Source organism: Mesorhizobium sp. L103C105A0, from assembly GCF_000502215.1.
In the GTDB taxonomy this organism is placed as follows: domain Bacteria; phylum Pseudomonadota; class Alphaproteobacteria; order Rhizobiales; family Rhizobiaceae; genus Mesorhizobium.
In genome coordinates this window covers 1-115,343 of the sequence record NZ_AYXF01000003.1, presented here as the reverse complement: position 1 = coordinate 115,343, position 115,343 = coordinate 1, and the positions used below count along the sequence as shown (strand labels likewise).

Annotated in this window: 97 protein-coding genes and 3 pseudogenes (1 of these 100 running past the window's edge); 44 read left to right on the top strand and 56 right to left on the bottom strand. The window is 61.0% G+C overall.

The window, feature by feature from the left end; genetic code table 11:
• Nucleotides 1–2,235, top strand: the 3' portion of a protein-coding gene (locus X727_RS153580; protein ID WP_023834109.1) for a ComEC/Rec2 family competence protein. The gene continues 222 nt to the left of window position 1, outside the view; 2,235 of the gene's 2,457 nt are visible here — the last part of the coding sequence; the start codon falls outside the window, past its left edge; it ends in the stop codon at nt 2,233–2,235.
• On the opposite strand, the gene lexA is transcribed toward X727_RS153580, so the two are convergent.
• The gene (gene lexA, locus X727_RS153585; RefSeq protein WP_023724387.1) at nt 2,229–3,011 is read right to left on the bottom strand and encodes a transcriptional repressor LexA; all 783 of its coding nucleotides are present in this window, start codon (nt 3,009–3,011) and stop codon (nt 2,229–2,231) included. The two genes, X727_RS153580 and lexA, sit on opposite strands and share 7 nt — an antisense overlap.
• 205 nt (nt 3,012–3,216) lie before the next feature.
• A complete protein-coding gene (locus X727_RS153590) occupies nt 3,217–3,981 on the bottom strand; it encodes a GntR family transcriptional regulator (RefSeq protein WP_023834108.1) in 765 nt (254 codons plus the stop codon).
• 167 nt (nt 3,982–4,148) lie between these two features.
• On the opposite strand from X727_RS153590, the gene kynU reads away from it, so the two are divergent.
• The gene (gene kynU, locus X727_RS153595; RefSeq protein WP_023834107.1) at nt 4,149–5,396 is read left to right on the top strand and encodes a kynureninase; all 1,248 of its coding nucleotides are present in this window, start codon (nt 4,149–4,151) and stop codon (nt 5,394–5,396) included.
• A gap of 105 nt (nt 5,397–5,501) precedes the next feature.
• On the opposite strand, the gene kynA is transcribed toward kynU, so the two are convergent.
• The gene (kynA, locus tag X727_RS153600) at nt 5,502–6,338 is read right to left on the bottom strand and encodes a tryptophan 2,3-dioxygenase (RefSeq protein ID WP_027049448.1); all 837 of its coding nucleotides are present in this window, start codon (nt 6,336–6,338) and stop codon (nt 5,502–5,504) included.
• Nucleotides 6,335–7,960 (bottom strand): AMP-binding protein, encoded by a 1,626-nt coding sequence (locus tag X727_RS153605; protein WP_023671045.1) that lies wholly within the window; start codon nt 7,958–7,960, stop codon nt 6,335–6,337. The genes kynA and X727_RS153605 overlap by 4 nt, the downstream gene beginning before the upstream one ends.
• A 166-nt stretch (nt 7,961–8,126) precedes the next feature.
• On the opposite strand from X727_RS153605, the gene X727_RS153610 reads away from it, so the two are divergent.
• Nucleotides 8,127–8,957: an alpha/beta hydrolase gene (locus X727_RS153610; protein ID WP_023671046.1), complete on the top strand. Its 831-nt coding sequence runs from the start codon at nt 8,127–8,129 to the stop codon at nt 8,955–8,957.
• A gap of 45 nt (nt 8,958–9,002) precedes the next feature.
• Here the strand turns inward: X727_RS153610 and glp are convergent, their stop codons facing one another.
• The 5 genes from glp to X727_RS153635 are packed head-to-tail and all read right to left on the bottom strand — an operon-like array spanning nt 9,003 to nt 14,447.
• Complete coding sequence (glp, locus tag X727_RS153615) at nt 9,003–10,208, bottom strand: gephyrin-like molybdotransferase Glp (RefSeq protein WP_023671047.1); 1,206 nt, start codon at nt 10,206–10,208, stop codon at nt 9,003–9,005.
• Nucleotides 10,209–10,691 carry a cyclic pyranopterin monophosphate synthase MoaC gene (gene moaC, locus X727_RS153620; protein ID WP_023671048.1) on the bottom strand — a complete coding sequence of 161 codons (483 nt, stop codon included), beginning with the start codon at nt 10,689–10,691 and terminating at the stop codon, nt 10,209–10,211.
• Nucleotides 10,692–10,693: 2 nt separating this feature from the next.
• On the bottom strand, nt 10,694–11,506 hold the full coding sequence (gene trpC / locus X727_RS153625) for an indole-3-glycerol phosphate synthase TrpC (RefSeq protein ID WP_023671049.1): 813 nt from the start codon (nt 11,504–11,506) through the stop codon (nt 10,694–10,696).
• Between the two features lie 3 nt (nt 11,507–11,509).
• Complete coding sequence (trpD, locus tag X727_RS153630) at nt 11,510–12,520, bottom strand: anthranilate phosphoribosyltransferase (RefSeq protein WP_023712346.1); 1,011 nt, start codon at nt 12,518–12,520, stop codon at nt 11,510–11,512.
• Nucleotides 12,521–12,551: 31 nt separating this feature from the next.
• Nucleotides 12,552–14,447 (bottom strand): peptidyl-prolyl cis-trans isomerase, encoded by a 1,896-nt coding sequence (locus X727_RS153635; RefSeq protein WP_023712345.1) that lies wholly within the window; start codon nt 14,445–14,447, stop codon nt 12,552–12,554.
• 147 nt (nt 14,448–14,594) lie between these two features.
• On the opposite strand from X727_RS153635, the gene tpiA reads away from it, so the two are divergent.
• The 5 genes from tpiA (at nt 14,595) to X727_RS0133805 (ending at nt 19,771) form a co-directional block, all read left to right on the top strand.
• Nucleotides 14,595–15,365 carry a triose-phosphate isomerase gene (tpiA, locus tag X727_RS153640; protein ID WP_023754858.1) on the top strand — a complete coding sequence of 257 codons (771 nt, stop codon included), beginning with the start codon at nt 14,595–14,597 and terminating at the stop codon, nt 15,363–15,365.
• Nucleotides 15,366–15,561: 196 nt separating this feature from the next.
• The gene (gene secG, locus X727_RS153645) at nt 15,562–16,050 is read left to right on the top strand and encodes a preprotein translocase subunit SecG (protein WP_023724397.1); all 489 of its coding nucleotides are present in this window, start codon (nt 15,562–15,564) and stop codon (nt 16,048–16,050) included.
• A gap of 201 nt (nt 16,051–16,251) precedes the next feature.
• Nucleotides 16,252–17,361 (top strand): L,D-transpeptidase, encoded by a 1,110-nt coding sequence (locus tag X727_RS153650; RefSeq protein WP_023834106.1) that lies wholly within the window; start codon nt 16,252–16,254, stop codon nt 17,359–17,361.
• Nucleotides 17,362–17,515: 154 nt separating this feature from the next.
• Nucleotides 17,516–19,219 (top strand): CTP synthase, encoded by a 1,704-nt coding sequence (locus X727_RS153655; protein WP_081726099.1) that lies wholly within the window; start codon nt 17,516–17,518, stop codon nt 19,217–19,219.
• 15 nt (nt 19,220–19,234) lie between these two features.
• Entirely contained in the window at nt 19,235–19,771 is a 537-nt protein-coding gene (locus X727_RS0133805; RefSeq protein ID WP_031204181.1) for a DUF1697 domain-containing protein, read from the top strand.
• Nucleotides 19,772–19,868: 97 nt separating this feature from the next.
• On the opposite strand, the gene X727_RS153660 is transcribed toward X727_RS0133805, so the two are convergent.
• The 5 genes from X727_RS153660 to X727_RS153680 all read right to left on the bottom strand — a co-directional run bounded on the left by X727_RS153660 (nt 19,869) and on the right by X727_RS153680 (nt 27,504).
• Nucleotides 19,869–21,326, bottom strand: coding sequence for an NCS1 family nucleobase:cation symporter-1 (locus tag X727_RS153660; RefSeq protein ID WP_023672691.1), 1,458 nt, complete (start codon nt 21,324–21,326; stop codon nt 19,869–19,871).
• Between the two features lie 199 nt (nt 21,327–21,525).
• Nucleotides 21,526–22,314, bottom strand: a complete 789-nt coding sequence (gene otsB, locus X727_RS153665) for a trehalose-phosphatase (RefSeq protein ID WP_023748419.1) — start codon at nt 22,312–22,314, stop codon at nt 21,526–21,528.
• The gene (locus X727_RS153670; protein ID WP_023682445.1) at nt 22,311–24,092 is read right to left on the bottom strand and encodes a trehalose-6-phosphate synthase; all 1,782 of its coding nucleotides are present in this window, start codon (nt 24,090–24,092) and stop codon (nt 22,311–22,313) included. The genes otsB and X727_RS153670 overlap by 4 nt, the downstream gene beginning before the upstream one ends.
• Nucleotides 24,093–24,236: 144 nt before the next feature.
• A complete protein-coding gene (locus tag X727_RS153675) occupies nt 24,237–26,399 on the bottom strand; it encodes an amylo-alpha-1,6-glucosidase (protein ID WP_023834104.1) in 2,163 nt (720 codons plus the stop codon).
• Between the two features lie 43 nt (nt 26,400–26,442).
• Nucleotides 26,443–27,504 (bottom strand): glycosyltransferase family 4 protein, encoded by a 1,062-nt coding sequence (locus tag X727_RS153680; RefSeq protein ID WP_023672687.1) that lies wholly within the window; start codon nt 27,502–27,504, stop codon nt 26,443–26,445.
• Between the two features lie 189 nt (nt 27,505–27,693).
• On the opposite strand from X727_RS153680, the gene X727_RS153685 reads away from it, so the two are divergent.
• Both X727_RS153685 and X727_RS1000000167895 read left to right on the top strand, forming a co-directional pair.
• Nucleotides 27,694–27,996, top strand: a complete 303-nt coding sequence (locus X727_RS153685) for a DUF982 domain-containing protein (RefSeq protein ID WP_023688551.1) — start codon at nt 27,694–27,696, stop codon at nt 27,994–27,996.
• Nucleotides 27,997–28,181: 185 nt separating this feature from the next.
• Entirely contained in the window at nt 28,182–28,340 is a 159-nt protein-coding gene (locus tag X727_RS1000000167895) for a hypothetical protein (RefSeq protein WP_023672685.1), read from the top strand.
• Nucleotides 28,341–28,940: 600 nt separating this feature from the next.
• On the opposite strand, the gene X727_RS1000000168970 is transcribed toward X727_RS1000000167895, so the two are convergent.
• The 6 genes from X727_RS1000000168970 to X727_RS1000000168495 form a co-directional block, all read right to left on the bottom strand.
• Nucleotides 28,941–29,141 (bottom strand): hypothetical protein, encoded by a 201-nt coding sequence (locus X727_RS1000000168970; protein ID WP_081726098.1) that lies wholly within the window; start codon nt 29,139–29,141, stop codon nt 28,941–28,943.
• 2 nt (nt 29,142–29,143) lie between these two features.
• A complete protein-coding gene (locus X727_RS153690; protein ID WP_023688550.1) occupies nt 29,144–29,329 on the bottom strand; it encodes a hypothetical protein in 186 nt (61 codons plus the stop codon).
• 691 nt (nt 29,330–30,020) lie between these two features.
• Nucleotides 30,021–31,532 carry a protein adenylyltransferase SelO gene (locus X727_RS153695; protein WP_023834103.1) on the bottom strand — a complete coding sequence of 504 codons (1,512 nt, stop codon included), beginning with the start codon at nt 31,530–31,532 and terminating at the stop codon, nt 30,021–30,023.
• 243 nt (nt 31,533–31,775) lie between these two features.
• Entirely contained in the window at nt 31,776–33,152 is a 1,377-nt protein-coding gene (locus tag X727_RS153700; RefSeq protein WP_023672682.1) for an NAD(P)/FAD-dependent oxidoreductase, read from the bottom strand.
• 30 nt (nt 33,153–33,182) lie between these two features.
• Entirely contained in the window at nt 33,183–34,010 is an 828-nt protein-coding gene (locus X727_RS153705; RefSeq protein WP_023702856.1) for a DUF2243 domain-containing protein, read from the bottom strand.
• 1 nt (nt 34,011) lies between these two features.
• Complete coding sequence (locus X727_RS1000000168495; RefSeq protein ID WP_023693466.1) at nt 34,012–34,173, bottom strand: hypothetical protein; 162 nt, start codon at nt 34,171–34,173, stop codon at nt 34,012–34,014.
• A gap of 148 nt (nt 34,174–34,321) precedes the next feature.
• Between X727_RS1000000168495 and ctaD the strand changes: the two genes are divergently transcribed.
• A complete protein-coding gene (ctaD, locus tag X727_RS153710; protein ID WP_023834102.1) occupies nt 34,322–35,980 on the top strand; it encodes a cytochrome c oxidase subunit I in 1,659 nt (552 codons plus the stop codon).
• Nucleotides 35,981–36,083: 103 nt separating this feature from the next.
• Here the strand turns inward: ctaD and sdhD are convergent, their stop codons facing one another.
• Complete coding sequence (sdhD, locus tag X727_RS153715; protein WP_031204176.1) at nt 36,084–36,473, bottom strand: succinate dehydrogenase, hydrophobic membrane anchor protein; 390 nt, start codon at nt 36,471–36,473, stop codon at nt 36,084–36,086.
• 530 nt (nt 36,474–37,003) lie between these two features.
• Here sdhD and cphA point away from each other — a divergent pair.
• The 3 genes from cphA to X727_RS153730 are packed head-to-tail and all read left to right on the top strand — an operon-like array spanning nt 37,004 to nt 41,627.
• Complete coding sequence (gene cphA, locus X727_RS153720) at nt 37,004–39,907, top strand: cyanophycin synthetase (protein WP_245274154.1); 2,904 nt, start codon at nt 37,004–37,006, stop codon at nt 39,905–39,907.
• Nucleotides 39,907–40,806 (top strand): isoaspartyl peptidase/L-asparaginase family protein, encoded by a 900-nt coding sequence (locus X727_RS153725; RefSeq protein WP_023738739.1) that lies wholly within the window; start codon nt 39,907–39,909, stop codon nt 40,804–40,806. Before cphA ends, X727_RS153725 begins: the two co-directional genes overlap by 1 nt.
• Nucleotides 40,803–41,627: a cyanophycinase gene (locus tag X727_RS153730; protein WP_023710470.1), complete on the top strand. Its 825-nt coding sequence runs from the start codon at nt 40,803–40,805 to the stop codon at nt 41,625–41,627. Before X727_RS153725 ends, X727_RS153730 begins: the two co-directional genes overlap by 4 nt.
• Nucleotides 41,628–41,823: 196 nt before the next feature.
• Here X727_RS153730 and X727_RS153735 read toward each other — a convergent pair whose 3' ends face one another.
• Entirely contained in the window at nt 41,824–42,321 is a 498-nt protein-coding gene (locus tag X727_RS153735) for a hydrolase (RefSeq protein WP_023738740.1), read from the bottom strand.
• 39 nt (nt 42,322–42,360) lie between these two features.
• Nucleotides 42,361–42,531, bottom strand: coding sequence for a hypothetical protein (locus X727_RS1000000166315; protein WP_023834100.1), 171 nt, complete (start codon nt 42,529–42,531; stop codon nt 42,361–42,363).
• A 932-nt stretch (nt 42,532–43,463) separates the two neighbouring features.
• Between X727_RS1000000166315 and X727_RS153740 the strand changes: the two genes are divergently transcribed.
• Nucleotides 43,464–44,288, top strand: coding sequence for an SIR2 family protein (locus tag X727_RS153740; protein WP_023834098.1), 825 nt, complete (start codon nt 43,464–43,466; stop codon nt 44,286–44,288).
• Between the two features lie 128 nt (nt 44,289–44,416).
• Here X727_RS153740 and X727_RS153745 read toward each other — a convergent pair whose 3' ends face one another.
• The 3 genes from X727_RS153745 to X727_RS153755 all read right to left on the bottom strand — a co-directional run bounded on the left by X727_RS153745 (nt 44,417) and on the right by X727_RS153755 (nt 46,640).
• The gene (locus X727_RS153745; RefSeq protein ID WP_023672671.1) at nt 44,417–45,484 is read right to left on the bottom strand and encodes a M20/M25/M40 family metallo-hydrolase; all 1,068 of its coding nucleotides are present in this window, start codon (nt 45,482–45,484) and stop codon (nt 44,417–44,419) included.
• A 47-nt stretch (nt 45,485–45,531) separates the two neighbouring features.
• The gene (locus X727_RS153750) at nt 45,532–45,960 is read right to left on the bottom strand and encodes a GFA family protein (protein WP_050589274.1); all 429 of its coding nucleotides are present in this window, start codon (nt 45,958–45,960) and stop codon (nt 45,532–45,534) included.
• 68 nt (nt 45,961–46,028) lie between these two features.
• Nucleotides 46,029–46,640: an ATP-dependent Clp protease proteolytic subunit gene (locus X727_RS153755; RefSeq protein WP_023672669.1), complete on the bottom strand. Its 612-nt coding sequence runs from the start codon at nt 46,638–46,640 to the stop codon at nt 46,029–46,031.
• A 445-nt stretch (nt 46,641–47,085) separates the two neighbouring features.
• Here X727_RS153755 and X727_RS153760 point away from each other — a divergent pair, with 445 nt between their 5' ends.
• Nucleotides 47,086–48,486 (top strand): Do family serine endopeptidase, encoded by a 1,401-nt coding sequence (locus X727_RS153760; protein ID WP_023745096.1) that lies wholly within the window; start codon nt 47,086–47,088, stop codon nt 48,484–48,486.
• 200 nt (nt 48,487–48,686) lie between these two features.
• Here X727_RS153760 and X727_RS153765 read toward each other — a convergent pair whose 3' ends face one another.
• From X727_RS153765 to X727_RS153790, 6 genes are all read right to left on the bottom strand, one after another.
• The gene (locus X727_RS153765) at nt 48,687–49,652 is read right to left on the bottom strand and encodes an ABC transporter permease (RefSeq protein ID WP_023672667.1); all 966 of its coding nucleotides are present in this window, start codon (nt 49,650–49,652) and stop codon (nt 48,687–48,689) included.
• A gap of 3 nt (nt 49,653–49,655) precedes the next feature.
• The gene (locus X727_RS153770; protein ID WP_245262660.1) at nt 49,656–50,603 is read right to left on the bottom strand and encodes an ABC transporter permease; all 948 of its coding nucleotides are present in this window, start codon (nt 50,601–50,603) and stop codon (nt 49,656–49,658) included.
• Between the two features lie 53 nt (nt 50,604–50,656).
• The gene (locus X727_RS153775; protein WP_023834097.1) at nt 50,657–52,201 is read right to left on the bottom strand and encodes a sugar ABC transporter ATP-binding protein; all 1,545 of its coding nucleotides are present in this window, start codon (nt 52,199–52,201) and stop codon (nt 50,657–50,659) included.
• Between the two features lie 60 nt (nt 52,202–52,261).
• Nucleotides 52,262–53,242, bottom strand: coding sequence for an ABC transporter substrate-binding protein (locus X727_RS153780; RefSeq protein WP_023745095.1), 981 nt, complete (start codon nt 53,240–53,242; stop codon nt 52,262–52,264).
• A 103-nt stretch (nt 53,243–53,345) separates the two neighbouring features.
• Nucleotides 53,346–54,965, bottom strand: a complete 1,620-nt coding sequence (locus tag X727_RS153785; RefSeq protein WP_023834096.1) for a GMC family oxidoreductase — start codon at nt 54,963–54,965, stop codon at nt 53,346–53,348.
• Entirely contained in the window at nt 54,962–55,711 is a 750-nt protein-coding gene (locus X727_RS153790) for an FCD domain-containing protein (RefSeq protein WP_023707502.1), read from the bottom strand. Before X727_RS153790 ends, X727_RS153785 begins: the two co-directional genes overlap by 4 nt.
• 187 nt (nt 55,712–55,898) lie before the next feature.
• Here X727_RS153790 and X727_RS153795 point away from each other — a divergent pair, with 187 nt between their 5' ends.
• On the top strand, nt 55,899–56,993 hold the full coding sequence (locus X727_RS153795; RefSeq protein WP_023745094.1) for a mandelate racemase/muconate lactonizing enzyme family protein: 1,095 nt from the start codon (nt 55,899–55,901) through the stop codon (nt 56,991–56,993).
• Between the two features lie 292 nt (nt 56,994–57,285).
• Nucleotides 57,286–57,858 carry a hypothetical protein gene (locus tag X727_RS1000000166310; protein WP_196814988.1) on the top strand — a complete coding sequence of 191 codons (573 nt, stop codon included), beginning with the start codon at nt 57,286–57,288 and terminating at the stop codon, nt 57,856–57,858.
• A gap of 457 nt (nt 57,859–58,315) precedes the next feature.
• On the opposite strand, the gene X727_RS153810 is transcribed toward X727_RS1000000166310, so the two are convergent.
• The 8 genes and pseudogenes from X727_RS153810 to X727_RS1000000166300 all read right to left on the bottom strand — a co-directional run bounded on the left by X727_RS153810 (nt 58,316) and on the right by X727_RS1000000166300 (nt 64,302).
• Nucleotides 58,316–59,053, bottom strand: a complete 738-nt coding sequence (locus tag X727_RS153810) for an SDR family oxidoreductase (protein ID WP_245265786.1) — start codon at nt 59,051–59,053, stop codon at nt 58,316–58,318.
• 70 nt (nt 59,054–59,123) lie between these two features.
• Complete coding sequence (locus X727_RS153815; RefSeq protein ID WP_155923557.1) at nt 59,124–59,621, bottom strand: 2,4'-dihydroxyacetophenone dioxygenase family protein; 498 nt, start codon at nt 59,619–59,621, stop codon at nt 59,124–59,126.
• Nucleotides 59,622–59,825: 204 nt separating this feature from the next.
• The gene (locus tag X727_RS153820; protein ID WP_348524526.1) at nt 59,826–60,494 is read right to left on the bottom strand and encodes an NADH dehydrogenase ubiquinone Fe-S protein 4; all 669 of its coding nucleotides are present in this window, start codon (nt 60,492–60,494) and stop codon (nt 59,826–59,828) included.
• Nucleotides 60,495–60,666: 172 nt separating this feature from the next.
• The gene (locus tag X727_RS153825) at nt 60,667–61,176 is read right to left on the bottom strand and encodes an Hsp20/alpha crystallin family protein (RefSeq protein WP_023682476.1); all 510 of its coding nucleotides are present in this window, start codon (nt 61,174–61,176) and stop codon (nt 60,667–60,669) included.
• A gap of 74 nt (nt 61,177–61,250) precedes the next feature.
• Entirely contained in the window at nt 61,251–61,727 is a 477-nt protein-coding gene (locus tag X727_RS153830; RefSeq protein WP_023743380.1) for an Hsp20 family protein, read from the bottom strand.
• Nucleotides 61,728–61,968: 241 nt separating this feature from the next.
• Nucleotides 61,969–62,321, bottom strand: a pseudogene (locus X727_RS1000000165570) (hypothetical protein).
• A 1,073-nt stretch (nt 62,322–63,394) separates the two neighbouring features.
• On the bottom strand, nt 63,395–63,694 hold the full coding sequence (locus tag X727_RS1000000167890) for a hypothetical protein (protein WP_155923315.1): 300 nt from the start codon (nt 63,692–63,694) through the stop codon (nt 63,395–63,397).
• A 266-nt stretch (nt 63,695–63,960) separates the two neighbouring features.
• On the bottom strand, nt 63,961–64,302 hold the full coding sequence (locus tag X727_RS1000000166300; protein ID WP_023824840.1) for a hypothetical protein: 342 nt from the start codon (nt 64,300–64,302) through the stop codon (nt 63,961–63,963).
• Nucleotides 64,303–66,397: 2,095 nt separating this feature from the next.
• Here X727_RS1000000166300 and X727_RS1000000168490 point away from each other — a divergent pair.
• The 3 genes from X727_RS1000000168490 to X727_RS18745 all read left to right on the top strand — a co-directional run bounded on the left by X727_RS1000000168490 (nt 66,398) and on the right by X727_RS18745 (nt 67,412).
• Nucleotides 66,398–66,562, top strand: a complete 165-nt coding sequence (locus X727_RS1000000168490) for a hypothetical protein (RefSeq protein WP_245274153.1) — start codon at nt 66,398–66,400, stop codon at nt 66,560–66,562.
• Between the two features lie 281 nt (nt 66,563–66,843).
• Nucleotides 66,844–67,038, top strand: a complete 195-nt coding sequence (locus X727_RS153840; RefSeq protein WP_023697124.1) for a hypothetical protein — start codon at nt 66,844–66,846, stop codon at nt 67,036–67,038.
• Nucleotides 67,039–67,226: 188 nt separating this feature from the next.
• A complete protein-coding gene (locus tag X727_RS18745) occupies nt 67,227–67,412 on the top strand; it encodes a hypothetical protein (protein WP_023681021.1) in 186 nt (61 codons plus the stop codon).
• Nucleotides 67,413–67,585: 173 nt separating this feature from the next.
• Here the strand turns inward: X727_RS18745 and X727_RS01000000164600 are convergent, their stop codons facing one another.
• Nucleotides 67,586–67,789 carry a hypothetical protein gene (locus tag X727_RS01000000164600; protein WP_155921622.1) on the bottom strand — a complete coding sequence of 68 codons (204 nt, stop codon included), beginning with the start codon at nt 67,787–67,789 and terminating at the stop codon, nt 67,586–67,588.
• 370 nt (nt 67,790–68,159) lie between these two features.
• Nucleotides 68,160–68,531, bottom strand: coding sequence for a response regulator (locus X727_RS153845; RefSeq protein WP_023670881.1), 372 nt, complete (start codon nt 68,529–68,531; stop codon nt 68,160–68,162).
• A gap of 522 nt (nt 68,532–69,053) precedes the next feature.
• Between X727_RS153845 and X727_RS153850 the strand changes: the two genes are divergently transcribed.
• Complete coding sequence (locus tag X727_RS153850; protein WP_023697126.1) at nt 69,054–69,746, top strand: class I SAM-dependent methyltransferase; 693 nt, start codon at nt 69,054–69,056, stop codon at nt 69,744–69,746.
• Nucleotides 69,747–69,799: 53 nt separating this feature from the next.
• Here the strand turns inward: X727_RS153850 and X727_RS153855 are convergent, their stop codons facing one another.
• The 5 genes from X727_RS153855 to X727_RS153875 are packed head-to-tail and all read right to left on the bottom strand — an operon-like array spanning nt 69,800 to nt 77,294.
• Nucleotides 69,800–70,066, bottom strand: coding sequence for an acyl carrier protein (locus tag X727_RS153855; protein WP_023670883.1), 267 nt, complete (start codon nt 70,064–70,066; stop codon nt 69,800–69,802).
• A 55-nt stretch (nt 70,067–70,121) separates the two neighbouring features.
• Entirely contained in the window at nt 70,122–71,678 is a 1,557-nt protein-coding gene (locus tag X727_RS153860; RefSeq protein ID WP_031204169.1) for an AMP-binding protein, read from the bottom strand.
• Nucleotides 71,668–73,695, bottom strand: coding sequence for an asparagine synthase (glutamine-hydrolyzing) (gene asnB / locus X727_RS153865; protein ID WP_023834094.1), 2,028 nt, complete (start codon nt 73,693–73,695; stop codon nt 71,668–71,670). The genes X727_RS153860 and asnB (X727_RS153865) overlap by 11 nt, the downstream gene beginning before the upstream one ends.
• A 6-nt stretch (nt 73,696–73,701) precedes the next feature.
• Nucleotides 73,702–74,682, bottom strand: a complete 981-nt coding sequence (gene nadE, locus X727_RS153870; protein ID WP_280806359.1) for an NAD(+) synthase — start codon at nt 74,680–74,682, stop codon at nt 73,702–73,704.
• The gene (locus X727_RS153875; protein ID WP_348524525.1) at nt 74,679–77,294 is read right to left on the bottom strand and encodes an AMP-binding protein; all 2,616 of its coding nucleotides are present in this window, start codon (nt 77,292–77,294) and stop codon (nt 74,679–74,681) included. The genes nadE and X727_RS153875 overlap by 4 nt, the downstream gene beginning before the upstream one ends.
• Before the next feature lie 477 nt (nt 77,295–77,771).
• Between X727_RS153875 and X727_RS153880 the strand changes: the two genes are divergently transcribed.
• Nucleotides 77,772–78,497 carry an AAA family ATPase gene (locus X727_RS153880; protein ID WP_031204167.1) on the top strand — a complete coding sequence of 242 codons (726 nt, stop codon included), beginning with the start codon at nt 77,772–77,774 and terminating at the stop codon, nt 78,495–78,497.
• Nucleotides 78,498–78,576: 79 nt separating this feature from the next.
• Here X727_RS153880 and X727_RS153885 read toward each other — a convergent pair whose 3' ends face one another.
• On the bottom strand, nt 78,577–78,789 hold the full coding sequence (locus X727_RS153885) for a DUF768 domain-containing protein (protein ID WP_023670889.1): 213 nt from the start codon (nt 78,787–78,789) through the stop codon (nt 78,577–78,579).
• An 87-nt stretch (nt 78,790–78,876) separates the two neighbouring features.
• A complete protein-coding gene (locus tag X727_RS153890; RefSeq protein WP_023701115.1) occupies nt 78,877–80,355 on the bottom strand; it encodes a calcium-binding protein in 1,479 nt (492 codons plus the stop codon).
• Nucleotides 80,356–81,354: 999 nt separating this feature from the next.
• Between X727_RS153890 and X727_RS153900 the strand changes: the two genes are divergently transcribed.
• The 6 genes from X727_RS153900 to X727_RS153920 all read left to right on the top strand — a co-directional run bounded on the left by X727_RS153900 (nt 81,355) and on the right by X727_RS153920 (nt 91,698).
• A complete protein-coding gene (locus X727_RS153900; protein WP_023834090.1) occupies nt 81,355–82,581 on the top strand; it encodes a glycosyltransferase family 4 protein in 1,227 nt (408 codons plus the stop codon).
• Nucleotides 82,578–83,837, top strand: a complete 1,260-nt coding sequence (locus X727_RS153905) for a polymerase (protein WP_023681031.1) — start codon at nt 82,578–82,580, stop codon at nt 83,835–83,837. Before X727_RS153900 ends, X727_RS153905 begins: the two co-directional genes overlap by 4 nt.
• 1 nt (nt 83,838) lies before the next feature.
• Nucleotides 83,839–85,836, top strand: coding sequence for an asparagine synthase (glutamine-hydrolyzing) (gene asnB / locus X727_RS153910; protein ID WP_023834089.1), 1,998 nt, complete (start codon nt 83,839–83,841; stop codon nt 85,834–85,836).
• Between the two features lies 1 nt (nt 85,837).
• Nucleotides 85,838–88,039 carry an exopolysaccharide transport family protein gene (locus tag X727_RS153915; RefSeq protein WP_023834088.1) on the top strand — a complete coding sequence of 734 codons (2,202 nt, stop codon included), beginning with the start codon at nt 85,838–85,840 and terminating at the stop codon, nt 88,037–88,039.
• A 69-nt stretch (nt 88,040–88,108) separates the two neighbouring features.
• A complete protein-coding gene (locus X727_RS1000000165555) occupies nt 88,109–90,277 on the top strand; it encodes a polysaccharide biosynthesis C-terminal domain-containing protein (RefSeq protein WP_031204163.1) in 2,169 nt (722 codons plus the stop codon).
• 215 nt (nt 90,278–90,492) lie between these two features.
• Nucleotides 90,493–91,698 (top strand): acyltransferase, encoded by a 1,206-nt coding sequence (locus tag X727_RS153920; protein ID WP_081726096.1) that lies wholly within the window; start codon nt 90,493–90,495, stop codon nt 91,696–91,698.
• A gap of 49 nt (nt 91,699–91,747) precedes the next feature.
• On the opposite strand, the gene X727_RS153925 is transcribed toward X727_RS153920, so the two are convergent.
• Together X727_RS153925 and X727_RS153930 are read right to left on the bottom strand one after the other, a co-directional pair.
• Nucleotides 91,748–92,884 carry an NAD-dependent epimerase/dehydratase family protein gene (locus tag X727_RS153925; protein ID WP_081726095.1) on the bottom strand — a complete coding sequence of 379 codons (1,137 nt, stop codon included), beginning with the start codon at nt 92,882–92,884 and terminating at the stop codon, nt 91,748–91,750.
• Nucleotides 92,885–93,043: 159 nt separating this feature from the next.
• On the bottom strand, nt 93,044–93,721 hold the full coding sequence (locus X727_RS153930) for a helix-turn-helix transcriptional regulator (RefSeq protein ID WP_023689781.1): 678 nt from the start codon (nt 93,719–93,721) through the stop codon (nt 93,044–93,046).
• Between the two features lie 254 nt (nt 93,722–93,975).
• Between X727_RS153930 and X727_RS01000000164590 the strand changes: the two genes are divergently transcribed.
• Nucleotides 93,976–95,226, top strand: a complete 1,251-nt coding sequence (locus X727_RS01000000164590) for a PAS domain S-box protein (protein WP_245274152.1) — start codon at nt 93,976–93,978, stop codon at nt 95,224–95,226.
• Between the two features lie 13 nt (nt 95,227–95,239).
• Entirely contained in the window at nt 95,240–95,770 is a 531-nt protein-coding gene (locus tag X727_RS1000000168965) for a sensor histidine kinase (RefSeq protein ID WP_023753033.1), read from the top strand.
• Nucleotides 95,771–95,869: 99 nt separating this feature from the next.
• Here X727_RS1000000168965 and X727_RS153935 read toward each other — a convergent pair whose 3' ends face one another.
• Nucleotides 95,870–96,547, bottom strand: a complete 678-nt coding sequence (locus tag X727_RS153935; protein ID WP_023670902.1) for a response regulator transcription factor — start codon at nt 96,545–96,547, stop codon at nt 95,870–95,872.
• A 634-nt stretch (nt 96,548–97,181) separates the two neighbouring features.
• Between X727_RS153935 and X727_RS153940 the strand changes: the two genes are divergently transcribed.
• The 9 genes from X727_RS153940 (at nt 97,182) to X727_RS153980 (ending at nt 107,748) form a co-directional block, all read left to right on the top strand.
• Nucleotides 97,182–97,910 (top strand): NDP-sugar synthase, encoded by a 729-nt coding sequence (locus tag X727_RS153940; RefSeq protein ID WP_023681041.1) that lies wholly within the window; start codon nt 97,182–97,184, stop codon nt 97,908–97,910.
• A gap of 49 nt (nt 97,911–97,959) precedes the next feature.
• Nucleotides 97,960–99,111, top strand: coding sequence for a DegT/DnrJ/EryC1/StrS aminotransferase family protein (locus X727_RS153945; protein WP_023834085.1), 1,152 nt, complete (start codon nt 97,960–97,962; stop codon nt 99,109–99,111).
• The gene (locus tag X727_RS153950; protein ID WP_023681043.1) at nt 99,108–99,782 is read left to right on the top strand and encodes a sugar transferase; all 675 of its coding nucleotides are present in this window, start codon (nt 99,108–99,110) and stop codon (nt 99,780–99,782) included. The genes X727_RS153945 and X727_RS153950 overlap by 4 nt, the downstream gene beginning before the upstream one ends.
• Before the next feature lie 44 nt (nt 99,783–99,826).
• Nucleotides 99,827–100,831, top strand: a complete 1,005-nt coding sequence (locus X727_RS153955; protein ID WP_023670906.1) for an SDR family NAD(P)-dependent oxidoreductase — start codon at nt 99,827–99,829, stop codon at nt 100,829–100,831.
• The gene (locus tag X727_RS153960; RefSeq protein WP_023753035.1) at nt 100,828–102,105 is read left to right on the top strand and encodes a hypothetical protein; all 1,278 of its coding nucleotides are present in this window, start codon (nt 100,828–100,830) and stop codon (nt 102,103–102,105) included. The genes X727_RS153955 and X727_RS153960 overlap by 4 nt, the downstream gene beginning before the upstream one ends.
• Complete coding sequence (locus tag X727_RS153965; RefSeq protein WP_023701104.1) at nt 102,092–103,351, top strand: polysaccharide biosynthesis/export family protein; 1,260 nt, start codon at nt 102,092–102,094, stop codon at nt 103,349–103,351. The genes X727_RS153960 and X727_RS153965 overlap by 14 nt, the downstream gene beginning before the upstream one ends.
• A 70-nt stretch (nt 103,352–103,421) precedes the next feature.
• Complete coding sequence (locus tag X727_RS153970) at nt 103,422–104,336, top strand: class I SAM-dependent methyltransferase (protein ID WP_023834084.1); 915 nt, start codon at nt 103,422–103,424, stop codon at nt 104,334–104,336.
• Nucleotides 104,337–104,671: 335 nt separating this feature from the next.
• Entirely contained in the window at nt 104,672–106,384 is a 1,713-nt protein-coding gene (locus X727_RS153975; RefSeq protein WP_023834083.1) for a type I secretion system permease/ATPase, read from the top strand.
• 26 nt (nt 106,385–106,410) lie between these two features.
• Nucleotides 106,411–107,748 (top strand): HlyD family type I secretion periplasmic adaptor subunit, encoded by a 1,338-nt coding sequence (locus tag X727_RS153980; protein ID WP_023834082.1) that lies wholly within the window; start codon nt 106,411–106,413, stop codon nt 107,746–107,748.
• 289 nt (nt 107,749–108,037) lie between these two features.
• Here X727_RS153980 and X727_RS153985 read toward each other — a convergent pair whose 3' ends face one another.
• Entirely contained in the window at nt 108,038–109,468 is a 1,431-nt protein-coding gene (locus tag X727_RS153985; protein ID WP_023821907.1) for a hypothetical protein, read from the bottom strand.
• A gap of 481 nt (nt 109,469–109,949) precedes the next feature.
• Between X727_RS153985 and X727_RS1000000166290 the strand changes: the two genes are divergently transcribed.
• Nucleotides 109,950–110,420: an aminotransferase class I/II-fold pyridoxal phosphate-dependent enzyme gene (locus tag X727_RS1000000166290; RefSeq protein ID WP_081726094.1), complete on the top strand. Its 471-nt coding sequence runs from the start codon at nt 109,950–109,952 to the stop codon at nt 110,418–110,420.
• A 1,129-nt stretch (nt 110,421–111,549) separates the two neighbouring features.
• On the opposite strand, the gene X727_RS153990 is transcribed toward X727_RS1000000166290, so the two are convergent.
• Entirely contained in the window at nt 111,550–112,062 is a 513-nt protein-coding gene (locus X727_RS153990; RefSeq protein ID WP_023753040.1) for a response regulator, read from the bottom strand.
• A gap of 179 nt (nt 112,063–112,241) precedes the next feature.
• Here X727_RS153990 and X727_RS1000000168960 point away from each other — a divergent pair, with 179 nt between their 5' ends.
• From X727_RS1000000168960 to X727_RS1000000167880, 3 genes are all read left to right on the top strand, one after another.
• Complete coding sequence (locus tag X727_RS1000000168960) at nt 112,242–112,538, top strand: ATP-dependent DNA ligase (RefSeq protein WP_023701099.1); 297 nt, start codon at nt 112,242–112,244, stop codon at nt 112,536–112,538.
• 68 nt (nt 112,539–112,606) lie between these two features.
• Nucleotides 112,607–112,795: a hypothetical protein gene (locus X727_RS1000000168955; protein ID WP_245271399.1), complete on the top strand. Its 189-nt coding sequence runs from the start codon at nt 112,607–112,609 to the stop codon at nt 112,793–112,795.
• A gap of 37 nt (nt 112,796–112,832) precedes the next feature.
• Nucleotides 112,833–113,078: a hypothetical protein gene (locus X727_RS1000000167880; RefSeq protein ID WP_023714697.1), complete on the top strand. Its 246-nt coding sequence runs from the start codon at nt 112,833–112,835 to the stop codon at nt 113,076–113,078.
• A gap of 1,339 nt (nt 113,079–114,417) precedes the next feature.
• Here the strand turns inward: X727_RS1000000167880 and X727_RS1000000169795 are convergent.
• Both X727_RS1000000169795 and X727_RS1000000168705 read right to left on the bottom strand, forming a co-directional pair.
• Nucleotides 114,418–114,753, bottom strand: a pseudogene (locus tag X727_RS1000000169795) (hypothetical protein).
• 388 nt (nt 114,754–115,141) lie between these two features.
• A pseudogene (locus X727_RS1000000168705) lies at nt 115,142–115,343 on the bottom strand (hypothetical protein); the annotation flags it as partial.

Below are 115,343 nucleotides of genomic sequence, written 5' to 3'. Positions count from 1 at the left end.
TGGCCCGCGCTCCGCCGCAGCCTTGCCGTGGCCGCCAACACGGAGCTCGACCGGGGCGTCGCCTTCCTGCTGGTGCCGGTTTTCCTGGCGGCCGGCGTCATCATTTATTTCTCGCTGGCCGGCGAGCCCGGCTTTGCGCAGCCAATCGCCATTGTGGTGCTGGCGACATGTTGCGCTGTCGCCACGCGATCGCGGCCGAGGACGCATCTGTTCTGCATGGCCGCGATGCTGTGCGCGCTCGGCGTCGTCGCCGCCAAAGTCGAGACCTGGCGCGCCGGAACGCAGATGCTCGGCTCCGACATCCAGACACGGCTGACCGGCCGCGTCGTCAGTCTCGAACAGATGGAAAGCGGCCGCATCAGGCTGACGCTCGACGTGGTTTCGACCGCTTACCCCGAGTTGCGCTACGCCCCGGAGCGGGTCAGGCTCTCGGCGCGGACCGTTCCCGCCGATATGACCGCCGGCTCCCTGATCGCCGGCTATGCCAGGCTGTTGCCGCCGACCGGTCCGGTGCGGCCGGAGAGCTACGATTTCTCCTTCGACAGCTATTTCACCGGTATCGGCGGCAGCGGCTTCTTTCTCGGCAATCCGAAAACCATTGCTACGCAGGGACCGCCGCCGCTGACCGCGCGGCTCTCCTCGGCAATCGAGAACGCGCGCGAAAACATTGCCGACCATATCAGGGGCAAGATCGGCGGCGCCGAAGGCGAGATTGCCGCGGCGTTGATTGTCGGGGTGCGCGCTGGCATCCCGAACGAGGTCAACGAAGCGATGCGGCGCACCGGCATCTACCACATCATCTCCATCTCCGGCCTGCACATGGCGCTGGTTGCCGGCACCATCATGGCGTTGCTGCGTGGCGCCTTTGCGCTGTTTCCCGATTTCTCTTCGCGCCGGCCGGTGAAGAAATATGCGGCCGCGGCAGCGCTTGTCTCGATCGCCGCCTATCTCGTTATTTCAGGCGTCGTGGTTGCCGCCGAGCGCAGCTTCATCATGCTGGCGGTCATGCTTGTCGCCGTGCTGTTTGATCGCGCCGCACTCACCATGCGCAATCTGGCGATCTCCGCCATCGCCGTCATCCTGGTGTCGCCGCACGAGGTGGTCGGTCCCAGCTTCCAGATGTCGTTTGCCGCCACCGCCGCCCTTGTCGGCGCCTATGCCGGCTGGGCCGATTACCGCGCCGACAAGGTGAGAACGCCGCCGGCAAAGCGCTCCTTCGTCGGCTTCCTGTCGCGAAAGTTCGCGCTGGCCATGGGCGGCCTCGCCATGACCTCGATCATCGCCGGCAGTGCAACCTTGCTGTTCGCCATCTGGCATTTTCAGCGTGTGTCGCCGCTCAGCCTGATCGCCAATCTGGCCGTGATGCCGATTGTTTCGTTGATCGTCATGCCCTTTGCCGTGCTCAGCGCACTGGCGATGCCGTTCGGCGCCGACGGGCCGTTCCTCTATGTGATGGGCAAGGGTCTGATGGCGATGATCGCTATATCGGCCTGGATTTCCGAGCGCTCGCCGGTCGACGCCGTCGGGCTGATCTCCATCCGCTCGGTGCTGTTGGTGGCGGTCGCCCTCGTCATCGCCACCATGGCCACCACCTGGCTCAGGTTGGCGGCCGTGCCTTTCGCGCTGGCCGGCCTGTTGACGGTGCCGCAGGTGCTTACGCCCGACGTGCTCATATCCGAGGATGCGCATCTGGTGGCCATGCCGATCGGTGGCGGCGAACTCGCCCTCAACCGCGAACGCTCCAACGAATTCACCACGGACAATTGGAAACGGGCGCTGCGGGCCGAAACCATTATCCCACCTGAGATTTTCGAGGCAACAGATACGCGGTTCGATCTCGATCCGCTCGATCTGCCGCCCGGCTCGCCCTTCTATTGCACCGGCGATCTCTGTATCGCCCGGCACCCTTCCGGAGCCATTGTAGCGCTTGCGAAAGACCGCAAGACGGCGCGGCCGGCCTGTGCCTTCGCGAGCCTGATCGTCATCGATGACGCCACCGCCTACAATCCGTGCCGCGACCCGCTGGTGCTGGTCGTGACTAAGAAACAGCTGGCCCGCGACGGCAGCGCCGCCGTCTTCTTCGATCCGCAATCGGCAGCGGCAGCGCCAACCATCCGCTTCGCCGTCGACAAGCCGTATCGCCCCTGGCACGAGCAACGCCGCTTCTCCCGCGAAGCGCGCGGCCTGCCGCCTTACAACCAGCGTGAAAAGTACAAACCCAAGCCGGCTCAGTAGCGCCGGATCAATCCGACAAGCTTGCCCTGCACCTTCACCCTGTCCGGTCCAAAAATGCGGGTCTCGTAGGCCGGGTTGGCGGCTTCCAGGGCGATCGAGGCGCCCTTGCGGCGGAAGCGTTTCAGGGTCGCTTCCTCATCGTCGACCAACGCCACCACGATCTCGCCGGGGCTGGCTGTGTCGGCATTGCGGATGATGACCGTGTCGCCATCGAAAATGCCGGCCTCGATCATCGAATCGCCCTTAACCTCGAGCGCGTAGTGTTCGCCGCCCATGATCATGTCGGGCGGCACCGAGATCGAATGGGTCTGATGCTGGATGGCGTCGATCGGCACGCCGGCGGCGATGCGTCCCATAACCGGGATTGAAATCGCGGAAACGGCATCGTCATTGCCGGCCGACATCGAACGCGACGGCGAGCCCGGCTTGATCTGGCGGCCGAGACCGCCTTGGCCCATCGCGCCTTGTCCCTGGCCGCCTTGCCCTTGGCCGGTTTGACCAAGACTGCCCTGAATGACGCTCGGCGAAAACTTCCTCGCCGCATTGAGGCCTGGTGCGATCGAGTCGGGTAGCCGCAGCACTTCCAGCGCGCGCGCCCGGTTCGGCAGCCGGCGAATGAAACCGCGCTCCTCAAGCGCTGTGATCAGTCGGTGGATGCCGGACTTGGAGGCGAGGTCGAGCGCTTCCTTCATCTCGTCGAAGGACGGCGGGATTCCGCTCTCCTTCAGGCGTTCATGGATGAACATCAGAAGCTCATGTTGTTTGCGCGTCAGCATCGCGGCCCCCAAGGGTTCTGAAACCAGAATCGGAAAAAACAAACCCAGAACAAACACTATCTGTTCCAGTTGTGTTCCGCAACCTTTTAAAGTTTAATGAATGTGTTGACGTTTTGTTCAGCGTAACGTTCGGCGCTGCGAGCGCCGCCTGCGCCCAGTTGCCAGCAACGGGGTGAAACGAAGACAAAGTGCCCTGCGTCGTCGGTTACGATCGCCGCTTCCCTTTCGGACGGGGCTGCGCAGCATCCGCGCCGGGTTCGCTCTGGGCATAGACCTGCAGCGTGGAGCCGATGTGAGCGGTCATCAGAGTTTTCGCACGTTCGACGTCGCGATCGAGGGCCGCTTCCATCAGGGCGGTATGGTGTTCGATCGCCACGGCGTCGCGCAGGGCCGCCACGGCCTTCCGGTGCCCATCCGTGCGGCCGGCGGCGGCGCGCAGCGTGGGGGCCAGACCCAGAAAGCGGTGATGGCGATGCAATTGGTCGGAAATCGTTGCATTGAAGCGCAGCAGCCAGCTGGATGTCGCGGCACTGAGCAGCGCCGCATGGAAGGCATCGTGTTTTTCGTACCACGCGTCGACCGCATCATCCGATGGATCGTCGAGAACAGACCCGCACCGTGAGAGACGATAGTGGGCGGCAACGACCGCGTCTTCCCACTCACGGTCGCCTTTCTCGATCGATTCCACCAGCAGGGGCAGTTCGACCACCAGCCGCGCACGCGCCAGATCCTCGAGCTCCGCCCGAGAGACGGGAGCGACCGCAAACCCGCGGTTGCTGATGGCGGTCACAAGCCGTTCCGCCTCCAGCCGCGACAGCGCTTCGCGCAACGGCGTCCAGCCGATGCCGTAGGTGTTGCGCAACGTGCTCAGCTTCAACGGCGCGGCAGGCGCCAGCCGGGTCGCAAGAATATCGCGCCTGAGCAGGCGATAGGCCACTTCCGTCTTCGAGGTCTGCTCGTCATCCAGCATCGTGATCCATCAGTCATAAACGCTCGGCGGATCATTATATATCAAAGCCTTTCAATGGGTGAATTATATATAATGTTTGACAGTTCAAGGGCGACCACTCAAGATCGCCGGCATGTTTGGGCGGCAGGCTCCGCCGCGCGCGTTTGTCCATGGAGGGGCGCCGGATCATGAGCACGACACCCGATCTCGCTACAATCGAAGCAATGGATGCCGCCGATCCGCTGCGCTCCATGCGCGAACGCTTTGTCTTGCCGCAAGGCGTAATTTATCTCGACGGCAATTCGCTGGGTGCCGCGTCACCAGCCGTCTTCAGCGAATTGCAGCAGGCCGCCACGCAGGAATGGGCGCACGACCTCATTCGCGCCTGGAACACCGCTGGCTGGTTCAACATGCCGGTGGAACTGGGAGATCAGCTCGGACGACTGATCGGCGCGGCTGACGGGCAGACGGTGGTCTGCGACACAACCTCGATCAACATCTACAAGTTGCTGCACGCCGCGCTCGGCATGCGGCCGAATCGGTCGGTCATCGTTGCCGAGGGCGACAGTTTCCCGACCGACCTCTACATGGCCGAAGGCGTCGCCTCGACCCGGCCGGGAACGCGGCTGCGGCTGGAGGGCGTCGACGCGGCCGCAATCGAGGACCTGATCGACGACAGCGTTGCCGTCATCCTGGTCAACCACGTCAACTACAAATCCGGCCAGTTGCGCGACATGGCGGCGCTGACGCGCAAGGCACATGACGCCGGCGCGCTGATCATCTGGGATCTCTGCCACACCGCCGGCGCCTTGCCGGTCGAACTCGACCGTGCCAATGCCGATTTCGCCGTCGGCTGCACCTACAAATACCTCAATGGCGGCCCGGGCTCGCCAGCCTTCATCTACGCGGCCGAGCGCCACCATGACGATGCCCACCAGCCGCTCAGCGGCTGGTGGGGCCATGCGCGGCCCTTTGCCTTCGAGCAGGGCTTTGCCGTCGGCAGCGGCATTCGCCGCTTCCTGTGCGGAACGCAGCCGGTGCTGTCGATGCGGGCGCTCAAGGGCGCGCTCGATATCTGGAACGACATCGATATGGCGGCGGTGCGCAGAAAAAGCATCGCGCTGACCGACCTGTTTATCCAGCTCGTCGAAGCCAGATGCGGCGCCTACGGGCTTGAACTGGAAAGTCCTCGCGACGGCAGCCAGCGCGGCAGCCAGGTGTCGTTCCTCCATCCGCATGGCTATCAGGTGATGCGCGCGCTGATCGAGCGCGGCGTGATCGGCGATTTCCGGGCGCCGTCGACCATCCGTTTCGGCTTCACGCCGCTCTATGTCGGATATGGCGATGTCTGGCAGGCGGTCGAAGTCCTGGAGGATATTCTGCGCACCGGCGCCTGGCAGGACGCCCGCTTCGCGGTGAAGACCGCGGTTACGTGAGAAAATAGAGCAATTTCAGGAAAAGTGTGAAGCGGTTTTCCGTCCGAAATTGCGTCAACCAAAGAGCTAGAGCATTTCGCCGTTTCCGTTAAACGGTGAAATGCTCTAGAGCCGGGTGCGGACCGTCCAGAGCTCCGGAAACAGCACGACCTCCAGCATCTTCTTCAGATAGGAGGCGCCTGAGGTGCCGCCCGTGCCGCGCTTCAAGCCGATGATGCGCTCGACCGTGGTGACGTGGTTGAAGCGCCAGCGGCGGAAATAATCCTCGAAGTCGACCAGCTTCTCGGCCAGTTCGTAGAGCATCCAGTAGCGCTGCGGGTCGCGGTAGACGGTTTGCCAGGCAGCCAGCACTTCTTCGTTCTCGACGCGCGTCTCGCGCCAGTCCGTGCGACTGGCGTCGGCGCCGATGTCGAAGCCATTGCGCGCCAAAAGCAGAAGCGCCTCATCATAGAGCGACGGCGTGGCCAGGATGGCTTCCAGCCTGTCCGTAAGGTCGGGCCGGTGCTTGTGCGGCCCGAGCATGGCAAGGTTGCGGTTGCCGGCCATGAACTCGATAGCGCGGTACTGCCACGACTGGAAGCCCGAGGATTGGCCGAGCGCGTCGCGAAACTCGGTGTATTCGCTTGGCGTCATCGTGCGCAGCACGTCCCAGGCATTGTTGAGCTGCTCGAAGATGCGCGCGACGCGAGACAGCATCTTGAAGCTCGGTTCGAGGCGGTCGGCGCGGATAGAGCGGATCGCGGCGCCGATCTCGTGTAAAGCGAGCTTCATCCACAATTCCGATGTCTGATGCTGGATGATGAACAGCATCTCGTCATGGGCCGAAGACAGCGGCGCCTGCGCATCGAGCACCTTGTCCAGCTGCAGATAGTCGCTGTAGGACATCCGCTCCTTGAACGACATCTGCGCGCCATCGGACGCCGGATCGTGCGGCTTAATCAATTGCTCTTCTCCGCGCGCAACCGGAAGCGCTGGATCTTGCCGGTCTGGGTTTTGGGCAAGGCGTCGATGAACTTCACCGAACGCGGATATTTGTAGGGCGCGATCGTTGCCTTGACGTGGTCCTGCAGGCGTTTGACGGTCAATGCGTCCGGCGAAACACCTTGCACAAGCACGATATGCGCCTCGACGATCTGGCCGCGTTCACCGTCCTCGGCGCCGGTCACCGCGCATTCGGCGACGTCGGGATGCGAGAGCAGCGCCGCTTCGACCTCGGGGCCGGCGATGTTGTAGCCGGCGCTGACGATCATGTCGTCGGAACGCGCGGCGAAGTGGAAGAAGCCATCCTCGTCCTGCGTGAACGTATCGCCGGTGAGATTCCAGCCGTCGCGGACATAGTCCTTTTGCCTGGCATCGGCCATGTAGCGGCAGCCGGTCGGGCCGCGCACCGCCAGCCGGCCAGTAGAGCCGCGCGGCAACTCCCGCATCTCGTCATCGACGATGCGTGCCTGATAGCCGCCGACGGGTTTGCCTGTGGAGGCCGGCTTCATGTCGTCGAAGCGGTTGGAGATGAAGATATGCAGCATCTCGGTGGCGCCGATCCCATCGAGGATCGGCTTGCCGGTCTTCTCAGTCCATTCCTCGAAGACAGGCGCCGGCAGCGTCTCGCCCGCCGAAACCGCGACGCGCAGCGAGGACAGGTCAGCGCCTTGATCCATGGCCTTGAGCATGGCCCGATAGGCGGTTGGAGCGGTGAAGGAAATGGTCGCTTTGTAGGTCTCGATGATGTGGATCATGTTGGGTGGCGTCGCCTGTTCCAGCAACGTCGCCGCGGCGCCGAAACGCAGCGGGAAGATGGCGAGCCCGCCAAGACCGAAGGTAAAGGCAAGGGGCGGGGAGCCGACGAAGATGTCGTCGGGCGTCACCTCCAGGATTTCGCGGGCATAGGCGTCGGCGACGATCAGCAGGTCGCGGTGGAAATGCATCGTCGCCTTCGGCACGCCGGTGGTGCCGGAGGTGAAGCCGAGCAGGGCGACATCGTCGCGGCCGGTGTTGACGGCAGTGAAGGTGACCGGCTTGTCGAGGGCGGCGCGGTCGAGTTCCGCGTCATGGTTGGCCGTGCCGTCGAAGCCAATGACCTGCTTGAGATACGCACTGCCCTTGGCGCAGGCGGTCATCTCGTCCATCAGCCTTGTATCGCAAAGCGCAACCGTGATTTCCGCCTTGTCGACGATCTTGGCGAGTTCGCCGGCGCGCAGCATCGGCATGGTGTTGACGACCACCGCGCCAACCTTGGTGGCGGCCAGCCAACAGGCGACCATGGCCGGGTTGTTGGCCGAGCGGATCAGCACCCGGTTGCCCGGCTTGACGCCATAATTCTCGACCAGGGCATGGGCGAGCCTGTTGGTCCAGTCGGACAGTTCCTTGTAGGTGCGGCGGCGGCCATTGCCGATCAGCGCGGTGTGGTCGCCGAACCCTTTTTCGACCAGCCTGTCGGTCAATTCGACGCCGGCATTTATGTGGTCGGGATAGTCGAAGCCGTCGAGCAAAAACTCCGGCCATTGCTCCGGCGGCGGCAGGTTGTCGCGCGTGAATGTGTCGATATGCGCTGATGGCCCAAGCATTTTCGGCTGCCCCTGTCTGCCTCGCGCCCATGGCTGAACAAGGCGCAGGATCGCACCAGTCGAAATTTGTTTCAAGCCTAAAATGTTTTTAGGTCGCAGCATTGACGCCGCCCTGTTCGGCGGCCATTCCTGTCGACTGAACTGAAGCCATCCGGGAGGGATGCAGATGCTCCAACATCGTGTTGCCGATTGGGACAATGCCTACGCCAACGGCGACAACATTGCCGGCAGCAATCGCTGGCCGGCCGCGTGGGACACACCGGCACAGGCTTTTCGCGACACAATGTCGGCGTCCGGTCGGGCCAAGCTCGACATCGCCTATGGCGACAGCCCGCGCAACAGGCTCGATCTGTTCCTTCCCGATGTCATGCCCAAAGGGCTCGTCGTCTTCATCCATGGCGGTTACTGGAAGGCGTTCGACAACAAGCCATGGTCGCATCTGGCCAACGGCGCGGTTGCCAATGGCTTTGCCGTGGCAATGCCGACTTACACGCTTTGTCCCGACATACGCATTTCCGGCATCGTTAGGGAAATCGCGGCGGCGATCGGCAAGGCGGCGACGATGGTCGGCGGGCCGGTGATCCTGACCGGGCATTCCGCCGGCGGCCATCTCGCCTCCAGGATGGTGACGACAACGACACCCCTGGCCGCCGATGTGGCGGGCCGCGTGCGCAATGTCGTCTCGATCTCCGGCGTCCATGACCTGCGGCCAATCATGCGGACGGGGATGAACGCGACACTGGCCATCGATGAAGCGGAAGCACTGGCCGAAAGCCCGGTTCTGCTGCGCCCCATGCAGGGCGCGCGCATCACCTGCTGGGCCGGCGGCGGCGAGCGGGCGGAGTTCCTGCGCCAGAATGCGCTGCTTGCCAACATCTGGATCGGCCTCGGCGCCACGACCAGCACAGTGGTCGAGCCGGACCGGCATCATTTCAGCATCGTCGACGGGCTTGCCGATCCGACACATCCGCTGACGCGGACATTGCTGGCGGAGTAACAACCAGTCTTATCTCTTGGAATTAACGGCTTGGATCCGCGACCTTCAGCGCAACATCAGAACGCTGCAAGCAGCGCCTGCTTCTGCCGCCGGAGCGAAGGGCTCGCGCACGATCAGGCCGTTGGCGTCGGCCAGCATTCTCAGCATCGAGGAATCCTGGATGCCGAATGGTGTCGCCACCAATGCGCCGGCTTCTTCCCGGACCACGGCGCGCACATAGTCTTGCCTTAGATCATTGGCCGGCATCGCGGCGCCAAGCTGAGCCTGGCGGATGTCCTGCCGGTGGGGACGGCCGCCGAGCTGCGCCAATAGCGGCTTCAGGAACAATTGCGAGCAGACCAGGCTCGCCACCGGATTGCCGGGCAGGCCGATGCACCTGATATCGCCCAGCCGCCCGAACATCAGCGGCTTGCCCGGGCGCATGGCGAGCTTCCAGAAGTCGAGGTTCATGCCTTCGCCGGTCAGCACGTCATGAACGAGATCATGGTCGCCGACCGAGGCGCCGCCGAGCGTGACGATGACGTCGGCTTTCGCATCGACCGCCTTTTTCACCAGCGCCGCGATCGCTTCCTTGCGATCGGCCGCTATACCGAGATCGAGCGCGCGAGCGCCGACCGACTGCGCCACAGCAGCGACGCCATAGGCGTTGGACGAGATGATCTGGGCGGGGCCAGGTTCGCTGCCCGGTGGCAGCAATTCGTCGCCGGTGGCGATGATGGCGACCAGCGGCCGTTGCACCACGTTCAACCGGGGATGATTGGCCGACGCCGCCAGCGACAATGCAGCCGGATCGAGCACGCGGCCTTTCTCCAGCAGCACGTCGCCTTGGGCAAAATCCAGTCCAAGGCGGCGGATGTTGCGGTTCTTCGCCGTCGGTTCGGTGACCTCGATCCGGCCACCGCCGAGATCGCGAACATTTTCCTGGATGACGATCGTGTCTGCGCCTTCAGGCAGCGGCGCGCCGGTGAAGACGCGCACGGCCTCGGATTTACCCACTGTGCCGTCAAAGCCTCGCCCTGCGGGCGCCATTCCGATCACCGAAAGCCGCGCCGGGGCCGACGCCACATCCTGCGCCCGTGCGGCATAGCCGTCCATGGCAGATGCATTGAAAGGCGGCTGGGTACGCAGCGCCACGACCGGCTCCGCCAGCACCCGGCCGGCCGCATCCGCCAGCGCGACCCTTTCACCGGGCAACGCCACAGCGCCGTCGAGTAGGCGTTGAAGCGCCTCGGCGACCGGAACCAGCGCCATTTACGAACCCGCCTTGTAGTCGCCGGACTTGCCGCCGGTCTTTTCCACCAGCTGTATACCGGAAATCACCATGGCGCGGTCGACCGCCTTGGCCATGTCGTAAATGGTCAGGCACGCGACAGATGCCGCGGTCAGCGCCTCCATCTCGACCCCGGTCTTGCCGGTGACGCGGGCGAGCGCGGTGACCCTAAGGCCGGGCAGCGTGGTGTCCGGTTCGATGTCGACCGACACCTTGGTCAAAAGCAGCGGATGGCAGAGCGGAATCAGCTCATGCGTCTTCTTGGCCGCCATGATGCCGGCAATGCGCGCGGTACCCAGCACATCGCCCTTCTTGGCGTCGCCGTCGAGGATCATCTTCAGGGTTTCGGCCCGCATCGAGACAAAGCCCTCGGCGACCGCCGTGCGCGTCGTCTCCGCCTTCTCGCCGACATCGACCATGTTGGCCTCGCCCTTGGCGCCGAGATGGGTGAGGGCGGCTGCCATCCTCAGATGGCCTCTGCTTTCGCCTTGCCTGTCAAAAGCAGCCGCGTTGCCGCAGCGACATCCTCTTGCCGCATCAGGCTCTCGCCGACGAGGAAGGTGCTGATGCCGGTCTTTTGCATCCTGAAGCAATCGTCGTGGGTGAAAATTCCGCTCTCGCTGACCAGCAATCGGCCGCCCGGCACCATCGATGCCAGCCGTTCCGAGGTCTCGAGGCTGGTCTCGAATGTTCTGAGATTGCGGTTGTTGATGCCGATCAGCTGCGACGAGAGTTTTACCGCGCGCTGCGTCTCGGCCTCGTCATGCACCTCGATCAGCGCGTCCATGCCGAGTTCGAACGCGGTCGCTTCCAATTCGCTCGCCAAGGCATCATCGACGCTGGCCATGATGATCAGGATGGCATCGGCGCCCCATGCGCGAGCCTCGTAGACTTGATAAGGGTCGAACAGGAAATCCTTGCGCAGCGCGGGCAGGGACACTGCCTTCCGTGCACTGATGAGAAATTCCGGCGCGCCCTGGAAGGATGGCGCATCGGTCAGCACCGAAAGACAGGCGGCACCGCCTTTCTCATAGGCCTGCGCCAGTGCGGGCGGGTCGAAATCGGCGCGGATCAAGCCTTTGGATGGGCTTGCCTTTTTGATCTCGGCGATCAGGCCGAAGCTGCCCGATCTGCGCTTCGCCTCAAGCGCCCTCAGAAAGCCACGCGGTGCGTCGGCATCCTTGGCTCGCGCCTTGATCTCGGCCAACGGTATACGCGCCTTCGCCGCCGCGATCTCGTCCCGCTTGTAGGCCTCGATCTTGCGCAGAATGTCAGCCACGGCTCATCCGTTCGAAATCTCGACCAGCCTGTCGAGCACGCCCAGCGCCCGGCCGCTGTCAATGGCCTGTGTGGCCGCGGCCATGCCGTCGGCAAGCGTCGTCGCCTTGCCGGCCACCACCATGCCGGCGCCGGCGTTCATCAGCACCGTATCGCGATAGGCCCCGGCAGCACCTCTCAGCATGTCGCGCAACGCCGTGGCATTGTAGGCGGCGTCGCCGCCGCGCAACTCGTCCTTGGTGTGGCGCTGCAGGCCGACGGCTTCCGGGGTGAGCGTGAAATGGCGGATCTCGCCGCCGGCCAATTCCGCCACCTGCGTTTCGCCGGTGGTGGTGATTTCGTCATAGCCATCCCCATGGACCACCCAGGCATGCTCGGTGCCCAACGCCTTCAATGTCTCGGCCACCGGCACGATCCATTCCGGCAGGAACACGCCGACCATCTGCCTGCTGACGCCGGCCGGATTGGACAGCGGTCCGAGCAGGTTGAAGATGGTGCGCGTGCCGAGCTCGACGCGGGTCGGGCCGACATGCTTCATCGCCGGGTGGTGCGCCGGCGCGAACATGAAGCCGACGCCGGCCTCCTGGATGCAGCGGCCGATCACCTCTGGCGGGATATCGATCTTGACGCCGAGCGCGACCAGCACATCGGCGGCGCCCGTCAGCGACGACAGGCCGCGATTGCCGTGCTTGGCGACCGGCACGCCGCAGCCGGCAATGACGAAGGCCGAAGCGGTCGAGATGTTGACTGAATGCGAATTGTCGCCGCCCGTGCCGACAATGTCGATGGCGCCCTCAGGAGCTTCGACGCGCAGCATCTTGGCACGCATGGTGGCGACGGCGCCGGAAATCTCGCTCACGGTCTCCCCGCGCACGCGCAACGCCATCAGGAAGCCGCCGATCTGGCCCGGCGTCGCGTCGCCAGACATGATGATGTCGAAAGCTTCGCGCGCTTCCTCGAAGGTAAGCCCGGTTCCCGTGGCGACCTTCGCGATATGGGTCTTCAGGGCGCTCATTGGGCCAAGACGTTCATTGGGCTAAGGCCATTCATTGGGCGAGGGCTTGGGCAACGGCGGCCTGGTCGACGCTGACGGCGTACTGCGTCTGCAACTGCGCCACCAGCTGGTCGAGCAGATCGTCGGACATGCCTTGCGTGAAGGATTTTTGCGCATCGTCGGGTACCGAGCTGGCGTCGGCTCCGGCCGGCTCGAACACTTCGGCGACCTTGAACAGGATCTGGCCGTCGCCGGTGGGCGAGGGGATCAGCCCGGTGCCGCCTTCGCCGACGCCGAACATCGCAGCAGCACCCTCCTTGCCGAAATCGACATCGTCGGCCTCGCGCTTCACGCCGCGCTTGGTCTGCTTTTCAAGCTTCAGTTCGCCGGCGATGACGTCGAGTGTGGTGCCAGCCTTGAGGCGCTTGTCGAGTTCGTCTGCTTTCGCGGTCAGCCGCTTGGTCGTTTCCTCTGTCGTCCAGTCCGCCACCACGCGCTGGCGGACTTCGTCCAGCGTGCGGTCGCGAGCCGGCGTGATCGATGTCAGTTCATAGAACACGAAGCCGTTGTTAGGCGTGGTCAGGGCTTGATTCTCGGTGTTGGGCTCGGCCTCGAACACCGCCTTGATGAGGTCCGGCGATGCCGGCAGGTCCTTGATGATGGTCCCGTCCGGCCTGAGGCCGGTGCGGTCGATGGCCTCGACGGTGACGTCCTTGAGCTTCAGTTTGGCGGCGGCTTCGGCCAGCGTGCTGCCGGCGGCGCGGGTGTCTTCGTAATTGTCGTGCACGTCGAGCAGGATGCGGCTTGCTTCGCCAAGCGCCAGATCCTTGCGGATCTGGTCTGACACTTCCGCCAGCGGCTTCACCGTTTCCGGTTTGATCTCGGTGACGCGCAAAAGCACCGGACCGAACGCGCCCTGGACGACCGGGCTGACTTCGTTGACGGCTAGCGCGAATGCGGCATCGGCGACCGCCTTGTCGGTGATCTTGTCCTTGGAGAGCGTGCCGAGCAGCGTGTCGGCCGGGGTCTTGCCCTGCGCGGTGACGATCTTGTCGAAAGTGGCGCCCGTCTTCAGCGAATCGGATGCCGCCTTGGCGGCGTCCGCGGAAGGAAACACCAGCTGTTCGATGGTGCGCATTTCCGGCGTGGTGTAGCGGCCCTTGTTCTTGTTGTAGTCGTCGCTGACCTGCTGGTCGGTCACGGCGCTGACATCCATGATGTCTTCGGGCTCGAGCCGGACATAGGAGAATTTGCGGTATTCTGGCGCCGCGTAGGTTTTCTTGTTGGACTCGAAATAAGCCTGAAGCACGCTGTCGGAGGGGGCCTCGATCGGTTCGACCAACGCCTTTGGCAAGATCAGATAGTCGATGGTGCGGTCTTCGCCCCGATAGAGCGCAACTGCCTTGAAGAAGGTGTCCGGAGCCTTGAGGCCGTCCGAAACCGCTTCGACGATCTGCTGGCGCACCGCCACCTGAGCCCGGTTCTTCAGATAATCCTCCGGCCGCATTCCCAGTTCGCGCAGCCGGGATTCGAACAGCCGGCGGTCGAACTGGCCATTCGGGCCCTGGAAGGCGGGTTCCTGCCGCGTCAGTTCGGCCAGCCTGTCCTTGGAGAAGCCAAGCCCGAGCTTGCGCGCCTGTTCGTCGAGGACGGCGCCGGACACCAACTGAGCCAGCACCTGGTTGTCGATGCCATAGGCCTTGGCCTGGTCGCGGCTGATGCGTTGGCCGATCTGCTGCTGCAGCATAGCGATCTGGCGATCATAGGCGAGGCGGTACTCGGTGATCGAGACGGTGGTGCTGCCGGCGGTGATCACCGCATGATGGCCAGCCAGGAAGCCGCCCGTCATCCGCGTGGTGACGCCCCAAGCAAGGAAACTCAACACCAGCAGCGATAGCAGGGCTTTCGCGACCCAGGTCCCTGCCGCGCTTCTCAATATACCAAGCATTGTTACTTCCGATTTTTGCGCAGTTTTGCGTGCGCCCGAGTCTGAAACAAGCGCAATAGCGCCCTTCCGGCTCACTGTCGATTGCTTTGTGGCCTGATTTTGATAGGGAGGGCGAGACCCCAATGTCGCCCGGAGAACCAGATCCCCATGACGCCAGGAATTCGACCGCTCGTTGCCGGCAACTGGAAAATGAACGGCACCAGCGCTTCGCTGAACGAGCTCAGGATGATCGGCAACGGCTTCATGAGCGGGCTCGACGCAGAGACCGAAGCATTGGTCTGCGTGCCGGCGACCTTGCTGTCGCGCGCCGTCGAAATCCTGTCGCGCACGCCGGTGCGGGCCGGTGGCGAGGACTGCCACATCAAGGAAAGCGGCGCCTTCACCGGCTGTGTCTCAGCCGAGATGCTGAAGGATGCGGGCGCCAGCCACGTCATTGTCGGCCATTCCGAGTGCCGCGAACAGCGCAGCGAGGACGATGCCATCGTCCTCGCCAAGGCCTCGGCGGCGTGGCGGGCAGGGCTCGTCGCCATCATCTGCATCGGCGAGACCAAGGCCGAGCGCGAAGCGGGCACAGCACTCGACGTGTTGTCGCGGCAGGTCGCCGGCTCGGTGCCACCGAGCGCAACGCCCGCCAACACCGTTATCGCCTACGAGCCGGTATGGGCTATCGGCACCGGCCTGACGCCGACCGCCGAAGACGTGGCGGAGGCGCACGCGAATATCCGCCAAAAACTGGCGGAAGCGCTCGGCGCAGCCGTGGCCGGCAAGATGCGCATCCTCTATGGCGGCTCGGTCAAGGCGTCCAACGCGGTCGAACTGCTGGGCGTCAAAAACGTCGACGGCGCGCTGGTTGGCGGCGCCAGCTTGAAGGCGTCCGACTTTCTCGCCATCGCCGAGGCATACCAGAATATCGCGTAGGCCCCGGAATTTCGTTGCCGACCAGTTCCGTCATCGACTTATGAACGCAGCAGTTCGGCGGAAATCGTTGCAAAGGGCGCATTGCTTCCCATATTCCGGCCACGGGCTTGGAAATGCCGTTAAAGCATTGTATGGAGCCGCCTCCAAATCACCGGCCCTGATCGCCAGGGAGCGGCAGGGCTTGCCAGGATAAAATATGGAAACCGTACTGATCGTCATCCACCTCATGGTCGTGCTCGCCCTTGTCGGCGTGGTGCTGCTGCAACGCTCCGAAGGCGGTGGTCTCGGCATTGGCGGCGGTTCCGGTTTCATGACCGCGCGTGGCGCCGCCAATGCGCTGACGCGGGCGACGGCGATCCTGGCCGCGGCCTTCTTCGTGACGTCGCTGACACTCTCGATCGTTGCCCGCTATGGCGAAAAACCGATCGACATTCTCGACCGCGTGCCGGCCGACAGCGGCAACGGCGTGCTCAATCAGTTGCCCGGCACGACGGCGCCGACGCCGCCTTCGGGCAACACCGCACCGGCCGCGCCCGCGGCCAACGGCGCCGCCACCACGCCGCCCGCCACCACGGCCCCGGCGACGGCTCCATCTCCGGCGACGCCACCTGCAACCGATTCGGCTGCGCCGCCGGCTACCAATGGCGTTACCTTGCCGGTCACGCCGCAGGTTCCGAACCAGTAGTCGGTAGGGTCGGATGCCGCGATCTGTTGTTGTTTCAACACAGTCGCGGCAAATGGCACACGATCACGAAGATTCGACCGCACCCCGTGCTTGAGGCCCGTACGCCACTTCGATTATAGATTGCCGGCGGCACTTTCTGCGCCCTTGGGGGGCGCCGGGCGACGCCGTGGGCAACAAGCATTGAACGATCGGATCTTCGCCATGCAGCTTCGCAGCTTCATTTTCATGGGGTTTTGTGCCGTATTCGGCATGAGCTCCGCGGTCTTCGCCGGCACTCCGGCAATGACCTCACCGCAGGCGGTTGGCAAAACCGCTGTCATCAACGTCGCCGCCAAGAGCGATGCGACGCAGCTGAAGCTTCTCAAGAAGAAGAAAAACCCGAGCCCGGATGATCTGGCTCAGATCAGCAAGCTCGAAGACAAGATCGCCGCCGACAGGGATCTCGCCCGCGTCAAGGCGCTCGAGGCCCGCAAGCTGGCGATGCGCGATGCGGCGAAAGCCAGGGCCGATGCCCAGCGCCAGGCGTTCCTGGCAAGCAAGGGCAAGCCGGTCGTGGCTGCCGACGCCAAGCCAGGCAAGAAGACCACCAAGATCATCGCTCCGGTTGACCCGATCGAGCCAATCGAATCGGCTGAACCGCTTCCGGCCGAAGCGATGAATATCGCGCTGACCGGCAACAATGGCGAATTGCGCAGCGAGGCCCCAGGCCAGAAGCCGACGAGCGGCGGACTGTTCGCCGGCCTGTTCGGCGGCACGTCCTCTGCCTCGTCGATTGCCTATCTCCCCGAAACGCGCGCGCTCGACCAGGCTCTCGCCAAGCGGCAAGCCAAGAAGCAGTTCAAGGTGAAGCCGGAATTCGTGCCGCAGGACGTCGAATTCAGCGGCTATGAGCCGGGTACGATCGTCATCGATACCAGCGCGCGCCGCCTCTACCTCGTCGAATCGGCTTTCACCGCCCGCCGCTATGCGATCGCGGTCGGCCGCGAAGGCCTGCAGTTCAAGGGCAAGGTTGCCGTTGGCGACAAGCAGGAATGGCCGCGCTGGATCCCGACGCTCGACATGCAGAAGCGCGAACCCAAGCATTACGGCCAGTACAAGGACGGCATGCCCGGCGGCGGCCAGAACCCGCTCGGCGCCCGCGCCATCTATCTCTACGACGGCAAGAAGGACACGCATCTGCGCATCCACGGCACCATCGCGCCGCAGTCGATCGGAACCAGCGCTTCCAATGGCTGCTTCCGCATGATCAACGAGCACGTCATGGACCTCTACAGCCGCGTCAGGGTCGGCACCAAGGTCGTCATCATCTGACGCTTTCACAAACCTGCCGAAAGGGCCGGCTTTTGCCGGCCCTTTTGTTTTGACCAAAACACCAGTCTCGAACCTCGGGACTATCGCGCCTTCTCTGGAAAAAGCCTCAGCGGCGGTTTTTTCTCTGGCGGAATCAATTCGGCCGCGTTAAGCGATGACTCCCATGGCGCGATATGTATTCATCACAGGCGGCGTGGTTTCCTCACTTGGAAAAGGCATCGCTGCAGCTGCCCTTGGGGCTCTCTTGCAGGCGCGAGGCTATCGCGCACGCATCAAAAAGCTCGATCCCTATCTCAATGTCGATCCCGGAACGATGTCGCCTTACCAGCATGGCGAGGTTTTCGTCACAGATGACGGCGCCGAGACCGATCTCGATCTTGGCCATTACGAGCGCTTCACCGGCCGCTCGGCCAACCAGCAGGACAACATCACCACCGGCCGCATCTACAAGAACATCATCGAGCGCGAACGGCGCGGCGACTATCTCGGTGCCACCGTGCAGGTCATTCCGCATGTCACCGACGAGATCAAGAATTTCGTGCTCGACGGCAATGACGACTATGATTTCGTGCTGTGCGAGATCGGCGGCACGGTTGGCGATATCGAGGCGATGCCGTTTCTCGAGGCGATCCGCCAGCTCGGCAACGATCTGCCGCGCAACAACGCCGTCTATGTCCACCTGACCTTGATGCCTTACATCCCCACGGCCGGCGAGCTGAAGACCAAGCCGACCCAGCATTCGGTCAAGGAATTGCGCGGCATCGGCATCGCGCCCGATATCCTGCTGGTCCGCGCCGACCGCGCCATCCCCAAGGAAGAGCGCAGAAAACTGTCGCTGTTCTGCAATGTGCGCGAAAGTGCCGTCATCCAGGCGCTCGACGTGCCCCACATCTATGACGTGCCGATGGCTTACCACAAGGAAGGGCTCGATTCGGAAGTGCTGGCCGCCTTCGGTATCGATCCGGCGCCGAAGCCGCGCATGGAGCCTTGGCAGGCCGTGTCCAACCGCATCCACAATCCGGAGGGCGAGGTGACGATTGCCATCGTCGGCAAATACACCGGCCTCAAGGATGCCTACAAATCGCTGATCGAGGCTTTGTCGCATGGCGGCATGGCCAACCGCGTCAAGGTCAAGCTCGACTGGATCGAGAGCGAGATTTTCGAGAAGGAAGACCCCACGCCGTGGCTGGAAAAGGTGCATGGCATCCTGGTGCCCGGCGGCTTCGGCGAGCGCGGCTCGGAAGGCAAGATCCTGGCGGCGAAATTCGCCCGCGAGCGCAAGGTGCCGTATTTCGGCATCTGCTTCGGCATGCAGATGGCCTGCATCGAGGCAGCGCGCTCGCTGGCCGGCGTCGAACACGCCTCGTCAACCGAATTCGGTCCGACCGACGAGCCGGTCGTCGGCCTGATGACCGAATGGCTGAAAGGCAACATGCTGGAGAAGCGCCGCGAAACCGGCGATCTCGGCGGCACCATGCGGCTCGGCGCCTATCAGGCTGAACNGGAGAAGCGCCGCGAAACCGGCGATCTCGGCGGCACCATGCGGCTCGGCGCCTATCAGGCTGAACTCGCCAAGGGTTCGAAGATCGCCGACATCTATGGCGACACCCAGATTTCCGAGCGCCATCGCCACCGCTACGAGGTCAACATCGACTACAAGGAGCGGCTTGAGGATTGCGGCCTGGTGTTTGCCGGCATGTCGCCCGACGGTGTGCTGCCGGAAACGGTCGAATATCCCGACCATCCCTGGTTTATCGGCGTCCAGTATCACCCGGAGCTGAAGAGCCGGCCGCTCGAGCCGCATCCCCTGTTCGCCAGCTTCATCTCGGCCGCGGTGGACCAGTCGCGGCTGGTATAAGCAGGCCGCGTTGCCATGCAAACCTATGTTGCGCTGCTCTACAGCATTATCCTCGGCGAAGGCCGCCGGGTCGTCATGGCCGACCTCAAGGCGATGGCAGAACAGCTTGGGCTGAAGAACCCGCGCACCCTGGTGGCGACCGGCAATCTGGTCTTCGAGACACGGGCGACTGGTATCGCCAAGCTGGAACAGCGGCTGGAAACGGCCTTCGAAAAAACCTTCGGCCGCAATGTCGTCATCATCGTGCGCACTGCCGAGGATTGGCTGAAACTTGCCGCCGGCAACCCATTCCCGGGCGACTCTGCCGAGGCAGGCGATCAGGTGGCTGTGCGGGTGATGCGCAAGCCAGCACCAGCGGATGGTGTGGCCGCGCTCCAGGCCTATGCCGCGGAGGACGAGAAGGTGGCTTCGGTCAACGGTGACATCTGGGTCGTCTTTTCGCGCGAGCGGCCAAGCTCGCGGCTGCTCGCTGCCATGAACCACAAGCGCATGGGCATCGGCACCGCACGCAACTGGAACACGGTGCGGAGGTTGGCTGAGATGGTGGAGTAGGGAGTAGGGAGTAGGGAGTAGGGAGTAGGGAGTAGGGAGTAGGGAGTAGGGGTTATACTATTCCCTACTGGCTACTGACTACTCCCTATCTCTCATTTCACGCCTTCGCCGTCCTGGCCCCTGCGCCAAGGGCGGCGGTGCGAAGGACGTAGTAGATGACCCCTGCAATGCCGACGCCGAAGAACCAGCCATAAACGCCCCACCATGCCGGCAGCAGGTTGGTGAAGTTCGGCAGGACCGAGGAGAAGATGGCGCCGATGCCGGCGGCTATGAAGGCGTTGACGTGCCAGCCGCCCTGGAAGCGGAACTCGCCATGTTCGCGGTACAGTGCCTCGACGTCGACCTCGCCCTTCCGGATCAGATAGTAGTCGACCATCATCACCCCGAAGATCGGCCCCATCGTCGCGCCGATGACGTTGACGAAAGACGCGGCACTGCCTTCCCACGGCGCGAAGGGATAAAGCACCAGCGCGATCACGGCCGCGATATAGCCGCCCTTCTTGAAGTCGATCTGCCGGGGAAAGACATTGGAGAAGTCGAAGGCCGGCGAGACGAAGTTTGCCACCACATTGATGCCGAGCGTCGCCACGGCAAAAGTCAGGGCTGCAAGCGCTGCCAGGAACCAGCTGTCGAATTTCGCCGAGATCTGGTCGGGATGCAGAAGCACTTCGCCATAGACGTCGAAGGCAGCGATGGTGGTCACGCCGGCGACCAGCGAGAACAGGATGAGATTGATCGGCAGGCCCCAGATGTTGCCCTTGCGCAGCGATGCCTTGTCTGGGGCATAGCGGGCGAAATCGCAGAAATTGAGATAGAGCGCCGAGAAATAGGTGACCCAGATCGCGGCCACCGCAAACAGCGACGTCCAGGAGCCAGGGGTTCCGGGTACGCCGGCATCCTTTGTCTTGTCGAGCAGCACATCCATCGGGATGTCGCTGGTAAAGGCAAATCTCCCGGATTTTACACAGAGATAGATCGCCAGGATCAACATCATCACCCACACCGCCGGTCCGGCCCAATCCTGGAAGCGACGCACCGTTTCCATGCCGTTCTGGATGATCAGCAATTGCAGTGCCCAGATGACCACAAAACAGATCACTTCCAGACCCGTGTGGCCGAGGAAATGCGTGTTGGCGTTGAAATCGGCGAACCATTGCGAGCGGATCAGCAACGCCACGATCGCGCCCGATGCCGCCGCCGTCTGCGCGCCGTACCAGAAGCAGGCTACGAGGGCGCGCACCAGGGCCGGAATGTTGGCGCCCCAGATGCCGAAGGAGGCGCGCGCCAGCACGGGGTAGGGCACGCCGGTCTTCACGCCGGCATAGCCGACCATGTTCATCAGCGCGTAGATGATCAGCGAACCGATGCCGATGGCGATGATGAAATTGACGAAGCCGCCGCAAAACAGGAACAGGCTTGCGGCGAGATAATAGCCCCAGAGGCTGTGGACGTCCGACGTCCAGACGTTGAAGATCGAGAACGGCCCCCAGTTTCGGACTTTGGCCGGAGCCAGATCCTCATTGTATAGATCAGGTGATGCGCCTTGTATGGTCACTGCGATGTCCTCCCCTTGATGCCGCACGCGCCCTCACGCGTCGACTGCGCAGGTTATGCCTGACGCAGGGGAACCGGCAAGCAATCCATTTGCCGGCTTTGGCCTTAAAGATATTCAATGAGAACAGCGCTTATCGATCGGCTTTTGGCGAAGGTCGGCGCAAACGCGGCGATCTTGATTCGATCCGCAGGGGCAGCGATCAGGACGCTTTGCGGTTGAGGGCCGGTGATGCGTCGAAATTGGCGGCAAGCCAAGCTATCGCGCAGGTGACATCATCGAGCCTGTATTGGGCCACGGTCGGCCCACGCGGCTTGACCCGGATCGAGATGCCGCCGGCCTCGTTGATCGCCTCGAAACCGTTTTCGTCGGCGGTGTCGTCGCCGAGAAAGACCGGCCGCCGTCCGGCAAAGGGCGGGATTGCCATGAAACGCCGCACGGCAGCGCCCTTGGCCGCTTCGAGCGGCATGAGTTCGACGCCGGCGTTGCCCGGGATAACCCGATAGCCCTTGGGAAGCTCGGTCAATGCCTGTTCGGCGAGATGCGTTGCCCTGGCCAGCAGATGCGGCGCCGCACGCGTATGGATGGCGAGGATCGGACCCTTGCGCTCGATATGAACAAGGCCGTCATCCAGTTCGGCTTCGATGGCGTCGGCAAGGGCAGCTATATCGGCGGGAGCATCGGCGGTAACGACCGGGCCGTCCGGCGTCAGCCGGTGTTCCAGCCCATAAAGACCCGCAACACGCAGCTTCAACGGATGAAACAGGCGGTCGGCGCCCTCGACCGAGCGGCCGGTGATAAAGGCGACGGCGCCGTCCAGCCGTTTGTCGACGGCGCCGAGGAGGTTGCGCAGTTCGTCGCTCACGGACACGGCGTCGGGGTGCGCGGCGTGCTCCAGCAACGTGCCGTCGATGTCGAGGAAAAGCGCCCATTGTCCTTCCGGCAGGTCGGGTGCGGTTGGCAGGCCCGGTGCTTTCGACAGGCTATTCATGACGCCACCTTCCGCATGCGGTCGAACAGCGAGACGATGTTGGTGTCGGTGTTTGCGGGCCGCTCGGCGACACTTGTCGCTCTTTCGAGGTCGCCGCGTTTGCGCAGGCGCGCCGCATCGAGAAGCATGCTGCCGGCCCAGCGAAAGACATTGTTGTCGCGCACTATTTCGCGCATCGGGCGCATGCGCTCGCGTTGTTCGTCCGGTGACATGGTCAGCGCCTGCAGCAACACCTGGCTCATCATCGCCGCGTCGTAAGGATTGACGATCAGTGCTTCCAGCAGTTCGCGCGACGCGCCGGCAAACGTGCTGAGCAACAGCACGCCCTGTTCGTCGTCACGCGCGGCGACGAATTCCTTGGCTACGAGGTTCATGCCGTCATGCAGGCTGGTGACCATGCAGATGTCGGCGGCGCGATAGATCTCATAGACCTGTTGCTGCGAATGGTGCTCAGCCACCATGACCACGGGCTTGTAGCCGTCATGACCGTAGCGCTGGTTGAGCTCGTTGGCATAACGCAGGCATTCATCGTGCAATTGCTGGTAGGCCGGCAGCGTGCCGCGGCTTGGGGCAGCAATCTGCAGGAACACTACCTTGCCGATCCACTCGGGGTGGCGCGTAAACAATTCGTCCAGCGCATGGAAGCGGTCGAGGATGCCCTTGGTGTAGTCCAGGCGCTCGACGCCGACGCACAGCTTGACGTCCGCCGACAGGCCGAACCGCTCACGCAGGCGGGCGCGGCTTTCCTCGACCGGTGGCAGTTTGGCCAGGAGTTCGGCCGGCCATTCGATGGAGATGGGATAGGCGTGCACCAGGGTCGTCCGCCCGCCATACGAGATCGCGGCGTCGGCGCGCTCGATGCGGCTTTCCAGGAACCGGTCTACGCTTTCAGTGAAATTATTGGCATGAAACTGGGTGTGAAAGCCGATGATCGAGCTCCCGAGCAGTCCATCAAGAACGCGTTCGCGCCATGGGCAGATGCTGAACACTTCGGAGTTCGGCCACGGGATGTGCCAGAAGGTGATGATGATCGCCTCCGGCAGGCGCTCGCGGATCATGCGCGGCAGGAGCGCGAAATGGTAATCCTGAACCAGCACGATCGGCCGCTCATTGCGCGCCTCGGCAACCACCATATCGGCGAATTTGCGGTTGACGGCCTCATAGGCCTCCCAGTCCGAGGCACGGAAGACCGGCCGGGTGAAGGCGATATGGCAGAGCGGCCAAAGCCCTTCATTGGCAAAGCCGAGATAGTAGCCCTGATATTCGTCGTCGCTCAGCCACACGCGGCGCAGCGTATAGGACGGATTGTCGGGCGGCACCTGAACCCGATCGTTGCTATCGACCGTCAGACGATCCGCAGTTCCGCCGCCATAGGCGATCCAGGTGCCGCTGCAGGCGCGGGTGATAGGCTCAAGCGCCGACACCAGGCCGCTGGCCGGCACCAGAAGCTCGACGCCGTCGTCCTTGATGTTGTGGATATAGGGTTCTCGGTTCGAGACGACGATGACCTGCGCGTCCGGCAGGTCGTCGGCAAGTATCTTGCGCAAGGTGTCGGGCGACCAGTTCACCAGCGCCGCGTCGGGAGATTGTCCATTCTTCTCGAACTCCCGCAAAACCTTGCGCGTCGCTTCCGATGCGACGTCCTCGCCGGCAGTCGGTGCAACCGTCAAGCTATGGCTACGACGTTGCCTGGAGATCGATAACAGAACGGCTAGAATCGAAAGGCCAAGGCTTGCAAGGATCAAGACCCAGAGCAGGGCCATGCCATAATCAGTCATTCCAATTCCAACTCAATTTTGGCCGTCAGGGCCTTTTTCTTCATGGTTCGATTTGAGTGTTCGCAGCCGACGATCGCCCGTGAGAACCTGTGTTTTTCGCAACGCACAAACCCTGGGTTCGGTTCCCGTTGAAGGCCGTTCAGATCATGTCCGCACGATCAGCGGAACCAGCCCTTCATGGCGGTCGGCGAGAAAGGCGACGACGCGGTCGCCGACGCGCTGGAAGGTAAGATCGACCCTCTTTTCGCCGACACCCAGATGCCTGAGCGTCAGCGTATCGATGCCGATCGGCAAACGGGGTCGAGTGACGTGGATTTCGCCGTTCCAGCCGTCGATTTCCAGACCGAGGCACGCCTGCATCAGCATGAAGGCCGAGCCTGCGGACCACGCTTGCGGCAGGCAGGCGACGGGGTAGGCGATCGGCGCTTCGCCCGGCGAGCGGGTGAAACCGCAGAACAGTTCTGGCAGTCGCATGTTGAAATGCACTGCCGATTCGAACGTACCGCTCATCAGCCGCACCACGCTGTCACGCTCGCCGAACCGCGCCAGGCCGGCGCCGCACATCGCCGTGTCATGCGGCCAGATGGAACCATTGTGGTACGACATCGGGTTGAACAGCACAGCATCGTCGGAAAGCGTTCGCACCCCCCAGCCGGAGTGGAAGGAAGCCGAAAGCAACTGGTCGGCGACCATCTTAGCCCGCGCCGGTTCGGGCAGGCCGACATAGAGCAGGTGTCCGGCATTCGAGGTGCGCACCTTGCACGGCTCTCCGGCGCCGTCGATCGCCAGCGCATAGAACCCGAGATCGTCCAGCCAGAAATCACGCTCGACGGCGATCCGCATCTCTTCGGCGCGATTTTCCCAGTGCTCGGCCTGCGCGAACTCGCCCCGGCGGCGGGCGAGAGCGGCAAGGCCCCTGAAGGCGGCGAAGACATAACCCTGCACTTCGACCAGCGCGATCGGCCCCTTGGGGATGCGCCCGTCGGCGTGGAAGACGGAGTCGAAGCTGTCCTTCCAGCCCTGGTTCGCAAGGCCGGATTCGGCAGCGCGCTGATAGGTGACGAAGCCGGTTGCGCGGCTCGCCTCTTCCGTCCACTTGGCGGCGGCGCAGAGAGACGGCCACAGGCTGGCGATGAAGTCCATGTCGCCGGTGCGTTCGGCATAGGCGCAAGCGAGGTGGATGTAGAGCGGCGTGGTATCGACGCCGCCATAGTAGCGGCCGAAAGGCAGTTCCTGCAGCGCCACCATCTCGCCCTTGCGCGTCTCGTGCATGATCTTGCCGGGCTGCGAGTCGCTGAAAGGCGATGTCTCGGTCGCCTGGTGCTGGGCGAGGAAGGCAAGCACGCCGCGCGCCAGGCCGGGGTTGAGCCATAGCATCTGCAGCGCCGAGATGACGCCGTCACGGCCGAAGGCCGTCGAAAACCAGGGGATGCCGGCATAGGGGTAGGGGCCGGTCGACAACTCGGTGGTCAGCAAGGCGACATCCGCGCGGGCGCGTTCGACCCAATCGTTGAAGACGCGACCCGAACTGTGCACCGTCGCGCCATGGCGGCGCTTGGCCCGCATGCCGAAACGGGCGCGCGCCGCGGCCGCCCGGAAGCGGTCGCGGTCGGGCGTTTCGGTCAGTTCCGCGCCGGCCTCGACGTAAAGCATCTTGCTGCTGCGCTTGGTCACTGCGATGAGGAAATCCGCGCGCTCGGCGCTCAACTGGTCTGGCGGCTGCGAGAACGAGATCGCCGACACCCGCGCCAGCCCGTCCAGTCCGTCATAGCGCAGCAGCACCGAGGCAGGCGCGATCTCCGCTGCATGCGCCATTCCGCGCTTCGGCCGGGTCGAACCGCGCACCTCGAACATGTCGCGGAAATCGGCGGCAAAATGCAGCGAGACGCGGATTGCCGAATGCTCCTGGCTGTAGTTGGAAAGGGTGATGCGCTCGAACAGCCGGTCCTGCCACAACAGCCTGACGCGCTCGATATGGATGGCGCCCTGCGGGATGTCGCGGCCACCGACGCTTTGCATCGGCAAATTGGTCATATTGCTGGTGAACAGCACATTGTCCTGGCTGAGCGAGGCGCCGAGCAGCGATGTCTGCCGGCCGCCGACGGTGAGCCTGAACTCCGACAGCACCCGGGTGTCGTCACGGAAGAAACCGTCGCCCGCACCCCTGATATCGCCGTAGGCATCGGCCACGGCAAAACAGTCGCCTTGCTTTAGGGCAAACAGCCGGTGCGGCTCGCGCGGCGCGGTTTCGTCCAGGGAGGCAAGGGCCACGGCAGGGTCGAGCTTGCGCTCGTCAAGTTCGGTCATCAGTCACAAATCTCTGTTTCGGGCTCGGAACGTCCGCCGTCGTTCACGACGCTTTCGATTCAGCCGGGGCGCCGATGAGACGCGCATAGGCAGTGAGATAGTCGCGCGCCATCCTGTTGGCGGAGAACCGACTTTCGAAGACGGCGCGCACCTTTCGCCGGTCGAGTTGCAGCAAGGCCGGCACCGCGGCGACCGCGGCGTCGAGAGAATCGACGACAAATCCGGTAACGCCATGGTCGATGACTTCCGGCAACGCACCGCAGTTCCAGCCGATGGTTGGCGTACCGCACGCCATCGCCTCGATCGCGGCAAGGCCGAACGGCTCGGGCCAGTCTATCGGAAACAGCAGACCAGCGGCATTGCCGAGGAATTCAGTCTTCTCACTCTCGGCGATCTCGCCGACATAGTCGATGCGGTCGCCATCGATCAACGGCTCGATCGTCTCATGGAAATAGGCGCGATCATCGTCGCCGATCTTGGCCGCCAGCTTGAGTTTCATGCCCGAGCGCAAGGCGATGTCGATGGCCCGGTCCGGCCGCTTGTCGCGCGAAAGCCGGCCGAGAAAGGCGAGGTATGGTTCGCCTGCCGCCGTCTCGAAGGTCGGCTGATAGAGACCCGTCGGCAGCCCGTGATGGATGGTGGCCAGCCAATTGGCATTCGCAAGCCCGGTCTTCTGGCTATGCGAGATCGAGATCAGCGGAAAGCGCGGAAAACGCTCATAGGCTGGCGCCAGATCGACATAATCGAGCCGGCCATGAGGCGTTGTCACCGTCTTGTCCGGCATGGTCTCGAAGAACGAGAAATGCAGGAAATGGCTGAGATGAAAATGAATGATATCAAAGTCGTGGGCTCGGTTCCTCACATCGGCAAGCATCGCAAGATGCGCCGCCGTGTCCGATTTCAGTGGACGCGGATCGAGGCGTAGCGCGCGTTCGCGACCTGGTATCAGTCTGGCCGACGTCCGGCTGTCGCCGCTGGCGAACAGCGTCACCTCATGGCCGAGTTCGACCAGCCCTTCGGTCAGATAGGAAACGATGCGCTCGGTGCCGCCATAGAGAAGGGGTGGCACCGATTCGTGCAAAGGGGCGACATGGGCTATGCGCATGGTTTGAACGTGTCCCTCAAGGCAATCACGAGAGCGAAATGCATCAGCCGGCCTAACGTTCCGGACAAAAGCGGGCGTCGGCAACCCAAGCCCACCAGCGCAGATTTTTTTGCAATAAGCGGAACAAACGCGCCATCCGCGAATTTAGTAGGGTTGGTTCGCGCTGCGGCCGACCAGGGAGAGAACAAAATGGACCGCTTGCATTTCTTTACGCCCGTGCGCATTGCGCGCGGGCAGGGACACCCCGTCGAGGAAGTCGATAGCGTTGCCGAAGCGATGGTCTTTTTGCAGAAATGGCCATTGGGACGGCGTGGGCCTGTGTATCAGTGCGCCGTGAATTGCTGCTCCGCGGCCCTGTCGGGCAGAATGTCGGCCGAAGCAGCCAGGAAGGCGTTTACGGGCTTTGCCCGCATCACCCGGCTGCTCGATGATGACATGGCCCTGCCGATGGGCGGCGAAAGCATGGCGGAAGTCCACGCGCTGAGGCGCTAGGCGCCGGTCCAGCCATTTGGCTATTGAACACCCGGGCTTTGGCGGCGCGGGCATCATCTTTTCCGCACCGGAGTATTCCGGCGCGGCCCTTCACCTCATGGGCCACACTGTGCTTTCATGCGGCGTTTCGCATGACCGGTGGGTGACGACCATCCACAGGCGGCCCGAACGTGGAGGGGTAGACAATGCCGAGACTGATCCTGGGAACACTCGGCGCTATCGTCATCGCCCTCATCTGGGCGGTCTTTGCCAGTTTGATGGGCGCGCCATCGATCGTGATCACGGTCGGCGCGGTCGCCATTGGGGCCGGCGTCTACACCTACGTCGACCGACGCTCGACTTGACGCGTCCCCGGTCTGCCGCGCGCTCGACCAATTGCACGCCGGTGTTTGACGCGCGCGGCAGTCGCGGCGGGCATTCTTCAAAGATGAGCTTGCTGGCCGCATAGAGAGCCAAGGCGCAGACAGGGCGCCACACGTCGGACCGGGCTCCGCGAGAACTTGGGAGAGATCGTCAAAGATCTTTCAATCCGGCCAATGTAGATCGAAACGGCGAATCTGTGGATTTCCGGTGGAACATCGTCGCCTCGAAACACTTCGGGCGTTGCACTGCCCCATCAGTGCACGTTCCCTTGTTCTGTTGGAACTGGCCGGCTGCCGAAAGGTGGCCGGCTTTTTTGTATATTAGCGGAACCTGAAATTACGGGGCTTGTTCTGCATGCGGCAGCGAGCCCCTCGCTGCTGGTCGAGGGCCGTAACCCTTGGCCGGGCCCGCATCGCTCCGCCAGTGGTGCGGGCCCACGGCCTCCGGTTTTTCCGGGCGTCTCGACTCGCTGATCCTCACCCTGGTCCGGCTATGCATGTCACTCAAAAAAAGGCTCGGTTGTGAGACAATGACATGCACACGCGGCGCGCTTTAGCACAATCATTCACAAAGCCGTGGGTTCAACTGTTGCTACCCTTCTTGGCTGGATTGTGCGAATGATGACTGTCCTTTTCACCGCCACCCCCTGAAACTCGGCTTTTGGATCGACGGTCTTCATCCGCCGGGGGCTTGTTGATCTGTAAGGGTTTTCTGGCGTTCTCGTGCGATGCGCCTGGCCCGCCCTGCCGGATCGTGTTCGGGTGTTTCTTCGATGTGGACATGATCACCGATCCTGCTGACGGCCCTGATGAGTGGTGTTGACCTTGGTGTTGGCTTGCTGCCCTTGGCGCTCCGGATCCGGCGCTCCGTGAGTGCCGTGCTGGGCATCATCGTGGCTAACCTGTCGCCCTTCTCCTCGACCCTTCTGGCTCTGGTTCTCAGGCGGCACGGGCGGCATTTTGCTCGACATCTGCATCTCCTTGGGTTGCTATCGTGACTCAAAACCGTGATCGTGGGGGGAAGTTCCGTCTGCTTCGTCAGCACCTGTGCTTTTCGGTGCCGACGGAATCTGACTCCCAACGCGGATTTCAACGAACGGCAGGGCCTGCGTTGCTTGTCGAGGACAGGCAATCTCTGGGCAGGCCCGCGTCGCCCCGCCAGTGGTGCGGGCCTGCAATATAAATCCTAAGCCTGGCTGCTATCGCTGTTTATTGCGAGCTTGCGGCGACTTGCGTAGCGGGCTTCAGTGGCTTTCAGGGGACAGCGTGTTGTATCCGGTCGATCTGGAGCGACCGAAATACAGTGCTTGACCACGTTGCTGACATGATCGGTGAAGAGCGCGGTGTCGCGCCTGGATCGCGGCAGCAGCCTCTGGTCCGATCTGCCTGCAGCTGATGGCAGCTAAAACGACGTCAAAAGACCTAAGCCTCTTTGATCGCCCTCGCTGCTCGCACGAGCGATGACCAGTCAGCTCCCATGGCTGCGACAAGGTCTCGAGCATCTTCGTCTGATATTCCGGTACGGTCTACGAGCTTCCGTGCCAGCAATTCGAATGCCAATTCTATGATCGTCATAGCTCAGCCCCTACGAGAGTGCCCGTGACGATAGCTTGCAAATGGGTCTTCCGCATTTGCACATGTTAAGCGACCATCACGAATGTCTCATGTACCGCAGAATGTCTGCAGGACGCGCTCATCCGGGCGTGGCGGCTCAGCAAAGCGTTCCATTCCCGGCTGCTCATCGAAGGGACGGCTGACGACCGCCAGAATCTCCTCGAACGGTCTGAAGTCGCCGCCCAACGCCGCCTGGATCATCGCCTCGATGCGATGATTGCGGGGGATGAATTTGGGATTGACCGATTGCATGGCAGAACGGCGCGTGGCCGTGTCGCCCTCGCTTGCGATGCGCTGGCGCCACCGCGCCGACCAGGCATCGAATGAGCCTGGATCCTTAAACAACTGCCGCGCCGTGCCTTGGCCGTCCGCAGCGTCGAGGTCATCGCCCAGGCGCCGGAAGCCGAGCGTAAAATCCGCTTCGCCGCGAGCCAGCACATCCAGAAAGTCGGCAGCGAGCTGCAAGTCGCCTTCCGCTTCGGTCAGCAGTCCGAGTTTTCTGCGGAAGCCGCGCTGCAACACAGCCTCATAGGAGGCCTGGAACGACCTCAGCACCTCTTCCGCTTCAGACACTGCTTCATTCTCGTCCGTGCTCATGAGCGGCAGCAGGGTCTCGGCAAAGCGCGCAAGGTTCCATGTGGCGACACGAGGCTGGTTGGCATAGGCATAGCGACCGGCGCGGTCTATCGAACTGAACACCGCGCTGGGGTCGTAAGCGTCCATGAAGGCGCATGGGCCATAGTCGATCGTCTCGCCCGAGATCGACATGTTGTCGGTGTTCATGACGCCATGGATGAAGCCGACCAGCATCCAGCGCGCCACCAGGTCCGCCTGTGCGGCGACAACGGCCTCCAGCAAAGCCCGGTACGGCCGTGCTTCCCCCGCCAGCTGTGGGAAGTGACGCTGAATGGCATAGTCGGCCAGTATCTTGAGCGCCTCGGTGTCGTGGCGCGCGGCGAAATATTGGAACGTGCCGATCCTGATATGGCTTGCCGCCACCCGTGTCAGGACGGCGCCGGGCAGCCGGACCTCGCGATAGACCGGGTCGCCGGTGAGCACCGCCGCAAGGCTTCGCGTCGTCGGAATGCCGAGCGCCCCCATCGCTTCGCTGACGACATATTCGCGCAGGACAGGGCCGAGTGCGGCGCGGCCGTCGCCGTTGCGCGAGAACCGCGTTGGTCCCGATCCTTTCAGCTGGATGTCACGGCGAACGCCGTTGACGTCCACCACTTCGCCAAGCAGCAGGGCGCGCCCGTCGCCAAGCTGAGGCACGAAGTTTCCGAACTGGTGGCCCGCATAGGCCAGGGCGATTGCTTGCAACCCTTCCGGAAATCTGTTGCCGGCAAGCATCGCCACTCCATCCGGGCTGGTAAGCTGGTCGGCATCGAGCCCGAGTTCCTCCGCGAGGTGCCGGTTGAACCGGATCAGCCGCGGTTCGGACACCGGCTTCGGATCTGTTTGCGCGAAGAAGCGCTCCGGCAATTGCGCATAGCTGTTGCTCAGGGCGGGAAGCCCCGTCTGAATGACCGGGGGTTGTTCAGCAGTCGCAGGTGACGTCATGACGAGCTGTCTCTGAAGAGGAGGGGTTCAACAGATCCCGTTTCGAGGAGCCTGTGTTCATTTGTTCATATAGGGACGCAACGTCGTTGGTGCCATCCGGATCCATCAGGCCGGCACCGGATACAAGCTGGGAACCACCCGCCTCAACTATCGAGGTTCGGGCTGCCGTGGGACGACGGGCCGTGGCGGAATCCAGAGCTGACGCCCGCATCGCCACTGTCTCCGAACTGAGCACCCGGCAATCTAGTCAGTGCGGGCGTGCAATGCCGGGGCGGCGTCTGCCTTGGTTGGCAGCGGCTCTCTCGGGGCCGCTCCCGGCGATGATTTCGAACCCGGTTCGACTCGCTCCTCGGCGATGAGCCGGGCGCCACGCTCATAGGTCAGGTAGCGCCAGAGCCACTGGATCGAGACCTGAACGCGGTGCTGAAAACCGACGAGCAGGTAGACATGGATGAGCGCCCAGGCAGACCAGGCGAACCAGCCTTTCAGTTTCAGCCTACCCGATTCGAACACGGCAGCGTGGCGGCCGACAATGGCCGTGTTGCCTCGATTGCTGAAGACAAAAGCGGGCAGCGTATCGCCAGCATCTATCCGGCGTGCCAGTGCCTTGCCGAGGTGCTCGCCCTGCTGCTTGGCGACCTGGGCAAGACCCGGCAATGGCTGGCCGTTCCCATCGAGGACCAGTGCGACGTCGCCAAGCGCGAAGACATCGGGATGGCCGACGACCTGCAGGTCGGATTCGACCTTCACCCGACCGCCGCGGTCGAGCCCGACACCAAGCTGGGCGACCAGCGGAGAAGCCGCCACCCCGGCGGCCCAGAGCGTCAAGGCCACCGGGATCACCTGGCCGCCGACGGTGATCTGATGCGCTTCGATCGCCTCGACCCGGTTGCCGAGCGCGACCTCGACGCCCAGGCTTTCAAGGCGCAGACGTGCATATCTGGAAAGCTCCGGGGCGAATCCGGCGAGCAGACGCTCGCCGGCTTCTACCAGTATGATCCTTGTCTTCTCGGGCCGGATGTTGCGGAAGTCGCGCGCCAGTGTGTGCCGGCTGAGTTCGGCGATCGAGCCCGCCAGTTCGACACCGGTCGGGCCGCCGCCGATAATGGCGATCGTCATCAGCCGGGATTGCTCGACTGGATCGGTGGTCCGTTCCGCGTGTTCGAACGACAGCAGCAGCCGTGACCGGATCGTGCGCGCGTCCTCGATGGTCTTCAAACCGGGACAAACCCGAGCCCAGCTCTCCTGGCCGAAATAGAATGGCTGCGAACCGGTGGCCAAGACCAGGATGTCGTAGGGGACCGTGGTCCCATCGGCCAGCACCAGTATCCTGGCTTCGGTGACGATCTCGGTGACATCGCCGAAGAGGACCTGAACCGAGGGATAGCGGCCCAGGATCTTGCGGATTGGCTCGGCGATGTCAGGCGCCGACAAGGCGGCGGTTGCAACCTGATAGAGCAAGGGCTGGAACAGGTGGTGATTGTGGCGGTCGATGATCGTCACCCCGATTTCCGCCTTGCCGAGCGCCTTGGCAACCTCCAGACCGGCAAAGCCTCCGCCGACCACGACGATCCGCGGTGTCAGGCTCCGGCCGTGGCTGCTCTCGGTGGCGAATTGCATGCTTGATACTCCCCTATCCCTGTCCGGAAGTCATAGCCTGGCAGGAGTGCCTCGCTGCTGGCTGGAGCTACTGCTCACTCCGGCGGCATCGGTCCAGGCAAGGCATCCGGCAATGACAGGCGTCGTGCTGACCACCAAGGCGCCGCGCGCGTGAAGGGCTACCAACCCGCGCCATGAGACGCGGTCGACCGCCCAGATGGTGCCGCTGGCGTCGACCCATTTGAGATGGGCGTCGGCGACTTCAACGGCCCGCATCATCGCCGCCGGTTCCATCCCGGCCCGAAAGACGATGATGGAATTGGCGGCACCGTTGAAGAACGGGCCGGCGCCGGCTGCCACTCCCGCGAGCAGGACGATGCTGGTAAGCGCTGCCGAAGCACCGCGTGCCGGTCCGCCGCGGTTGGGCAGCACCAGCACCAACACAAGCGGCACGATGCCGAAGATGACCAGCCACGCAATATCCCAGGCGAGCGGCAAGTCGCTGTTCATCTTGATCCGGTGCAGACCCAGCAGCCAGTGAAACACGACGGCATCGACGACATGCCAGACGCCGAACCCGGCGAAGGCGAGCCGCAGGATCTCCGTGGTGCTCCCGGGCCGCGCGCCGGCCGCCCTCGCGGCCACCAGCAGCACCGTGCCGGCGACGGCGAGCACATACATGAAAAGATGGAAGAGGCCGTCGGCCATGATCTGGAAGCGCAGGTCGGAACCCACCGGATCGGCGACGCCCGAGAGAAGATGATGCCATTGCAGGATCTGATGCAGGACGATGCCGTCGAAGAAACCGCCGAGCGCGAAGCCGAGCAGCAGCCAGCCGGCTCGCGTTCTCGGGTCGAGTGTCGCGGTGATCGCGTCCATGTCAGGACCACCGGCTCCAGGCCGGGGCGTTCAGTTGCCTGGGCACCGACATGTCCGGCGGCATGGGGTCATGGAGACCATGACGCGCCTCGAGCCAGAAGGCGGATATCAGCCCACCAACCACCGTCGTCAGAACCAGTGTCGCAGCAATTATCGCCAGCATGGACGTCGATCCTCAGCCGCGCAGGGTCGGCCGCGCGGAACCTAACCGCGGCTTCCGTGGAATGTTCCTACCGCCGGTTCGGTGGAGGGAACAATCAAGTTCCAGCACGGTTCGATGCTGGCGACGGACGGCTCAAGCGGAGAAGGTCATGAACGAATATACGGCGGCAGATCCGGACGGTCTCGACAGCCATCAGCCGAGCGGCATCACCCGATGGCTGTTTTCGACCAACCACAAGGACATCGGCTCACTCTATCTGGTCTTCGCTTTCATCGCGGGGGTGATCGGCATGCTCTTGTCGGTGAGCATGCGAATCGAGCTGCAGCAACCCGGGATCCAGTTTTTCCCCGGACTGGCGTCGATGATCTACGGTTACCAGGGCGACGCGGCGATCGACGCCGGCAAGCAGCTTTACAACGTCTTCACCACGGCCCACGCGCTGATCATGATCTTCTACACTGTGATGCCCGCCCTGATCGGCGGCTTCGCCAACTGGATGGTTCCGATCATGATCGGCGCCCCCGACATGGCCTTCCCGCGCATGAACAACATCTCGTTCTGGCTGCTGCCGCCGGCATTGATGTTGCTTTTATTGTCGATCTTCATGCCCAGCGTCCCCGGCGGCTATGGCCCTGGGACCGGCTGGTTCCTGTACCCGCCGCTGTCGACCTCCGGCCATCCCGGTCCCGCCGTGGATCTGGTCATCCTGTCTCTGCACATTGCGGGCGCCTCCTCGATCCTGGGAGCCATCAACTTCATCACCACCATCTTCAACATGCGCGCGCCGGGGATGACCCTGCACAAGATGCCCCTGTTTGTGTGGTCGATCCTCATCACCGCCTTCCTGCTGCTGCTGGCTCTGCCGGTGCTGGCCGGCGCCATCACCATGCTCCTGACCGATCGCAATTTCGGAACCACGTTCTTCGCGCCGGACGGCGGAGGCGACCCGCTGCTGTACCAGCATCTCTTCTGGTTCTTCGGCCACCCGGAAGTCTACATCATGATCCTGCCGGCGTTCGGCATCGTCAGCCAGGTGATCTCGACCTTCTCGCGAAAGCCGATCTTCGGGTATCTCGGGATGGTCTACGCAATCGTGGCGATCGGGGTGATCGGCTTCGTCGTCTGGGCCCACCATATGTACACCAGCGGGATAGGCCTCGACACGCAGCGCTACTTCACCTTCGCCACGATGGTGATCGCAGTGCCGACCGGGATAAAAGTGTTCTCCTGGATTGCAACCATGTGGGGCGGTTCGGTCAGCCTGCGGACGCCGATGCTCTGGGCCCTCGGCTTCATATTCCTGTTCACCGTAGGCGGGGTGACGGGCGTTCAACTCGCAAATGCCGGCCTCGACCGTGAACTGCACGACACATACTTCGTCGTCGCGCATTTCCACTACATACTTTCACTGGGAGCGATCTTCGGCATCTTCGCGGGCTGGTATTACTGGTTTCCGAAAATGACGGGATATCTTTACAATCCGCTTCTGGCTGGGGTCCATTTCTGGACGACCTTCGTCGGCGTGAACCTCGTCTTCTTCCCCCATCACTTCCTTGGATTGGCGGGCATGCCGCGTCGCTATGTCGACTATCCCGACGCATTCGCCGGCTGGAACATGGTGTCCTCGTATGGATCGTACCTGTCGGCCGCGAGTGTCGTGATTTTCCTCTTCGGCATCTTGGAAGCTTTCTACCGGCAAAGAGCCGCCGGCATGAACCCATGGGGGCCAGGAGCTACCACATTGGAGTGGGAGCTGACCTCTCCACCCCCTTTCCATCAATGGGACAGGCTGCCGCAAATCAGATGAGGCCGGGTTGTCGAACTCCTGTGCGCAAGCCAGCCCGGTTCGCCGCTGAGGCGAACTTCAGCCTGCCGGTGGCAGACGTTGGCTGCAGCTGAGAACCGGATCGCTATCTGAAGCTGATTAACAGCACAGCGAACAAGCTTGCGAGCGCGACTGCCCAGCAGAACAACCAATTGGCGATCAGAAGAAGCGATTTGAGCACGGTGGCATGGCAGTAATCTTCGATGATCGATTGCATTCCAAGCCGCATGTGAACGCAGCTTACGAGAATGAAGCCAATAAGGGCTGGCGCGACATAGATCGATCCTACGATGCTGAGGACGGCGTCTCGAGGCTCACCGACCAGCATTATAACGACCGCGACGATGTAAATGACAAGGATCAACAGGGCAGCAGATGTCAGCCGCTCCAGCATGAACGTTTCGGTTCCGTGTTTCGCCGATCCAAGGCCCCGCACTCGAGCTAGCGGAGTTCTGATTGAGGGTCTGTCAGCCATGGCGTTTCCCCAAAATTACTTGGTTGCCTTGCGCGCAACTCAAGCTGTTGCTGTTTCGATGCCCGGGCCGTCGGTGCCGACGGATAGTGGGCAAGCACGGTCTCCAGTCGAGCAAGGCGGGCTTTGTGGGCGTTCAGTTCGTATCCTGAACGCCATCCAATTTGCCTGGGTCTGCCATCTCTGCATAGCTCGCTTTCAAGCAGCGAGATACGAAGGCGGACCGCGTCGATCTCCTTGACGAGCGCGGCCTTCACCGATTTTCGACTCTGCATGGCTGTAGTTCCGGTGCAAGGATGGTTCCAAACCTGACGCGTCTGGAAGTGTTCCCGGGTGCCGAAGGCGTGCTGAAGATTAATGCCTCAGTGCTGGACCCGCACAATGGGTCGCCATGAGCTAAAGCCGGGCACTAGCTCAACGGCCGCGATGTGCCGGCGAATGCTTGTGAAAACGAGCGAATGCCTGGCCCGCCTCGTCCCGAGAGATAAGTAGCCCTCAGAACAGCGACCGCACGTGGCCGAGATGACCAGAGGGTGTTCTTGGTCCAACATATGTTAACGGCCACTTTTGTTTCTCTCTCCTGCAAAAATATTTGGGCTGAAAGGCCGGGAACTAACCGATCCTCCGGATGTTGCGGAGTTAGTCAGGAGAAACGGACTATGTCGGACAAAGAAATTCATCGGGGCGCCTCGCGTTTTCGCCCTATCCGCGTCGTGGACGCCCGCGTGTTTCGCGGGCCGCACCTCTATAGCATGACGCCAATGGTCCAGATTCGGATCGACCTCGGAGCCCTTGAGGCGTTCCCGACAGACAAACTGCCCGGGTTTTCCGAACAAATCGTCCGACTGTTGCCCGGCCTTGCGGGCCATGGCTGCAGCTATGGCGCCGCCGGCGGCTTCGTCCGCCGCATGCAGGAAGGAACCTGGCTCGGCCACGTCGTCGAGCATGTCGCCCTGGAACTGCAGAGCATGCTCGGTCACCGGGTGACACGAGGAAAGACACGGTCGGTCAAAGGCAGTCCGGGCACTTATAACGTCATGTTCGCCTACAAGGACGAGCTTGTCGGGCTGCTCGCCGGGCGCGTCGCGCTCGAACTGGTGGACAGCCTGCTGCCGGCCAATCTCCATGGTGTCGAGGGGCTCGGCGACATTGCGGAAACGCAGGGGCCATTCGAGTTCGCAGCCAGGCTGCAGCAGCTCAAGCTTCTGGCCGCCGAGCGTGCCTTGGGGCCTACGACTGCTTCCTTGGTGCGCGAGGCCGAGAGGCGAGGCATTCCGGCGGCGCGGATCGACGACAGCAGCCTCGTGCTGTTTGGTCACGGAAAGCATCAGAAGCGCATCCGCGCCAGTTGCAGCGACCTCACTTCCGAGATTGCGACCGAGATCGCCTCGGACAAGGACCTGACCAAATTCCTGCTGCAACAGGCCGGCCTGCCGGTGCCACGCGGGGAGCTGGTGCGATCGGCGCAGGACGCAGTCGCGGCGGCAGCACGGCTGGGCTACCCCGTGGTCACCAAACCACTCGATGGCAATCATGGAAGCGGCGTCAACATCGGTCTGGCAACAGAAGACGAGGTCCGCTGGGGCTTCGAACAGGCGCGAGAACACAGCCGTAGCGTTATAGTCGAGCAGCATTTCGTCGGCTCGGACCACAGGATCCTGGTGATCGGCGGAAAGGTGGTGGCGCTCGCCGAGAGGGTTCCGGCCCATGTGGTCGGCGATGGCCGGAGTTCTGTCGCCGAGCTCGTCGAGGAGACGAACCGCGACCCACGAAGGGGAGAGGGCCATTCCTCGGTATTGACCCGCATCGAGATCGACGAATGCGTCGAGCATTTCCTGTCAAAATCGCAGCTCACCCTGGCGAGCGTTCCAGCGCCGGGTCAAATGGTGCTCTTGCGGCCCACCGCCAATCTCTCCACCGGTGGGACCGCGATCGACCGAACGGAAGAAATCCATCCCGAAAACGCGCTGATCGCCAGGCGGGCGGCACAGATCGTCGGCCTCGACATTGCCGGGATCGACTTCGTCTGTCCCGACATCTCACGGCCGGTGAGCGAAACCGGCGGCGGCATCATAGAGGTGAATGCCGGTCCTGGCTTTCGCATGCATCTCGAACCCTCGTCGGGGCGCGCCCGCAACGTCGCACGGCCCGTGCTCGATCTTCTCTTCAAAGGCGGCAAGGACGGCCGGATTCCGATCTTCGCGATCACGGGAACCAACGGCAAGTCGACCACTGCCCGGATGCTGGCGCACATCCTGCAGGCGAATGGGGCAACCGTCGGGCTCACCTCCACCACCGGCGTCTACTTGAACGGCGAGCGGATCATGACAGGGGACTGCTCCGGTCCGCAGAGCGCCAGGATCGTGCTGCGCGAGCCGGGTGTCGATGTCGCGGTGCTGGAATGTGCGCGCGGCGGCATCCTGCGCGAAGGGCTTGCCTTCGATGCATGCGATGTTGGCGCGGTTCTGAACGTCCACGGCGACCATCTCGGGCTGAGGGGCATCGACACGATCGAGGACCTGGCGGAGGTGAAATCGGTCGTGGTCGAGTCCGTCCGCCGCGGCGGATGGAGCATTCTTAATGCCGACGACGTCCACACGTCCGCAATGTCGCGAGATGCCGGCGGCAGGATCTGCTACTTCTCGCTGGCGAGCAGGAGCGAGTGGCCCGGTTTCTTGCGCAGCCACCTGGCGGAAGGCGGCCGCGCCGTGACGCGGGAGCCCAGCAGCGACGGCTGGGACATTTTCATCCACGAGGATGGGGAATCGATGTTCCTGATGAGCGTCGACGAAATTCCCGCGACCTTCGAGGGTTCGGCCGAATTCAACGTTGCCAACAGCCTGGCAGCCGTCGCTATGGCGCATTGCCACGACGTTCCGGCGGCAACGATCCGGGCGGCGCTGGCGGAGTTTGGCACCTCGTTCGAGCAATCTCCCGGTCGCCTCAACGTCTTCGACGGGCATGGTTTCCGCACGATCGTCGACTATGCGCACAATCCGGAGGGGCTGAGGGCGCTCGGAAAGCTCGTTTCCCACATGAGGCGCGGCTATCAGCGCACGATCGGCCTGGTCGCCATACCGGGCGACCGCCGCGATTGCGACATCCGCGAGATGGGCGCGATCGCTTCGCGGATATTCGACGTCATCGTCTTCAAGGAGGATGAGCAGGAGCTGCGCGGCCGAGCCCCCGGAGCGATCGCCGGCTTGCTGCGGGAAGGTGCCTTGAACGCCGGCTGCGCCCCAGGCCGCATTCACGCCGTCTGTCCCGAGAAGGAGGCCGTCGACGTGTGTCTCCGGCTTGCACGGGAAAACGACCTTGTCGTGCTGACCGTCGACGACGTTGAAGCCGTGTGGCGGCAGGTAACCGGCTTCGGAGGCGCGACGCCTTCGAGGGGAGGGCCCGATCAGACCCATATTCGCCATCTGAGGGCTGGCTGATGTGGTCGCTGATCCTGCACGGCGGCGCCAAGGAGATCGATCCGCAAGAGGAGGAGGCGCATCGCAACGGATGCATCGAGGCGCTCGAGGCAGGTCGGGCCGTCCTGGCCGGCGGCGGAACGGCGGTCGATGCCGTGGAAGCTGCCGGTCGCGTCCTCGAGGCCGACCCGACATTCAATGCGGGATATGGAAGTGCCCTCAATTCGGACGGCGAGGTCGAGATGTGCGCTGGCCTGATGGAGGGCAGGGACTTCAATGTAGGTGCCGTCGCAGTGATCAAGGGCGTGCGCCATCCAATCAGTGTCGCGAAGGCCATGCTGCATGAGGAGCCGATCCTGCTGGCGTCGGAGGGGGCCCGGCGTTTCGCCGCCGACAAGCAGCTGGAGCTTTGCGATCCGGCGGATTTGATCACGCCGCAGCAGCGCGACGCCTCCAGCAAGTCGGAGGCGAAGGATACGATCGGTGTGGTTGCCCTGGATCAGTACGGGGACATCGCCGTGGGCACTTCGACCGGCGGACTGGACGGCAGTGCTCCGGGTCGTGTGGGGGATTCTCCGCAACCCGGTTGCGGCTACTATGCCGACAACCAATTGGGAGCCGTCGCCTTCTCGGGAGACGGTGAGCATATTGCGCGAAAGGCTCTCGCGGCCCGTGTCATGCAGGCACTCTCGGCGCGGCAGGCATTGTCCTCGGGGCAGGCTGAAGGCGGCCTGGAGCAGGTGCTGAATCCCGCGCTCAAGGAAGTCGAGGCGATCGGCGGCGAAGCCGGAGCCATCGTGCTTACCGCGACCGGCGTGTCTGGATGGGCGCATAACAGCAGGGAGTTCGCAGTCGCATTCATGACCAGCGAGGACAACCACCCACACGTTTTCCTGCGCAAGAAAGACGTGGACAAATGACCGACAAGAAGAAAAAACGATCCTCGAACGGTAAAGCCGGAACGCTCGTCATCATCGGCGGCCACGAGGACCATGATGGCGATCGTGTCATCTTGAAGGAGGTGGCGAGCCTGGTTCCGAACGGCCGCCTGGTGCTTGCCACCATCGCGTCTCATGAGCCGGATGGCTATCTCGAGAAGTATCAGAGGTCCTTCGGTGAACTGGGCATCAAGGATGTCATCGAGCTCTACGTCAACGACCGCCTCGAGGCAGCTCATGAAAAGAAAATAAGTGCGCTCGCAGACGTGAGTGCGGTGTTCTTCTCCGGCGGCGACCAGCTCCGGATCACCAGCCAGATCGGCGACACGCCCATCGACGAGCGGGTGCACGAAATCTATGAAGCCGGAGGCGTCATTGCCGGCACCTCCGCGGGCGCGTCGGTCATGAGCGACACGATGATGGTGAAGGGGCCGAACGCAGCGTCCTTTCGGATCGGCCACATTCGGATGGCGCCGGGACTGGGCCTGCTGCCGAATGTCATCATCGACCAGCACTTTGCGGAACGGGGCCGCATTGGGCGGCTCATCGGGGCGGTGTCGCAGAACCCGCGCGTCCTCGGCATCGGCATCGATGAAGACACGGCGATCGTGGTGAAGGGCGAGATGTTCAAGGTCATCGGCAGCGGCGCTGTCTATCTGGTCGATGCAGCCGGCGTGACCCATTCCAACATCGCGGAAGGTGAGCCTGATGCCGCCCTTTCGATTCATGATCTGAGGGTTCACGTGCTGAGCTCAGGCGATGCGTTCGATCTCGCGCTGCGACGGCCGGTGGGGCTTCCGTAAGACTTCGCCACACTCAAGCTGATGGTGTGGCGCGGTCCGCGTACCGCGAAAACCGCATATATGAAGCAGTTCTCCTATTTGAAGTCGCCCAACCAGGATTGTCGCGTTGTGGCAGGCCCGGCAGGATTACAGACGGCCTCTCGTCGGCTCGAATCCCGCAAAGCTGAGACCTTCGCTCGCCCGGCGTTCTGCCGGGCTAACCCCGCCGGCGACTGGCCTGAATGGCAGCAAAGGTTACCGGACGAAACCCCCAGGCGTCGACGCCGACATCATGCTGGCGCGTCATCGGCTTCAGACGACCGTGCGAATGACCGTGCAGGTTTACCGATCTCTTGCCGATCTGGTTCCAGGTGCGAAAAGGATAGTGACACAGAACCAGCAAGCGGCCCTCGACAAGAAGCTCCATGTAGTGGTGCACGCTCGCCCAGGCCGGGTCGCCAATGGTGGCGGCGCTGTCATTGTTGCCAATAATCAGGTGCTTGGACCCGTTAAGAGACGACAGCAGTGAAGACACGGTCTCGGCTGGACCCTTGGCGAAATCGCCGAGGTGCCAGACCTCGTCGTTCGGGCCAACGGTTTCGTTCCAAAACGCAACCAGCGCCTGGTCATGCTCTACCAACGAGGCGAAGGGACGCCGGTCGAGGCGCAGAATGCGCGGATCGTTGAAATGCGTATCGGAAGTGAAGAAGATCATGCGCCGCGGCCGGCTGCGACGCGCGATTGGCGATCGACTCTAACTGCCGGAGCGCTCTTCGGCTTCATCATCGATCCCGATCGGGGCTTCCCTGAGCATCTTGAGTGCCTCTTCCTTCGTAAGGCCGCACTTGCGCGCGAAGTAGAGCGCTTCGATCGCATTTTCGCGATCCGCCGTGGATTTTGCGTGCTGTTTGGGCTTTTTGCCCATCGTTCTCTGCCACCTTCCGAGGCCACCAAACCATCACAGTGCCGCGTTGTTCCCGTGCATCGGCTGACCTGCCGGACTGCGCGACTGCCGATGTCGCCGACATCCCGCGAGCCCCGGACAGCGCGTATATCAGCCGGCTCGCGACAACGGCGGAGCGACTCCAACCCCGACAGCGTGAATTCAAACAAAAGCCCGCGCCGTGGGAGGGGCCGGCGCGGGCGATCGGGCTACCGATCTTGCAGCGCGGGGGTCGACCGCTGCATGGCTCGAACTGTGCAAGCGAGCATTTGTTCCGGGCCGCATGCAAAGCATCGGCGTTTCATTGCATCCTGGGGGACACAACCAGCATTTCGCTTCAGTCCGCCGCCGATGTGGGAGGATGAATACCGCCTTGCGCTAATTCGTCCGCCCTGGACACGAAACCAACCGCGCATTGAGCGCGTAGCTTCGGCGATTTAAAACACCTGCACTGGAATATTTCCGGGCGCATGGAACATCTCCGGTCGCTGATGTTTAGGCCGGAATGACGATGATTTCTGTTCTTACAATGATTTACTCTCTCGCCATCTTTATCGGCGCGAAGCGGCGCAACCTCTTGGTGAATGCGAAACTCGATAGAGCTTTGCGCAATATGCTGGCGCAGAACTGAATCATCGTGGCCAGTAAACCGCAACAGCGCCGGTTCCAGTTCACAGCCAGTGTCCTCGCAGCCGCTACTTCAGTTCGGGTGGCAAGCGGCTCGGCAGGACTGCAAGGACCGCCCCCTCTGGGCTGGCTGGTGCACGGTCGATCCGATTTAGTCGATGACGGCGGGGCACGATGCTCCCGCAGTGCGCCGTGCTGGCTCGAATTGCGGGGCCCCGTCCAAGATCCGCGCACGGGGCACGCACCTTTAGGTCCGGCCCACGCGAGTGGCTTCGGAAGACCTATCCATGAACGATGATGATCCTATAGCTTCGCTCGCCAACGCAATTCGTCATCGCAGCGCAATTTTGTTTGTGGGGGCGGGGGTATCGATCAGCGTCGGACTTCCGTCTTGGGAGAAGCTCATCGAGCGAATGGCAAAGGAGCTCGGCGTCGACGATGAATTTTCCACGCGACGCGATCGTTTTCAGACCTTGGCCGAATACTATCGGATCAAGCATGGCAGCATCGGACCACTTCGCAGTTGGATGGACAGAAACTGGTCTGTCGCCAAGGAACGGATCGAGAAATCGGAATTGCACCGTCTCATCGTGACGCTCGATTTTCCCGTCATCTATACGACGAACTATGACCGGAACCTGGAACTCGCTTTTGAAATCCACGGTCGAGAGTACGTGAAAGTGGCCAACGCACGGCACGTTGCGCAGGCCCGTCGAGGCATAACGCACATCGTGAAATTTCACGGCGACTTTGACGAGGACTCTTCCCTTGTCCTCACCGAAACCGACTATCTTGACCGCCTGTCCTTCAATTCTCCCCTTGATGTCCGCTTTCGCTCCGATGCTCTCGGCAGCACGATCCTGTTCATTGGCTATAGCCTCTCCGATCCAAACATCCGGCTGCTGTTGCACCGGCTTTGGCAAACCTGGCACCGGTCTGGATATGAGAAAGATCGTCCCCCTTCGTTCATCTTCATGCCCAGCCGCAACCCTGTGGAGGAGGCCGTGCTTGGGCGCTGGGGTATTTCGGTGCTCGTTGGCGCAGGTGATGATCCTGAAGCCGGTCTGACGGATTTCCTCAGGCGTTTGGTGGAAGCGGTCGCGGTGACCTGAGGCGCGCTCCCCAGTGGACCGTGGTTGGGTTTTCGCAGGTGCGCGGTGACCGACGCACCAGGCGGTAGGCGACAGGCGCCAGATCGGCGACTGTTGGAGCCACGACTTCCACAATCAATCCCGCCGCCTCATCTTGGCGTGAAGTCGATCTCCGGCGTCAATTGCCGGCAATATGCACAAACCAGGTCAATCGTCGTTTGCACATCATCCAGGCAAACAACTTCCGACGGGGTATGCATGTAACGCAAAGGCACGGAGAGCACCCCACTTGCGACGCCGCCTCGGTTCTGCTGCATGACACGCGCGTCGGTAGGGCTTGAGCTGCCCACCGCCTGAAGCTGATAAGGTAGGCCCTCTTTCTCGGCCACCGACTTCAGCAGATTGAACACCACCGGGTTGGTGTTCGCGCCTTGAGTGATTGCCGGCCCTTTCCCAAGGTCCAGTTTGCCCTGATCCTCGGCGCGAGCGCGCGGATAGTCCATTGCCACGCCCATATCAATTGCGAGGCCGGTTCGAGGCGCGATATTGAACGCTGAGGTCATCGCGCCTCGGGAACCAATTTCCTCTTGAACCGTACCCAGGATATAGAGGCCCACGCCGGGGTGAACGCCTCCCTCCTCGGAGAGGCAGCGCAGGACCTCGGCGCCGATGAGGAGGCCAACCTTGTTGTCGAACGCTCGTCCGACAGCAAGGTTGCCCTGTAGCGCCGCAAACTCGCCGTGGATAGTGACCGCGCTGCCGACCTCTACGACCTTCAACGCTTCCTCTCGCGAACTCGCGCCGATATCGATCCATAGTTCCATCAGCGAGGGAGTTTGAGACGTGTCAGAGGCTTTGAACGTCTGGATTGCTTTGCGACCTACGACGCCCAGGATCGGCTCCTTGCCGTGCACCCAGACACGCTGGCCGATTTCAGTGGCAACGTCCGTTCCACCTATGGTGCTGAAGAAAAGAAAGCCGTCATCGTCGATGTAATGGACGATGAAGCCGACCTCATCCATGTGCCCGGCATACATGAAGCGCATAGACGCCTCAGGATTGATGATCGCCGTGACATTGCCCATGACGTCCGTGGTCAACCTGTGGGCATAGGGACGAACATACTCGCGGAAAAGCTCCGCTACGGGTTGCTCAAAGCCGCTCGGCGACGGGGTCGCCACAATTTCCTTCAAGAACTTGAGTGATTCATCGCGCATCAAGCTGACTTTCACGGTTCAAGGGGTGGAGGGCCATTCGAGCATGGTCATACTCGTCGGGCCTCGCGCCAATTTTGGCCTTCTTCGGTGCGATCGCCCGCGAATTGGTCAGCCCAAGGCAGGTTGTGGAGCCAGGCTTCGCGCCGGGGGGTCCAAAGCTCGTATGTCGGGAGAAGGTCGTTTGGCGCATCGTCGAGAGTGCCGATCATGATCTCGGCTTCGTCGTCGCGGAGATTCACCACGCGCGACCCGCATGCCGGACAAAAACCTCTGCCGTTGAACGCCGCAAGCTCGCCCTTGCACTGGTAAGCCGACCGCGGCCACACGGCAAAGGCACTGTAGGTGCTGCCGCTGGTTCGCTTGCAATCCTGGCAATGACACAAGCCAACGCGCAACGGCGCGCCGGTGACAACATACCTCACAGACCCGCAAAGACAGCCGCCGGCCCGCTCTATCTTGTCAACCTCGTCGTTCATGGTCGCCGCCGACATGAGTGAGGCAAGCGTGTTTGACTCCGCTCTGCCGTTTGCATCGAGGCATCAAGTTAATGGGCAATGTCTTCAACAAGGCCTAGCTCCAAAGCTCTTGCTGCCATCAGGTAGCAGCTGTTCAGGGCATGGTCGCGCAGCTCTTCCAGCGATGTTCGAGAACCTTGGACGAGATCGGCGAACCCTTCATTCTCGAGTCGCTCTGCCGTTTCCAACAGCGCAAGTTGTTCGCGAACGATCTGAAGACAGCTTCGAATTGGTCCATTCAGAACCAAGTCTTTCTCAAGCCTTCTTTCATGAATCAGCAGGACTGCTTGCGGGCAAAGGAACCTGCAGGCTTTCGGGAAAGCGGCAAGGACCGTTACCCCGGCAGAGTAAACCGTATTCTTGCCAATGATGTAGCCGTTGCGGCCCGAGTGTTTCAGAAAAAGTTTGAACTCTAGAGCTAGACGTCGCGCGCCGTCGGCGTCGCCTCCGGGCGTGTCGATTTCAACGTAGAGATCGTCTTCCCCGGAACGCACGGCTTTCAAATCGTCCAAGGCTTTGGTGACGACAGTGTCATCAATCAAGCCGTGTATACGCAAGTTTGGATCGAACAAAAGCCGGTGAAGGTCTGGAGCGGGCGGCGGGGAGACGGTGTGTTCGGCAGACTGGGGCAACAGGTCCATATAGGCATCCTCATTATGGGGGCCGAACTTAGTTGGTACCCTTTTGTTCCCTTGAGGGAGTTCGAGCGGTGGTGATCACAGCCGCGTCTCTCGGCGGCTGTGGAGCTCCCTCTTTCATTGCAGATCCTTTTCGCACCAGGCCCGGTAGAGGCACCTCAGCCGCTAGGTTGGCTCCATGGGCATATCGGGCATTTGCCGGAGCTGACGAAGTCGCTTTGCTGATTTCTGCCACGTCCGGGACCAGTCCTGTGGACGGTTCAACTCGACGGCCTCAATGATTCCCGGCTGCTGCCTTCCGGACCCTCGCGGTCGGGCTATTTTTCCTGGCCGTGCCATTTTTCCGGGGGGCTGAAACAAACAGCTTTGTTGGCAGTTCTAGCGTCCGGAGCACCGGCTCCGCGCGGCGCGGCCGAGCGGCCGGGGCTGTCCGGCAGGAGGTCCAGCAATGTCTCACGATATGCAAAGACGATTTGCAACGCGCTTGATTGCGATTGCGCTGATGCTCTCGGCCAGTGGCGTGGCGCCTGTCCTGGCCCAGGATACCCCGACCGACTTCACAGCGATCATCCAGCAGAAATTGCCGGCCGTGGTCGCGATCACGACCCGGGAGGTTGTCCAGGACCAGACGACGGCGGGCGACTTTACAAGTCCGTTCGATGGCCAGGGCCTCGGACCCGTTCAGCCGCAGGTGAGGGAGGCGCTTGGCTCCGGATTTGTGATCAGTGCCGACGGCTACATCGTCACCAACAACCATGTCGTTGCCGATGCGACAGAGATCCATGTCGTATTTTCCGACAAGGAAACGGCGCCGGCGCAATTGGTCGGCCGTGACCCCGCCACCGATATAGCGGTGCTGAAGGTCGACCCGCGGCCCAACATGACCACGACCAAATGGGGCGACTCGGATGCAATGCAGCCGGGCGCATGGACAATCGCGATCGGCAGTCCCTTCGGGCTCGGGGGGACAGTCACTGTCGGCGTCCTTTCGGCCCGCTCGCGAGACATTCAAGCCGGGCCGTACGACGATTTTCTCCAGACGGACGCGTCGATCAATCGAGGCAACTCGGGCGGTCCGCTGTTCAACGCACGTGGCGAGGTGATCGGCGTCAACACCGCCATTGTCTCGCCGTCGGGCGGCAGCATCGGAATCGGGTTTGCGGTGCCATCGCGCACCGCCCAGAGCATCGCCGACCAGTTGATCCGAACCGGCCGGATCGAGCGCGGCTTCATCGGGGTCCGCCTGCAGGACATCACGCCGTCGCTGGCTGAGGCCCTCGGGATGAAGGATGACAAGGGCGCGCTGGTTGCTTCGGTCGAGCCCGGCAGCCCGGCGGAGAAAGCCGGCTTGAAGCCGGGTGACGTGATCACCCGATTCAACGGCAAGGGCATTGAGGGTGTCCATGACCTCACGCTTGCGACGGCTAGTCAGAAGCCTGGCAGCAAGGCCACTCTGACACGGAGTAACGGCGGCAAGGACCAGGAGATCGCGCTTGTCATCGGTGAGCGCAAGGATGCGGAGGTGAAGACCGGCGCTGTTCCCGACAAGAAGTCGGCGGCCGAAGGCCTCGGCCTATCCCTCAGCCCGATTCCGGATCAGGCGCGTCAGCAGCTAGGCATCAAATCAGGAACAACCGGCGTCTTCGTCGTGGAAGTGGCTCCCGATGGCCTTGCCGCCCGGAGCGGATTGCAGCCCGGCGATGTCATCATATCGGCCAACGATCGGCGCGTGACGGAGCCTTCGGATATCGTCGAGGAGTGGGCGAACTCTCGCCGGCAGAGCAAGCCCATCCTGTTTCGGCTGGAAAGGCAGGGGCAGTCCGTGTTCGTGGCGGTCGCCGGGAAATGACCGTCTCCAGGACGGCCATGTGACTGCACCAGGATCCGCTTGCGGATCCCGCTCCAAGGGTGTCGGACCCCAGGTGCACCGGGGAAGCATCGCCGCAGAAAGTCTGCGGGATGCGCTCATTGGCCGGGCGCGCAACGCGCACTTATTCTGCAGCGTCAGAGCTCTTTTGAGCTCGTCGTGCTCGAGTGTGCTCGCCATCCTCAGGCAGTTTCGCGCCTTGCCGTAAGCCGTGCCTGGAGAAGGACGACGACGAGCAAAAACAGCCCGCGGATCACCGACTGCCAGTACGCTGACAGCGAAATCCAACCCATGCCGTTTTCGAAGTTCAGGACGTTGAAAAGGATCCCGAGCAACAGCACGCCGGCCAGCGTGGTCAACACCGAGCCCGAGCCGCCGGTCAGCAGCGTCCCGCCCACGACCACGGCTGCGATGGCAAACAGCTCCCAGCCGACGCCCTCGATCGGCTGGCCTGCGCCGAACTGAGAAGCGAGGACGACGCCGGCGAGCCCGGCCAGGCACCCGCTTGCGACATAGACGAGAAATTTGACGCGGTCAGTGCGCAGCCCCATCAGCCGCGAGGCATCCTCGCCACCGCCGATGGCCAGCACCGTCCGTCCCGTGCTGGTGTAGTTCAGGACCACTGAGCCGACGGCATAGGCAACCAGGGCGATGACTGCCGGAATCGGGAAAATCCAGAAATTCCCTTGGCCGATGGCGGTGAAGCCCGAATCATAAGACACCGAAACGGTCTGGTTGCCGGCCAGAAGCAGCGCCGAGCCGCTTGCGGCCAGCATGGTGGCAAGCGTGGCGATGAATGGCATCAGGTTTCCGCGCGTAACCAGGAGCGCGTTGATCAGCCCGGCTGCCAGGCCGGCGCCAACGCCCGCTGCAAGGCCTGCCACGATGCCGTGCGGGCTCGCCAGGGCCGACGCGACGCTGCCCAAGGCGGCGACGGAGCCGACGGACAGGTCTATGCCGCCGGTCATGATCACGAAGCACATGCCGAGCGCGACGAGCGCGAACATCGAGTTGTAGCGCAGAACGCTCATCACGTTGAAGAGGCCGAGGAAGCGGTCGTAGCGCAGGAATCCGAACAGGACGAGGGCTGCAAGCGCGATGACGACACCGTAAGTGCCGATGATGCGAACCAGTCTGGCGCTGTTCATGGATTACACCCGGTGTTGCTGCTGCAGCCAGACGGCGAATGCGATGATGCCGGCCTTGACGACGAGCGCAGCGGCGTCGGGCACGCCATTGGCGAGCAGCGTGTAGCGCACCAACTGGATGGTCAGTGCGCCCAGCAGGGTGCCGATGATTGTGGCCTTTCCGCCACTCAACAGCGTGCCGCCCACCGCGACCGCCGCGATGGCGTCGAGTTCCATGCCCAGCCCCACGAGATTGGCGTCGCTGGAGGAGTTGATCGCAATGACGACGAGCCCGGCTAGCCCCGCGCACAGGCCGCTGATCGCATAGACAGCGAGCTTGATCCTCGATACGGCGATGCCGGCGAGTTCAGAGGCCTTTTCATTGCCGCCGACCGCCAGGATGCTTCGCCCGAACACCGTGCGGTGAAGGGCCCAAGCGGCCGCCGCAACCAGCACGGCCATGATGATGACCTGCGCGGGAATGCCGAGCGGGCGGGCAAGTCCGATCCACTGGAATTGCGGCACGCGGAAGGTCTGCAGATTGCCGTTGGTCATGACCTGCGCGATCCCGCGCCCGGCGATGAACAGCACGAGCGTTGCGACGATCGGTTGGATGCGGAAACGCGAGACCAACCAGCCGTTGAACAGCCCGAACAGGCCGGCGACGAGGATCGAGGCAATCATCGCGACGGCTACCGCCAGATAGATGTTTCCGACCGGGAAGATCGTGCCCATGAAGATCATCGGCGCCAATGCGCCGGAGATCGCCATCAGCGAACCAACCGACAGGTCGATGCCGCCGGTGGCGATCACCAGGGTCATCCCCACCGCGACGATCACAATTGTGCAGACCTGGGTTAGGTTGACGTTGAGTGTCTGCAGCGTCGCGAAATTGCGCGTATAGGCAAGGTTGAAGACCACCAGCAGCACAAGCGCGATCACCGTGCCGTAGCGCGCCAGGAAACCGAACACATCAAAGCGGCGGTTTCCAGCGTCGTTGGCTGCGGATGGTGTGGCCAGATCGCTCACGCTGCCTCCTTCGCCGCGCCGCCATGCGCCATCGCCGCGAGCACGTCCTCCTCGTCGGCTGCCTGGCCTTCCAGTTCGGCCACCCTCACTCCTTCGCGCAGCACGAATATGCGGTCGGCTCCTTCCATCACTTCCTCGAGTTCCGAGGAGATCATCAGCACGCCGAGCCCGTCATCGGCAAGCTTGCGGATGAGGCGCTGGATCTCGGCCTTGGCCCCGACATCGATGCCGCGGGTCGGCTCATCGAGAATGAGCAGCTTCGGGTTCATTGCCAGCCAGCGGGCAAGCAGCACCTTTTGCTGGTTGCCGCCCGACAACTCGCGGACCTTCTGGTTAGGCCCCGAGCATTTGATGTCGAGTTCACGAATGAAGCGCTCGACGATCTCCTTCTGCCGGGCCTCGTTCAGGATGCCATTGCGGCTGATTTTCGGCAGCAGTGCCAGTGTTATGTTCTCCGCGACGGTCATTTCCGGCACGATGCCCTCGGCCTTGCGGTCCTCAGTGCAGAAGCCCATCCCTGCGGCGATGGCATCGGCGGCACGTGCGGGATGGTAGGACGCGCCCTCCATCGTCATCTCGCCTGCGCTCCGGCGGTCGGCGCCGAATACGAGGCGGGCTGTTTCGGTGCGGCCGGCGCCGAGCAAGCCGGCAAAGCCGGCGATCTCGCCGCGGCGCAGGTCGAAGCTCACGTCACGGACCAACTGGCCGGCTGCCAGCCTTTGCGCGGTAAACAGCACATCCCCGATCCTCGACCGATCGCGTTCGCCGAACGCGGTCGCGTGGCTTTCGACGGCTGCGACGTCGCGGCCGAGCATGGCCGCGACCAGCTCCAGCTTGCCGATGTCGCTCATCGCCGCGCTTCGCACCGTGCGGCCGTCACGCATGATCGTGACCCGGTCGCAGACCTCGTACAACTCGTCGAGCTTGTGGCTGACGAACAGAACGGAGACGCCGTCGGCCTTGAGCTGACGGATAACGCTGAACAAGACCGAGACTTCACGCTCGTCCAGCGAGGAGGTCGGCTCATCCATGATCACGAGGCGGGCGGAAAAGCCGATGGCGCGGGCGATCGCCACCATCTGCTGCGTGGCGGTGTTGAAATCGCTGAGCGGGCGGCGCACGTCGATGCCGATCGAGAAGCGGCTGAGCAGGCGCTCGGCTTCCGCATGCATCGCGCTCCAGTCGAGCAGGCCGCGGCGGCGCTTCTCGCGTCCAAGGCAGATGTTCTCGGTCACCGAGCGCAGCGGTACGAGATTGATCTCCTGGTAGATGGTGCTGATGCCGCTGACCTGCGCCTGATGCGGAGACCCAACTTCGAACGGCTTCCGTTCGAACAGCACCTGCCCCGCATCCCGGCGGTAATAGCCGGTGAGCACCTTGATAAGTGTCGATTTGCCCGCACCGTTCTGGCCGATGAGTGCGTGGATCTCGCCCGGAAGAACCTGGAGCGAGGCATCGGCCAGGGCAGGGATGCCGGCAAAACGCTTCTGGATGTCACGCATGTCCAGGAGCAGCGCGGCTTGGTCCGGCTGAGCGGTCATCGTCAAACTCCCAAACCCTACCCGCCGAAGCGGGTAGGGCAACTGGAAAGAAAGTGGATATCAGAACGCAATATCGAAGTCTTTCTTCGCGTTCGTGGCGTCGAAGAAGGCATCCTCGTTCTTGATGAACGGCGGGATCTTCTTGCCGGCCGCATAGTCGGCCATCGTAGCGAAGGCCTTCGGCCCGAACAGCGGGCTGCAAGCGCAGATAGCGCCGATCTTGCCGTCAATGATCGCCTGGACGCCTTCCTTCTCGCCGTCGATCGACAAGATCAGCACATCCTTGCCCGGGGTCTTGCCGGCTGCTTCCAAAGCGGCGATGGCGCCCAGCGCCATCTCATCATTATGCGCGTAGATGATATCCGCATCAGGGTGCGCCTGAAGCAGCGTCTCGGCGACCTGCCGGCCCTTGTCGCGGGCGAAGTCGCCGGACTGCGACGCCAGGATGGTGAACTGCGAGTGCTTGGCGATGAAATCGTCGAAGCCTTTCTTGCGGTCGGTAGCGGCCGAGGCTCCGGTCGTGCCTTCCAGCTCGATGATTTTCGACTTGCCATTGGCGTTCTTGACCAGCCATTCGCCGACGCGGGTCGCCTCCTCGATGAAATCCGAACCGATGAAGCAGACATAATCCTCGCCCGGCTTTGCCATGGTGTGATCAACGTCGCGGTCGACCAGAAACACCGGTATGCCGGCATCGCGCGCGGCAAGGATGACCGGCACCAGGGGCTTGTCTTCGCGGGGCGGCAGGAAGATTGCGTCGACGCCCTGCGCGATCATCGAGTTCACGTCGGAGGCCTGCTTGGCCGACGAACCGGCGGCATCCGTGTAGACCAGCTGATGGCCAAGCTTGGCGGCTTCGTCCTGCATGCTCTTGGTCTCGGCAAGACGCCACGGATTGTTGCTTTCCGTCTGGGCGAAACCGACCTTGTACTTGTCCTTCTTGGCGAGCGGCGGGAGCGCCGCGAAGGCGCGTGAGCCGAGTGTCAGCGCGACCGCGCCGACGGCGGAGCCAACCAGTAGTTTTCGACGGGTAATGATCATGCTCTTTCCTCCTTTATCGTCGCTTTCAGCGACTGTGTAATTTCCTCACGATATCGGCCCAGACGGCTTCGGCGATGACGCCGTCGGGAAGCTGGATCAGGCGCTATGCCGCCTCCAAAATAAAGTCGGCGCAGCGGTCGCCCAGCATCATGGCGGGCGCCGCCGTATTGCCGGCATTGATGTTGGGGCAGGCCGACATGTCGGCAACCCGCAGATTGTCTATTCCGCGCACGCGCAGCGCCGCGTCCAGCACCGCCATCCGGTCGCTGTCCGAGCCCATCCGGCATGTCCCGGCCGGATGGTAGTTGGTCTTCACAAAGCGCTTGCAATGCTTTGTCATGGCTTCGTCGCTGAGATCATCCTGGCTTGGCACGGCAATGGCCTTGACCCGATCGGCGAGCGGCTTGGTCTGAAAAGCCTGCAGGAAATAACGCTGGCCGCAGATCATTTCCCTCATGTCGTCGGGATGTTTAAGGAGGTTCGGCGAAACGATCGGCATGTCCTTCGGATCCGCCGAACGCAGCCTTACGAAACCGCGCGACTTTGGCTTCACCACCACTGTCGTCACGGTAAGCCCATAGGTGTTCTCGACCAAGGTCAGGATATCGCGGTCCAGATAGACGTGCGGCACGCAGAAGGCCTGGATCGTCGGTTCGCCCTCGGGATCGGCCGGATTGACGAAGGCTCCGGCCTCCACCCCCGCTGACAGGATCGTGCCGGTGCCGAAGAGCTTGAAATGCAGGCCGTTCCTGATCATCCTCCAGCCTTGGCCCTGCCTGAAATAGCCGTATGGGCCGTTTGCGGTGGCGATGATCGGCACCTCCGGATGGTCGATCAGGTTTTCGCCGACCCCGGGCAGGTCGGCGACGCAGGAAATACCGTGCCCGGCAAGCGCCTCGGCGGGGCCGATGCCGGACAGCATGAGCAGTTTCGGCGAGACGAGGGCACCGGACGAGACGATCACGTCGGCATCTGCATGGACGGTATGCTCGGCGCCCGACGCATCCGAATAGACGACGCCGGTGACCCGACCGTTTTCGATCAGCAGCCGGCTGACTGTGCAATTGAGTTTCAGCGTCAGCTTGGGATCATTCGTCAGCGGCTCGATGAAGGCATAGGCGGCGCTGCTTCGCTTTCCCCGCCGGTTCATGAACTGGTAGAAGCCGACCCCGCGCTGCGACGGTCCGTTGAAGTCATGGTTGTACGGCAATCCAAGGCCTTGGACGGCCTGGACGAACCAACGGGAAACATCATCGATGTGGCCTGGATCCGAGACCAGCAGCGGACCTTCGCTTCCATGCAGTTCGCCGCCGAGGCGGTTGTTTCCCTCCATGCCGGTGAAATGCGGCAGCACCGCCTGCCAGTTCCAGCGTACGCCGGCATTGTTGCCGCGCAGCAGCTCGTCCCACTCCTCATAATCGGCCGAGCGGCCTCGCATGTAGACCTGGGCGTTGACCGAGGTGCCGCCGCCCAGCACGTTGCCTTGCGAGATTTCATGGACGCGCCGGTCGAGATGGGCCTGCGGCTCGGTGCGGTGATAGCGCATGAATTTCGAGCCGTTGATCATCTTGAAGATGCCGGGCGGCATGTCGAGCAAGGGGTGATGATGGGAATGGCCGGCCTCCAGCAGCAGGGTTCGCCGTCCCGCTTTGACAAGCCTTGCCGCCGCGACGCAGCCGGCTGCTCCGCCGCCCACCACGATATGGTCGTAGGACTGCGTCATGCTTCCGGCGCCTCACGGCTTTCGAATGTTCCGCGGACATACTCCCAGGCCGCCGAGAGGTGGTTGAGCAGCGCCCGCTCGGCACCGTCAGGATCTCGCTCAAGGATGGCCGTGCAGATTTCACGATGGCTGAGGAAATTCACGCGGTTGCGCTCGGGCGACCGTGGCATGCGCATCCAATGCGGCGACAGCCATGCGGTAAATGCCTTGTGCACGACAGGCAGCACCGGGTTGCGCGCGATGTCATAGAGCGCTGCGTGGAACGCCACGTCCGTCGCATAGAATTTCTCAGAATCCGGGATGGCCGCCTCGTTCATCGCCAGCGCCGCCCTCAGGGCTGTGACGTCATCCTTGCGGGCATGGATGGCGGCGTTGCGCGCCAGCGACGCCTCGAGGAAGACGCGCATGTCGTAGAGGTTCTTCACGCCCGCCTGGTCGCTCAGCAGATGTCCTACAATGCCGTCGAGGGCGCCGAGCGCGGCATCCAGGCCAGGCCGGCGCGCCACGGGCCGGAACCGCGGACGCGCTTCCACTAGGCCGCGGCTGGCCAGGCGCGCAATCGCCTCACGCACAACGCCCCGGCCCACACCATACTCGATCATCAGTTCGCGCTCGGCCGGCAGGTAGCTGCCGTCGCCAAGCCTTCCGGACGTGATGTCGGCCTCTATGCCGGCCACCATCGCGTCGGCCGCGCGGGCGGCGAGAATAGCCGCGGGCATCTCAGGACGCTCTTCCGTATCCAGCAAGCCTTTTCCTCCCAGATGGTTCTGTTATTAGAAGGTAAATCGGACCAAAGCACAAGCGGATTGGTGCTTTTGTAGGACCAAAAATGACAGACTGGCTTCAGAACCGCTGAAAGATCAGCCACATTGTTGCCAGTCAGCGCTGCCGGTGCAATTATGGTCCGATGAAAAAACCTGAATGGAGCGCAGCATGAGCCGCACCGAAATCAAGGAAGTCGAGACCCGGCTGTTCCGGGTCCCACTGCGTGAGGTGATGACCGATGCCAAGCACGGCGCGCACACGCATTTCGAGCTGGTCACCGTCACGCTGAGGCTTGCCGACGGCACCGAGGGCACAGGCTACACCTACACCGGCGGCAGGGGCGGCTATGCGATCAAGGCAATGATCGATCACGACCTCGCGCCGTTCCTCAAGGCTCGCGACACGACGCAGATCGACACGATTTACGACGGCATGCTCTGGCACATCCACTATGTCGGGCGCGGCGGCATCGCTTCTTTCGCGATTTCGGCGATCGACATCGCGTTGTGGGACCTCAAGGGCCGGCGTAGCGGCCTGCCGCTTTGGCAGATGGCGGGCGGGGCCGGGAAGAGCGCCAAGGCCTATCGCGGCGGCATCGACCTAAACTTTACCCTCGATCAGCTTTTGGCCAGCATCGATTCCTACCTCAATGGCGGCTTCACCGGGGTGAAGATCAAGGTCGGCAAGGACGACCTGGCCGAGGATGTGGCCCGGGTGAAGGCAGTTCGCGAGCGCATAGGACCTCATGTCACCTTTATGGTTGACGCTAACTACGCGCTCGACGTCCCGCGAGCGATCGAGGCAGCGAGAGCATTCGCCGCCTACGATCTGCTGTGGTTCGAGGAGCCCATCATACCCGACGACTATGAGGGTTACGCCAGCATTGCCAAGGCGACCGGAATGCCCCTGGCAATGGGAGAAAACCTGCATGTCATCGAGGAGTTCGAGCATGCCTTCGCTTGGTCGAATCTCAGCTACATCCAACCCGACGCCTCCAACTGCGGCGGGGTCACAGGCTGGCTGCGCGTGGCAGCGCTCTCACGCAAGGCTGGCATTCCGGTCTGCAGTCACGGGATGCAGGAACTTCATGTCAGTCTCGTTGCAGGTCAGACAAATGCCGGCTGGGTGGAGGCGCATAGTTTCGATATTGACCTTTACACCACCGAGCCGCTTAGGCTTCAGGATGGTTTGGCGATAGCACCCGACGAGCCTGGAGTGGGCGTTGTCTTCGACTGGCGCAAATTGGCGGATTTTCGCCAATAGCGCCCCCTGAACGGCGGCACGGCCGCATGCATTTTGTCCGGATCCTGATTCCTCGTTCCGGCAACGCGGAGAGCCCTTCGACAGGAAGACTTCGACCGTCTGAAGAACGAATTCGCCGCCGCCGCAGCCAGCGGGCATACCGCTTATCGGATGCCACACTTACATTTGTAATTGCAGCGACGCTTCACCGGCTTTAACTCACGCGATCATAGCAGCGACACGACAAATGCAGGCGGCCGCCCGAACACCGGCAGAAGCTGCAAGCATTGGGTGCGCCTGCAGGGAGGCGGCGATGGTTGCAACGCGTACGGACACTGCGCATGCGGTTATGGAGGACTTCATTCTATCGCGGCACCGCTCACTGGTCCGCGAAGTTGGATTTTACGAGGCTATGAGTCAAACCCGACAAGCGATCGCCGCATCGCGCGAGGTGCTGAGGCGCTTTCGCGAACGTCAGGGCGACGACACTGCTCGAGCAAAGAATGCAGACCGTGGTCCTGTCGCCGTGTCAGCCTTCGATGCCGACATCATACGCGCTGCATGCCGAGATCTGATCGCGGAGATGAACGTGCCCGAGTGTCAATGGCGCGAGCTGGCGCGAAGTCTGGTGCGCGAATTCGTGGCCTGCGAGGAGACCGAAGCCGGTTTGGTGGATTGGATCGTCCGCCGGCCAGCGATGACGAAGACGGACGAGGCCGGCCGACCGGAGCCAGCCGGCGAGGCGGCGAATGAGCCAGGAGTCAGTCGACCGCAATCAACGCGAGCAAGCAGATCTCCCGGCGACTTGTTGCGCCGAACTGCGGTGGTCCCAGGATCGGAAACTTTGGCGAGCGGCTTGGACACATCTGATCCTCCTCGTTTTTAGGCGTCCGGCCCCGTGTCCGCATTCGGAGACGAATGCGTCCAGCCGACTGTCTAAGGCAGACGGCGACGGCCATGTCGCGTTGCTCCCGGCCTTCGCTCACAAAGGAGCCCAAGCCGGATGCCAACCAGGCTGCATTAGGCCAATGGGAACAATTTGCGCGGGCCGAGCTTGGGCTAGCGTCGTACAGAGGTGCAACTATGCAAGATAATTTTGACCGAGCTTCATCCGTCGCGGAGGTTGCGGAATCATTCGTGAGATCCCGGAGGCCGTTCTCTGTCGTATCGACCCGGGATGCGGTCACGATTGTCAGGAAACAGGCAGCTTTTTGCGAGCATACGGATGGCGAGCTTGCGGAGTTGGTGGCGGCAATTGCGGTCAGGCATGGTCGATTGGTCGCGTTCGATCTTGATCTCGACGACACAGGCTTGGAGATCGGTCGCGCAGCATAGCCAACGCCTCACGCAATGAGATAGCCACCGTCAACCGGCAAAATTGCCCCAGTGATGAACCCCGCGAGCGGCGAACACAAGAACAAGGCGGGGCCAGTCAGGTCGCCCGGCGTACCCCAGCGACCCATCGGAGTGCGTTTCATCAATTCCGCGTTGCGAGCTGGATCGGCCCGTGGCGCGGCGGTCATGGCGGTCTCGATCCAGCCAGGCGCCAATGCGTTTACGCGAATGCCATCCCCGGCATAGGCGATCGCAAGTGACTTGGTAAGTTGCACGACCGCGCCCTTGGATGCGGCGTAAGCCGGCGCATGAGCCGCGCCGAAAAACGCGAACATCGAGGCGATGTTGACGATGGCGCCCCCGTTCGAGAGTGCCCCTCGGAACGCGCTCGCACTCCGCATGGAGCCGGTGAGATTGATATCGACCACCGTTTCGAAACCCTGGACAGTGAATTCGGCGGCGCGCAGGTTTACCCCTGCGCAATTTACGAGCGCTGCAACGGATGTGAACTGACTGGAATATCCTTCGACCGCAGTCATGTCCCGGACGTCGAGTACTGAATACGAGACGGGGGTGCCGTATGCACGAGCGGCCGCTACCTCGGCGGCCGTGGCCCCCGTCGCGTGGACGATTGCCCCGGCCCCGGCGAACGCCATGGCGATGCCGTTTCCGATGCCTGTCGTGCCTCCGGTAATGACGACGGTCTTGCCCGCGAAGAAGGGCATGGCCCATATGGAATCGGTCACCAAGATCTCCTCGTTTCGCCTCTGTGGCGGAGCGCGAACTCATCGGCGCGGAAGACAAACGGGCGGATGTCTACCGCACGAACTGATCGACGAAATCCTTACCGAGACCCACGCTCGCATAATGATTTCTGCACATGTCGATCTTGGTGAAAACGTCCTCGAAACCAATCTGCTTGTTATCCTTGTCCAGGTAAACCATGCAGCCGGAAATGTTGAAGAAGGTGATCATCTCGGGCACGTCGCTTGGAACCGTGAGCGTGTGGATTTCACCGGGCGGCTCGAAAACGTAAGATCCGGTCTCTGCCACCCAGTCGTGTTCAAGATAGTGCCAACGCCCCTTGATCACATATCCATGCACGGGGGCCGGATGCAGATGACGGCTTAATATCCCGGCCCGGCGTACGCGGAGCAGATTGCACCACTGCCCCTGCATTGTGTTGAGCATAAGTGGTCGGAACCACACGCCCTCCGCCTGTGGGACCCAGACCCGCTCGTCTTCGGGGACGGCAGCGATCGCGATCTCTTTCGGTGCCAGGGGATGGGCGGAGCCGTTGAAGGATTGATACATAGGAACCTCTGTCGCCATTCATTGGAGCGTCCATATCAGCGCGATCCTAACAACTCGGCCGAGTTCTGCCGAGGCGCAATCGGGCGCCCACGCATTGGGAAAGTTGTCGGCGCTCGCCCGCCCGCTGCCGCGACCGCAAGCGGGAAGAGGTTCAGGATGGTCCGTTGGGCGTCGAAGACGATCCGTGGGTTCCTTCTTGCCTTATCATGCGGCTATCCGGGAGTGCACCGGGCTGGTCCTGGTCTGGAAGCCCCGGTTTCGGACTTCCAAGGCCAGCAAGGCGAGTTCGACCTCGTCCAATCGCGACGGGCGTGCATTTTCCGGCATGCCTTCGGCTGTGGCCAGGTCGATCAGATACTCGTTCCAGGCCCAGTTCTTGAGCACGGCGCGTTTCTCGTCGGGTGCGAGCACCGGGTCGTCCACGACCTCCATCGGAGAGGCGTAGAATGTCTCGGGCTCCGAAAGCGCCGTCTGTATGTGCGCTGTCTGTGCACCGGCGCCATAGCCGTGACTTGCCTGGAGCCAAGCCAACTGCAGCCGCTGCCAAACCAGGTCGGAAAAGGCCTGTTTTTCCTCCGATACATGTTGTCTCCTGATCTTGGCCGGGGAAGCAGGAGGTGCCGCCTGCACCACGTAATTGAGGCCTTGACGCTCGGCATAACGGATCGCCGCTTCCAGCGTCGGAAAGTTCAGTTCAACCTGGGTCAGGGTGTCCCGGCCACCGGTATAGCCCATCAGCGGCTCGATGAACGGGGCTGTGCGGCGTTCGAAGACCAATCGCCAGTCCCTGTGGGGCTTTGCCGAGGTCATGGCCGAGCGGCAGGGCTGGTAGATCCGCGCCACTGCGCCCTCCGGAAACACTGACCGTCCCATTGACAAAGCCGGCCCGTCTAGACGAGGCCGATTGTCATTGTCCGGCCGGACGGACGTCTTGGTTGGGTTCCTGATGTTGTCGCTGCTTTGAACTGTCTCCATTGCCTGTCCCTCCCGTTATGAAGGGTCGCACGGGCAGCGGCCGTAAGGGCCGCCACCCATACTGCATCCGTCAGTTCTTCCCGTTGATTGCGATCCGCTTGGCCTTCGCCTGCGCCCGCTCGGTCTTGGGCAACGTCACGGTCAGCACCCCGTTCTTGAAGGTGGCGTTGACCTTGTCTTCTTCGACCTCGTAGCCGAGCGGAATGAGGCGCTCGAAGCGACCGTAGAAGCGCTCGGAGAACTGCCGGTCCTTGTCCTCGGTCTCGGAACGCTTCTCGCCTTTAAGCTTGAGCGCCCCATTTTCCAGCAGGACTTCTATGTCGCTCTCGTCCAGGCCAGGTATTTCCGCCGTGACGCGGACTTCCTTGTCCGTGTCGGAGATTTCGACACTCGGCCAACTGGCGGCGAAAGAGGGACCGAAGGCCGGCAGTCTGGCGCCAAAGCTGCGGAAGGCGTCATCGAACAGCCGGTTTACCTCCCGGTGGAGGGAGACGAAGGGGTCTCGATCTCCGTCGGGGAAGAGACTGGGCGCCGAGTTTCCGTTGCCCCGGCCCCATGGGATCAAGTCACGTACGCTCATTGTCTTTCTCCTTTTGTAGGTCTCTGAGTCGGGCGGGACGCCCGGCTCAAGCGAAAGCCTTCATGGTGGATTGCTCAGGCGGCCAGCTTGTCGGTCTCGACCTTGGGCGCCTCGATCTTCGGCATGGGAGCCCCGCTGGAGATTTCGATCTTGCGCGGTTTCATCTCCTCGGGAACCTCGCGCTTGAGATCGATGCTCAGCAGCCCGTTCTCAAGGCTGGCGCCCTCGACTTTGACATGATCGGCCAGTTCGAACCGACGCTCGAAAGCGCGCCCGTTGATGCCGCGGTACAGATACCGGCCGTTCTCATCGCCGGATTGCGACCCGCTCACAACCAGCATGTTGGGCTGGTGGGTGACGGTCAGCTGGTCCTGCGAGAAACCGGCGACCGCCATCGTGATGCGATACTGATCATCATCAACCTTGGCGATATCGTAGGGCGGCCAGTTGTCGAACGAGGCCACACGGCTCGCACTTTCAAGCATGTCGACCATGCGGTCGAAGCCGATGCTGGACCGGTATAGAGGGGTAAAATCGAGGTTTGTCTTCATAGCCACATCCTCCTTTGAGCAACATGGACAACAGAAGGCGCCAAGAGCCTTGCCGCCTCCTGGTATTGCCGGCCCCATTAGGCTGCCGGCGACCATCAATTTAGAATCGCGACTTGCACCTTCAAGAGCAAGAATAGGAAAATTTTCATCGGCAATCTGGGGGAACGCACCGATGCCACACCCATCCCGCCGGCGGGGTCACTCGCCGACGGGTCCATGGTGCAAGACAACTACGTCGCCCTTAAATCCGATCGACGAATGGTACGAACGCGGCCACTGCCGCGCTGTCACTGCAGTCAGGACCGGCACGCTCATCCGATTGATCCAACTGTTGCAACGCATCCATGATCGTGTCGAAGCTGACCGGTTCACCCGCTCCCGGCAGCATGCGAAGCGCTGGCACGGATTCTACGGCGCAGGCATCCGATGCCCATGACGAAAGAATGGCGCGCTTCTCCTGAGCGTCCAGGGCAACGTCGGCCAAAACGTCGTGGGGATGTTTGAAATGCCGCGCCGGATGCAGCAAGCGGTCCAGAAAACGTCGGGGGCCACGGGTTCAATCGATGCAAAATAGGTCGAAATGGGTCCTTCCATGGATGGTCCTCCGCTTCAGACAATCTCATGCGAGTTTGGCGGCTCTCGCCAGCGGCTGTCGCGATCACGACCAGGCAGATCATCCAGGAACGACGCTCAACGACTTTCCCTAGGTGATGTCGATACCGAGACTCATCGTCCGGCACCCTGGGCGGCTCGATCACGACCGAAGCGAACGAGCCGTTCGCGATCGAGGGTGGCGATGCTGCACTTCCCCAGATGTTTGGAGCATATCGAGGGCTGCGGCCTTGGAGCGGCGAGGGGACTTGCCTACATCGCACATGTCGTCGATATGAAGGTCGATGGGTTCGCCGAAAGTTTTCAGGCGCGCTATACGGACTTGGTCGGCGTCTCACCGCGATCGACTTGGCGCTCGGTTTAGGTTGCCCAGCGCCTGGCGTCGTCTCGGCGCAGAAAGGTCTCGCTAACGTAGCGACCCTTGCGACGGACTTGGACACGCCATGAACCGGACGAGAGTTTTGTGTAGGTGGCCATTTTCTCGTGTGCGCTCCGTGTGCACTGAGAGATCGAAACGTGGCGAAAAGGGTCGTATTCTGGCGTAAATTCGCGTGCACTCGGGCTGCTCTAACGATTTGATGTTAAAGAAAAAATGCTGAAAAATCAAGATCATAGACTGGCTATTGCACCCATGATGGATAGGGAAGATAGATCAACAAAATCAAATATTTATGAGGGTTCGTGTGCAAATACTGCACACGCAAGTTCCGCTTCTCTTCTTTTTTCGTTCCTACGAGGGAGCTGCTTTTCGGACCCTCTTTTGCCGACGATATCTATCCGCTCCAATGCGAATGCTCACCAGGATGTCCGTGAACCTGATTGTTGTCTGCGGCGTCCAGTTTGCGTCGTTTGCGTCGTCCAGTTTGCCTGGGGAACCTGGATTCGAACCAGGACTACTCTAACAGAGTCAGAGACAGATTTTACCGTCCCTAGCAAAATCGCCTCGTGTTGCAGTCGTGTTGCAATCTCCCGCTACAACAGCACGCGGGCCTCGATCTCGGCAACTGCCGTCTGATCGGCGGCATCTTCTTCGAACAAATCGCCGTTGTCGAACGTCACCGTGATCGAGCTATGCCCCATAATGGTCTGGACACGCTTCGGCGATAGCTTCTCAGGCTGGCCGCTGCATGACGCAGGCCATGGAAGTCGTACTTGGCGATTTTGAGAGGATCGCCTTCGGGATCGAGCCTTGTGGGGTGGAGCCGGAATATGCCGGCACCGACGAGCATCGGCGTCCAGACGCGCGCAAGGATGTTGTGATGGTCGAGCGGCGTTCCTTCGTCGGAGGGGAACACCAAGCCATCGGGACCGTTCGCAATGGCCAGGCGCTGCTGCTTCAGGGCGTTGATTGCCATGGGCGCCAGCGGCACGTCGCGCTCGCGGCCGAAGTCTTCGGAAGCCCGAAATCACCCCATGCGTCCACGCGGCCTTTCACCGTGAGGACGCCGCGCTTCAGGTCGGCGGCGTTCCATCTGAGGCACGCAGTTCGGAGGCGCGCAAGCCGCTAAATAGCGCCGTGACTATCAGGGCGCGGTGCTTGCCTTGGGCGGCGTCCAGTAACGTCCGCAACTCGGGTTTGGTCGGATCTCGGGCCGCTTCAACTTTCGCCGATCGTTCGTCTTCACCTTGGCGTTCGACAGCGGATTGTCGCCGCCAAGCCACGCCGCCTTGCTTCAACGAAGATCGCGCCGAGCGAACGCACAACGCGCTTGACCATGGCAAGCGATCGATCCTTCGCCAGTTCGTCAGCGAAGGCGTGGGCGTGCGGCGTGTTGAACTGCGAGAGCTTTCTGGCGCCGATCAGCGGCACGATGTGGATGTTGACGTGTTGGGCGTAGGCATCGCGCGTAGAGCGCTCCAAGCCTTCGGCGTCGCATCTTTCCAGCCACAGCTTCGATGCCTCTTTGATCGTGATCGAGGTGCTGTCTGCGACATGAACGCCGAGCTGCAGGTCACGTCGCACCTTTACCAGATAGGCGTCGGCATCCTTGCGCTTGTCGAACTGCTTGGCGCGGCGATTGCCGCCGGCATCGAAGTAGTCTGCCAGCCACCGAACTCACCGGAGGGCAGGGTGCGCTTGCGGACCTGAGCCATTCCTATTCCTCGCGGTACTTTGGATGCCGTTGCGTGGTGTGGGAGCGAGCTTGCCAGACCGGATAGCATTCCGCCTCTTTCGCCAACTCTCTATCATTTCTTTCCGCGACGCTCCGATGGCGTCGAAAACCTCTTGGCCAATGGGGACGTCTCCGGAGGCGTATTCATTCGCAAGCTTGATTGCTTCGCCCAAATTTGGATTGTGGGCGAATGGCGCAAGTTCAACCAAAAGATTGAACAGGTTATCCAGACCAGAACATTAGCGCCGACTAACGGTTAATGTCGGCAGTGTCCCGAATCATGATTGGCTGGAGCGATGGCGGTACCGGCGTTCGATCTTGTCTATTTTTCCCGCCTGACCCTAGGCGACCTGCTGGGCAGCGTCATTTCGTTGCTGGCGTGTTTGGTGCTCTACAACGCTTTGGCTACGGACCGCCCGAACCGATAGGTCGGGTCTAACCCGCGATCGCGATTCCAAAGCCAAGGCCCAGGCCAATTGCGACGTCAAGGAACAGCTTGCCGGCCATGTCGATGCGAAGGCGCATACAGGGCGCCATGCGTCTGTGCGGGCGCTCTGAGGCCGTTGCCGACGTCATCGAAGATCGTTTCCATCGGTCGAGTCTCCGAATCTGTGAATCCCCTGTTTGATCCGTCAAAGTCTAACGATCAGGGAAGCGCCATGGAAAGCACGTGCAGTAACGGTTGATTCAACCATTGCTGGTATAAGTGTGGGGTGGGTGGCGGCTCCGACAGCTCGGGGGGGGAACTGAGTGCCGAAGCCGCCTGCGCAGCCAAGGTTGGGGTTTGACCGCGCCGTCCTATTCTGGGACAGCGCGGTCAACGATTCGTTAAAATTTTCCGGACCTAATTAAGTCGGTGCTAATTGCGCCCTTCGGCCTTTTTGGGTCAGCCGGGAACATCCCCGCTCCGAGGCTGTTCGGTCACACCCGGCTCGTTCTCAGCGGTCCCTGCCGGTGACCAAGATGGCCCCTCACTCATCATGGTCGGCCCGCGCTCGGAAGCAGGCGCGGGCNTCAGCGGTCCCTGCCGGTGACCAAGATGGCCCCTCACTCATCATGGTCGGCCCGCGCTCGGAAGCAGGCGCGGGCCATCCCTGCACAAGCCCGGCGTCTCCAGATGTCAGCGCTCTGGCGCGAGCCGGACTGCATAACGATTGCGGATGTGGCTGTTAAAATAGACGCCCTTGGCAAGGCAGCTTTGAACGCAGCAACTGCCTCAGCAGGTACGTCCAAAAACTCGTAATGCTTCCCGCACCACTGCGGCCGTTCTAGAGCGTGCCTCAGAACGTTCTCAAACGAGGTTAGCTGGAGTGGACTTCATAGCGTCACGGGAAACATACGGAACGATACGGGAAGATTTCTGATTTTGGCCCAAGAAAAAACTAATAAAATCAACGATTTTTAGACACCCTCCGGGCCCACCAGTCGCCTTCATGCACAAGGCTTTGCGTCGAGGGTAGACAACCTGGTTAGACAGTGGGTTAGACAAACCGCTTCAGAAGCTTCGCCATTCCATCCACGGCGAGCCGCTCCTGCTCCGTCCTTGCTGTAAAGCTCTACGTGGTCCAGGTCGTCGTGGCCGAGAATGCCTGCCGATTGTTTCGGGGTCGCGCCCTCCTTGGCCAGTACTTCCCCAGCGTCTTCCGAAGTCCATGCAGCGTGCAGCCGGGCCCCATGCTCGCCATCTTGCTCCAGTGCGCCATCATGCCGGTCAGCGACCTCTCCGAGAAGGAATTGCCGTAGGCGTTCAAAATCACCGTGTCGGCCGAGCCCCAATGCTTCGGTGAGCACATAGGTGATCGTTAGCGGACTTCAAATGCGATCCGCTGCTCACTAATTACTTGATCCCGTAAGTTACATGATCACGTACCGACTTTTTTATTGAAATCCCGAATTCGGTGGCCTTATAAGACCGATGTTGCCATTGCTCGTAGGTCGGCTGTGATGGATAACGTGGTTCCATTTCGCAAGGCCGTGCCTTGCGTCGAAGTGACAGAAACCTGCGGCGAATGGTTCGTCCGCGTGGTTGAGAAAGATCAGGAAATTGCCCGGTCATTCAATCAGGATCGTTCGCGTTGTCCTTTGCAGAAGGCCAGCGGATACGCCTAGGGCTAGCGAAGGTCGTGGGCCTGTAGGGCGCTGTGGTGCGGCATTGTAGGCATTCAAGCATGAGCGGAACCTAATTTGCAGCCGCAAATTAATTCCAATGGATGAACTCCCAAACCGGAAAAAACTCGTGGCTGACCCTCAACCTCGGCGGGGCTCCAACAAAGGTGTGTTGCTAGCGGCTGCAGCGCTGCTGTTTGCCTTTCTCGCTCTTATTCTGTTTGGTTTTTTTCAGTAAGTGTGCGCGGCGCCGGCTTCCCAGAGAGGGCAGAGCACCTGCCGACGTGATCTTCGATCCGCTCGCGTCCTTGCGGCGGGGCGACTATCCAAGCCGGCTCGGTTCGTCGCTCCTGACGGGTTCGGCGGTCCCACCGCAGCAGGATGATCATTCGGCAATTCTTGGCAGCGCCGGTATTCAACTCACGCCCAAAGCGATTGAACTGAAGCTGGCCGTCGATGTCGTGACTGACGCAGCATGAGCCGAACAGGCGAGGCAAGCGCAAGCCTTGGGGCCTAACCTCAGACAGACGAAGCACGCTCGTGCAGTCTGGAGACAGCGCAACGAGTTATTCATTCGGGCGCCTTCGCATCACCAGCGGAACGAAAGAGTTAATTGGCGGTTTACTAGGGAAGGATTGCAGGACGAAAAACATTGAGGATTTCTGCCATGACAATGTTGTTCGAACCACTCGACTCTGAAGGTTACAAGCGCAGCGTGGTCTACCATGCCGCACGCTTGTCCATGCTCCACAATCGAATGCTGAAGCGTTTCGACAAGGTCGATAAAGCGGCTGAAAAGGTTGAAGCCGAGGTGGAGCTGTTTGATGAAGCTGTTCGCACTCTCTACGAATGAGCGGCATGTTGACCGCCGACGTTCCTGCTAGCGCGTATACGGGCGCGGGGTTCACCGTTGCGTCACCAGGCGATGTCGCGCCGCGTATTTGGGCTTGATAAGCACGATCTAATGTATACGATTCACCCAGCCGGCCTGGCTCCCCCGCCATCGGGCCGGTCAGGCCCGACGGTTCAACGCACCACCCCAAACGACTGTCGGGCCGCCAGGACGCTCACTGCGCAGCCGGGTTCATGCTTTGCCTTTTTTTCTCGAAAAGCGCGAGCTTGGTCATATAACCAATTCTGATTTTTGCATGGCATTGGGTGCAGTTGAAGTTGGATATCACCTTCAACCACGATCCCTTTTTTATGATGACATGAGAACAGTTTGGACATTCCAGTTCCAGGTACTCGTCGCCCATATCGTTTGAAATCGGCACTACGACACTCCCCAACAGTTGCCCGTGAAACTTGCGCTTCGAGATCGGCCGGCACCTCCGTGCTCAAGCCCCGAACGTGGGTCCTTGGCAGATGTTCCGCAATCCGACCTCTGGCGACGGGATCGGACCTAAGTCCAAATCGCCGCCAACAGGCCGAGAAGTGGAACCCGGCGGATGCTTTTTGAACGCTGAATTTCCGTCCTCGCCGGTCGTAGTCCGCCGTCCTCGTGGCCAAAGCGCCAATGTTGCCTTTTGTGAAACTGACCTCGCCCGGCCTACCAGGTCGCCAGGGCGCAACTCCGGTAATGCTACGGTCGGAGCGAATGTCAGCGCGAAGCTGTGCGCAGGGACGCCAACTCGCTGACAGCAGCAAGGATGACAGCATCGGTTGCCGGCTTCGGCAGGAATCTGCAGTCGCGGAAAGCCGCGGGAACGTCGGCGGGGCCAAATCCCGACAAGAAGGCAAAGGGGATGCCTCGCGCCTGCAATATCCTCGCCACCGGCAGACCCGTTTCACCGTTCAGCTGGATGTCTAGCAACGCCACGTCAATCTTGTCCGATTCGACAAGACGCAGAGCGGCGGATACCGACGGCACAGGTCCGACCACCTGATAACCGGCGCGACGCAGCCGCGCGGCAGTGTCCTGCGCGACTAGCCATTGATCCTCAACAATCAGAACACTCACGCTTTCGCTCACGGCCCCTCTCTGCGATTGACCGGAAATGAGATGTCGATCCGAGACCTTCGGACAGTTGTTTCGACATGTCCGCAAACCTATAGGTAACCTCTCCATGCAGCAAGGTGAGGCTGATGCTGGAGCGGAGGCGCTTCCACCGACCACTTGCTGAATTACCGGAGCCGAAGATTAGCGCGTCAATGGAGCTGCGGTCCGCCTCCGCTCCATCAGAGTTGGATAGGCATTTACCCTCTCCACGATCCGCAAAATCTAAAAGCCTCCGTATCACGCCATTGGCTCTTCAAAGCATCAGCAGCACCTCTCTCTCTCTCTCTCTCTCTCTCTCTCTCTCTCTCTCTCTCTCTCTCCATCTTGGGCGACCTGAGATTGCGGTCGGTCAATGAGCGTCAGAAGTGCGATGCACCGAGTTTGTGCCTGCAGTTTTTCGAAGGAAAGGCTTGAGAATTCATGATTTCGGAGCAGGTTTGGCTGGCGCATGAGCGCCGCAGATCTATACTGGGAGATCAAGCGATGGGGTCGGCCATGAGCAAAGAGTTCAGTGTAGCTGATGCCTATGGCGCCGGCCGCGCCATGTTCATGGGACTTGAACTGCTGGTTTCGCCCGGTGCGCTCGTCCCCAGACCTGAGACCGAGTTGCTCGGCAAGACCGCGCTTGGTGTGTTGCATCAGATGAACCTGCCGGCTCCGCGCATAGTTGATATGTGCTGCGGCACTGGGAATCTGGCGTGCGCGATCGCCTACCATGTGCCCAGCGCCCTTGTCTGGGCAAGCGATCTCACCGATGAATGCGTCGAAACGGCACGCCGCAACACCTCACATCACGGCATGGCTGAGCGTCTTTCGGTGCTTCAGGGCGACTTGTTCGACTCTCTCATCGGCCTTGGGCTAGACGGAACTATCGACGTAATCGTCTGCAATCCGCCTTACATTTCTGAAAAGCGGCTCGAGGGCGACCGCGCCCATCTGATCGAGCTTGAGCCGCGCGAGGCGTTCGCAGCCGGCCCTTACGGCCTGAGCATTCATATGCGCGTACTGAAAGACGCACCGCGATACCTGCGGCGTGGCGGCATCCTGCTCTTCGAGGTCGGGCTTGGCCAAGACCGACAGGTAGCGGGTCTGCTGGAACGCAGCAAGGCATTCGAGAACATCCGTTCGGTCTCGAACGAAGCGGGCGAGGGCCGGGTGGTTCTGGGGCAAGTCAAGTCGCAGGCATGAATCCTGCGACAGTCAGACCAAATACGGGCTGCTCTGGGCGTAACGCTTACCCATCAGTTCATTTTGCGGATGATGTATTGCTCGATCCCCTGGATGGAATCGAGGTTTTCAGGCAGAAGTTCGCTATCCTCGACGGTAATGCCAAAGGTCTCCTCGATGAAGCCGATAATCTCAAGCACACCCGTCGAGTCGACAATGCCTTGATCGAGCAAGGATGCGTCATCCAGCAATGCCTTGACGTCGCTGACGTAGAAATTCGAAACCAAGAAACTACGAATCTGCTCGCTGTAAATTCCGGTGCGTTCCTTGATGGTCAACATGAATTCGTCCTCCGTGGCGTCACCATTAAATCAGCGACTTGGTTCTGGCCCCGCATCATGACAGCGCCGTTTTCTTGAGTTTTCCCGTGTCCGTCATCGGCAGGTTCGCCACAACGACGATGGATTTCGGGACCATGAAGTTTTCCAGACGCTTCTGGCACTCCTTCTGCAGTTCCCTTTCGCCAATGGCTCTTCCATGCTCCATCACCACAAAGGCTTTCACCGCTTGCCCGAGGAGCTCGTCGGGAACACCGATGACAGCCGCTTCTCGGACTCCTGGAATGTCCATGAGTACGTTTTCCACTTCCCTTGGCGCCACCTTCTCGCCTCGCGACTTTATGATCTCATCCCCACGGCCAACGAAGTAGAGGTAACCCTCCGTATCCATCCGGCAGTAGTCGCCGGTGTATAGGACCTGCTCGCCGGGCAGCGGGCCGGGTTTGAGCTTCCTGGCCGTTGCCTCGGGCTTGCCCCAATACCCCTTCATCACCGTTGCGCCGCGAATGACGAGTTGGCCGACAACGCCTGGGCCTATCCGCCTGTCATGCTCGTCAACGATCCACATCTCCGTATTCGGGATTGCGATCCCTACGCTCAATGGCTTTCGCTCGAGGTCCTCTGGCGGCAAATAGGTGCAACGTTTGCATTCGGTGAGACCGTACATCGAATAGATGCGTGCACCCGAAAACAGCTCGCGAAGCATGAAAATATGCTTGAGGGGTAGGGCTGCCGCAGTGTTTGTGACGTAGCGGATGCTCGAGAAATCCTGGTCTTTGAGGGACCTGAGTTCGGAGAGTGCGGCAAAGATTGTGGGCACGCCGGGAAAGCCCGTAACTCCCTCCTGCCTGATCAACCCGAGGATCTGTGCCGGGAAAGCGAACGAGCGTTCGAGCACCAGCCGGGCGCCGGTACGAAAAGCCATGATCATCTGGTACAGTCCATAATCGAAGGCGAGGGGTAGGACATTGAGGATCACCTCGTCCTCGGCAATCGCCAGGTAGGAAGCGATAGACGCGCACGCGGTCATCATGTTTCTGTGCGTCAGCATCACGCCCTTGGGTTCGCCCGTCGACCCGGACGTGTAGATGATGGCTGCCAGATCAACATCGATGCACTGCCGTGCCGGCGGCGTATCCGCGCCATTGGCGAGGGCGGCGTCCCAGCGCACTGCAAACGGCAGCTGGGCGAGTTCGACGTCGTCGATCGGTCCCGATACGATCACCCGCAGAAGTGACGGGCAGCCGCGCGCCGGCTCGCGGAAGATCGCTTGCAGATGGCCGTCCGTGATGAGCGCCGTCGGCCGGCAGTCGTTGAGCAGATAATCGAGCTTGTCGCTCTTGGTGAGCGGGTTGACGATGCACACCACCGCATTCGCCTTTAGCACCGCCCAGAAGCTAACCACCGTCTCGACGGTGTTGTCGGCGAAGATCATCACGCGATCACCGCGAACGACTCCGCATGCGGCCAGGTCCCAGGCGATCGCGTTGGCTCGCGTTTCGAGTTCGAGGTAGGTGACACGCTGCCTGTTGCACACCAGCGCCACCTTACTTCCGTGTCGGACGGCGGAATGGGCGAGGTAGTCATGTAGCAGTGGTACGGCATCATGCAACATACAGGCGCTCTTCCCGATGTTCGCAGTCGACGTCGACGCTGAGCGTGCATTCGAGCGTTGCACTGGGACAACCCGCGACGAACTGCTGATGAAGAAGTTGGGTCGACAACACGCCGACCAGCGCCATGTTGTCGGCATTGGACAGGTCGCCATCGCCAGTTCTGGCCTGGCATTTGGCAAGCAGGTGCGTGACCCCCTTTGGATCGAAAACATTCGCCTCGCGCAGGGCCGTCTGCGAAACCGCCTCGCGAGTGTAATCCGGAGCGTCTGCGCCGACGAAGCAAAGCGCGTTGGGCGCGCGGAAGGGCTGCTTCTTGCGGGCTACGATCTCGGAGGGCAGGATGGGTGCCGCCATGCGCTTCAGCACGTGCTTTTCGTCGAGGCCGCGGAGTTTGAAGGAGGGTGGCAGCGAATTCGCGAGCCTCACAAGTTCATCGTCCAGGAACGGGAAGCGCCCCTCGACGGAGTGAGCCATCAGCATCCTGTCGCCTTGCGAGGAGAGCAGATAGCCCGACATCAGTGTTTGCACCTCGAGATACTGGTCCTGCGCAAGGGGACTCCAACGGGCAAACTGCGCGGGCAGACGGGCGAGCAACTCGGACACGGCGTCGCGGCCCTGCGTTCGAGCCCGCATATCGGCCGTAAACAAGCGCTTGATGGCCCTGGTGGTTTGCCAGCGGGTTTCATGAGCAAAGCCCGGCGCGTCGTAAGCCTGAATATTTCGCCCGAAGAACTGACGCGCCATCGCCTGCTGTTGCACCGGCGAGCGGGTGAGATAGGGGTAAAGGCGTTCCAGGAGCCGAGAGCGTCGTGTCGAAGTCGGGTGGCGCCCCCAGAAGCGGCGGACCTTGCCTTCGCGGAACAGGTCGTAGCCGGCGAACATTTCGTCAGCGCCTTCGCCGGTCAGCACGACCTTGATTCCACGCTCGCGCACCAGGCGCGAGAGCAGGAAGAGTGGCGCCGGGGCAGTCCTCAGTATCGGGCGTTCGGTGTGTCGGATTACCTCCGGAAAGATTCCGGCTATATCTCTGCGCGAAACGACCACTTCATGGTGCTCACTGCCGGTCGCCTCGGCAACCATTCGCTGGAAGCGGGTCTCGTCATATTCGGCGTCGGCAAAACGCAAGGAGAAGGTTTGGAAGCGCTCGCCCGCGAAGCGCCTCGCGAGCGTGGCCACAAGCGAACTGTCCAGCCCTCCGGAGAGGTAGCACCCGACAGGCACGTCGGCGCGCACCATTCTGAGCGCCGTCGCGGCCTCAAGAGCGCTAGACACGCGGTCCACCGCGTCATCGCTGGACCCGGTGAACTCGCCCTGCCGCGATCCGAACTTGTCGGGATAGGAAGGCTGCCAAAAAATCCGCTCACGAACGGTGCCATCCTGATAGATGCGGACATGACCCGGCTCGAGTTCGTTGATTCCGTGGAAAACTCCTTGCGGCGGAACGACCGTCCAGAGCGTGAACGTCTGATTGATGCCGGCTGGATCAAGGGCGCGAGGTATGGTTCGATCGGCCGCGAAAATGGCTTTCACTTCGCTGGCGAAATAAAGCCGGTGCGCATGTTCGCTGAAATACAGCGGGCAAATGCCGAAGCGGTCGCGCGACAATATGAGACGATTGGCCACTGAATCCCAGATCGCAATTGCCCATTGGCCGTTCATCCGCTCGAAGGCCGTTTCTCCCCACTCACGATAGGCGTGCAGCGCGACCTCCGTGTCGCTGCGGGTTCGGAAGCGGTGGCCGAGTGCCGTGAGTTTTTCACGCAATTCGACGTAGTTGAATATCTCGCCGTTGAACACGATCCACGTCGTATCGCCTGTATCCGCCATCGGCTGCTGGCCACTGGAAAGATCGACGATGGACAGGCGCACATGCGCCAGCCCCGCGCGTCTGTCCCGGTAGAGACCGCGCCCGTCGGGACCGCGATGCGCCAGCGCGCCCATCATCTGCATCAGCGCCTGCCGCGAAGGAGAAGCCGCTGTGGCATTCAGCGCCACGATTCCAGCGATGCCGCACATGCTCGGTCAATCTCCGCCTTCGGCGGACAGCAAAGGCCGCGCGTGAAGATAGTGGGCCGCCCTTCGTTTCGCTTCGATGCCCTTGAACACTTTCTGAAGCTGGGGCTCGGTGAGGCCAGCAACCGCCGCGAGCTCATTGCTGGCGACCCCGTGGTTCAGGCCGTAGAGGCATAGATCCATCAGGTGATAGGGCAGCGCGAAATAGAATTCTTCCTGGCTTTGGGTCATGGAAAAGGTGTCGGTGGTCGGTGGCCGCTGCCGGATTTCATCATCCACCTCGAGATATTCCGCGAGTTGATAAACCTGGGTTTTGTAAAGGTGAACGATCGGCATCACGTCGGCGGCTCCGTCGCCCTGCTTGACGAAAAAGCCCTGGTCGTACTCGAGGCGATTTGGAGTGCCGACAACCGCGTATTTGAGGCGGTCGGCGTGATAGTATTCCGTCATCTTGCGCAGGCGCTGCTTGTAGTTTGTCGCAGCAACGATCTGCAGATAGGCAGCTGGCGGCAGACGCACGGTATCTACTTTACCCTGCGGATCCTGGACCGTGAGGCGGGTTATATTGAGCCCGCTGCTCTCCAGAACCGACGCGATCACCAGCTTGCATTTCCACCCTACCCCATAGTCGGGAACGACGGTCTGGATCGCATCGATCTGCCGGCGGTAGGCCCCAATGGCCTCCAGTGCCGGTGCTATGTCCTCAAGGACGCTTTCAATGCCAAGCTGTGCCGCGACGCGGCGGCCAAGTCTCAGGGAGTCGCCGGAAGAATCCCGCTCCGGCATGAACAATCCCAGGACCTTGTCTTTCCCGAACGCGCGCATGCACAAGGTCGCGACGACGGAGCTGTCGATACCGCCGGAAAGACCGACAACCACGCCGCGACGATGCAGGGTGCCGAGAACCTGAGTGCGCAAGGTGTCAACGATGCGATCGACCTCCGCGCGGGCATCGAGCGTCAGCATGTCCTTGCTGAATTCCGGAATTATGTCGATGACAAGTCCTCCCTTTTGCGAGATTCGGCGGGGGAATAGGTCTGCACGATGGCCGTCTCGATAAGCGGACGGTTGGTGGCAAGGTTTGGTTCGACGACAAGGTCGATGTGGCTGCCCGTGATCGAAATGACGTCCAGGTGTGCCAAGACGCTGTCCCAGCCCAAGGCCCGCGGCATTCCCTCCCTGCGACATCGGAACAAGGTACCGGAGAGGGGCAGAGCCGGTTTCGGTGCCTCAAGCCACTGGAAGAATGACTTCGCCCTTAAAACCTCCTGCAGTTCCAGTTTGGTCCTGAAGATCGTCGGGTTGAACTCTCCATTGGCAAATCTGTCCAGAATCCTGGCCAGACGCGCTTCGCCGCCCACGGCGACGGTGATCTTCGCAAGGGCTCTGCAAGCCATCCGGTGCGCGGATATGCGGTTGGTGCGAATACGATAGAACGTACGGGTAAGAGTCTCCCAATGGTTGCTCGGCTCGTCCAGAAGGCTCGTGTCGAGGATGCCCAGGAACCGCACCGTTCGCCCGGCCTTCATGAGCCGTGCGGCAACCTCGAATGCAACCGCGCCACCCAGAGAATGGCCGAGAAGTCGCACGGGGCCCGCAGGTTGGATGCGGCTTATCTGCTCGAGTGCGGCGCCAGCCATGGCGCTGAGGGTGTTGTGTCCGTCCAGTATCGCCGCAAGGCTCGGATATCGGATCGGGTTTACACGGGCGACTTTTCCCATGGCGGCTGCGAACGCAGCCAGGCTCGGACCATAGCCGACGGACCCTGGAAACAGGAAAAGAACCGGGGGGTGGTGCTTCTTTTCGCGCCCTTCGCCTAACCGTGCAGAGACGACCGCCTCAACCATCTCGTCCAAGCTCATGCCGACGGTGAATGCCTCGAGGCCCAGCTCTTGCCCGATGGCGTTTTCGACCGCCATGACGCAGTGCAGCAGCTGCAGCGAATCTCCTCCAGCATCATCCCAGTTTCCCGTGGCAGTGCCTGTGTTGAGAACCTGCGTCCACGCGTGCTGCACTATTTGACGCGTGTCCTTTGCTCCTCCGGCGGGCGGAGCATCGAGAGTGGACGACCGGGCGGCTCGCGCCCTCCTTCCGTGCGAACGATCTATCTCGGCCAGTGTTGCCAAATCGACCTTACCTCCCGACAGGCGTGGGATTGCGTCAACGGTGTGCAATCGCAAGGGACGCAATGGTGCCGGCAAGGTCATTCTGAGGAGCCTGCGAAGGTCGTCTGCAAAAGCGCCGCCTGCGAAGCGCTGGGGAACCGCGAAGGCGATGAGTTCCTGCGCGGCAGTTACCATCACCACGGCATCCGCCACCGAAGGCGCGCAACGCAAGACCCGTTCGAGTTCGGCGGGCTCGATGCGTCGACCATTGATCTTGATCTGGCGCCCTTTGCGGCCGACGATCCTCAAGATGCCATCATCGTCGAGCCGAACGAGGTCCCCGGTCGAAAAAAGCCGAGCCTCGGGATCGTCGGGGTCCGGCTGCGCGGGAACGACCACACCGTTCTCCCAATGACCAAGCAGGACATAGCGGCTTTTGATCAGAAGCTCTCCACTTTCGCCTGGCCCTACATTGCGCTCCGCTTCGTCGACGATAGCGAATGTCATACCAGGGAGCAGCCTGCCGACGGGAACCGACGCGTCTTGCTCGGGCCAGTCAGGCGGCAAGAACCATTGCGAACCGATGGTTTCAGTCGATGAGTAGCCGATCTGGATCAGACACTGGTCCGAAACGGCTTTGCGCAGCAAAGCGATGTCCATCCATGACACTTTCTCCCCACCGATCCGGGCCACTCTGAGCGGCCAGGAAGCGTCGGCGGGCGCCTCAGCCAGGAGGGCTCGAAGCAGTGCCGGCACAAGATAGGCGATCGTCACACCTTCGGACTGCAATCGAGCGCGCGTAGCGCGCAGGCCGACAGCCTCCACCTCGAGAAGATGCAACGTGGCGCCCGTCAGCAGCGCCGCAAAGATCTCCCGGCAACCGGCGATCGTGGCTGGCCCGGTCAGCGGCAGGAAAACGTCATCCGCGCTGATATGGCACGCATCGACATATTGCCGGACCCGCCATAGCAGGCTGCGTTGGCTGTTGACGATTCCCTTGGGGCGCCCGGTGCTGCCCGAAGTGTAAAGCACCAATGCGGGCGCATCGACCGAAACCATAGGGGGCTTATGCTGCTGTTCTGGGTGTTGATCGTTGGACGCCACGGCGGCCGCAATTTCGATCCAGACGATCTCTTGGGCCAATTCGACCGGGCGAACATTTTCGGCGCCTATAATCGCGCCGAGCCCCGCGGCACTGACTATATCGAAAATGCGAGAGGCGGGATCTCTTGTGTTGAGCGGGACCGAAGGCCGTCCCGCCGCCATGGTCGCCAACATCGCCACAGGATACCAAGCGGAGTTTGCTTGCAGGATGCCGATGGCCTGCCCTTCGGGGACGACGGCAGCGATATGAGTTGCCAGCGTCTCGACCGCCCGGAAAAGCTCAGAAAAAGTCAGGCGGTTCGCGCCGTCGCTGATTGCGAGCTTGTCAGGATGCCGCCTGGCGACATCTCCAAGGTGGTCGAAGATTGGAATGTCCGCAAATTTGGCACCCATCTGTCGGTAACGGCGCCAGACTGGCCCCCCTTGGTCAAGGTCATATTCGGGAACGACTGACCACCTTCGGGTGGGTCGCAGATCCACCTGTAGGTTTTGATTTGCCACTTCCGAATGCAAACACACTGAGGACATTCAGGGCCCCGCCAAGCTGTCGGTCGAACATCGCTCGCCGCGGAGATCTTTTCATCAATCATTCGGATGATGCCTCGATCTTGCCTAGCCAGCGCTTCCCGAGCGTCCTTCAGAAGTTTTGCCATTTGTGTCCAGCACCGGTCGTTTTTCCTTGCAAGCTCCGTGGAGCGCAAGACGGCTTGCCCAGGCGAACGGATGCGATCGGCATCTCCGCTAGAATCCGGGCTCGGTGCCTAGATTCACTGACTGGAACAATCATTCAAATGAACGTTGGTGTGATCTGAAATCCGGCTAAGCTTGATCCGTAGGGGAATGACTGCTCGTTCGGAGACGCTTGAGCATATGATCATCGAGTTGTTTGGGCCGCCTGGCGCGGGTAAAACCACGCTGCTGCGCGGCCTCTGCCAAGGGCTGGCGAGACACGGCATCAATGTGAAGACAGTAAATGGGTATCGCCTGATTGAACCTGGATCGGCTCAGGATGACGCTCCGGAAATCCGCCATGGCATAAGAAGAATTGGCAAAAAGATTGCCACATCCGGTCCTATCTTGCTGTCGACCTTGCCAAAGGACAGTGTCGCGGCCCGGCTTCTGGCATCGATCCCTCTTCGAAGCCGCGTGTGGTCATGGCGAATGAAGGTCGACATCGCCCAACTGTGCCAGTCCTGGCGCCAAGCGCGGGAGTCGCCCGGTTGCTTCATCTTCGAAGAGGGCATGATTCAGGCTTTGTGTGCGCTGGGTGTGCTGGCTAGAACTCCAAGCCTCGACGCGGTTCGCGAGTGCCTGGCGTTCCTGCCGCGGCCGGATCTCGTTGTGCAACTCGACGCGCCCCAGGAAACGTTACGCCGCCGTCTTGTGGATAGGCATGCGCAGCAACCGCTCCTCGAGGTTATGCTGTTCGAACTTGGCGTGGACAAAGGATTAAGGCAGGCCGAAATCTCAAGAGAGGTCGGCGAGTGCCTGCGCCAGGACCGATGGCCGTTGATACAAGTCAATGGTGCTGAACCTCACGACGTGGACGGGGTCGTCGCGCGCGTTCTGGGAGAACATGTTGGTCATGCTGCCTAGGCTGGCCCATGACCTATGATCCACGACACATTTATGCATTTGGCGCCAAGCCGGGCAGCATCTGCCGCCAAGCGCGCAATCATGTCGAATCGTGCTGATCGAGCACTTCGAGCATGGTCGTCAACATGCTTCCGACTTCCTCAGAGATTTCCTCGGGGCGGATTCCCGCTCTGATGGCATCCGCCGTTGCTTGGTCCGCAAGTTTCGCCGCAAGAGCCGGATCGGCCTTGGTGTAGAGTGGGATCTTGTCCTCTACCCATTTCTGCAGGAATTCGATGCCGCGCGCGCTCATACCAAGTACAAGCTCGGCGGGGCTTCTTGGTTCCGTCAGCCATATTCAAGAACGTCAGACCATCTTGCTCAGCTGACGTTCCCACGGTCACGTCACGATGAACGAGGACGCCGTCAGAGCCAGATGTGGCGATAGAGTGGCAAATTGGATCTGATGTGCGCCGCCCGAGCCGTCGCTGTCAAAGGAAAGCGCGCCGGTCGTGCTGTTATAGACGATGTGATCGCCGCTGTCGTGCGCGGCCCTGCCGGCGTAAAACGCCGAAGAGGGAAGGGCGCCTGTATGCAGGCCGGCAAACACGGTGTGGTCGAGTTGGATCTTGTCGTGGCCCACTTTGAAATCGGTGACCTTGTCGATATTGCCGACCTTGAGAGCCGAATCGAAGACAAAGACGTCGTTGCCGCCATGTCCCGTCAGAACGTCTCTCCCGCCACCGCCGTTGATAGTGTTGCTCCCGGAATTGCCATCAATGGTTTGGGCGAATTCGTTTCCCGTGAGCTTGATGGCGGCAGTTCCCAATTTGCTGGTGGTCGCAAGATGCTCGACCTGCGAGCCGGCCGACAGCGCGTAGCTGACCGATGCCAGCACGCTATCGTTGCCGCTGTGCCGCAGTTCCACCACCTTGTCGCCGGCGTTGTTGACATAGTAGGTGTCGTTGTAGCCGCGGCCCATCATCGTGTCCGCGCCAGCGGTGCCGCGAAGCACATCCGCGCTACCCGTGCCGTAGAAAATGTGATCGCCGGTGCTGGTCGGAGGGACACTTGTGGGCGGAGGCACTGTGCTGGTAGGCGGCGGCGTCGGTTCGCTGGCCGAAGGACCGCTTGCGGTGCTCTGGTTGTGTTGAAGGAACAGAGCCTGCAGCGTCGGCGAGCTCTCAAGCGCCGTGTCGCCCTGTTGAGAACCCCAAGCATACGCATAGTCGAAGGCGGGCGAAGGCGCTACCTTGGCCCAGTGGTCCAACATGGTCTTTTCCTGAGCAACGCTGGGCAGGACATAGCGACCGCCCGTGTCGGTCGTCCAGTCGCCGCCGCCGAAGGTCTGATACACGGGAACGACCTGACTGAGCGGGATGCCCGAGGCGACGGCCGCCGCCACAGTCCTGTCGATCATGTTGTAGTCAATCGTGCTTGTTCCGGTCCGTACCGGGTAGGGATCCAAGCCGTAATAGTCGATATGCGTGTTGGCAGGATTGAATGTGTTTGAAAAGTCGGGGTTAGCGGAAGACCCCATGTTCATCATGGTTATGAAGGTCTTGGCGCCGGGCAGGTGGCTGTGGATCCAGTCTGACTCCGCCTTCAGATCAGCGGCGGTGGCATAAGTTCCCCATTTGCCGGTCGGGTCCGGCTCATCGACGAGGAAGAAGCCAAACACTTTCGGATTGCCGATGAAGGGCGTGACCTTCTGGATAAAGGAGGAGGTTGCACCATCTGCTTCATTGAGCCACACCAGGCCTTTCTGGCCGGCCGGCAAGGCGTTGAGCTGGTCCAAGGAAGATACATCAACAAGATTGAATCCGGCTTTCGCGACCTCGGAGGCCGACCCGCCCGAGGCGTAATGGAGTGTTGTCATTGACATACCCTTCGTCCGATTCGGTAGGCGCCCCACACCTGCCTAGGGAAAGGATCCATTAGCGACAAATCAAATACCGGCGCCCCTTGATAGAATCTTTGATCATACTCCGGAAAACACAACAGCCTCGATGCTACGCAGAGGTATGTAGATGATCCAAGTATGGGGTGCTCAAGCCTGCAACGAAAGCATTGCAGGAAGTCTGCCGGAGCGCCTTGTGCGTTTGCAGTGGCGGCAATCGGCCAATGCGCGCTTGGGTTGCGCGAGCCACCGCCCAAATGCGCGCTTCCGCAGGATTTATTCGAGCTCAGACCGCAAAGGAACCGCGCCCTGGCGAAGCCTCCCATTGCAGCCGCTCAATGCTCCTCGTAAAAAGCCTCGGCGCCAAAATGAGCAAGGCAGTACTCCACAAGGTCATGCGAGGCGCGCGCCGCTGGCAATTGCGGAGAGGCACTGAACTGGATCCCACCGGGTTCAACGGAAAGGCGGGCGTGCCGGTCCGGATGACGGCGAGCATGGCAACGCGGTCGCCCATCCGCGGGAAGAGGCGGCTGGTGGGTCCGACCATATCCAGAGACCGGGTGAAAGCCTGCTTCCAGACGAAGCGATCGGGAGAACTGGCGGTGCGAGTCATCACACCGCCTGGTCGCGATGTTGATCCGGCGAGAGAAGGCGGGCGGAAGTTGCTTTGAACGCGGCGCGCGGACCTTTCGAACACAGCCCTTTTTTATATCCGGCCCGCCGTGTCGTACGCGAAGATGTCGTCCTTGCACCGTCAGACCGGATGAATCCAACTCACTGACCGAGGCGACAGCGATTGTGGCTGCATTGCCGCTTCGTTGATCAGCTTGCTTCATGCAAACAGACGAGGACAGCACGAAAGCCTGCTCCTAGCGTGGGACTGGCTGTTGTGTGTTCAGGGGCGATGAAACCGGCCATGGAAACCGCGGATAGGATCAGCTGTTTTACGCGATTGGTATCGCATCCAGGAGCGACAGGATGAGTCCGCATCTGGTTTGCGTTGGAGGCGAGGATCATAGACTAAGAATCCCGTTTCTTTTGGCGCTTCGCGAAAGGGGTTTTCAAGTCACTGCCGTTTCGAGTGATCTCGGAGCCGCCTTCTCACCCCATGGCATTGCCCATCGCCGATTTGGGTTCGACCGCTTTGGCAGCGGCGGTGCAGAATGGGGTGCTGTAAGCGCGATCCGTGAACTGATGTCCGAACTGCGTCCGGACATCATTCAAAGTTTCGACACCAAGCCCAATATCCTAACTCCACTGGCGGTGCGCGGGCACGTTCCCGTCGTTCGCACCATCAACGGGCTTGGTTGGACATTCTCGTCGCGGGAGCCGCGGGCCCTGGCATTGCGTCCTTTCTTTTGCGGCCTTCAGGGGGTGGCGTCTCGTTGGACAGCCATGACCGTCTTCCAGAATAGTGATGATCAGGCCTTCTTCGAGCGCTATCGGCTGGTGGCTCGCGGCAAAGGGCGACTGATCCGGAGTTCTGGCATCGACCCCGATGCATTCTCGATGGCAAGGTATCGTGGTCCTTCGGCTGCCACGATGCGCGAGGAACTTGGCCTACAATCGGCCCAGGTCATAATATTTGTCGGTCGGCTCACGCGGCAGAAGGGGATTCCAACCCTCATCGAGGCGGTTCCTCGCGTTATCCGCGAGAGGCCCAACGCGCGTTTCGTACTTGTCGGCCCGCAAGACTCCGAAGGTCCGTTTGCCGTCAGCAGAGCCGATATCGAGCGCCATGTTCCCCACGTTGTCGCATTGGGGCCAAGGCGCGACATTCCAGCCCTCCTTGGCATGGCGGATATCTTTGCGTTTCCGACGCAATATCGCGAGGGAATTCCGCGTGTCCTGCTGGAGGCGGGATTGTCCGGATTGCCGATCGTCGCCTCGAATATGCCGGGCTGCAACGATGTGGTTGAGGATGGCTGGAACGGCTATCTCGTGGCGCCGCGCGATGCGGATGGCTTGGCCTCCCGGATAGTCGATCTTCTTTCCGACCCCGCCCGTGGCAAGACGATGGGCAGCCGTTCCGTCGGATTCGTGCGGGAGCGGTTCTCGCTGTCGTGGGTGATCGACCAGTATTGCGACCTGTACAAGACAATCCTGGGTGGCAGATATCGCAGCAGGCTTGTTCAAGCTGCGCAGGCGAATCCGAGGGAAGAGGCGGTGCCAAGCCCCCATCGACTGGGTGAGGCGCGGCAATGATGCGTGATGCGCTTCTGGCCTTCGGCGTCGCGATGTCCTACGCGGCGCAACTCAGCATCCCAGGGCTGCCCTTCGGCTACAGCGAACTGTGCCTCACGCTCTGGATAATGCTGTCGATGACGCGAATCCTTGCTGGCGGCCAACTGGAGGTTACGCCGGCCCTGGCCAAGCTTGGGCTTTTCTGGCTGATCCTGGCGCTTGCCATGGGCGTGGGTTACATCATCGGTTTTCTGACAACCACGTTGTTCCTGGATCCGTTGTTGCACGACACGCTGGCCTATGTGCTGTTGGCGTGCGTCACCTGTCTGGCCGCTGCGGAGCCCAACGCGTCTTTCCGTTTGCGTCGTATCGCCTGGTGGATGGTTGCTATCGCGAATGCGGGCTTCATCATTCAGGTAGGGCTTGGCTTCGGCTGGCTCCATCAGGCTGGGGTCGAGCCCTGGTACTGGGACCGCTTCTGCGGATGGTCCGACAATCCGAACCAGCTTGCGCTCTACTGCGCCCTGCTCGGTCCACTGGCCTTGCATCTTGCCACAACCACCAGCAATAAATGGGGAAGATGCCTTGCCCTATGCAGCCTCATATTCACCGTTTACGTCGGAAGGCTGACAAAAAGCGATACCTACCTTTATACCACGGTCCTGGCTTGTCTGATCCTTCTCGGGCTGCGGGTCCGGGCCTGGCTGACGAGCGACGGCAATAAGGCGAGCCTTTCAAGGCAGCTTGCCGTCTTGATGGCCGTTGGCTTCCTGCCGCTGGCCCTGTCTATAGCGCCCTATGCCCTCAGCGAGGCCTCCAGCGCCGAAGACTTCGCCAAGAGCCTGACCAAAGACAAGGGCGGGGAAGCGACTGCCCAAACCGCGGCGCTTCGCCTCTACCTCTGGAATGCAGCCTTGGAGAAGGGGGCACGATCGGGATCGCTTGGACTGGGTCCGGGCCCGCACCTAGATAGTCCGCCCGTGGTCAATCAACAGTTTTTGCCGCGGCCCTTCGAGGCGCACAGCACCATCCTGGATCTCTACACTCAGGGCGGCCTGATTTCAGTTCTAGCCCTGATGTGGATCTTCGGCTCGGCTGCGTTGTCCGCCTGGCGGGCGAAGCTGGACGCTCTGGTGGCGCTCGTGGCATCGATCGCCGTTTTCAGTGCTCCGCATTTGGTCATCCGCCATCCGATCGTGTGGTTCTGTCTGACCCTCTGCCTTGCCGCTGGGACGCCGGAAGCGATCCCTGCGATTGTTCGCCAGAGGAGATGCTAGAATGTGTGGGATCGCCGGAATTTTGTTGGCGCCCGATGCAGCCAACGCAAGTGCGCTCAGGGCCATCGGACCGATGGCGACGGCGCTTCGTCATCGCGGACCTGACGGTGAGGCCTTCTGGGTGAGCCGTGAAGGGGGGGTAGCCTTCGGCCACCGGCGACTGGCGATCGTCGACCTGTCCGAAGCGGGTCGCCAGCCAATGCTCTCCGCGAGCGGTCGGTATGTCATCACCTTCAATGGCGAGATATACAATTTTCGCGATCTGCGCCGTGAACTGGAAGGGGCGGGCCATCATTTCCGCGGCGCCAGCGACACGGAGGTCATGCTGTGCGCGATCGAAAGCTGGGGCCTTAATGCAGCCCTCGCGCGCTTCGCTGGCATGTTTGCTTTTGGGCTGTGGGACCTGAAGAACCGAACGCTTCAGCTTGCCCGCGACCGAATGGGGAAGAAGCCACTTTATGTCGCCCTGACACGTGATGCGCTCGTCTTCGCCTCGGAGTTGAAGGCGATCACTCGCTTCCCAGGCTTCACCCCGGAACTCGATGTCGATGCGGCGACGACAATGGTTTCCAAAGGCTGGGTGCCGGATGACCGTTGCATTTGGCAAGGCGTGTTCAAGCTGCCACCTGGATCAGTCCTGTCGGTCACTGCGGCGCAATTCGCCAACGCCCGAGGCACCGGTTCGCTTGCGCATCGCATTCACCCTTGGTGGTCGCTGGCCGATGTCGCCTGCAAGGGACAGCGCGATCCGATAGCTGCCAGCGACGAGGACCTCGCAACCGAGCTCGACAGCCTGCTCCGCCTGGCCGTCAAGGAACGAATGATTGCAGATGTGCCGCTGGGCGCCTTTCTGTCGGGCGGGATCGACAGCTCGACTGTCGTCGCCCTGATGCAGGCACAGTCCCGAAACCCCGTTCGGACGTTCACCATAGCGTTCGGGGAAGGTGGGTTTGATGAAGCTCCCCATGCGGCCGCGGTTGCTCGGCATCTGGGCACCGATCATACGGAACTTCATCTCTCGCCGGCTGCCGCGCTTGAGGTCATTCCGGAACTGCCCCGGATTTGGGACGAGCCGTTTGCCGATGAATCGCAGATACCGACGCTGCTGGTGTCGCGCCTCGCGCGGCAACACGTAACCGTGGCGCTTTCAGGCGATGGCGGCGACGAGTGCTTCGCAGGCTATTCTCGACACTTCCTGGCAACCCGCCTCACAAAGCAGCATGAGCTGCCATTGTCATTTCGCCGGCTGTTGGCATCGGGGGCTGGGTTGCTGGCCCAAGCCTCTCAGAAAGATATCTTCGGCAATCTGCCGCTTTCGGCGAATATGCGGCATGGCTTGCGCGGTGACCGCCTGGCTCGCCTTGCCCGCCTGCTCGCGGCGCGAGATGAGGACGAACTCTTTCTGCAACTGACAAAATCTTCAGCCAACGACCTTGTTCATCGCAAGCCGTCGACAGCACCTACCGACACCACAAAGCTCGACGGCCTGCTCTCGCGTCTCCTATTCGCCGACATGACAGGCTATCTACCGGGCGACATTTTGGTGAAGCTCGATCGAGCCACCATGGCCAACAGCCTTGAGGGGCGATGCCCGATCCTGGACCATCGCGTCGTTGAATTTGCCTGGCGGTTGCCAGCCCGTGCCAAAGTCCGAAACGGGAAGGGCAAATGGTTGCTTCGACGACTGCTTGATCGTTATGTACCACGCCGACTGGTCGACCGGCCCAAGCAAGGTTTCGACGTTCCGGTCGGGACTTGGTTGAAAGGGCCCTTGCGCGGCTGGGCAACCGATATCATTGCCACGATCGGCCGCTCCGGGGACGGGGTCATCGACCGTGAGAAGGTTGACGCATGCTGGCGCAATCATCTGCATGGAAGCCAAGATAATTTCCGCGACCTGTGGCCGGTGCTCATGTTTCAGGCGTGGCGCAACGAAGCCATGCGGCCATCGACGGTCGCCACGCACCCTTCTTACCATATCGAACTGACAGGGGATTGAGATGGAAGGTTCCATAGCCAACCGCGCCCGGCGTCCGCGCGCCAAGCAGATGGAAGTTGGGACACTTGAAACCAATCTGCGCTTGATGCGGCCGCCACGCGAGCCAACGCAATCGTCACCCTTCCACCAGCTCGTCATCATCCTGACGACGCGAAAATGGTTCTTGCTTGCCGTGGCCCTTCTGGGCGGCATCCTGGCCGGACTGGCGGGCTTCACCCGCCCGGTGCTGTTCGAGGCAACGACCCAGGTCATTATCGATGCCCCGAGCAGCAGTGCTTCGGGCGGCGTGGCATCCGCCCAGGACTCGCTGGAATCGAACATCGATGATCATCTGACGATGCTCTCCTCGCAAGGCCACCTGCGTCGGGTCCTGGCAGCACTGCGCAAAGCCCAACCAGTCGACGGTAACGGAAAGACCGTCGTCAATGCCGTCCCGCCCGCGGCTAGCTCGTTCCTCATCGATCTCCTGAACAGGGCCTGGAGACAGGATAACAAGGTGGCGGAAAATCCGGACGCAGCGGACGCGCCCGAGCTGAAGGCGCTACGCAACGGAATGAGGGTCGGACAAGAGCTGCGATCGCGCGTCATCACCATCGGCTTCACCGATCCAAGTCCGGCGCGTGCGGCACTTGTCGCGAACACGTTTGCCCAGGTCTACATTCAAGATCTGGTACAAAAAAGCCGGGCATCGGATCAGGTTCATCTGGATTCGATAGTCGCCAGCCTTCCGCAAGTACAAAGGGATCTTGTCGAAGCGACAGATCGGCTGGAGACATACCGGCTCACGCATGGCGCCGTCGATCAGACTGCGGCCAACAACGCAGCCAGTGAGACAGCGGAACTCGGCCGGCAGATATTCCTATCGAAAGCCAGTCTTTCCGCGTCGGAAGCGCGCCTTCGCCGTATTGAGGACCTGCGCAAGGCGGGCGCCCCGGTCACGGCCATCGCTGAAGAAATCGGGTCGCCCGTGTTGACGGACCTGGTGGCACGCCAGTCGGGTGCCGCCGCCGACGGCGATCTGCGCAACGCGATCGCCCGCGAAATGGAGCAAAGCGTTGCCCGAATCGCTGCCGAGGCAAATGTCTACCGGTCTCAGGCTACGGCTCTTGAAAGTCGCAAGGCGATGCTCGACGCGGCCGTGGCCGACACGGCGAGCCAACTTTCGGGGCTGCGTTCCCTTGAACCTAGGGTAGCCATCGTGACGCAGCATTACAACGAACTCCTGAGCCGGCAGCAGGACTTGACACGTCGCATCGCCGCTCCTTCGCCAGGCGTAGCGGTCCTTTCGACCGCCTGGCCGCCGTCGACCCCCGTGACATTGTCGCCGATTTTCCTGATTCCCCCCGGCATGGTCGTCTTTGGTCTCATGGGGGCGGTCATTGTCCTGGTCCGCAACGGTTTCAACCAAACCTTGCGCAGTGAAGCCGAAGCCGAGGCCGAGCTTGGGGTCCCGTGCGTAGGACTGCTTCCCAGGGTTGCGGGACTTAATGCCAGAAAGCTGCGGCATCTGGTTCTGAGCCAGCAGAACTTGCCGTTCAGCCGCGCCGTGACTTCGCTGCTCGTCACTGCGGCGCCAACTCAGGGGAAGGGGCAGCCGCCGCATATCATTCTCGTGACGTCCAGCATCCAGGACGATGCCAAGACCGAGTTGGCATGGAGCCTGGCGCTGGCGGCAACGCGGCTGGGAGGAAGAGTGCTTTTCCTCGATCTCGATCGCAAGGATGTACGGCTCACGAACGGGTTTCGTGGTGAATTCAGCACCGACAAGCCCCGGAACTCCTTCGGCGACTATGTGAATGAACGTTGCGTGCTGAAGGATGCAATTACGAGGATGCCGGAAATCGGTATCGACCTCATGGCCGCTCCAGCACCTTCCGATGATCTCCTGACGCTTCTGTCCACCGTCGACAAATGCCAGTTCACCGAGGAGCTGCGTTCGGCCTACGACGTGGTCATCATGAACGGTCCCCTGGGCCTCGGGGGGCCTGAAACCAGGCTGCTTAAGCGCTGGGCCGATTCGGTGCTTTTTGCCGTTCGCTGGGCAAGGACGAGGCGCAGCATTGCCCGTGGTGCTCTGGATGCAATAGGGGCCGGCGGATCCGCCACCGTTCCAGTAGGGAGTGTGCTCACCCGGGTGAACCTGAAGAGGCTAGCCGGCTCCAGGCTCGGAGACAACGCCGATCTTCTGTTGGAGAGGGTTTGAAGATGCGTGTGCGATCTTCAACAGAAGCTCCAGAGAGCGATCGCGCCCCTAAATCGAGCCAGCTACACGATGATCATTGAATTTTTCGGACCTCCAGGATCCGGCAAAACAACCTTCGCACATGCGCTTGCGCAGCAGCTGCGCGGGAAAGGCTATCACGCCAAGGTCGCTCTCAGCTACAAGCCAAGCACCAGGGCCGCCAAATATGATCTCGGAATCTTTCTATTCATATCACGGATCGTATCGGCGATATTTTCAACCGCCAGAATACTGCTTTTTTCGGCAGGGCGAGCCGATGATATTTCCAATTCCTTTGCAATGGTGAGGATGATACCGCCAAGGAACCGAATTTGGCGCGCGCGAATCTGGCGATACATCCTGCACCTTTCGCGTTGCTGGAAGTCTGCTGAGCAATCGCCCGAAATTATAATTTTCGATCAAGGATATGTTCAAGCGATTGGTTCGCTTGCGATGTTTAATGGGAGCACCAACCCCAGAGCGCTGGAAAAGGCGCTCAGCCTCGCACCGGCGGCCGATCTCACCGTCAGGCTCTTGGTGCCAGCTGCGGTCGTGGAAAGTCGCCTTCGTCGGCGGATGGAGCTTGAGCCGCCGGCGGAACGGATTTTCGAGGCCGACTTGAACGTGAACATGCGCTCGTTCGCCGTTTTTGAAGCGATGCATGACCTCCTGACAACATCTGGCCGGGAAATCATCTCCGTCGAAAACACCGATGGTCCATCGACCTTTAAAAGTATTTGTCGGATTGAGAGACAAATACTTTCTGCATTGTCGCGCTTCGATAGGGCGGTCGGCGAAAAGCAAATTGAGTTGCCGGCTCATCGCGCAGATGTAACTGGTTCAGCAACCGCACCGCCGCGCAACAAGGACATGGGCTCGCGGCTCGCTTGGGCAAGCATATTCGCCTTGCTGATCTATATTGGTGGCGCTGGTTTGACCAGTCTTGCCCAGTTGGCAATTGCACGCCTTATCGGACCTCACAACTACGGCATCTATTCCTACGTTCAGGCTTGGACGTCAGTGCTCGCCTATCTGGCAACGCTTGGTTTTAATGTATCATTGTTGCGTTTCCTCCCGGCCTATAGGGCCAGTGGCAGGCTTGATCTGGCCCGCGGCGTGATAAGATTTGCGCTGCAGAGATCGCTGATAGCGGCAACCTTGTTCGGGATGATCGGCGCTGCGTCCGTCCTGTTCCTTTCAGATCCAACGGAAAGAGGGCTTGAGACAAGCATCGTGCTCGGCATGATGGCTGTGCCCTTGGTTACGGCCTATGCTCTCGGAGCCACGCTTGTGCGTGCTTTCGGCGGCGTTGTCTCGGCGTTGTTGCCGGAGCGCATCATGCGAGACGGGCTCCTGCTCGTGTTGGTAGCGCTCCTGGCATTGTCGGGATTTCGAACAGTGGATGCGCCCTCGGTGACGCTGGCGGTGCTTGTGAGTTCCGCTTTCACAGCGGCGCTGGTGTTCATCATCGCTAGGAGGTTTGAACCACCCGGCCTGGGACACGCCAAGCCAAGTTATGCCTCGAGGGAATGGTGGCTTGCCGTCCCCCCGCTCATGCTCATCACTGGGCTCGATGTTTTCGTCAGTCGGGCAGGAGTCCTGGTTTTGGGCTGGACAAGCCATATTGCTGAAGCGGGTATTTTCGCGCTGGCCTTGAATGTCGCGATGCTCGTGGGCCTGTCCCGTATCGCCGTGGCAACCATGTTTTCGCCAACAGCAGCCGATCTCTACGTCAGAGGCGATCGCAGAGGCCTACAACAGCTGTTCGCGCGCGCAACCCTGCTTTCTGCTGGCGGTGCCATCCTGGTGGCCGTCCCAATGATGGTGATAGTCGAGCCGTTCTTGAGCTATTTCGGTGAGGGTTATAGCGCGGGAGCGCCGATCGCACGGGTTCTGATTTTGGGATATGTCTTTGTCGCGCTGTGCGGGCCCCAACAGAATCTCCTGACCATGACTGGAAATGAATGGGCTGCGGCAACGACGATGGTAGCGGGTGCTGTGGCCAATATAATTGCCTGTGCAGCCGGAGTTGCGGTGTACGGCCTGCTTGGCGCTGCGGTGGGTGTGGCACTTGCACTGAGCATCTGGAGCATTGCCATGGCCGTCTATATCCGCAAGCGACTGAAAATCATGCCAGGCTTGGTTTTTGCCTTGCTGTCGATCAGGCCGAGCGCGGTCGATGCCCGTCAATGGCATTGGTTCTTGAGGGCGAGCAAATGAGAGCACTGTTTTGGCTACGGTGATTGCCGTCGTTCGGGCAGGAAGTCACGAAGCCCGGATCGCACAAAGGCCATAGGGCTGCACAGACGCTTCGGCGTATCTCTGTTCCGGACACCCGCGCGGGCAGCCGATACTTCGCGGGCTGTGTCCGTCATTTGAAGGATGCATCAGTTTCGGAGGCGCCCCAGGGTGTGCTCACAATCTGCGGAGCATCCATGGAACAAGCCCGAATGGCGAGCGCCTCGGCGCCTGCAGTGCGCCGTCGCTCGGAGAGATCGACGCCTGTCGAGCGCAGCCAACGCGAAACCCTCACCCAAGTTCAGGTCCTGCGCGCCCTCGCGGCTAGTTCGGTCGCGCTGCGACACGCCCAGCATGATGCGGCCACCCTGGAATTACAGGCCGGCCGCACCTTTCAGAGCTGGAATCCGATACCATGGAGCGCTGGAGTCGATATTTTCTTCGTGATTTCCGGCCTTATCATGGTGCATACGTCGCGACAGCTGTTCGCAAAGCCCGGGGGCGCGCGTCTCTTCATTTCCCGCCGGATCGCGCGAATTGTCCCGCTATATTGGGCGCTCACCTCGCTCTACATTGCGGTAGCGGTGGCCGCCCCAAATCTTCTCAACCAGAGCTACGTCGATTTCAGGTTTGTAGTCGAATCCTACTTATTCGTTCCGGCCAGTCGCCCTGACGGCGTCGTTCAGCCGGTCTACGAGTTGGGTTGGACGCTCAATTATGAGATGCTGTTTTACGTGCTGTTCACGGCGACGATCGTGCTGCCCATGCGGTGGGCAGTTACGGTCCTGCTCACGATGCTGGTTGGGATGGTGCTCTTGGGCGCTCTTGCGGCTCCTTTGCCAGAGCCTTGGGGTTTCTGGACCAATCCGATCATCCTCGAATTCGCTTTCGGCGCGATGATCGGGGTCATGTGCGCCTCGGGCCTGCGGCCTTCCGGCCCAATCAGGGCCTGTGTCGCCGCAACGGGACTGGGTGCCCTGATGCTTGCGGCGGCGTTTCCCGATATCTCGGCCGGCCTTGGTCGCCCTGTCGTGTATGGCATTCCGGCGTCTCTAATTGTTTGGAGTGCTGCCCTGGCAGAGCCGGGTAAACTGAGGCATGACAGCCTGGCGGCGAGGTGGGCCGCTGGCGTTGGCGATGCGTCATACGCTCTTTACCTCATGCATCCATTCGTGATCCGCGCCATGCGCATAATTTTCTGGCGTACAGGCTTGATCTTTGTGCTCGGCCCGTGGGCTTTCATCGGTTCGGCCTTGGCGATAACCCTGGGCGTGGCATTTATCACCCACCGTCTGTTCGAGAAGCCGCTCACCCGCTATGCGCGGCGCCTTTTGGGGGTCGGGCACAGCACAGGGCGGCAGCTTGGGCCCCTTCCAGTGCCGGCCTATCCCAAGACAGATTGATGGCGAGCCGCGACCCTGCCACACCAAGGAAATGCCGCTGTTGTGCTCACTATGCCGTTGCCGTAAGGCCGGCTGGTCGCACCTGTCCGACGGGGCATGCATGGAATTCCCGATACCATTCCACGAAACGTTGCACGCCGTCCTCCAGTGTTGTCGCCGGTGCGAAGCCAACGGCGCGGCGGAGGTCCCTGACATCGGCGCGGGTTTCCAGGACGTCACCTGGTGGTAAAGGTACGTTGACGCGAAGGGCGCGGCGACCAAGGGCCGTCTCGATGAGCGCGATCAGATGGTTGATTTCTTCAGGCCGATCATTGCCGATATTGTAGAGCCGATACGGCGCCGAGCTGGTGGCAGGATCGGCAGCGCGACCGTCCCAATCGGGATCCTGACACGGTGGTTTGGCGAGCACGCGAACAACCCCCTCTACGATGTCGTCGATATAGGTGAAATCCCGCCATACGCGCCCGGCATTGGCGATTTCGATCGTTCGGCCCTCGGCGATGGCATGGGTGAAAGTATAGACAGCCATGTCGGGCCTGCCCCAGGGACCATAGACGGTGAAGAAGCGCAGTCCGGTTGCGGGCAAGCCGAACAGATGGCTGTAGGAATGCGCCATGCACTCGTTGGCGGCCTTGGTGGCGGCGTAGAAGCTCACCGGATGATTGGCACCATGATGCTCGGAAAAGGGTATGCGTCGATTGGCACCATATACGGAGCTCGACGAGGCATAAACGAGATGGCTGACGCCGGCGTGTCGGCAGCCCTCCAGAACGTTGAGAAACGCGACTATGTTTGACTCCACATAGGCATGCGGGTCCACGAGCGAATGACGTACCCCGGCCTGGGCGGCCAGATGCACGAAGTGCGATGGCTGGAATTCGCAGAACAGCGCTTTCACCAGCGACCGGTCCGCCAGGTCGAAGCGCATCGGCGTGAACCTCGGCTCGGCGCAGAGCCGTGTAAATCGCGCCTCCTTCAGCTTCAGGTCGTAGTAAGGCGTGAAGTTGTCGACGCCGATGACCTCGGCGCCGAGCCGCAAAAGGCGTGACGCAACATGAAATCCGATGAACCCAGCGGCGCCCGTGACGATGATCGGCCCCGTGTGCGTAAGGTTCGACGCAGCACCATCCTGCAGCGCGTGAACGATATCCGCCAGCTTGTTGACCTTCGAATCTGCCTCGGCCATGGCAAGTCACTCCCGTTTCCAGGTTCCGCGTTCCGCGCTATCTCGGCAGCGCCTGAACGATCGGAAATGGCGCCGCCGGCCTTGTGATCTACGCGACAGCGCGCTCAATGCGGGCCGCCGCAGTCTGAATCAAAGCGGATGCAGACAGCAGTCGATTTCTCATGGCAAAACCGAAATGCGCCCCAAAAGAGCCACTAGTTCCGCCTGACGCCTCGTGTCGGTCTTGGCGAACAGCGAGGCGAGCTGAGAGCGGATAGTCGTGCGACTGAGATGCCAGCTGCGGGCGATCTCCAGGGGCGCGTCGCCATGGGCCAGGCGTAGCGCCAACTGCGTTTCCGCGCTGGTCAAACCGAACATCCTTTGCAACGTGCGAGGGTTGGCCGCCGATTTGTTATCCCGGTCCAGCAATGCGACGACGGTTGTCCCGTCCGGTGTAACGACGCCCGTCTCGTTCATGGTCACCGGCCTGTCGCCTCTGCTGTGGATCACTACCCATGAGAGTGAGCCCGGCTGGAGGTGGACCGGAACATTCGCGACCAGCCGCCTCAACCCGGCAGCAAGCTCGACGGCTGTATCAGTTGCTTCGCCCTGGCGTGCGAGGGTGTCCCGAGCGGCAGCGTTCCATTCTATTACTTTCTTGTCTCGGTCCAGGACGAGATAGCCGCAACCCATACGATCAAGCATGCCGGTGATGGATTCCAGGCTGCGTCGTCGAGATCCGCCGACCCTTGCGTCCGGCCGGTCCACAAGGCTTATCGGCCTTTCGTGGCGGGTATCGTTCAATACAATGTATTGCCTGCCTGCAAGCGCATCGTTTCGCGTTTCAATCAGTGTCATCGCTTCCACCCAACCCATTGCTACTGACGCAAATCAAATCTGATGAAGTTGCTGCTTCAACTTGAATTTCCACATACTGCGAGAAATCTGCGAATGGTTTTTCCGCAGCGTCTCTTGGATATATCTTTCTGAAGAGCGCTCCTGACACCATGATTTTATTCGCCGGCAAAGTCATGGCAATCGGGCATTGGGATTAGGTGCCACCCCTTCGGCCTAGTCTCGACGGACTAGACCGAAAGTTGTAGTCTTTGCGCATGGGTTCGGACCTGCGCTGGCTCAAATCGAATGTGTCGAGCACTACGTGGGCTCATCTAGCTTCGCTTTTGGTGTTTGCAGCATCGATAGCATTCGAGGCGATAAGTACGGTATATGGCGGCCAGCCGTTGCCGCTTGTTGCGTTTATCCCCATAACCGTTGTCATCGTGTATCTTGAGGGCCGTTTTGTTGCCATCGCAGCAACGCTTCTGATGGCGGTCGCCGGCTTGTGGATGCGACACCTGTTGGACGGTCACCTCACTGGTCGAGACTGGACCGGGGCCGTCTTCCTTCTGGGTTCGGGTAGCCTGATCGCAACCGTGTTCCACCGCCTGCGACAAGATCTGCACGGCGCGCTCAGGGTGGCAGAAGCGAGGCTCGCTGCCATCGACGCTGCCGCCTTGGGCTTTGCTAATACCAATCGCCATGGCGAACTGCTGCAGTCGAACAGACGGCTTTTGGAGATGACCGGCTACGCGCACAAGGAACTTGCCCAACTCAAGCTGGAGGAAATCATTGTCCCCGACGATCGAGGTACTGTGCGGAAACTTTTGGAAGATTTGGGCAATGGGACCGCGTCGGCTACGGATATCCGCGTTTTGCGCAAGGATGGCACGGCATTCTGGGCTCACCTGGCCCTGTCTTCGTCGCGGCCGGAAGAGGCGCCAAATGAGAGCGTATTCGCGGTGGTTGACGATATTTCCGAGCGACAAGCGGCACGCGAGGCCCTTCGGGCTCAGAAGGAATGGCTCGATCTCGCCGTATCTGCCGGGCGCCTTGGCACATGGCAAATAGACATTGAGGATGGGACAGTCGCCGGCTCCGGCAAGTTCTGGGACATTCTTGGTCTGCCTCCGGCCCCAGTCCGCCGCTTGCAAGAACTCTCGGCCGTAATCCATCCCGTCGACTGGCCGAAGCTGTCCGCCTCGGCAAAGCCTTCATCGGCATTGAACTATGACGTCGAGATTCGTGTCCGGCAAGTGGATGGTCACACACGCTGGATTGCATTGCGTGGACGGCAGGAAGAGCACGGCGACCGCAAAATGCGCATCGGGGTGGCGGCGGATCTGACCGAACGTCGACAAACAACTTTGCTTCGCGCCGCCGTAAAGAGACGCGAGCGCATAATGCGCGAAGAGCGCCATCGGTTCAGCAATGTGTTTCCAGTGATTAGAGCTCTGGTCAACATGATCGATATCCCCGACAANCGAAGAGCGCCATCGGTTCAGCAATGTGTTTCCAGTGATTAGAGCTCTGGTCAACATGATCGATATCCCCGACAATGATGTTGCCAAATACAAGGAGATGTTGATCGATTGGATTCGAACACTGGAGGCGACCCATCGGATCCTTTCTCGTCACGCCAACCTGTCAGGGATGCTCCATGAGCTCGTGGACCGGGAATTGCAGCCCTTCAAGGAGACACGCGACATAACGATCAGTGGACCTTCCCTCACTGTGCCAAGCGGCGCCGCCGAGGGCTTGGCGATGATCCTTCACGAGTTGACGACAAACTCGGTGAAACATGGTGCGCTGGGTGACCCGAATGGCAAGGTCGAAGTTAAGTGGCGATTTGCATCCGAGGACGAAGGTGACGACCTCGTGTTCGATTGGGTGGAATCGGGCCGACGGAAGAGTTCAAAAGTCGTACGCCGCGGGTTCGGGTCACTGATAATCGGTGTGGACAGCACGCCGCTTGTCGGTCATTCCCCGAATATGGAAATAACCGAAGATGGCCTTCGATATTCGCTGCGTGTATCGCGCAAAGAAATTGAGGAATTTGGATTGCAATAGAGCCCCTCCAAGTCGAAGCCGAATTGGCCAAGCAACCGATGGTGTGGGACCTTTGCTGCGATTTCCTGCAAGCAAACGGGCCGGTTCGAGGGGCGTACGTCAACTCGCCTGTCTCGTCAGCCAGCTTTGGAGCAACACAGCTGCTTCGGTACGGTTTCTAACCCCAAGCTCACGCAGCACGGCTGCGGCATGGATTTTCGTTGTCGCCTCGGCAATGTCCAGATTACGGGCAATCTCCTTATTCGAGTACCCCTCTGCCATCAGCTTGAGGACGTCCTTCTGTCTAGACGTCAGCCTAGCGACGTCGCCCGAGCCCTCGTGCCGGCGGCTGGGATTTTGAACCGGAGGTGGGGGGGCATGCGATCTCTGGTCGGCAGACGTTCGAGATAGCAGAGATGGCACATAGATCCGGCCAGCGAGGATTTCGTTTACAGCCAGCACGACTTCTTCGTCGCTCTGCGATTTGACGATATACCCGTGAAGTCCGATCGAAAGCGCGGTCAGTATCTCCGAGCGGGAATCATCCCCGGAAACGATCGCAAAGCGAGTGTCAGGATAGGCAGCCATAAAGTCGCTGAGCACTTCCTGATGGAACAGCCCAGGCATGTTCAGATCGAGGATCGCAAGATCGATGGAAGCCTGCTCCTCTAGAAGATTGACCGCGGCATCGAAACACGAAGCTTCGAATATTTCGGCGCTTGGAATTCCAGCCATGAGAGCCAGCCGGAGACCACGCCGATATAAGCCGTGATCGTCGGCAATGACGATCCGAGCCATGCAACTACCCCAACGCGTTACTCGGTTCCCGACGAGAAAACCCGCTGGAACCTCCCATTCGCCTATGATCGACAATCCGTGGTGGTCCTAAAATGGCGGCCATCCACTGGTCAACGCATCACAGTGATGTCCGCAGCGTCCCATCCACGCACATCCAGAACGTCTAATATAATACTAAATTGCGAAGCTCATCCATAGATTTTTAACCCTGGCGTGCGGTGCCCGTCCGCAAAACGATGCCGGTTTCCCATTTCTGGGTCCAAAGCCAGCTGTTCAGGACCATCGTAATCATGTGGCGTCTGTTATGTCGCCACCCGCTGTCGCCGGACCTGTAGGCCGGTCCGGCCCTGGCGGATCGCAGCTTTCTTGAAAGCAACTGCTTTCGTTTTATCGGCGTCATGATCAGTGCCCAATCGCGCTTCTGTAGGCTGTTGATCTCGTGGCCATCTAATACCTTGAACGTTTTGAATCCCTACCATTCGAATGCACGACGACAGCCGCCCCGGCTGTCACATACCTTTTCGCATATGATGTTCGGATTGCCGCCGAGGTTTGGCCGGATTTGAGGGTGTGCCCTGGCCGGACAATGGAACACCGATCCCGAACAAAGCCAACTGCAGATCAGGAGGATCGAATGAAAGCGGTGATTCAATGTGGTGGGATGGGTACGCGCCTTCGACCGTTTACATCGGTCCTGCCGAAACCATTAATGCCGATAGGGGCCAGGCCTGTTCTTGAGTTGCTTTTGAAGTGGCTGCGGCGCAACGGCATTGAAGAGGTATATATTACGACAGGGTATCTAGGACATTTGATCCGGAGCGTCTGCGGCGACGGATCGCAATGGAACTTGAAGATCAAATATACCCAGGAAATGGAGCCACTCGGCACCGTCGGACCTCTCTCTCTGATTAGGGATGAACTGAACGAAACATTTGTCGTTCTGAACGGCGATGTCCTCACAGATCTAAGCCTGAGCCGGTTTGTAGCCGCGCACCGCTTGCATAGGGATCCCGTTACGATCGCCACGGCATGCCGTCATATCAAGATGGACTTCGGCGTCATCGACGAGATCGACAATACCGTCCAGCTCTTCCGGGAAAAGCCGACGCTTTCCCATCTCGTCAGCATGGGGATTTACTGCATGAACCCAGATGTCCTGCGGTTCATTCCGTCCGGGATCCCATTTGGGTTCGATGACCTGATGCTGCAGATGATGCAGGGCGGCACGACCGTGCATGTTTACAAGCATGACGGTCTTTGGCTCGACATCGGTCGTGTCGATGACTTCCAGAATGCGCAGGCAATTGCCTGGGAAGATCAGTCGTCCTCAATCGAGGTCGCGGCTGCCGCCGCAGCCGCATGAAGGTCTGATGCAGAGGTCTAGCCACTAACAAGGCTTTCAGGAGGTCAAGATGCTCTTGGTGAGCGCCCCGATCCTAGGCGTGCCAGAGAAGGCAGCCGTGTCGCAGGTGATTGATAGCGGCTGGCTTACGATGGGGGACAGGGTACGAGAGTTCGAACAGGCCTTTGCCAGCATGCATGGCGCGCGAGATTGCGTTGCGGTTGGTTCCTGCACTGCAGCGCTCCATCTTCTCCTCCATGCTTTGGGCATCGGCCCTGGCGACGAAGTACTGGTTCCTTCGCTGACGTTCGTGGCGACGGCGAATGCGGTGCTGTATGTAGGGGCGACGCCGGTCTTCGTCGATATCGAGTCCGTCGACGTGCCGTTGATCTCGGTTGCGGAAGCCGAAGCGCGGTGCACGACGCGCACGAAAGCGGTCATTCTCGTTCACTTCGCCGGGTATCTCGCCGATCGGGAACAATGGCAGCGGTTCGCCCGGCTTCGCGGGCTGCATATCATCGAGGACGCTGCGCACGCGCCCGGGCTTAGGGAAGTCGGGACCTTCGGCGCCGCGGCCGCGTTCAGCTTCTATGGCAACAAGAACATGACAACGGCCGAAGGGGGCGCCGTGATTGCACGTGACCCCGATCTGCTCGACAGGGTTCGCCTGGCCCGCGGGCACGGAATGACCACGGGGACGCATCAGCGGCTGAACAGTCGTACGCCGCAATATGATGTCACGATGCTTGGATTCAACTACCGAATGGACGAGATGCGAGCGGCAATAGGCCTGGTTCAGCTGCAGAACCTGCAAGAGTGGAACGAAATCAGGCGTATCATAGCTGTCTTGTACCGACGCCTGATCGCGGACCGTTGCCCAGCTATTGTCATTCCATTTAGCGAACCCCGGACGTCGGCTTACCACATCATGCCGATCGTCCTGCCGCGCTACGCGAGCCGGCAGGATGTCATCGACGAGCTGCGGACACAGGGCATACAGACCACCATCCACTACCCGCCGGTGCACCAAATGACGTTCTACCGCGAGCGCTTTCCCGGCGTGAGTTTGCCCCGAACAGAGGATTTCGCTGAGCGAGAGCTCACAATTCCGCTGCACCCCCAGATCACTTCCGCCGCCGCCGAATCAGTCGTGGCTGCCCTGGCAGCCGCGCTCAAAACAGGCGCGCTCAAAGCAGGCGCCCAAAGAGGAACTGCTGCATGAATGCGTTAGACCCTGCCTTTCACCGGATGTTCGTTCCCAATCCTGATCACGGCTTTGCGAGACGCGCAATCGATCTTGCGGTGGCGGGCATCGCTACCGTCGCATTGGCGCCATTGATGCTGCTGATCGCCGGAGCGCTTCTGCTCGAGGGCGGTGGCTCGATCTTGTTCGCTCAGACCCGCATCGGGGCCGGCGGCCGAACCTTCCGCATGTACAAATTTCGCAAATTCGGTGTGAACTGCGGCTCTCAAGGCCTTGCGCTGACGGTCGTGGGCGATACACGCATGACCACCGTTGGCCGCTTTCTCGCAGCGACGAAGCTGGACGAACTACCGCAGCTGTGGAATGTCCTCAAAGGCGAAATGGCGATCGTCGGCCCACGGCCCGAGAGCCTGGCTTTCGCCGATTGTTTCCGGGGCGAGCTTAGGGCCGTGCTGCAATACAAGCCAGGCCTGCTGGGACCAGCCCAGGTCGTTTTTCGGCACGAAGCGCATTACTTCCCCCAATCCGTAGATCCGATCGTGTTCTACCGGGAGGTCATGTTCCCCGCCAAGGCAACACTGGACCTCTCATATTATCCGCGACGCACCATCGTCTCCGACCTCGCGTGGATGGTGCGGGGAGTGCTGGCAGTGGTCGGTTGGGTTCCGGTACCGCCGATCGACGTTTGAATATCCAAGGGAAGCGTTCCAAACAGCCAAAGGAATGCGCAGTGATGAGCTACAATGGAAAGAAAGTCCTGGTGACCGGCGCGGACGGATTCATCGGTTCGCATGTCACGGAGGCGCTTGTTCGCAACGGGGCAGATGTCACAGCCCTTGCCCTTTACAATTCCTTCGACAGCCATGGATGGCTAGACGATCTGCCGGACACCATCCGCAGCCAGTTGAGGCTCGTCCGTGGTGACGTCCGCGACAGTGCGTTCCTTAACCGGATCATGCGCGGCCAAGCCGCGGTTTTTCATCTGGCGGCGCTTATTGCGATTCCATACTCCTACGCCGCTGCCCAGTCCTATGTGGAAACCAACATCTTAGGCACGGTGAATGTCCTCGAAGCGGCGCGCCTGTGGGAGACGGAGCGGGTGATCCATACCTCGACGAGCGAGGTCTATGGAACTGCCCAAACCATGCCGATCGGCGAAACACACCCCCTGCAGGGACAGTCACCGTATTCGGCGTCCAAAATCGGCGCTGACATGATGGCGGAGTCCTACGCCAGGTCGTTCGATGTCCCTGTGGTCATCATGCGACCCTTCAACACGTATGGCCCGCGCCAGAGTGAGCGCGCCATCGTGCCGACCATTATCCGGCAAGTCCTCGACCCGAAATGTCCTGCGATCATGGTCGGGGATACCAGCCCGATCCGCGACCTGACCTATGTCGAAGACACCGCGACAGCGTTCCTGACCGCAGGTCTCGCCCAGCTCGAGTTCGGCCACGCCTACAACGCTGGCAGCCAACGCGCTGCGACCGTCTCGGACGTATTGGCCATTGTTCTTAATTTGACCGATTGCAAAAAGCCGGTCCGTCGTGATGAAAGCCGCCTGAGGCCGCAAAATTCCGAAGTTCGCGCCTTGCTCGCCGATTCCTCGCGCTTTGAACGCGAGACTGGATGGCGGACACAGACCAGCCTGCGCGATGGGCTGGAGCGAACAATCACGTGGTGGCGCGAGCGCCTTAGTGAAGGCCGGGTACGGCGCGAAGTGGGTTACATGACATGACCCTGGGCGGCCGTCATGCGTTGGCGCTGTTGCTGGCTGCCGGTGCCATATCTCCCAACATCTACGTTGCCGGCGGCCGTCAAAGCAAGGCAGCGGAGGCGGCGGCCACAGCGGTTGTGGACAACCTGCCGGGCTATGTGCACGAAACAAGGGATCCTTGGTCTGGCATGGTTTTCGCACGGATCACCAGACCGGGCGTTCTCGGCCGGGCAGGTGTATGCGGGAAGAAGTACTGCACCCACCGCTACTCAAGCGCACAGGCTTGGAATGCCGACCAGAGCCTGCTCCTGATCGCCAATGGCTGCGGTGGCCTGTGCTTTCTCGACGGACAAACCTACTTGCCTTTGTTCCACCGCAACCGCGCTACCGAATGCGAATGGCATCCCACCGATCCCGAGTTGATGATCTGCGTCGGGGGCCGGCAGATTGCGACATGGGCGCCACGTACCGATCATGAGGACGTCGTGTTTGCCTCCGCAGCGTACTCCAACCTCAAATTTGGACCCAACAAAGGCAATCCGAGCCGCGACGGCAGCCGGATTGCGGTGCGTGCAACGAACAATGACGGCAGAGCGGTGGTCTTTGGCTACGATCTAAAGCTACGGCAGAAATTCCCCGATATCGATCTTGCCGAATTCCCGGGAACAACCGGCTCCTGCTCAATCTCACCACTCGGAATCAACATATTGTGTTCCCAGCAATTACCGGACGGAATCGAAGCGAGTTTCGTCTTCTCCATAGACGGCATATTGCGCCAGAAGTGGATGGAGCACCATCGACCAGGCCATGGCGACATGACGGTCGATTCCGACGGAAGCGAAATCTATGTCGGGATCAGCAAATCGGATCCTGACAAATATCAGGTGATCAAGCGCCGCTTGGCTGATGGCAAGGCTACCTCGCTGATGAAATATGGCGAGGCCATGCATGCGTCACTCAGGTCGCTCGGCAGGCCCGGCTGGGTGTTTCTGAGTTATGGCGGCACGCCAGCCGAACTATCGCAGCACCCGGATTGGGCGCCTTACGCTCAGCAAGTCATTGCGCTGCGTCTAGACGGCAGTGGAGAGGTCCGCCGTGTCGCAGACACGCACAACGCGCCCTTCGACTACTGGAGCGAGACGCATGCCTCTCCGTCTCCAGACGGCACCCAGGTGGTCTGGTCCAGCAACTGGGGCGTGCCCGGTGGCCCGGTATACGATTTCGTTACTCGTGTTGAATGGCCTTTGAAGCCGGTGTTCGACCGGAAGGAGATTGTCGCAAATGACCTTCAGTAGACGATACGTTCTTGGCGCAGTCGTGATGATGTCGCTAACCTCGATGGCTTGCGCAGGCGAGGTCGAGCCCTATCAACTGTCACCTGGCGATACGGTCGAGATAGGAATAGCGCCGATCCCTGATCGGACGCAGCGCGCCGTAGTCCAGATGGATGGCAATATCGCCCTTCCGGAGGCGGGGATGATCATGGTCGCAGGCCTGACGGCGTCTCAATTGCAAAGGCGAATGCAAGAGCTCTTGCCAAGCAAGATTTTTCACGTGCGTCTGACTGACGGGCGGGAGCAGACAGTTACTGTCGAGCCCGACGATGTCACAGCAATCATAGCGGACTATCGCCCGATCTATGTAACGGGCGATGTGCTCACCCCAGGACAACAGGCCTACCGTCCGCTCATGACTGTACGGCAGGCGCTGGCCGTTTCCGGCGGCTTCAGTTTTTTGCGATCACGGGCGGGCCAGGCCGGGCCTGATCCGGTCGATCTCAAGCGCGATTACGAAATGCTCTGGGGAGATTACACGAAAGAATACCTTCACGCTGCCCGCATTCGCGCCGAGCTTCAGGGCCAGGCGGATTTCGACAAGAAGACACCACAGGGATCACCTCTTTCGCCGAGCGTTGTAGCCGCGATGGCTCAGGCTGAAGCAGAGGCGCTAAAGGTTGCGCTGAGTGATTTCCGGCAAGAGCAGGATTTTCTGGAGAAGGGCCGGACGGACGCTGCCGAGCAAATTGGCGTTTTGCAGAAACGCGAACGAGTCGAGGGCGAGAGCGTGAAGGCGGATGAGCAAGATTTGGCGCGAGTGACGAAGGCATTCGATGCAGGCAATCTGACCAACACCCGGCTCGCGGATGTCAGGCGCGCGTTGCTTTTATCTTCAAGCGGCGCGCTTCAAACCTCGGTCGAACTGATGAGGGCGCGGCGCCAGCAGGAGGACTTTGTCAGACAGCACGAACGCAACGACAATCAAAGGAGGATTGGCCTGCTGACGGATCTGAAGGACACCAACGCCCGGCTGGCGGATGTCACCGCCAGGCTCCATGCCGCCAGCGAGAAGCTGCAGCCGACCGGAGCATCCACACAGCCATTGCCGATTGCCGGCGAAACGGTACGGGCCCAGGTGACCATCGTGCGCAAGATCGGCAATGAATGGCGCAAGCTGTTGGTTGACGAAGATGCGATTGTGCTGCCGGGGGATACTCTCGAAGCCAGATTCAGCAGTGAACTGCAAAGTGTGGCAGTCCAATAGGGCGTCAGCGCAGTCCGTGCGGAGCTTACTGTTCTATCGGGGGGGCAACCCAATTGAACGGAGATCCAAGGTGAGGCGCATTTTCAACCAGGGAGCGACCCTGACACCCTCAACGAACGCGGATCAGATGACGCAGTCTGCAAGTTATGCTTCCCATATGCCGTCAGCGCGAATTGTGCGGTCCAGGTCGCGCGCCGGTGAGTCCGGAAATTGGCAGGAATTTACGTCCAGCAAGGAGAGCAATGCGCAGGGCGGCTGGGTGTCGGACGGCTATAGGACCAGCCATTGCGCGCCCGGCTACGGCCTACATTACAACAAAACGCACAGTTCCGGCTATTATGGCGCGCTTTGGGAGAACATCGAAAAGCCCCTGATCCTCAACGTTCTTCGCCCCTTGAGCGGAGCGAGCCGAAACTGCCTCGATTTCGCATGCGGAACAGGTCGCATCGCCGAGGTAGCCGCCGGCCTCTTCAGCGAGGTGGTTGGCGCCGACGTTTCCAGAACTATGCTCGACAGCGCTCAAGTACCGCCCAATGTGAGTTTGCGTCACGTCGACGTGACAAGGGAGCAGTTGGGTATGACGTTCGATGTGGTAACCGCATTTCGTTTTTTCCTGAACGCAGAGGATGAACTGAAATGGCATGCACTGAAAGTGATCAATGAGCACCTTAAAGATGGCGGGCGGCTTGTGTGCAACGTTCACATGAATGCGACGTCGCCCGTCGGCCTGGCGTGCCGGCTGCTCAATCGAGTGTCTCGACGCACCATTCGCAACACGCTGAGCGCAGCGAGGTTCAAGGCCCTCCTGACTGCCTCGGGATTCACCGTCGAGCAGACGATACCGTACGGTTACCTGCCTCGGCCGGGAAACCTGTTGCCAGGGTTCTGTGAAATGATGATGCAGCCTGTCGAGAAGGCCTGCAGAAGGCTTTGCGTTCCTGGCCAGCTGGCGCAACACTTCCTGGTTGTTGCGAGGAAGCGCTAAAGCGCGAAAATGCCCCGAAAAAGGGCAGGGGGTGGTTTTCTTGGGCCGCTCCGCCCGGCATGAAGCCCCGCCCAAATACCATGGAACGGCAGTTTTCCCCCGATTTGACATGTGGGTTCCGGGTTTCTGAGGGCAGCGCCACGATTTTGCTACATTTTGACTAAAGTCCAAGCATGTTAGTGGGGCGTAATATTAGAAGGCTAAGGGGATACGCTCCTGAACAGCAAGAGATTGTCGGTGCCCAGTGGGGCCAGTGAGCTTGCGCAACGATCTCTCACGGGAGGTCGAAGCCTATGAACCCTGGTGGAAGGAGTTCGTCGGATTTGCGAGGCGCAATGCTTGGGACCGTGCCTGGCCTGGTAGGCGTCGCCGTCTTCTCGGCAGTCATAAACCTTCTCGCCCTGACCGGCTCGGTCTATATGCTGCAAATTTACGATCGCGTTTTACCTTCGCAGAGCGTTCCGACGCTTGTCGGGTTCACGATCGGAATGCTGGGTCTTTACGCTGTCTACGGGCTGCTGGATTTCGTGCGGCTGCGCCTGCTGGTTCGAGTGGGCAATCGTGTCCATAGGAATTTGAAGCAGAGGGTGTTCGGCCTCTCGCTGTCCTTGCCGCTCATTGGCGGGCAGGATGCGAACCGGATACAGCCCCTCCGTGATCTCGATCAGTTACGCGGCTTCCTTTCCGGAATGGGGCCGACTGTTATATTCGACGCTCCGTGGATTCCATTTTACCTGCTGATCATCTATTTCCTGCATCCTGCGCTCGGTCTGTTGTCCACAAGCGGTGCGATCATTGTCGTGCTGCTCACGGTCATGGCGGAAGTTCTTGGCCGCACATCGGTGACACGCGCGTCCGAGACGCTGGTGTCGCAGCGCAATCTCGCCGAATCCGGACGCCGCAACGCGGAGGTCGTACGCGCGATGGGCCTTTCCGCACGGCTTGCCCACCGCTGGGGCGAGATCAATAACGCATATCTGAGGCACCAAGAGAAGCTTTCCGACGTCGTCGGCGCCACCGGGGCACTCTCTAGGGCACTGCGTTTGGCCTTGCAGTCCTGCGTTCTTGGACTGGGTGCCTACCTGGTGATAGGAGGCGAAGCCTCGCCAGGCGTGATCATCGCATCCTCCATCTTGCTGGGCCGCTCATTGGCTCCTGTTGACGCCGCTATCGCGAACTGGCGAGGCTTCGCCGCGTTCCGGCAAAGCTATTCGCAACTGGCAACGGCCCTGGCCGCTTTTCCTGACCGGGACGAACATATGGAACTTCCGCGCCCCCAAGCGGAGCTTGCGGTCGAGGACCTGACTATAGCGCCACCGGGCCAGCAAAAACCGACGGTAGCCAATGTCAGCTTCCGCCTGGCTGCAGGGACGGGAATGGCCGTTGTCGGCCCGAGCGGTTCTGGCAAAAGCACGCTTGTGCGCGCGCTGGTGGGCGTCTGGCAGCCACTTCGCGGCACGGTGAGGCTGGACGACGCCTCGCTTGACCAATGGGACCAAGAACACCTTGGCGCACATATTGGCTACCTGCCCCAGGACGTCGAACTGTTTGATGGAACGGTTGCCGACAACATTTCGCGATTTGGCGGGAAGGGCGACGCCAAGGGCGTGCTTGCAGCTGCCAAGGCAGCGGGCGTCGACAAAATGATCCTGCGATTGCCGAACGGTTTTCAAACACGCATGGGCGAGGGAGGAACAGCCTTGTCGGCTGGACAGCGGCAACTCGTAGGGCTTGCAAGGGCACTTTACGGCGATCCGTTTCTTGTCGTTCTGGACGAGCCGAATTCAAATCTGGACGTCGATGGCGATACCGCCTTGGCCGGTGCGATCCTGGCAGTGCGCAGACGTGGAGGCATCGTCATCGTAGTTGCGCACCGTCCTTCTGCCCTTACCAATATCGACAGGGTACTCGTAATGTCCAATGGGATGCTTCACGCCTTCGGCTCACGCGAGGAGGTCCTGGCCAACGTCATCCGCCCCTTTGCTGCGCCTGTTGAACGCCCGGCAGCGGCCGTCGCGATGCACAAAGGGGTGAGCGGTCATGCATGAGGGATATTTTTTTGTCTGAGGCGACGATGGCTCCATCGGCCCCGATCGGCAATGGGAGCCGGCGCAACGCGATTTCGGGCACGCGCGATGGAATCGGGGCCAACCTGATCCTGGGTGCGGCGGTCACGGTTATGTTGCTTGCCGGCGGCGGGCTCTGGCTCGGTCTGACCAAGATTGCTGGCGCGGTAATTGCGCCGGCGACCGTGGTGGTCGAGAGCAACATAAAGAAGGTGCAGCATCTGACGGGCGGCACGATAGGTGGCATCTTCGCGCAAGACGGGGATCATGTACGGGCCGGCGATGTGATGGCACGGTTGGACGACACACTGACACGGGCCAATCTGCAGATAATTAGCAAGGATCTTGATCGGGCAACGGTTCGGCTTGTGCGGCTGGAGGCAGAGCGGCAAGGCCTGTCGGAGATGCAGCTTCCGTTCAGCCTTCAAGCGCGAATGGGCGAGCCGGAACTGGCTGCCTTGGTGAACGGTGAGCGCACGCTGTTCGAAAGCCGCGCTACGGCCCTCAACGGGCAGAAGGCACAGTTGCAAAGCCGCTCAAAGCAACTCGAACGCCAAGTTGAGGGCCTCAAGGCGCAACAGACCGCGGAAGAACAATCCGTGGTCCTGCTGGATGGCGATCTTGTCGATGTACAGGCGCTTTTTACAAAGAAGCTGGTGTCCAAAGAGCGACTTAGCAACATCAGACTGGATGCCACCCGGGCGCACGGAGAATCAGGGCGCCTCGCGGCGGCGGTTGCCGAGGCGCAGGCCAGGATCAGCGAGACCGAACTGCAGATACTTCAGCTCGATGAACAAAGGCGTAGTGACGTAACGAGCGAACTTCGTGAAACGGAAGCCAAGCAGACCGAACTCAGCGAGCGCAAGGTTGTGGCACAGGACGAACTGGCCAAAACCACCATCCGCGCTCCGCAATCGGGAACGGTACAGGAATCTTCCATTCACACGATCGGCGGCGTGGTTGCCGCGGGCGAGGTTCTCATGATGATTGTCCCTGACACCGGCAACCTTGTCGTCGACGCGCTGATTGCGCCGTCGCGCATAGATGACGTTCGTCCAGGTCAGCGGGTCTCGATCCGGTTTCCGGCTTTCGACGCCGGCACTACGCCTGCCTGCCAAGGGTCTGTCAAGCGCATCTCGGCGGACCTGATAAAAGATCAACAGCGCCAGCTTTCTTATTTCTCGGCGCGCATCAATGTCGAAGACAAGTCCACCTGTCTGACCGATGCCAAAGTGCTCAAACCCGGTATGCCAGCGGAGGTTCACATAAGTACGGACGAACACAGCGTCTGGTCTTATCTGCTGAAGCCGCTTACCGACCAGATGTCGAGGGCTTTCCGGGAATGACATGGCGGCTGTGAGCGGTCGACCGCGGGAACACGGCAGGCGTGCTTGCTGACATATTAGGGTAGGCGACGTGATGCCACAGGGGTGACGCCTGCGGCCGACGCGCGAGGCTCGTCTGGGACATTGTCCCGGCTACAAGGATGCCCCAACAGGATTTTCCTGGCCGCCTCACCAAGTCCTGCCCCGACAACAGCGTTAGTGTCCTGTCATCTTTTGCGCAACAAACAGCGCATACCGTTCCACGATCATCGACATGGGCAATTGCCTCACGAGGAGAGGTTCTTTGCTCCTACGACGCGGCGAGGGCCCTGCGGCGGACACGGCGTGCGGCATGCACCGTTCGGTCTGCAGTCACCGCTACATTTGCCACGTCAGATGTATGCGGCAAGGCGTTCGCGCTTCCATGCGACCTCTTGTAGGGCAGCAATTCCCTGACCCGAGCATTGACCGAGGCAATCTCGACCCGCAAGTCCTCGCATTCCTGCCGTCTCACATCGAGTTCAATCTGATCGGACGCCTGCTGCATGGACAGCTGTGCAAAATCTGCGGCGATCTTGGAAAGGTTCACCTTGTTGGTTTCGGCCTCCTCGGTGAGTGCGGCCAACCTTTCGTCGGTCACCTGTTTTTCGGCCAGGGCGTCGCTCCATTGTAGCTGGAGCCTGGCGATCTCGGCCGCGGCCTCGTTGTTTGCGTTTGAGGCGAGTTCGAAGCGCGATTGGAGACTTTGAATTTCTGAGCGCAATCCTCGGTTCTCAGCTTGGCAGCGTTTAAGCTCGCCATCCATGTCCGCCTGCATAATCCTGGCTGCTTCGGTCACCTCCCATAGCTTCGCCTGCGCAACCTCGAGTGAGGTGTGCAACTTGATTGCCTCTTTTTCGCTCTTGCCGAGCGCACTCAGCATTTCGGAATTTCGCGCAGCTTCGTTGGCATGGATCGTGGAGAAGGCATCCAGCCTATGCCGTGCCTCTTCCTCCCGCTTCATGGCCTTTTCCAGGTCAATAGACAGGCTCACATTCTTTTCACGCAGCTGTTTGTTCTCTCGGGAGCGCCTGTCGGCCTCGACATTTGCGGCGGCAAGCATGTTCGTGAGGTCGCCAAATTCCGCTTCGTTCTTTGTGGTGGTGTTCGCCGCTTCGACCAGCTCCAGCCTTGCCGCGGCCAACGCGCCACGGAGCACTTCACACTCCTGAACAAGGCTTGCCTGGCGCTGCTGCAATGTCTCGACGGTGCCTTGACGCTCACAGTACCGTCTGTTCAGGTCATTGAGTGTTTCCGACAAGTTCCTTTGATCTGCGATCAGATTTTGATTCGCCAACTCCAGTTCGTTGGCACGGAGAATGTCCGCGTGAAGGATGTGAAAAAACTCGGACGTCAGTTGACATGTGCTTGTAATTTCGGAGATTTTTGCGTTGATCTCCTCGAAATGGAGCTTGGCATCGTGGAACAAGCCGTTAAACGAGCTCACGGCAGCAATTCGGCTCTGCGTATGTGAGGTCATCCGATGCGCTGGTATCGGCGAGCTATCATCGTCGTCGCCGGCACCGTCCTCGCTTGGTACGCTGTCATCCTGTTCGTTGTTTTCGCCTGCCATGTTTGGCACGTCGGCGACATCCTCCAAATCGAGGCACTGGTCGACAGCGTTAGCCAAGTCAGCTTCGAGATCGTCGAACGACCTCTCCACATTGTCCTCGGCGCGTCTGATCAAATCCCTGAACTTCATGACTTCATCCCCTGCAGCCGCATGCCCGGACCATTGAGGCACGAGGACTGAGATGCTTTTGTATCGAGAGCTCAACTCAGCGTCTTCGTTCAATCAAACGATGCCAGGGCGCCGGCGCCGCGAGGAGCCGAGAGCTGCGATCGGAAGGCCCTACATCGGTCTAGGTGCCTGCTGACTTATTCTTGAGGACTGCGCGGCTCCCCTTCTTGCCATCGTCTTGGCGTCAATGGTGTGTTGCCTGGGCACATTAACAACTCAGGTGCAGAAGCCCCGACGAACGGCCCGGCACAGCCTCTTGTGGGGCGCATCAGGCGGCCGGGCCTAACCGGCGGTTGAGTGTTTTGGTTTGCCGGCTGACTCACCATGCGACATTGGCGAGGCAAGCGCATCATTCGAACGAATTGGGGACCGGCCGCCTGGCCGCTCAATCGCACTAAGCTTCCGTTGCCGGAGCTGGCGACGAGGTGCTTTGCCTTGAGCCTTGGTATCTACATACGAAGCGGCAATACGCGCCGATGGAGCAGTGGTCCGACCCGTCAAACTATCGCTGCAAAATGCGCGGCGGAAGGCATCCGAGGATATTCTCCGTTCAGCGGTAGGAGATCGAACGCGGGCGATCTTGCTGAACTCCCCAAACAATCCCGGCGGATATGTGTTCGGCAAGGAGGATCTGGAAACCATTGCCACATTTGCCGAGCGGCACAATCTATGGATCATCAGCGATGAGGTTTACCGCAGCACAGTGTTCGACGGCGAGTTCCTCTCAATAGCATTCAGTCCCGGAATGAGAGAGCGGACGATAATTGTGAACAGCCTGTCGAAGTCTCATGCAATGACCGGCTGGAGGCTAGGGTGGACGCTTGGGCCGGTCTCGGCATCAGTTCATCTGGAAAATCTTGCGCAATGCATGCTCTTCGGATCGCCGACCGTATTCAGGATGCCGCAGCGGTGACTCTCGATGAGGCGGTGACGCAGAGATGCGTTTCTTTTCGGACGCCCTTCTGCCGTTGATGTTGACCAATGCTGTGCGGATGTTCGCCGGGGATATGCGTGAACCTTATCGTCCGCTGCGGCGCTCAATTTGCTTGGGGTTCTTGGAACCGTTCCGAACTTTCTCCTTGCGCCTCCGATCGAGTTGCGCGTGCTCATGCGGGGCGCTGAGGTGTCTCGATCCGCAGTGGCGCGGCCATTATGCGACGATCAGCTTAGTTGAAATTTGTCCCCAGCGGACGGGAACGACGCTTGGCCATGTTAGTTGATGTGAATGGAGCAGCTAAGAAAAGATCTGGCATTGCTTACGCGACCCGGCTTCTGGATAGCTTTCGGCATTTTGTTGCTGCTTTACGGGATTCAGGTCTTTTTTCTAATTCGGGCATGCCAATGCCTTTAGCCTGGAACATCGATACCCCTAGCTGGAACGCGGTCTGTCCATCTCCCGGCGGCTGCGCCGATAGCGTTGATCAACGATATATTCATTTATAAGCCTGCTATTCCCGGGGATGCCGAGGTTGGCAGCGCCTGCATCGTTGACTACGCACGTGGCGCTCCCCTCAAGGTAGGTGGTTACCATTCTCGCGCAGCCGGTGAGCATTGGAGCCCGCACTGTGTTGGACGTGCGCTCATGCGTCGGGAAATTTCTTATAGACAGGGGAGGGTCTGTCAGGCTGGAAAATCACAAGCTGCCCCGCGAATGAGGAAGCAAAAAAGGTGCAAGACCAGATCGATTTCTTCCAGGCAACTCGGTCCTCGCATCATCGCCGATCAGCGGCCGTACCGTCGAGAACCAAAATGCGCACGATCTCAGCCGGTCGGCTTCGACCAAAACATGCGGACTACCGGACGGGGACAGTCGGTGCCGCGTCCCATCCTGTGGCCGGCGCTATGCTGACGCTCCTACGGTATCCCGTTCACCGCCCGCGCAGGAGGGCGAATTTCCTCCGTCCTGCGCGCGACAACCGTCCACTGTTGCGGCCGCACGCAGGACTGCGGCTTATACGCCGTTCTTCCTTTGAGCGGCGTCCAGTTCGCAGGGCTAAATCACCATTGGTATGCAGACGAGCCTCTCGGCGTCTGGACAGAGATCAATTGCGCTTTGCACCAGGGTTCCTGGATCGTAAGCTCCAAACACGCTGCAGTCGCCTGATATGGTCCACTACGTTGGCCGGCTCATACGGCTTCGCAAGGTGCGGGCCTTCCTGACAAAGGTCGCCCGCCGCGATCGCAGTTCGTTCTACTGCGGCGGAAAGCACTATTTTGACCTCGGGCTTGTTCTCGCGAACCCACTTCGACAGTTGGAACCCGTTCATGTTGCCCGGCAGGTCAACGTCACACAAGACGGTGTCGACACCGAACTCCGCATAGTTCAACGCTTGTTGCGCCTCACGTGCGAAATGGGCCTCAATCACCCTGTAGCCACAGTGGCGGAGATAGTCCGCGATGACGCATCGGGCGATGACGTCGCCGTCAACCACGAGGATCGTTTGGCTCTGTTGGTTCGGGGCTTCCATTGACGGAGAACGGTCAGCAACCGGCAGGGTTCCACGCATCATGACCTGCGCGGGATGCCGACCGAAGATCGCGGCGAGATCCTGCACGAAATGATCCCTGCCGGCGGGCGCATTCAATTCAGCGGAGCGATGCCGCACTGGTGACGCCGTCTACCACCTGGTCGACGAGACGGGCTAGAAGACATGGTCTCGAAGCTCAAGGGCAGCCCATATCGCAGCGGCAAACGAGCGCTTGGCGCAAGATCAAGTGCTTTGAGGAAAAGGAAATGCAAATCATCGGTGCACAGCGCGAGCGCGGCAAAGCTACCCAGGTGATCATCGCTGAAAAGGGCCTCTATAAAGGCGGCGCACTCGTCAACTTCAGTGCCGATGAGCGGCAAGCGCTTTGGGATCGCGTCCAGGGCAAGGTTGGCGGCCCGGTCCCGAAGGGGCATAAAAAGGACAAGGCCGAGTGGCTGAAGCCCGGACTGGTTGGCTGGGTCAAGACCCTCAAAGGCGAAGAGAAGCTGGGGCACGCAAGGCTGCTGGATTTCCGGGAGGATGATGCAAATGGCCATGCCTAAGAAAGATCAGGAACGCGCCACCTACGCTTGGATGTACGGCGCCCAAGCGCGCAAGGATGGCAAGGAGCGTGAGGTGCCAGCTGGCTGCAGGGCTTGACGGTGTGGCGATGGACGGTTTTGGCAAGACCAAAACCGTCAACGACGAGATGGAGGCCGAGGTCGACGAAGCCGCCGTCGAGCGCCCCGACGAATACCATTTGGTGTATGAATCTGTACGGTCGTTTTTGATTGAAGAAAGGGTTTCGGCGGGCCTATAAAGATTGCGTTTACCATTGCCTTTTTTGGGAGGATGCGATGGTTGCAACGCCCATAGATATCGCTCAAGCGGCCACTGCGACTACGGCTACCTTGCTGAAGTGGCAGAAGTCCATGGAGGAACGCGCCACGTTTCGCCAGAACATGGATCAATCGCGCAGGGCGATCCAAGCCTCACGCGAACTGCTGAAGCGCCTTCGCCAACGTCATCGCGACGAGATGTCGGAAAGTTCGGAAAATGCCGACCCGTCTACTGCGCCGATATCGCAACGCGCCGGCAGCTAGCGGGAGGCGACCAGAGCCGATGTGATGGGGAAAGTTTCACTGGCCGTTCCTTGGGTGGGCAGGCAAGTTAAACTTTGTCAACGAGCGGCCTTTTTCGCGCTCGCGGAAGCGCCACGTTGCTTTCGACCAGGCGCACGTGCTCGGCGTCGACAGTCACCAATGGCCGGAGGCTGACGGTTACCTTGTCCCCGTCGATGCGTGTGACAGGGCCGATCAATTCCNTCGACAGTCACCAATGGCCGGAGGCTGACGGTTACCTTGTCCCCGTCGATGCGTGTGACAGGGCCGATCAATTCCATATGCTGGCCAATCACAGCCTTCCAAGTCGAATCGACAACAGAATGCGGGAAGTCGTAGGAGGGGATCGTCACGCTTATGCGATCGGGCGTCACCCGGCCGCGCACAATCGCCGTGACTGCGACCTCGTCGCCAACTTTGATACTTCCCCGAGCCATGCCCAAGACTTTGGAGCAGCCGGCGCCGGCGTCAAGATGAGGGGGAGCTAATAAAACCCCTCCGCGCCGCGATTGTGGCGCAGGGCGATCCGATCGCCGCCAGCGACTTAGCAGACCAATTGACGACAGCGGCCGAGAAGCCTGGCATCCCTGCCGACCAAATCAACGGCGAAATCGAAAGCGTCTTCGAACTGCTCTTAGAGGTGATGCGGCGCGAGAGTTGCGCGAGGAGAACCAGCCCGGAGGCTTCTCCGGGGCTGTGCCGGTCCTGTCCCGTTCCAGCGGATGAACTGCGCCTTCTGACCGGTGACCGTCTCAATCGACTTCAACAGGGGTCCATGGGCCTCAGGTAGAGCTTGGCAGTGCTCCCTGTGGTACGCCAGGAGCGGCCCGGCGATGCTCTTGTGCAGCGCTTCGGCTGCCGCCAGGAAGCGCTCGATTTCAGCCCGGGAAAGCTGTTCGGAAGGTTTGTTCTGGCCATTGGCGCTCTCCATTGAGGGCGTCGCCGCAACGAGGACCATAATTCTACATGCCAGGCCGTCTGACAAGCGCCTCGCCGGCCTTACCCGAAGGAAGACGCAGGGCCACGGCGCCAAGCGGAGCCATCAGGAGCAACCCGCAAAGATGAGCAACGGCAGGCCCGGCGACCTCCTTTGGCACACGGGACAAACAAGAAGGGCGCCGAGCCTTACCGGCGCTGCTTTGTGAGGGAGACGACGCCGGATGATGAGAGTATGCGATCGTGCTAATCTCTGCGAACCATGCGAATGAAGGAAAGCCGCGTGGCAGTGCCAATCAACGACGTTGAGACCAAGGTCGGCGGGTGCGATCAGGTTCGGACCATGATGACGGGCTGGTGGGCCTACATGGTGGTGGCTACCGCGCTACCGCCTTGCTTTGCGCCAGCCGGCGGCCCATGCCTCTGCCTCGCTGCACAGCCAGCGCTCGCTGTACTGAAACTGATCGTCGTCTTCCAGTAATGCTCCTGCCCTGGAACGTGATAAATCGCTCATCGGTACTGGTGGAAATGTTGCCCTTGATATCGCAGGCTCCCCGCGCCGGCCGTGCGGGTGCCACTCAGCCAGCCAGCTGGGATGAGCCGGTCAGGGAACCATCACCAGCGCCGGCAGATATTGCCGTCGCCACATCCACCGCCGCTTTGCGTTCTTGCGCCAGCGGTCGGCCTGATCCGCACCTTGATGATGCTGGACTTTGCCCACGCCCTCTCCCCCGAGTGCAGAATGCTTCCAAAGCGGTAGCGAGTCCCGACCGGAACATTAGCGCCGACTAACGGTTATTTCGGCAGTGTTCCGAACCGTGATTGGTAGAGCGTTGGTGGCGTTTCATCTTGTCTATTTTTCCGGCCTGACGGCAGACCAGCTGCTAGGCAGCGCCGTTTCTATGATAGTGTGTTTGCTGCTTTATCACGCTCTAGCTACGGACCCCTAACTGATGGTCCACTTCCCGGCTACCCGGCAATCGAAGCTCGCGCGACGTTCCCGACTTTTTCAGCATGATGAGAAGCGCCTCTAGGATTTGTTGTGCGCCCGTAGCCAGTGCCCATGCATTCGCGACGATCTCTTGCTCACGCTCTGTCATCCCGCCCTCCTAAAATATGTGGTCGGAGCGTGCTTTAGAAAGCTTCGCCCCAGCAGGGGCGTGCTTGACGATTTCGGCGAACAGAAAAAGTCGCCGGCTCCGCCCGACCAGGCCGGGATGGTCGTTGGGAAATTTGTTGACGGCGCTCGTGTTCACCTCACGTCCAACGCGGTTGAACTGCAGCTGACCGTCGATGTCGTGGCTGAGAACG

Excerpts from the sequence above, each read along its gene's own strand:
- lexA (WP_023724387.1), bottom strand. The coding sequence starts at position 3,011 with ATGCTGACGCGCAAACAACATGAGCTTCTGATGTTCATCCATGAACGC.
- X727_RS153590 (WP_023834108.1), bottom strand. The coding sequence starts at position 3,981 with ATGCTGGATGACGAGCAGACCTCGAAGACGGAAGTGGCCTATCGCCTG.
- kynU (WP_023834107.1), top strand. The coding sequence starts at position 4,149 with ATGAGCACGACACCCGATCTCGCTACAATCGAAGCAATGGATGCCGCC.
- X727_RS153605 (WP_023671045.1), bottom strand. The coding sequence starts at position 7,960 with ATGCTTGGGCCATCAGCGCATATCGACACATTCACGCGCGACAACCTG.
- X727_RS153610 (WP_023671046.1), top strand. The coding sequence starts at position 8,127 with ATGCTCCAACATCGTGTTGCCGATTGGGACAATGCCTACGCCAACGGC.
- glp (WP_023671047.1), bottom strand. The coding sequence starts at position 10,208 with ATGGCGCTGGTTCCGGTCGCCGAGGCGCTTCAACGCCTACTCGACGGC.
- moaC (WP_023671048.1), bottom strand. The coding sequence starts at position 10,691 with ATGGCAGCCGCCCTCACCCATCTCGGCGCCAAGGGCGAGGCCAACATG.
- trpD (WP_023712346.1), bottom strand. The coding sequence starts at position 12,520 with ATGAGCGCCCTGAAGACCCATATCGCGAAGGTCGCCACGGGAACCGGG.
- X727_RS153635 (WP_023712345.1), bottom strand. The coding sequence starts at position 14,447 with ATGCTTGGTATATTGAGAAGCGCGGCAGGGACCTGGGTCGCGAAAGCC.
- tpiA (WP_023754858.1), top strand. The coding sequence starts at position 14,595 with ATGACGCCAGGAATTCGACCGCTCGTTGCCGGCAACTGGAAAATGAAC.
- secG (WP_023724397.1), top strand. The coding sequence starts at position 15,562 with ATGGAAACCGTACTGATCGTCATCCACCTCATGGTCGTGCTCGCCCTT.
- X727_RS153650 (WP_023834106.1), top strand. The coding sequence starts at position 16,252 with ATGCAGCTTCGCAGCTTCATTTTCATGGGGTTTTGTGCCGTATTCGGC.
- X727_RS0133805 (WP_031204181.1), top strand. The coding sequence starts at position 19,235 with ATGCAAACCTATGTTGCGCTGCTCTACAGCATTATCCTCGGCGAAGGC.
- otsB (WP_023748419.1), bottom strand. The coding sequence starts at position 22,314 with ATGAATAGCCTGTCGAAAGCACCGGGCCTGCCAACCGCACCCGACCTG.
- X727_RS153670 (WP_023682445.1), bottom strand. The coding sequence starts at position 24,092 with ATGACTGATTATGGCATGGCCCTGCTCTGGGTCTTGATCCTTGCAAGC.
- X727_RS153675 (WP_023834104.1), bottom strand. The coding sequence starts at position 26,399 with ATGACCGAACTTGACGAGCGCAAGCTCGACCCTGCCGTGGCCCTTGCC.
- X727_RS153680 (WP_023672687.1), bottom strand. The coding sequence starts at position 27,504 with ATGCGCATAGCCCATGTCGCCCCTTTGCACGAATCGGTGCCACCCCTT.
- X727_RS153685 (WP_023688551.1), top strand. The coding sequence starts at position 27,694 with ATGGACCGCTTGCATTTCTTTACGCCCGTGCGCATTGCGCGCGGGCAG.
- X727_RS1000000167895 (WP_023672685.1), top strand. The coding sequence starts at position 28,182 with ATGCCGAGACTGATCCTGGGAACACTCGGCGCTATCGTCATCGCCCTC.
- X727_RS1000000168970 (WP_081726098.1), bottom strand. The coding sequence starts at position 29,141 with ATGTCCACATCGAAGAAACACCCGAACACGATCCGGCAGGGCGGGCCA.
- X727_RS153690 (WP_023688550.1), bottom strand. The coding sequence starts at position 29,329 with ATGTCGAGCAAAATGCCGCCCGTGCCGCCTGAGAACCAGAGCCAGAAG.
- X727_RS153695 (WP_023834103.1), bottom strand. The coding sequence starts at position 31,532 with ATGACGTCACCTGCGACTGCTGAACAACCCCCGGTCATTCAGACGGGG.
- X727_RS153700 (WP_023672682.1), bottom strand. The coding sequence starts at position 33,152 with ATGCAATTCGCCACCGAGAGCAGCCACGGCCGGAGCCTGACACCGCGG.
- X727_RS153705 (WP_023702856.1), bottom strand. The coding sequence starts at position 34,010 with ATGGACGCGATCACCGCGACACTCGACCCGAGAACGCGAGCCGGCTGG.
- X727_RS1000000168495 (WP_023693466.1), bottom strand. The coding sequence starts at position 34,173 with ATGCTGGCGATAATTGCTGCGACACTGGTTCTGACGACGGTGGTTGGT.
- ctaD (WP_023834102.1), top strand. The coding sequence starts at position 34,322 with ATGAACGAATATACGGCGGCAGATCCGGACGGTCTCGACAGCCATCAG.
- sdhD (WP_031204176.1), bottom strand. The coding sequence starts at position 36,473 with ATGGCTGACAGACCCTCAATCAGAACTCCGCTAGCTCGAGTGCGGGGC.
- X727_RS153725 (WP_023738739.1), top strand. The coding sequence starts at position 39,907 with ATGTGGTCGCTGATCCTGCACGGCGGCGCCAAGGAGATCGATCCGCAA.
- X727_RS153730 (WP_023710470.1), top strand. The coding sequence starts at position 40,803 with ATGACCGACAAGAAGAAAAAACGATCCTCGAACGGTAAAGCCGGAACG.
- X727_RS153735 (WP_023738740.1), bottom strand. The coding sequence starts at position 42,321 with ATGATCTTCTTCACTTCCGATACGCATTTCAACGATCCGCGCATTCTG.
- X727_RS1000000166315 (WP_023834100.1), bottom strand. The coding sequence starts at position 42,531 with ATGGGCAAAAAGCCCAAACAGCACGCAAAATCCACGGCGGATCGCGAA.
- X727_RS153740 (WP_023834098.1), top strand. The coding sequence starts at position 43,464 with ATGAACGATGATGATCCTATAGCTTCGCTCGCCAACGCAATTCGTCAT.
- X727_RS153745 (WP_023672671.1), bottom strand. The coding sequence starts at position 45,484 with ATGCGCGATGAATCACTCAAGTTCTTGAAGGAAATTGTGGCGACCCCG.
- X727_RS153750 (WP_050589274.1), bottom strand. The coding sequence starts at position 45,960 with ATGAACGACGAGGTTGACAAGATAGAGCGGGCCGGCGGCTGTCTTTGC.
- X727_RS153755 (WP_023672669.1), bottom strand. The coding sequence starts at position 46,640 with ATGGACCTGTTGCCCCAGTCTGCCGAACACACCGTCTCCCCGCCGCCC.
- X727_RS153760 (WP_023745096.1), top strand. The coding sequence starts at position 47,086 with ATGTCTCACGATATGCAAAGACGATTTGCAACGCGCTTGATTGCGATT.
- X727_RS153765 (WP_023672667.1), bottom strand. The coding sequence starts at position 49,652 with ATGAACAGCGCCAGACTGGTTCGCATCATCGGCACTTACGGTGTCGTC.
- X727_RS153775 (WP_023834097.1), bottom strand. The coding sequence starts at position 52,201 with ATGACCGCTCAGCCGGACCAAGCCGCGCTGCTCCTGGACATGCGTGAC.
- X727_RS153780 (WP_023745095.1), bottom strand. The coding sequence starts at position 53,242 with ATGATCATTACCCGTCGAAAACTACTGGTTGGCTCCGCCGTCGGCGCG.
- X727_RS153785 (WP_023834096.1), bottom strand. The coding sequence starts at position 54,965 with ATGACGCAGTCCTACGACCATATCGTGGTGGGCGGCGGAGCAGCCGGC.
- X727_RS153795 (WP_023745094.1), top strand. The coding sequence starts at position 55,899 with ATGAGCCGCACCGAAATCAAGGAAGTCGAGACCCGGCTGTTCCGGGTC.
- X727_RS1000000166310 (WP_196814988.1), top strand. The coding sequence starts at position 57,286 with ATGGTTGCAACGCGTACGGACACTGCGCATGCGGTTATGGAGGACTTC.
- X727_RS153815 (WP_155923557.1), bottom strand. The coding sequence starts at position 59,621 with ATGTATCAATCCTTCAACGGCTCCGCCCATCCCCTGGCACCGAAAGAG.
- X727_RS153820 (WP_348524526.1), bottom strand. The coding sequence starts at position 60,494 with ATGGGACGGTCAGTGTTTCCGGAGGGCGCAGTGGCGCGGATCTACCAG.
- X727_RS153825 (WP_023682476.1), bottom strand. The coding sequence starts at position 61,176 with ATGAGCGTACGTGACTTGATCCCATGGGGCCGGGGCAACGGAAACTCG.
- X727_RS153830 (WP_023743380.1), bottom strand. The coding sequence starts at position 61,727 with ATGAAGACAAACCTCGATTTTACCCCTCTATACCGGTCCAGCATCGGC.
- X727_RS1000000167890 (WP_155923315.1), bottom strand. The coding sequence starts at position 63,694 with ATGGCAATCAACGCCCTGAAGCAGCAGCGCCTGGCCATTGCGAACGGT.
- X727_RS1000000168490 (WP_245274153.1), top strand. The coding sequence starts at position 66,398 with ATGGATAACGTGGTTCCATTTCGCAAGGCCGTGCCTTGCGTCGAAGTG.
- X727_RS18745 (WP_023681021.1), top strand. The coding sequence starts at position 67,227 with ATGACAATGTTGTTCGAACCACTCGACTCTGAAGGTTACAAGCGCAGC.
- X727_RS01000000164600 (WP_155921622.1), bottom strand. The coding sequence starts at position 67,789 with ATGTCCAAACTGTTCTCATGTCATCATAAAAAAGGGATCGTGGTTGAA.
- X727_RS153850 (WP_023697126.1), top strand. The coding sequence starts at position 69,054 with ATGAGCAAAGAGTTCAGTGTAGCTGATGCCTATGGCGCCGGCCGCGCC.
- X727_RS153855 (WP_023670883.1), bottom strand. The coding sequence starts at position 70,066 with ATGTTGACCATCAAGGAACGCACCGGAATTTACAGCGAGCAGATTCGT.
- X727_RS153860 (WP_031204169.1), bottom strand. The coding sequence starts at position 71,678 with ATGTTGCATGATGCCGTACCACTGCTACATGACTACCTCGCCCATTCC.
- asnB (WP_023834094.1), bottom strand. The coding sequence starts at position 73,695 with ATGTGCGGCATCGCTGGAATCGTGGCGCTGAATGCCACAGCGGCTTCT.
- X727_RS153875 (WP_348524525.1), bottom strand. The coding sequence starts at position 77,294 with ATGGGTGCCAAATTTGCGGACATTCCAATCTTCGACCACCTTGGAGAT.
- X727_RS153880 (WP_031204167.1), top strand. The coding sequence starts at position 77,772 with ATGATCATCGAGTTGTTTGGGCCGCCTGGCGCGGGTAAAACCACGCTG.
- X727_RS153885 (WP_023670889.1), bottom strand. The coding sequence starts at position 78,789 with ATGAGCGCGCGCGGCATCGAATTCCTGCAGAAATGGGTAGAGGACAAG.
- X727_RS153890 (WP_023701115.1), bottom strand. The coding sequence starts at position 80,355 with ATGACAACACTCCATTACGCCTCGGGCGGGTCGGCCTCCGAGGTCGCG.
- X727_RS153900 (WP_023834090.1), top strand. The coding sequence starts at position 81,355 with ATGAGTCCGCATCTGGTTTGCGTTGGAGGCGAGGATCATAGACTAAGA.
- X727_RS153905 (WP_023681031.1), top strand. The coding sequence starts at position 82,578 with ATGATGCGTGATGCGCTTCTGGCCTTCGGCGTCGCGATGTCCTACGCG.
- asnB (WP_023834089.1), top strand. The coding sequence starts at position 83,839 with ATGTGTGGGATCGCCGGAATTTTGTTGGCGCCCGATGCAGCCAACGCA.
- X727_RS153915 (WP_023834088.1), top strand. The coding sequence starts at position 85,838 with ATGGAAGGTTCCATAGCCAACCGCGCCCGGCGTCCGCGCGCCAAGCAG.
- X727_RS1000000165555 (WP_031204163.1), top strand. The coding sequence starts at position 88,109 with ATGATCATTGAATTTTTCGGACCTCCAGGATCCGGCAAAACAACCTTC.
- X727_RS153920 (WP_081726096.1), top strand. The coding sequence starts at position 90,493 with ATGGAACAAGCCCGAATGGCGAGCGCCTCGGCGCCTGCAGTGCGCCGT.
- X727_RS153925 (WP_081726095.1), bottom strand. The coding sequence starts at position 92,884 with ATGGCCGAGGCAGATTCGAAGGTCAACAAGCTGGCGGATATCGTTCAC.
- X727_RS153930 (WP_023689781.1), bottom strand. The coding sequence starts at position 93,721 with ATGACACTGATTGAAACGCGAAACGATGCGCTTGCAGGCAGGCAATAC.
- X727_RS1000000168965 (WP_023753033.1), top strand. The coding sequence starts at position 95,240 with ATGATCGATATCCCCGACAATGATGTTGCCAAATACAAGGAGATGTTG.
- X727_RS153935 (WP_023670902.1), bottom strand. The coding sequence starts at position 96,547 with ATGGCTCGGATCGTCATTGCCGACGATCACGGCTTATATCGGCGTGGT.
- X727_RS153940 (WP_023681041.1), top strand. The coding sequence starts at position 97,182 with ATGAAAGCGGTGATTCAATGTGGTGGGATGGGTACGCGCCTTCGACCG.
- X727_RS153945 (WP_023834085.1), top strand. The coding sequence starts at position 97,960 with ATGCTCTTGGTGAGCGCCCCGATCCTAGGCGTGCCAGAGAAGGCAGCC.
- X727_RS153950 (WP_023681043.1), top strand. The coding sequence starts at position 99,108 with ATGAATGCGTTAGACCCTGCCTTTCACCGGATGTTCGTTCCCAATCCT.
- X727_RS153955 (WP_023670906.1), top strand. The coding sequence starts at position 99,827 with ATGAGCTACAATGGAAAGAAAGTCCTGGTGACCGGCGCGGACGGATTC.
- X727_RS153960 (WP_023753035.1), top strand. The coding sequence starts at position 100,828 with ATGACCCTGGGCGGCCGTCATGCGTTGGCGCTGTTGCTGGCTGCCGGT.
- X727_RS153965 (WP_023701104.1), top strand. The coding sequence starts at position 102,092 with ATGACCTTCAGTAGACGATACGTTCTTGGCGCAGTCGTGATGATGTCG.
- X727_RS153975 (WP_023834083.1), top strand. The coding sequence starts at position 104,672 with ATGCTTGGGACCGTGCCTGGCCTGGTAGGCGTCGCCGTCTTCTCGGCA.
- X727_RS153980 (WP_023834082.1), top strand. The coding sequence starts at position 106,411 with ATGGCTCCATCGGCCCCGATCGGCAATGGGAGCCGGCGCAACGCGATT.
- X727_RS153985 (WP_023821907.1), bottom strand. The coding sequence starts at position 109,468 with ATGAAGTTCAGGGATTTGATCAGACGCGCCGAGGACAATGTGGAGAGG.
- X727_RS1000000168960 (WP_023701099.1), top strand. The coding sequence starts at position 112,242 with ATGCAAATCATCGGTGCACAGCGCGAGCGCGGCAAAGCTACCCAGGTG.
- X727_RS1000000167880 (WP_023714697.1), top strand. The coding sequence starts at position 112,833 with ATGGTTGCAACGCCCATAGATATCGCTCAAGCGGCCACTGCGACTACG.